At 64.7% G+C, this 113,897-nt stretch carries 102 protein-coding genes, 2 tRNA genes and 4 pseudogenes (1 of these 108 cut by a window edge); 53 read left to right on the forward strand and 55 right to left on the reverse strand.

Going from position 1 to position 113,897, the window contains the following annotated elements; translation table 11 throughout:
* Nucleotides 1-1,138, forward strand: the 3' portion of a protein-coding gene (locus P5W98_RS10870; protein ID WP_421024534.1) for a pyridoxal phosphate-dependent aminotransferase. 56 nt of this gene lie to the left of the window's left edge; 1,138 of the gene's 1,194 nt are visible here — the last part of the coding sequence; its start codon lies beyond the left edge, outside the window; the stop codon is at nt 1,136-1,138.
* 135 nt (nt 1,139-1,273) lie between these two features.
* On the opposite strand, the gene P5W98_RS10875 is transcribed toward P5W98_RS10870, so the two are convergent.
* Nucleotides 1,274-2,482 carry a transglycosylase SLT domain-containing protein gene (locus P5W98_RS10875; protein ID WP_421024535.1) on the reverse strand — a complete coding sequence of 403 codons (1,209 nt, stop codon included), beginning with the start codon at nt 2,480-2,482 and terminating at the stop codon, nt 1,274-1,276.
* Nucleotides 2,483-3,039: 557 nt separating this feature from the next.
* Here P5W98_RS10875 and P5W98_RS10880 point away from each other — a divergent pair.
* Both P5W98_RS10880 and P5W98_RS10885 read left to right on the forward strand, forming a co-directional pair.
* Nucleotides 3,040-4,629: a UbiD family decarboxylase gene (locus P5W98_RS10880; RefSeq protein WP_421024536.1), complete on the forward strand. Its 1,590-nt coding sequence runs from the start codon at nt 3,040-3,042 to the stop codon at nt 4,627-4,629.
* A 154-nt stretch (nt 4,630-4,783) separates the two neighbouring features.
* Complete coding sequence (locus P5W98_RS10885) at nt 4,784-6,256, forward strand: NAD-dependent succinate-semialdehyde dehydrogenase (protein WP_421024537.1); 1,473 nt, start codon at nt 4,784-4,786, stop codon at nt 6,254-6,256.
* Nucleotides 6,257-6,388: 132 nt separating this feature from the next.
* On the opposite strand, the gene P5W98_RS10890 is transcribed toward P5W98_RS10885, so the two are convergent.
* Entirely contained in the window at nt 6,389-6,697 is a 309-nt protein-coding gene (locus P5W98_RS10890; protein ID WP_421024538.1) for a hypothetical protein, read from the reverse strand.
* A 385-nt stretch (nt 6,698-7,082) separates the two neighbouring features.
* A complete protein-coding gene (locus P5W98_RS10895) occupies nt 7,083-7,244 on the reverse strand; it encodes a hypothetical protein (RefSeq protein WP_174220060.1) in 162 nt (53 codons plus the stop codon).
* A gap of 469 nt (nt 7,245-7,713) precedes the next feature.
* Here P5W98_RS10895 and P5W98_RS10900 point away from each other — a divergent pair, with 469 nt between their 5' ends.
* The 4 genes from P5W98_RS10900 to trmB all read left to right on the forward strand — a co-directional run bounded on the left by P5W98_RS10900 (nt 7,714) and on the right by trmB (nt 9,895).
* Entirely contained in the window at nt 7,714-8,034 is a 321-nt protein-coding gene (locus P5W98_RS10900) for an EthD family reductase (RefSeq protein ID WP_421025253.1), read from the forward strand.
* Nucleotides 8,035-8,106: 72 nt separating this feature from the next.
* Nucleotides 8,107-8,670, forward strand: coding sequence for a YggT family protein (locus P5W98_RS10905; RefSeq protein ID WP_421024539.1), 564 nt, complete (start codon nt 8,107-8,109; stop codon nt 8,668-8,670).
* An 82-nt stretch (nt 8,671-8,752) separates the two neighbouring features.
* Nucleotides 8,753-8,827 (forward strand) — tRNA-Gly (locus P5W98_RS10910).
* A gap of 324 nt (nt 8,828-9,151) precedes the next feature.
* Complete coding sequence (gene trmB, locus P5W98_RS10915) at nt 9,152-9,895, forward strand: tRNA (guanosine(46)-N7)-methyltransferase TrmB (RefSeq protein ID WP_421024540.1); 744 nt, start codon at nt 9,152-9,154, stop codon at nt 9,893-9,895.
* A gap of 92 nt (nt 9,896-9,987) precedes the next feature.
* On the opposite strand, the gene P5W98_RS10920 is transcribed toward trmB, so the two are convergent.
* The 3 genes from P5W98_RS10920 to P5W98_RS10930 form a co-directional block, all read right to left on the reverse strand.
* Nucleotides 9,988-10,842: an undecaprenyl-diphosphate phosphatase gene (locus P5W98_RS10920; protein ID WP_421024541.1), complete on the reverse strand. Its 855-nt coding sequence runs from the start codon at nt 10,840-10,842 to the stop codon at nt 9,988-9,990.
* Nucleotides 10,843-10,935: 93 nt separating this feature from the next.
* Nucleotides 10,936-11,559, reverse strand: coding sequence for a DUF1439 domain-containing protein (locus P5W98_RS10925; RefSeq protein WP_421024542.1), 624 nt, complete (start codon nt 11,557-11,559; stop codon nt 10,936-10,938).
* A gap of 57 nt (nt 11,560-11,616) precedes the next feature.
* Nucleotides 11,617-11,922 carry a YkgJ family cysteine cluster protein gene (locus tag P5W98_RS10930; protein WP_421024543.1) on the reverse strand — a complete coding sequence of 102 codons (306 nt, stop codon included), beginning with the start codon at nt 11,920-11,922 and terminating at the stop codon, nt 11,617-11,619.
* Between the two features lie 216 nt (nt 11,923-12,138).
* On the opposite strand from P5W98_RS10930, the gene hemN reads away from it, so the two are divergent.
* From hemN to P5W98_RS10945, 3 genes are all read left to right on the forward strand, one after another.
* The gene (gene hemN / locus P5W98_RS10935; protein ID WP_421024544.1) at nt 12,139-13,524 is read left to right on the forward strand and encodes an oxygen-independent coproporphyrinogen III oxidase; all 1,386 of its coding nucleotides are present in this window, start codon (nt 12,139-12,141) and stop codon (nt 13,522-13,524) included.
* 118 nt (nt 13,525-13,642) lie between these two features.
* Nucleotides 13,643-13,727, forward strand: a tRNA-Leu gene (locus P5W98_RS10940).
* A 173-nt stretch (nt 13,728-13,900) separates the two neighbouring features.
* On the forward strand, nt 13,901-15,133 hold the full coding sequence (locus P5W98_RS10945) for a tyrosine-type recombinase/integrase (protein ID WP_421024545.1): 1,233 nt from the start codon (nt 13,901-13,903) through the stop codon (nt 15,131-15,133).
* Between the two features lie 21 nt (nt 15,134-15,154).
* Here P5W98_RS10945 and P5W98_RS10950 read toward each other — a convergent pair whose 3' ends face one another.
* Nucleotides 15,155-15,613 carry a hypothetical protein gene (locus P5W98_RS10950; protein WP_421024546.1) on the reverse strand — a complete coding sequence of 153 codons (459 nt, stop codon included), beginning with the start codon at nt 15,611-15,613 and terminating at the stop codon, nt 15,155-15,157.
* A 614-nt stretch (nt 15,614-16,227) separates the two neighbouring features.
* On the opposite strand from P5W98_RS10950, the pseudogene P5W98_RS10955 reads away from it, so the two are divergent.
* Nucleotides 16,228-16,433: pseudogene (locus tag P5W98_RS10955) on the forward strand (transposase domain-containing protein); the annotation flags it as partial.
* Between the two features lie 71 nt (nt 16,434-16,504).
* Here the strand turns inward: P5W98_RS10955 and P5W98_RS10960 are convergent.
* Together P5W98_RS10960 and P5W98_RS10965 are read right to left on the reverse strand one after the other, a co-directional pair.
* Nucleotides 16,505-17,134 carry an MBL fold metallo-hydrolase gene (locus tag P5W98_RS10960; RefSeq protein ID WP_421024547.1) on the reverse strand — a complete coding sequence of 210 codons (630 nt, stop codon included), beginning with the start codon at nt 17,132-17,134 and terminating at the stop codon, nt 16,505-16,507.
* Between the two features lie 3 nt (nt 17,135-17,137).
* The gene (locus P5W98_RS10965; protein WP_421024548.1) at nt 17,138-18,136 is read right to left on the reverse strand and encodes a zinc-binding dehydrogenase; all 999 of its coding nucleotides are present in this window, start codon (nt 18,134-18,136) and stop codon (nt 17,138-17,140) included.
* Nucleotides 18,137-18,320: 184 nt separating this feature from the next.
* Here P5W98_RS10965 and P5W98_RS10970 point away from each other — a divergent pair, with 184 nt between their 5' ends.
* Together P5W98_RS10970 and P5W98_RS10975 are read left to right on the forward strand one after the other, a co-directional pair.
* Complete coding sequence (locus tag P5W98_RS10970) at nt 18,321-18,659, forward strand: AraC family transcriptional regulator N-terminal domain-containing protein (protein ID WP_421024549.1); 339 nt, start codon at nt 18,321-18,323, stop codon at nt 18,657-18,659.
* Complete coding sequence (locus tag P5W98_RS10975) at nt 18,583-19,209, forward strand: AraC family transcriptional regulator (RefSeq protein ID WP_421025254.1); 627 nt, start codon at nt 18,583-18,585, stop codon at nt 19,207-19,209. The genes P5W98_RS10970 and P5W98_RS10975 overlap by 77 nt, the downstream gene beginning before the upstream one ends.
* A 451-nt stretch (nt 19,210-19,660) precedes the next feature.
* Here the strand turns inward: P5W98_RS10975 and P5W98_RS10980 are convergent, their stop codons facing one another.
* From P5W98_RS10980 to P5W98_RS11060, 17 genes and pseudogenes are all read right to left on the reverse strand, one after another.
* Complete coding sequence (locus P5W98_RS10980) at nt 19,661-20,743, reverse strand: ArsO family NAD(P)H-dependent flavin-containing monooxygenase (RefSeq protein WP_421024550.1); 1,083 nt, start codon at nt 20,741-20,743, stop codon at nt 19,661-19,663.
* Nucleotides 20,744-20,824: 81 nt separating this feature from the next.
* The gene (arsA, locus tag P5W98_RS10985; protein ID WP_421024551.1) at nt 20,825-22,588 is read right to left on the reverse strand and encodes an arsenical pump-driving ATPase; all 1,764 of its coding nucleotides are present in this window, start codon (nt 22,586-22,588) and stop codon (nt 20,825-20,827) included.
* Nucleotides 22,589-22,597: 9 nt separating this feature from the next.
* Nucleotides 22,598-23,443, reverse strand: coding sequence for an arsenite efflux transporter metallochaperone ArsD (arsD, locus tag P5W98_RS10990; protein WP_421024552.1), 846 nt, complete (start codon nt 23,441-23,443; stop codon nt 22,598-22,600).
* Nucleotides 23,444-23,461: 18 nt separating this feature from the next.
* Complete coding sequence (locus P5W98_RS10995; RefSeq protein WP_421024553.1) at nt 23,462-24,007, reverse strand: aspartate carbamoyltransferase; 546 nt, start codon at nt 24,005-24,007, stop codon at nt 23,462-23,464.
* Nucleotides 24,008-24,093: 86 nt separating this feature from the next.
* Nucleotides 24,094-24,450, reverse strand: a pseudogene (locus P5W98_RS11000) (MFS transporter); the annotation flags it as partial.
* A 3-nt stretch (nt 24,451-24,453) separates the two neighbouring features.
* On the reverse strand, nt 24,454-25,176 hold the full coding sequence (gene arsH / locus P5W98_RS11005; protein WP_421025255.1) for an arsenical resistance protein ArsH: 723 nt from the start codon (nt 25,174-25,176) through the stop codon (nt 24,454-24,456).
* On the reverse strand, nt 25,169-25,603 hold the full coding sequence (gene arsC / locus P5W98_RS11010; protein ID WP_421024554.1) for an arsenate reductase (glutaredoxin): 435 nt from the start codon (nt 25,601-25,603) through the stop codon (nt 25,169-25,171). The genes arsH and arsC overlap by 8 nt, the downstream gene beginning before the upstream one ends.
* Before the next feature lie 19 nt (nt 25,604-25,622).
* Entirely contained in the window at nt 25,623-26,693 is a 1,071-nt protein-coding gene (arsB, locus tag P5W98_RS11015; protein WP_421024555.1) for an ACR3 family arsenite efflux transporter, read from the reverse strand.
* 23 nt (nt 26,694-26,716) lie between these two features.
* The gene (locus P5W98_RS11020; protein WP_421024556.1) at nt 26,717-27,211 is read right to left on the reverse strand and encodes an arsenate reductase ArsC; all 495 of its coding nucleotides are present in this window, start codon (nt 27,209-27,211) and stop codon (nt 26,717-26,719) included.
* Nucleotides 27,212-27,224: 13 nt separating this feature from the next.
* Nucleotides 27,225-27,719 carry an arsenate reductase ArsC gene (locus tag P5W98_RS11025; protein ID WP_421024557.1) on the reverse strand — a complete coding sequence of 165 codons (495 nt, stop codon included), beginning with the start codon at nt 27,717-27,719 and terminating at the stop codon, nt 27,225-27,227.
* 9 nt (nt 27,720-27,728) lie between these two features.
* On the reverse strand, nt 27,729-28,205 hold the full coding sequence (locus tag P5W98_RS11030) for an ArsI/CadI family heavy metal resistance metalloenzyme (protein WP_421024558.1): 477 nt from the start codon (nt 28,203-28,205) through the stop codon (nt 27,729-27,731).
* Between the two features lie 12 nt (nt 28,206-28,217).
* On the reverse strand, nt 28,218-28,541 hold the full coding sequence (locus tag P5W98_RS11035) for an ArsR/SmtB family transcription factor (RefSeq protein WP_421024559.1): 324 nt from the start codon (nt 28,539-28,541) through the stop codon (nt 28,218-28,220).
* A gap of 76 nt (nt 28,542-28,617) precedes the next feature.
* Nucleotides 28,618-28,803, reverse strand: a pseudogene (locus P5W98_RS11040) (ArsI/CadI family heavy metal resistance metalloenzyme); the annotation flags it as partial.
* 29 nt (nt 28,804-28,832) lie between these two features.
* Complete coding sequence (locus tag P5W98_RS11045) at nt 28,833-31,322, reverse strand: arsenate reductase (azurin) large subunit (protein WP_421024560.1); 2,490 nt, start codon at nt 31,320-31,322, stop codon at nt 28,833-28,835.
* Between the two features lie 12 nt (nt 31,323-31,334).
* Nucleotides 31,335-31,847: an arsenate reductase (azurin) small subunit gene (locus P5W98_RS11050; RefSeq protein WP_421024561.1), complete on the reverse strand. Its 513-nt coding sequence runs from the start codon at nt 31,845-31,847 to the stop codon at nt 31,335-31,337.
* A 251-nt stretch (nt 31,848-32,098) separates the two neighbouring features.
* Nucleotides 32,099-32,350 carry a DUF2703 domain-containing protein gene (locus P5W98_RS11055; RefSeq protein WP_421024562.1) on the reverse strand — a complete coding sequence of 84 codons (252 nt, stop codon included), beginning with the start codon at nt 32,348-32,350 and terminating at the stop codon, nt 32,099-32,101.
* 189 nt (nt 32,351-32,539) lie between these two features.
* Complete coding sequence (locus P5W98_RS11060; RefSeq protein WP_421024563.1) at nt 32,540-32,806, reverse strand: hypothetical protein; 267 nt, start codon at nt 32,804-32,806, stop codon at nt 32,540-32,542.
* A gap of 455 nt (nt 32,807-33,261) precedes the next feature.
* On the opposite strand from P5W98_RS11060, the gene P5W98_RS11065 reads away from it, so the two are divergent.
* Both P5W98_RS11065 and arsA (P5W98_RS11070) read left to right on the forward strand, forming a co-directional pair.
* Nucleotides 33,262-34,446, forward strand: a complete 1,185-nt coding sequence (locus P5W98_RS11065; protein WP_421024564.1) for a thiolase family protein — start codon at nt 33,262-33,264, stop codon at nt 34,444-34,446.
* A 343-nt stretch (nt 34,447-34,789) separates the two neighbouring features.
* The gene (arsA, locus tag P5W98_RS11070; RefSeq protein WP_421025256.1) at nt 34,790-36,556 is read left to right on the forward strand and encodes an arsenical pump-driving ATPase; all 1,767 of its coding nucleotides are present in this window, start codon (nt 34,790-34,792) and stop codon (nt 36,554-36,556) included.
* A gap of 433 nt (nt 36,557-36,989) precedes the next feature.
* On the opposite strand, the gene poxB is transcribed toward arsA (P5W98_RS11070), so the two are convergent.
* Nucleotides 36,990-38,708 carry a ubiquinone-dependent pyruvate dehydrogenase gene (poxB, locus tag P5W98_RS11075; RefSeq protein WP_421024565.1) on the reverse strand — a complete coding sequence of 573 codons (1,719 nt, stop codon included), beginning with the start codon at nt 38,706-38,708 and terminating at the stop codon, nt 36,990-36,992.
* Between the two features lie 255 nt (nt 38,709-38,963).
* Between poxB and P5W98_RS11080 the strand changes: the two genes are divergently transcribed.
* A complete protein-coding gene (locus tag P5W98_RS11080; protein ID WP_421024566.1) occupies nt 38,964-39,671 on the forward strand; it encodes a pseudouridine synthase in 708 nt (235 codons plus the stop codon).
* Nucleotides 39,672-39,825: 154 nt separating this feature from the next.
* Complete coding sequence (locus tag P5W98_RS11085; protein WP_413187071.1) at nt 39,826-40,014, forward strand: hypothetical protein; 189 nt, start codon at nt 39,826-39,828, stop codon at nt 40,012-40,014.
* A 33-nt stretch (nt 40,015-40,047) separates the two neighbouring features.
* On the opposite strand, the gene P5W98_RS11090 is transcribed toward P5W98_RS11085, so the two are convergent.
* On the reverse strand, nt 40,048-41,130 hold the full coding sequence (locus P5W98_RS11090; protein ID WP_421024567.1) for an NAD-dependent epimerase/dehydratase family protein: 1,083 nt from the start codon (nt 41,128-41,130) through the stop codon (nt 40,048-40,050).
* 114 nt (nt 41,131-41,244) lie between these two features.
* Between P5W98_RS11090 and P5W98_RS11095 the strand changes: the two genes are divergently transcribed.
* Together P5W98_RS11095 and P5W98_RS11100 are read left to right on the forward strand one after the other, a co-directional pair.
* Nucleotides 41,245-42,276, forward strand: coding sequence for a CDP-6-deoxy-delta-3,4-glucoseen reductase (locus P5W98_RS11095; protein WP_421024568.1), 1,032 nt, complete (start codon nt 41,245-41,247; stop codon nt 42,274-42,276).
* A gap of 341 nt (nt 42,277-42,617) precedes the next feature.
* Nucleotides 42,618-43,802 (forward strand): acetylornithine transaminase, encoded by a 1,185-nt coding sequence (locus tag P5W98_RS11100; RefSeq protein WP_421024569.1) that lies wholly within the window; start codon nt 42,618-42,620, stop codon nt 43,800-43,802.
* 118 nt (nt 43,803-43,920) lie between these two features.
* Here P5W98_RS11100 and P5W98_RS11105 read toward each other — a convergent pair whose 3' ends face one another.
* The 7 genes from P5W98_RS11105 to P5W98_RS11135 form a co-directional block, all read right to left on the reverse strand.
* Nucleotides 43,921-44,637 carry an ABC transporter ATP-binding protein gene (locus P5W98_RS11105; protein ID WP_421024570.1) on the reverse strand — a complete coding sequence of 239 codons (717 nt, stop codon included), beginning with the start codon at nt 44,635-44,637 and terminating at the stop codon, nt 43,921-43,923.
* Nucleotides 44,637-45,413 (reverse strand): ABC transporter ATP-binding protein, encoded by a 777-nt coding sequence (locus P5W98_RS11110; protein ID WP_421024571.1) that lies wholly within the window; start codon nt 45,411-45,413, stop codon nt 44,637-44,639. The genes P5W98_RS11105 and P5W98_RS11110 overlap by 1 nt, the downstream gene beginning before the upstream one ends.
* A gap of 15 nt (nt 45,414-45,428) precedes the next feature.
* Nucleotides 45,429-46,598 (reverse strand): ABC transporter permease subunit, encoded by a 1,170-nt coding sequence (locus P5W98_RS11115; protein ID WP_421024572.1) that lies wholly within the window; start codon nt 46,596-46,598, stop codon nt 45,429-45,431.
* Nucleotides 46,599-46,613: 15 nt separating this feature from the next.
* A complete protein-coding gene (locus P5W98_RS11120; protein ID WP_421024573.1) occupies nt 46,614-47,564 on the reverse strand; it encodes a branched-chain amino acid ABC transporter permease in 951 nt (316 codons plus the stop codon).
* A gap of 502 nt (nt 47,565-48,066) precedes the next feature.
* Nucleotides 48,067-48,297 (reverse strand): hypothetical protein, encoded by a 231-nt coding sequence (locus P5W98_RS11125; RefSeq protein ID WP_421024574.1) that lies wholly within the window; start codon nt 48,295-48,297, stop codon nt 48,067-48,069.
* Between the two features lie 228 nt (nt 48,298-48,525).
* Entirely contained in the window at nt 48,526-49,485 is a 960-nt protein-coding gene (ispH, locus tag P5W98_RS11130) for a 4-hydroxy-3-methylbut-2-enyl diphosphate reductase (protein WP_421024575.1), read from the reverse strand.
* Nucleotides 49,486-49,490: 5 nt separating this feature from the next.
* Nucleotides 49,491-49,946: an FKBP-type peptidyl-prolyl cis-trans isomerase gene (locus tag P5W98_RS11135; RefSeq protein WP_421024576.1), complete on the reverse strand. Its 456-nt coding sequence runs from the start codon at nt 49,944-49,946 to the stop codon at nt 49,491-49,493.
* A gap of 160 nt (nt 49,947-50,106) precedes the next feature.
* Between P5W98_RS11135 and radC the strand changes: the two genes are divergently transcribed.
* From radC to nadB, 4 genes are all read left to right on the forward strand, one after another.
* The gene (radC, locus tag P5W98_RS11140; RefSeq protein WP_421024577.1) at nt 50,107-50,868 is read left to right on the forward strand and encodes a RadC family protein; all 762 of its coding nucleotides are present in this window, start codon (nt 50,107-50,109) and stop codon (nt 50,866-50,868) included.
* Nucleotides 50,869-51,142: 274 nt separating this feature from the next.
* Complete coding sequence (rpmB, locus tag P5W98_RS11145) at nt 51,143-51,376, forward strand: 50S ribosomal protein L28 (protein WP_027794135.1); 234 nt, start codon at nt 51,143-51,145, stop codon at nt 51,374-51,376.
* Between the two features lie 10 nt (nt 51,377-51,386).
* Nucleotides 51,387-51,554: a 50S ribosomal protein L33 gene (gene rpmG, locus P5W98_RS11150; protein ID WP_027817504.1), complete on the forward strand. Its 168-nt coding sequence runs from the start codon at nt 51,387-51,389 to the stop codon at nt 51,552-51,554.
* 216 nt (nt 51,555-51,770) lie between these two features.
* Nucleotides 51,771-53,372, forward strand: coding sequence for an L-aspartate oxidase (gene nadB, locus P5W98_RS11155; protein WP_421024578.1), 1,602 nt, complete (start codon nt 51,771-51,773; stop codon nt 53,370-53,372).
* Nucleotides 53,373-53,466: 94 nt separating this feature from the next.
* Here the strand turns inward: nadB and nadC are convergent, their stop codons facing one another.
* The 6 genes and pseudogenes from nadC to purN form a co-directional block, all read right to left on the reverse strand.
* Entirely contained in the window at nt 53,467-54,384 is a 918-nt protein-coding gene (nadC, locus tag P5W98_RS11160) for a carboxylating nicotinate-nucleotide diphosphorylase (RefSeq protein ID WP_421024579.1), read from the reverse strand.
* Nucleotides 54,381-55,511, reverse strand: coding sequence for a quinolinate synthase NadA (nadA, locus tag P5W98_RS11165; protein ID WP_421024580.1), 1,131 nt, complete (start codon nt 55,509-55,511; stop codon nt 54,381-54,383). The genes nadC and nadA overlap by 4 nt, the downstream gene beginning before the upstream one ends.
* Before the next feature lie 226 nt (nt 55,512-55,737).
* Nucleotides 55,738-56,934: a DesA family fatty acid desaturase gene (locus tag P5W98_RS11170; RefSeq protein WP_421024581.1), complete on the reverse strand. Its 1,197-nt coding sequence runs from the start codon at nt 56,932-56,934 to the stop codon at nt 55,738-55,740.
* Between the two features lie 314 nt (nt 56,935-57,248).
* A pseudogene (locus P5W98_RS11175) lies at nt 57,249-58,571 on the reverse strand (mechanosensitive ion channel family protein).
* A gap of 160 nt (nt 58,572-58,731) precedes the next feature.
* Nucleotides 58,732-60,123 (reverse strand): RsmB/NOP family class I SAM-dependent RNA methyltransferase, encoded by a 1,392-nt coding sequence (locus P5W98_RS11180; RefSeq protein ID WP_421024584.1) that lies wholly within the window; start codon nt 60,121-60,123, stop codon nt 58,732-58,734.
* Nucleotides 60,120-60,833 carry a phosphoribosylglycinamide formyltransferase gene (gene purN, locus P5W98_RS11185; RefSeq protein WP_421024585.1) on the reverse strand — a complete coding sequence of 238 codons (714 nt, stop codon included), beginning with the start codon at nt 60,831-60,833 and terminating at the stop codon, nt 60,120-60,122. The genes P5W98_RS11180 and purN overlap by 4 nt, the downstream gene beginning before the upstream one ends.
* 176 nt (nt 60,834-61,009) lie before the next feature.
* On the opposite strand from purN, the gene P5W98_RS11190 reads away from it, so the two are divergent.
* The 6 genes from P5W98_RS11190 to dut all read left to right on the forward strand — a co-directional run bounded on the left by P5W98_RS11190 (nt 61,010) and on the right by dut (nt 68,378).
* Nucleotides 61,010-62,005 carry a bifunctional riboflavin kinase/FAD synthetase gene (locus P5W98_RS11190; RefSeq protein WP_421024586.1) on the forward strand — a complete coding sequence of 332 codons (996 nt, stop codon included), beginning with the start codon at nt 61,010-61,012 and terminating at the stop codon, nt 62,003-62,005.
* 170 nt (nt 62,006-62,175) lie between these two features.
* On the forward strand, nt 62,176-65,028 hold the full coding sequence (gene ileS / locus P5W98_RS11195) for an isoleucine--tRNA ligase (protein WP_421024587.1): 2,853 nt from the start codon (nt 62,176-62,178) through the stop codon (nt 65,026-65,028).
* Entirely contained in the window at nt 65,028-65,546 is a 519-nt protein-coding gene (gene lspA, locus P5W98_RS11200) for a signal peptidase II (protein WP_421024588.1), read from the forward strand. Before ileS ends, lspA begins: the two co-directional genes overlap by 1 nt.
* Nucleotides 65,547-65,632: 86 nt before the next feature.
* Nucleotides 65,633-66,805, forward strand: a complete 1,173-nt coding sequence (gene coaBC, locus P5W98_RS11205) for a bifunctional phosphopantothenoylcysteine decarboxylase/phosphopantothenate--cysteine ligase CoaBC (RefSeq protein ID WP_434662566.1) — start codon at nt 65,633-65,635, stop codon at nt 66,803-66,805.
* Nucleotides 66,806-66,872: 67 nt separating this feature from the next.
* Nucleotides 66,873-67,910, forward strand: a complete 1,038-nt coding sequence (locus P5W98_RS11210) for an LLM class flavin-dependent oxidoreductase (protein ID WP_421024590.1) — start codon at nt 66,873-66,875, stop codon at nt 67,908-67,910.
* A gap of 21 nt (nt 67,911-67,931) precedes the next feature.
* Nucleotides 67,932-68,378: a dUTP diphosphatase gene (gene dut, locus P5W98_RS11215; protein ID WP_421024591.1), complete on the forward strand. Its 447-nt coding sequence runs from the start codon at nt 67,932-67,934 to the stop codon at nt 68,376-68,378.
* Nucleotides 68,379-68,473: 95 nt separating this feature from the next.
* On the opposite strand, the gene P5W98_RS11220 is transcribed toward dut, so the two are convergent.
* From P5W98_RS11220 to clpS, 3 genes are all read right to left on the reverse strand, one after another.
* Nucleotides 68,474-69,886 carry an amino acid permease gene (locus P5W98_RS11220; RefSeq protein ID WP_421024592.1) on the reverse strand — a complete coding sequence of 471 codons (1,413 nt, stop codon included), beginning with the start codon at nt 69,884-69,886 and terminating at the stop codon, nt 68,474-68,476.
* Nucleotides 69,887-70,060: 174 nt separating this feature from the next.
* Nucleotides 70,061-72,352 carry an ATP-dependent Clp protease ATP-binding subunit ClpA gene (gene clpA / locus P5W98_RS11225; RefSeq protein ID WP_421024593.1) on the reverse strand — a complete coding sequence of 764 codons (2,292 nt, stop codon included), beginning with the start codon at nt 72,350-72,352 and terminating at the stop codon, nt 70,061-70,063.
* Nucleotides 72,349-72,663, reverse strand: coding sequence for an ATP-dependent Clp protease adapter ClpS (gene clpS, locus P5W98_RS11230; protein ID WP_028205276.1), 315 nt, complete (start codon nt 72,661-72,663; stop codon nt 72,349-72,351). Before clpS ends, clpA begins: the two co-directional genes overlap by 4 nt.
* 662 nt (nt 72,664-73,325) lie before the next feature.
* Between clpS and cspD the strand changes: the two genes are divergently transcribed.
* The gene (cspD, locus tag P5W98_RS11235; RefSeq protein WP_017776809.1) at nt 73,326-73,532 is read left to right on the forward strand and encodes a cold shock domain-containing protein CspD; all 207 of its coding nucleotides are present in this window, start codon (nt 73,326-73,328) and stop codon (nt 73,530-73,532) included.
* A 68-nt stretch (nt 73,533-73,600) separates the two neighbouring features.
* Here the strand turns inward: cspD and P5W98_RS11240 are convergent, their stop codons facing one another.
* Together P5W98_RS11240 and P5W98_RS11245 are read right to left on the reverse strand one after the other, a co-directional pair.
* On the reverse strand, nt 73,601-75,244 hold the full coding sequence (locus P5W98_RS11240) for a multicopper oxidase family protein (RefSeq protein WP_421024594.1): 1,644 nt from the start codon (nt 75,242-75,244) through the stop codon (nt 73,601-73,603).
* Nucleotides 75,245-75,393: 149 nt separating this feature from the next.
* Entirely contained in the window at nt 75,394-75,750 is a 357-nt protein-coding gene (locus tag P5W98_RS11245) for a hypothetical protein (RefSeq protein ID WP_434715263.1), read from the reverse strand.
* 211 nt (nt 75,751-75,961) lie between these two features.
* Here P5W98_RS11245 and P5W98_RS11250 point away from each other — a divergent pair, with 211 nt between their 5' ends.
* Nucleotides 75,962-76,543: a YSC84-related protein gene (locus P5W98_RS11250; protein ID WP_421024595.1), complete on the forward strand. Its 582-nt coding sequence runs from the start codon at nt 75,962-75,964 to the stop codon at nt 76,541-76,543.
* A gap of 137 nt (nt 76,544-76,680) precedes the next feature.
* Here the strand turns inward: P5W98_RS11250 and icd are convergent, their stop codons facing one another.
* Nucleotides 76,681-77,937, reverse strand: a complete 1,257-nt coding sequence (icd, locus tag P5W98_RS11255; RefSeq protein ID WP_421024596.1) for an NADP-dependent isocitrate dehydrogenase — start codon at nt 77,935-77,937, stop codon at nt 76,681-76,683.
* Between the two features lie 299 nt (nt 77,938-78,236).
* Here icd and P5W98_RS11260 point away from each other — a divergent pair, with 299 nt between their 5' ends.
* From P5W98_RS11260 to P5W98_RS11310, 11 genes are all read left to right on the forward strand, one after another.
* Entirely contained in the window at nt 78,237-78,833 is a 597-nt protein-coding gene (locus tag P5W98_RS11260) for a pseudouridine synthase (protein ID WP_421024597.1), read from the forward strand.
* 345 nt (nt 78,834-79,178) lie between these two features.
* Nucleotides 79,179-79,394: a hypothetical protein gene (locus tag P5W98_RS11265; protein WP_421024598.1), complete on the forward strand. Its 216-nt coding sequence runs from the start codon at nt 79,179-79,181 to the stop codon at nt 79,392-79,394.
* A gap of 195 nt (nt 79,395-79,589) precedes the next feature.
* Nucleotides 79,590-80,120: a DUF192 domain-containing protein gene (locus P5W98_RS11270; RefSeq protein WP_421024599.1), complete on the forward strand. Its 531-nt coding sequence runs from the start codon at nt 79,590-79,592 to the stop codon at nt 80,118-80,120.
* Between the two features lie 425 nt (nt 80,121-80,545).
* On the forward strand, nt 80,546-82,654 hold the full coding sequence (fusA, locus tag P5W98_RS11275) for an elongation factor G (protein ID WP_421024600.1): 2,109 nt from the start codon (nt 80,546-80,548) through the stop codon (nt 82,652-82,654).
* A 91-nt stretch (nt 82,655-82,745) separates the two neighbouring features.
* The gene (locus P5W98_RS11280; protein ID WP_421024601.1) at nt 82,746-83,231 is read left to right on the forward strand and encodes a cupin domain-containing protein; all 486 of its coding nucleotides are present in this window, start codon (nt 82,746-82,748) and stop codon (nt 83,229-83,231) included.
* Between the two features lie 37 nt (nt 83,232-83,268).
* Nucleotides 83,269-84,378 carry a HoxN/HupN/NixA family nickel/cobalt transporter gene (locus P5W98_RS11285; RefSeq protein ID WP_421024602.1) on the forward strand — a complete coding sequence of 370 codons (1,110 nt, stop codon included), beginning with the start codon at nt 83,269-83,271 and terminating at the stop codon, nt 84,376-84,378.
* 100 nt (nt 84,379-84,478) lie between these two features.
* Nucleotides 84,479-86,248: an ABC transporter substrate-binding protein gene (locus P5W98_RS11290; RefSeq protein WP_421024603.1), complete on the forward strand. Its 1,770-nt coding sequence runs from the start codon at nt 84,479-84,481 to the stop codon at nt 86,246-86,248.
* A 102-nt stretch (nt 86,249-86,350) separates the two neighbouring features.
* Nucleotides 86,351-87,328, forward strand: a complete 978-nt coding sequence (locus P5W98_RS11295) for an ABC transporter permease (RefSeq protein WP_421025257.1) — start codon at nt 86,351-86,353, stop codon at nt 87,326-87,328.
* A gap of 19 nt (nt 87,329-87,347) precedes the next feature.
* Entirely contained in the window at nt 87,348-88,238 is an 891-nt protein-coding gene (locus P5W98_RS11300; RefSeq protein ID WP_421024604.1) for an ABC transporter permease, read from the forward strand.
* The gene (locus P5W98_RS11305; RefSeq protein ID WP_421024605.1) at nt 88,235-90,505 is read left to right on the forward strand and encodes a dipeptide ABC transporter ATP-binding protein; all 2,271 of its coding nucleotides are present in this window, start codon (nt 88,235-88,237) and stop codon (nt 90,503-90,505) included. The genes P5W98_RS11300 and P5W98_RS11305 overlap by 4 nt, the downstream gene beginning before the upstream one ends.
* A gap of 570 nt (nt 90,506-91,075) precedes the next feature.
* Nucleotides 91,076-92,143 carry a hypothetical protein gene (locus P5W98_RS11310; RefSeq protein ID WP_434715264.1) on the forward strand — a complete coding sequence of 356 codons (1,068 nt, stop codon included), beginning with the start codon at nt 91,076-91,078 and terminating at the stop codon, nt 92,141-92,143.
* Between the two features lie 168 nt (nt 92,144-92,311).
* Here P5W98_RS11310 and P5W98_RS11315 read toward each other — a convergent pair whose 3' ends face one another.
* A complete protein-coding gene (locus P5W98_RS11315) occupies nt 92,312-93,169 on the reverse strand; it encodes an aldo/keto reductase (RefSeq protein WP_421024607.1) in 858 nt (285 codons plus the stop codon).
* 278 nt (nt 93,170-93,447) lie between these two features.
* Between P5W98_RS11315 and P5W98_RS11320 the strand changes: the two genes are divergently transcribed.
* On the forward strand, nt 93,448-94,194 hold the full coding sequence (locus tag P5W98_RS11320) for a GntR family transcriptional regulator (protein ID WP_213299888.1): 747 nt from the start codon (nt 93,448-93,450) through the stop codon (nt 94,192-94,194).
* Between the two features lie 14 nt (nt 94,195-94,208).
* On the opposite strand, the gene P5W98_RS11325 is transcribed toward P5W98_RS11320, so the two are convergent.
* Nucleotides 94,209-95,711: a CoA transferase gene (locus tag P5W98_RS11325; RefSeq protein WP_421024608.1), complete on the reverse strand. Its 1,503-nt coding sequence runs from the start codon at nt 95,709-95,711 to the stop codon at nt 94,209-94,211.
* Between the two features lie 124 nt (nt 95,712-95,835).
* Between P5W98_RS11325 and P5W98_RS11330 the strand changes: the two genes are divergently transcribed.
* On the forward strand, nt 95,836-97,101 hold the full coding sequence (locus P5W98_RS11330) for a citrate synthase (protein WP_421024609.1): 1,266 nt from the start codon (nt 95,836-95,838) through the stop codon (nt 97,099-97,101).
* Between the two features lie 7 nt (nt 97,102-97,108).
* Here the strand turns inward: P5W98_RS11330 and P5W98_RS11335 are convergent, their stop codons facing one another.
* On the reverse strand, nt 97,109-97,486 hold the full coding sequence (locus P5W98_RS11335; RefSeq protein WP_421024610.1) for a DUF2917 domain-containing protein: 378 nt from the start codon (nt 97,484-97,486) through the stop codon (nt 97,109-97,111).
* A 248-nt stretch (nt 97,487-97,734) separates the two neighbouring features.
* On the opposite strand from P5W98_RS11335, the gene P5W98_RS11340 reads away from it, so the two are divergent.
* The 3 genes from P5W98_RS11340 to P5W98_RS11350 all read left to right on the forward strand — a co-directional run bounded on the left by P5W98_RS11340 (nt 97,735) and on the right by P5W98_RS11350 (nt 102,308).
* Complete coding sequence (locus tag P5W98_RS11340) at nt 97,735-99,189, forward strand: PLP-dependent aminotransferase family protein (protein WP_421024611.1); 1,455 nt, start codon at nt 97,735-97,737, stop codon at nt 99,187-99,189.
* Nucleotides 99,190-99,319: 130 nt separating this feature from the next.
* Nucleotides 99,320-100,768, forward strand: a complete 1,449-nt coding sequence (gene mdtD, locus P5W98_RS11345; protein WP_421024612.1) for a multidrug transporter subunit MdtD — start codon at nt 99,320-99,322, stop codon at nt 100,766-100,768.
* Nucleotides 100,769-101,039: 271 nt separating this feature from the next.
* Complete coding sequence (locus tag P5W98_RS11350) at nt 101,040-102,308, forward strand: EAL domain-containing protein (RefSeq protein WP_421024613.1); 1,269 nt, start codon at nt 101,040-101,042, stop codon at nt 102,306-102,308.
* A gap of 39 nt (nt 102,309-102,347) precedes the next feature.
* Here P5W98_RS11350 and P5W98_RS11355 read toward each other — a convergent pair whose 3' ends face one another.
* Nucleotides 102,348-103,448 (reverse strand): sigma-70 family RNA polymerase sigma factor, encoded by a 1,101-nt coding sequence (locus P5W98_RS11355; protein WP_421024614.1) that lies wholly within the window; start codon nt 103,446-103,448, stop codon nt 102,348-102,350.
* Nucleotides 103,449-103,653: 205 nt separating this feature from the next.
* Here P5W98_RS11355 and clpP point away from each other — a divergent pair, with 205 nt between their 5' ends.
* Complete coding sequence (gene clpP / locus P5W98_RS11360) at nt 103,654-104,298, forward strand: ATP-dependent Clp endopeptidase proteolytic subunit ClpP (RefSeq protein WP_421024615.1); 645 nt, start codon at nt 103,654-103,656, stop codon at nt 104,296-104,298.
* 295 nt (nt 104,299-104,593) lie between these two features.
* Here the strand turns inward: clpP and sodB are convergent, their stop codons facing one another.
* Nucleotides 104,594-105,172 (reverse strand): superoxide dismutase [Fe], encoded by a 579-nt coding sequence (gene sodB / locus P5W98_RS11365; protein ID WP_421024616.1) that lies wholly within the window; start codon nt 105,170-105,172, stop codon nt 104,594-104,596.
* Between the two features lie 288 nt (nt 105,173-105,460).
* Nucleotides 105,461-106,831 carry an exodeoxyribonuclease VII large subunit gene (xseA, locus tag P5W98_RS11370; RefSeq protein WP_421024617.1) on the reverse strand — a complete coding sequence of 457 codons (1,371 nt, stop codon included), beginning with the start codon at nt 106,829-106,831 and terminating at the stop codon, nt 105,461-105,463.
* 601 nt (nt 106,832-107,432) lie between these two features.
* Here xseA and lpxK point away from each other — a divergent pair.
* From lpxK to P5W98_RS11395, 5 genes are all read left to right on the forward strand, one after another.
* Nucleotides 107,433-108,503, forward strand: coding sequence for a tetraacyldisaccharide 4'-kinase (gene lpxK / locus P5W98_RS11375; protein ID WP_421025258.1), 1,071 nt, complete (start codon nt 107,433-107,435; stop codon nt 108,501-108,503).
* Nucleotides 108,484-108,723: a Trm112 family protein gene (locus P5W98_RS11380; protein ID WP_421024618.1), complete on the forward strand. Its 240-nt coding sequence runs from the start codon at nt 108,484-108,486 to the stop codon at nt 108,721-108,723. The genes lpxK and P5W98_RS11380 overlap by 20 nt, the downstream gene beginning before the upstream one ends.
* 2 nt (nt 108,724-108,725) lie before the next feature.
* Entirely contained in the window at nt 108,726-109,529 is an 804-nt protein-coding gene (kdsB, locus tag P5W98_RS11385; RefSeq protein WP_421024619.1) for a 3-deoxy-manno-octulosonate cytidylyltransferase, read from the forward strand.
* 180 nt (nt 109,530-109,709) lie between these two features.
* A complete protein-coding gene (adk, locus tag P5W98_RS11390; protein WP_421024620.1) occupies nt 109,710-110,372 on the forward strand; it encodes an adenylate kinase in 663 nt (220 codons plus the stop codon).
* Nucleotides 110,373-110,536: 164 nt separating this feature from the next.
* Nucleotides 110,537-111,295 carry a 3-hydroxyacyl-CoA dehydrogenase gene (locus P5W98_RS11395; protein WP_421024621.1) on the forward strand — a complete coding sequence of 253 codons (759 nt, stop codon included), beginning with the start codon at nt 110,537-110,539 and terminating at the stop codon, nt 111,293-111,295.
* A gap of 95 nt (nt 111,296-111,390) precedes the next feature.
* Here P5W98_RS11395 and P5W98_RS11400 read toward each other — a convergent pair whose 3' ends face one another.
* Both P5W98_RS11400 and murJ read right to left on the reverse strand, forming a co-directional pair.
* On the reverse strand, nt 111,391-112,230 hold the full coding sequence (locus tag P5W98_RS11400; protein WP_421025259.1) for a SirB1 family protein: 840 nt from the start codon (nt 112,228-112,230) through the stop codon (nt 111,391-111,393).
* A 5-nt stretch (nt 112,231-112,235) separates the two neighbouring features.
* A complete protein-coding gene (gene murJ, locus P5W98_RS11405; protein WP_421024622.1) occupies nt 112,236-113,786 on the reverse strand; it encodes a murein biosynthesis integral membrane protein MurJ in 1,551 nt (516 codons plus the stop codon).
* Between the last annotated feature and the right edge of the window lie 111 nt (nt 113,787-113,897).

Genomic DNA, 113,897 nt, shown 5'->3' on the forward strand with positions numbered 1-113,897 from the left:
GCCCTTCTACGTCATGGAACTGGCGAAGGAGGCTGCGAAGCTCGAACGCGCCGGACGCGACATCATCCACATGGGCATCGGCGAGCCGGACTTCACGGCGCCCGAACCCGTCGTCGAGGCCGCCGCCGCGGCGCTGCGCCGTGGCGTCACGCAATATACGAATGCGCTCGGCCTCCACACGCTGCGCGAGGCGATCGCGGCGCACTACGAACACGCCTACGGCCTGAAGGTCGATCCGGCACGCATCGTCGTGACGGCCGGCGCCTCGGCGGCGTTGCTGCTCGCCTGCACGGCGCTCGTCGACCGCGACGACGAAGTGCTCATGCCCGACCCGTGCTATCCGTGCAACCGGCACTTCGTGGCCGCCGCGGAAGGCAAGCCGGTGCTCGTGCCGAGCGGCCCGGAGGCGCGCTTCCAACTCACCGCCGGCGACGTCGAGCGTCTGTGGACGGCGCGCACGCGCGGCGTGCTGCTCGCCTCACCGTCGAACCCCACCGGCACCTCGATCGAGCCCGACGAGCTCGCACGCATCGTGAAGGCCGTGCGCGCACGCGGCGGCTTCACGATCGTCGACGAGATCTATCAAGGCTTGAGCTACGACGCGCGCCCCGTCTCCGCCCTCTCCTTCGGCGACGACGTGGTGACCGTCAACAGCTTCTCGAAGTACTTCAACATGACCGGTTGGCGGCTGGGCTGGCTCGTGGTGCCGCCCGTGCTGGTCGGCGCGTTCGAAAAGCTCGCGCAGAACCTGTTCATCTGCGCGTCGGCGCTCGCGCAACATGCGGCGCTCGCCTGTTTCGAGCCGCAGACGCTGGACATCTACGAAGCACGCCGGCTGGAGTTCAAGCGCCGCCGCGACTTCATCGCACCTGCGCTCGAGTCGCTCGGCTTCACCGTGCCGGTGATGCCCGACGGCGCGTTCTATGTCTACGCCGACTGCACGAACGTCAATCACCCGGCGGCCGGCGACAGCGACGCGCTCACGCGCGCCATGCTGCACGATGCGGGCACGGTAATGGTTCCGGGCATGGACTTCGGCGCGGCGGCGCCGCACCAATATGTACGGCTCTCATATGCCACGGCTTACGAGCGGCTCGAAGAGGCGGTCGGGCGGCTGCGGACCTTGTTCAATCGCTGATCCCCCAGCGATTCCGTTGCTGCCGCCAAGCCGGCAGACATGAAAAAAGGCACCCGAGGGTGCCTTTTTCGTTTTTCGTATTCGCCAGCATGTCCTGCTGGCCGGAGTCCGATCTCGATGCCTTTCGATACCTTGTTACGCGCCGAACTCGGACTGGCTGTGCTTCTGGGCCGCCGTGCTGGCGCCGTTGTTGGCGTCGTCCTGTTCAGGTGCGGTCTTCTCGGCCGCGGGCTTCTCCACCAGCGCATGCGCGTTGTCGAGCGTCACGTGCACACGCTTCTCGCCGCTGGTGCTCGCCACTTTCTGCACCGACGACGTGCCGGCCGTGGTCGTCACAGGCGCCTGTGGCGCGTTGATCGGCACGTTGCGGCCACGAGCCACGTCGCGCAGACGCCCGCGCTCGGCCATGACCTTGGCGCCGTAGCCACCGTCGTCGGGCGAGGTCGAGCCCACGTACAGGCGCAGACCGCCCGGCAGCGAACCGCCGCGCGCGATACAGTCCTTCAGGACCAGCGCGCCGACCTTGATGTTCGCGAGCGGATCAAGCGCAGCGCTCTGGCCGCCGAAGTACCGGAATTTGTCCGAGTGAACCTTCGACATGACCTGCATGAGACCTTGTGCGCCCACGCCACTTTCGGCGTACGGGTTGAAGCCCGACTCGATCGCCATGACCGCGAGCAGCAGCAGAGGATCGAGCCCCACTTCACGGCCGGTGTCGAAGGCAGCCTTGACGAGTTCGCCGACCGGCTCCTGCGCCACGCGATAGCGGCGCGCGATATAGGTCGCAACCATCGCCTGTTCGCGCGCCGAAACCAGCACGCGGTCGTCGCGGGCATCGGGCGTGATGCGCTGCGACGGGATCATGCGCGCCAGCGTGCCGACGCTCGGCAGCGAACGCGGGTCGAGACCATTGAGCGTGACCGCGTCGAGCGTGGCCATGCCGCCTTTGGAAACGCTGGTTGCGACGCGATCCACCACGCCGTTGGAACCGCCGGGCGTCACGTTAGCCGCGGGCGCACCGGCATCGGGAAGAAATGCCACAGCGCCAGCCTTGCTGTCTTCGTTCGCCATCACGCTGGGCGGCGGCAGGACCGCAGGCAGCGGATTGCCCTGCAGCAGACGCGCGGGGCCCGCCTGCACGGCTGCAGAAACAAAAGGCATCATGCGCGCCGCCACCGCGCCGCGCCACGAGGGCAGCAACCAGATAGCGAGCGCAACCAGGACGGCGCAACCGCCCACGATGCTGAACAGATGGTGGCTCAAACGCGTGCCACGTCGCAGTAGCGCACGCAGCCCCGAAGCGAAACGCTCATCGGCGCGCCACCACGATAACCAGGTATTCATCTAACGGATCTCCCATGTTGCATGATCCGGCGACCGAAGCTGACACGAGGCCAAATGCCAATCGCAGGATCAAGACACCGTGCGCCCTGGCTGGTGCGGCAACGGTGTCGGGAAAACGGCAGGAACGCCGTAAGTGGAACCCCTTCCTGACTACCGGGCACGCCTTGGGCGTGCATGAGAGGTTCTCACGCAAACAGCCGGCGCAAAGAGGCGCCGGCTAAGACAACCAATCTAGACCGTGAAGAGCCGTGCAGGGAGTCGGCTAAACGGTGACGCGTTGCGTCTGAAAGGACCGGGATGGTGGTTAGAAATTGCAAGCCCTGCAACCAGTGTGGACGGATTCTAGCAGGCTTTAATAGATGGTCAACACTATAGAATGTCAAATTTATAACTATTTGTAATAATAAACACCGTTCAATCCGGGCAACCCCCCATTCAGTGAGCGTCTGCGGCCGGTTAGCCAATCTGGCTGACAGCGTGCGTCAAGTAACACAGGTAAAATCGACAAACGTTTCGCCTCTGCCCTCGCCGCACGCTGCGGCTCCGCTCCTATCCTGATGAAATACAAAGATTTGCGCGACTTCGTCGGTCGCCTGGAGACGCTCGGCGAGTTGCGCCGCGTTCCACAAGCTGTCTCTCCGGTGCTGGAAATGACCGAACTCTGCGACCGCGTATTGCGCGCCGCCGGTCCCGCCCTGTTATTCGAGAGCCGCGCGACCCATGCGTTCCCCGTGCTGGGCAACCTCTTTGGCACGCCGCGGCGCGTCGCACTCGGCATGGGCATCGATGCACCTGAGAGCGCCGGCGACGGCGCAGCGCTCGAGTCGCTGCGCGACGTGGGGCGGCTGCTCTCAGCGCTGAAGGAACCCGAGCCGCCGCGCGGCCTGAAGGACGCCGGCAAGCTGCTCACGCTTGCCAAAGCCGTCTGGGACATGGCGCCGAAGACCGTGAGTGCGCCGCCCTGCCAAGAGATCGTCTGGGAAGATAACGACGTCGATCTCGCGAAACTGCCGATCCAGACCTGCTGGCCCGGCGACGCCGGCCCGCTCATCACCTGGGGCCTCACGGTCACGCGAGGGCCCAACAAGACGCGCCAGAACCTCGGCATCTACCGCCAGCAACTCATCGGGCGCAACAAACTCATCATGCGCTGGCTCGCGCATCGCGGCGGCGCGCTCGACTTCCGCGAATTCGCGCTGCAGAACCCTGGCAAACCTTATCCGGTGGCGGTCGTGCTCGGCGCCGACCCGGCCACCATCCTCGGCGCCGTTACACCGGTGCCCGATACGCTTTCGGAATATCAGTTCGCGGGTCTCTTGCGCGGCGGGCGCACCGAGCTTGCAAAGTGCATCACGCCCGGTGTGGACACACTCCAGGTTCCCGCACGCGCGGAAATCGTGCTCGAGGGGTTCATCTACCCCCATGATCGCGCGAACGGCAGTGCCCAGCCTACTGCTCCGTCGGGCGCACCGCCGCGCCCGACGAAAGGCGCGAGCGCCGCCTACGAGCACGCGCTCGAGGGACCCTATGGCGACCACACCGGCTATTACAACGAGCAGGAGTGGTTCCCCGTCTTCACGGTCGAGCGCATCACCATGCGGCGCGACGCGATCTATCACTCTACGTATACAGGCAAGCCGCCCGACGAGCCGGCTGTGCTCGGCGTCGCGCTGAATGAAGTGTTCGTTCCGCTGCTGCAGAAGCAATTCCCGGAAATCGCCGACTTCTATCTGCCGCCCGAAGGCTGCAGCTACCGCATGGCCATCGTGCAGATGAAGAAAAGCTACCCCGGGCACGCAAAACGCGTCATGTTTGGCGTCTGGAGCTTCCTGCGGCAGTTCATGTATACGAAGTTCATCGTCGTAGTCGACGATGATGTGAATATTCGCGACTGGAAAGAAGTGATCTGGGCGATCACCACGCGCATCGATCCCGCACGCGACACCGTGCTCGTCGAAAATACGCCGATCGATTATCTCGATTTTGCGTCCCCGATTGCGGGCCTCGGCTCGAAGATGGGCCTCGACGCCACTAACAAGTGGCCCGGCGAAACGGACCGCGAATGGGGCCGCGCCATCGAGATGACTCAGGACGTAAAGGTGCGTGTCGACCGCCTTTACGAGGAACTCGGGCTCGGGCGCACTTGAGGGTTGCGGGCGCCGGCCCGCAGCCTTAACGTCGAGCCGTAGCCCGGGCGCTGCATATTCGTTGCACACCGCGACGCCTTCGCGACGCCGCGCTCGCTCACCGCGATACGGCCCGCTTCGGGCCGCGCCGCACACGCATCGAGGAGACACGAAGATGAGCTTGTCCGCATCGGAACGCCTGACGCAGCTGCAGGATCCCGCACTCTTCAAGACACGCGCCTGGATCGACGGTGAGTGGAGCGGCGGCGCCGCGACCTTCGCCGTGCTCGACCCCGCCGACAACGCGGAAATCGCCCGCGTGCCCGATTTCGGCCCCGCCGAGGCGCACCGCGCCATTGCCGCCGCGCATGCGGCACTGCCTGCCTGGCGCGCAAAGACCGGCAAGGAACGCGCCGTCATACTGCGCCGCTGGTACGACCTCGTGATCGAGCACGCCGATGACCTCGCCGCAATCATGACCGCCGAGCAAGGCAAACCGCTCGCGGAGGCACGCGGCGAAGTGCTCTATGGCGCTTCGTTTCTTGAATGGTTTGCCGAAGAAGCGAAACGCGTGAACGGCGACGTACTCGCGAGCCCGGCGAGCGATCGCAAGCTCGTCGTGCTCAAGCAGCCGATTGGTGTGTGCGCATCGATCACGCCCTGGAATTTCCCGATCGCCATGATCACTCGCAAAGTCGCGCCCGCTATTGCAGCGGGTTGCACGATCGTCGTGAAGCCGGCCGAACAAACGCCGCTGTGCGCCCTCGCGCTCGCCGAGCTCGCACAGCGCGCTGGCGTGCCCAAGAGCGTGTTCAACGTCATCACCGCCGACTCGGCCAATTCGATCGAAGTGGGCAAAGCGCTCTGCGAAAGCGACGTCGTGCGCCACCTCTCGTTCACTGGCTCGACCCCGGTGGGCCGCATTCTCATGCAGCAATGCGCGCCGACGGTCAAGAAAATTGCGCTGGAGCTGGGCGGCCACGCCCCCTTCATCGTATTCGACGATGCCGATATCGATGCCGCCGTGGAAGGCGCCATGATCTCGAAATATCGCAACGCGGGCCAGACTTGTGTGTGCACCAATCGCTTCTACGTGCACGACAAGATCTACGACACGTTCGTCGAAAAGCTCGCCGCCACGTCGCGCAAGATCAAGGTCGGCAACGGCTTCGAGGCCGGCGTCAACCAGGGACCGCTGATCGACGACGCTGCGGTTGCAAAGGTGACGCAGCACATCGGCGACGCGACGTCGAAGGGCGCCAGGCTCGTCACCGGCGGCCAGGTGCTGGAAGGCCGCTACGTCGAGCCCACCGTGCTTGCTGAAGTCACGCGCGAAATGCTGATCGCGCGCGAGGAAACCTTCGGGCCGGTTGCCGCGGTGTTCCGCTTCCGCGACGAAGCCGAGGTCATCGGTCTCGCGAACGACACCGAGTTCGGCCTCGCCTCCTATTTCTATAGCCGTGACATCGGCCGCGTGTGGCGCGTTGCCGAGGCGCTCGAGTACGGCATGGTCGGCATCAACACCGGGCTCATTTCGAACGAAGTTGCGCCGTTTGGCGGCGTCAAGCAGTCGGGGCTCGGGCGCGAAGGCTCGAAATACGGCATCGACGAATATGTCGAGCTCAAGTACCTCTGCATGGGCGTCTGACCGCACAGCGCACCCGCGCCTGGCAACTGGCGCCTGAAAAGCAAACGGCGCAACGCGGCATGAGCCGGCGTTGCGCCGTGGCGGAGAACTTCAGGCGGGTGGCGCCAAGCCACCCGGTATCATCCGTCGAGCTTAGTGGCGGTCCCAGCCACCGTGGTAACCACGATAGCCGCGGTAGTAACCATGGCGCCAGTACGGACGGCCATAGTAGCCATAGCCGCCGTAACCACCCACGACAACTGCGGGCGGCGGCGCATACACCACCGGCGGCGGCGGGGCATAGACGACAGGCGGCGGCGCGTAGACCGGCGCAGCGTAAATCGGATACGCCGGTGCGACAGGAATGCCAATACCAATACCCACCGAAACGTGCGCCTCGGCTGCGCTGACGAGCCCCACACCCAGCACAGCGGCAACGATAAACGAAACGGTCTTTTTCACTTCTCTTCTCCTGGCGACCGACGACGGCGTCGCTCCACATGACGGGCAAAGCCCACACATGCACTCTATCGAAAACGGAGGCCGTCAAAGGTAGCCATTTGTTGCAAATTGCAATCGCCGATGCGGGCTTCCTGACGTTGAATCAAGGCAATGCCACAAATATCTGATGACGCAAGGCCCAAACCTCGACGTATCGCGCCTTCCAAACGCTCCTCGCCGCCACCCAGTCATTTTTACCGGAAATATTGGGGACACCGCCAAACGAGCAGGTAATGTTTCATTACAAATTGGCCAACGCGAGGCATCCGGGCGGGCCTGAAACGACGATGCCCGGTTCACGGACCGGGCATCGTCGAAATGCAATGGCAGAGCGCAAGTGGCGGCGCTATCCGACTTTCACGTAGGTGAACTCGCGCGTAACGCTGGGCGGGACATAGGCGCCGCTAATCCGCACGCGCGGCGTGAGACGCTTCTTCTGATCCCACCAACGGCGACGCTGATGGGGCGTGAGAAACCGCAGATGCTTTCGGTAAGCGAAGATGCTCATCGTGACCTCCCAAATCGGACCACCGACAGGAAACAGCCCAATTGCAAACAGCAACAACGAAACCGGAGCCATAGAACCATTGTGCGCAGGTTTGCGAACCGACAAACGCAGTGTTGCGAGATAGCCGCAGATGCGTGACAGATAGCCCGGGACCTGTTAGTTGCCAGGTCCCCGTGCTGCGCGAAGGCGAACAGGCTGCACACATCATCGTCGCCGCTCCTTACATGCCTTTTAATTGGAGCTTGCCTATTGCATCGGTACGACAACGAACATTTCGCGGCGTGGGACCCTGCACGAGCGCTTTGGCTCACTTTAACCGTTTGCCCCAAAAGCGTCCGAAATCCCCTACGCGGCCTCTTCGCATCCGACGTTTCGCACCATCACTGGCAAAGCATAAGCCGTGGTAATGTGGCAACGGCGCACGCCGGCAATGCGCACGCGCATCGGGATTCATCAACGGGAACGCCCAATGATCAAGATCAGCATCCTTTATCCGTACCGCGAAAACGGTCGATTCGACACCGAGTACTACGCCACGCGGCATATGCCGCTCGCCGCGCAACTTTTCGGCGACAAGCTCAAGGGCTGGTCGATCGATATCGGCATCAACGCCGGGCCGCCGGGCACGCCGCCCCCGTACGTTGCGGCAGGACATTTCCTGTTCGAAACGCTGGATGATTTTTACGCCGTGTTCAAGCCTCATCAGAAGACGCTCGTCGACGATATTCCCAACTACACCGACGGCGGCAATGGCACGATCCTGGTCAGCGAGGTCAAGGTGTCCGTCTGACCCGCCAGCAGCGCACACGCCCGAAATCTGCCGCCACACACCGTCACTCACTACAAGAAGGAAACAACACCGATGTTCGGCGATATCGCCCGCTTTCTGCTCAACACGATTTTCACGTTGTTCGGCGCCGCCCTGCTGCTGCGCGTCTGGCTGCAGTTCGTCCGCGTTCCGCCGTACAACCCCGTAACGCATGCCATCCAGCAGGCAACCAACTGGCTCGTGCTGCCGCTGCGCCGCGTGATTCCCGGCCTGCGCGGCATCGACCTCGCGAGCGTCGTGGCGGCGCTGATCGCCGCCGTGGCTTATGTGCTGCTGATGGTATGGCTCGCGGGCGTCGACCCGCTCGGTTTCTTGCCTACGCTGTTGATCGTCGCGGTACTGACGGTCGTGAAATGGGCGCTCAACCTGCTCCTGTGGCTGACGATCCTGATGGCGCTGCTCTCGTGGCTGAACCCGCACTCGGCGGCGATGCCCGTGCTGCTTCAGCTTACGGCGCCGTTCCTGAATCCCATTCGGCGCATTCTGCCGAACTTCGGCGGGCTCGACCTCTCGCCCATTCTGCTGTTCGTGATCGTCCAGGTGTTGCTGATGGTGGTCACGCGCGCCGCAGTCTCGCTCACGCTGTTTGGAATCTGATTGGAATCTGATTTACGCCGCGTCCCGGGAGGCGCGGCGCGATTGCGCAACCCGGTGAAATCCGCGTAAAATAGCGCGCTCTGCGGGCGTCGTATAATGGCTATTACCCCAGCTTCCCAAGCTGGAGACGTGGGTTCGATTCCCATCGCCCGCTCCACGAATTCGCCGCGCTGTCTCGCGCATTCATGCAAGGCGCAGTGGCATCTCTCCAGCCGGCCCGCTTCGAGCGGCTGCGATCTGCGGTAATGCGCCTCGCAGCGCTCCAGCGTCCATGCGCGGACTTTCTCCCGACGCAACCCGCAAGCCCCGAACGCCGCCGTCCCGGCGACACGGCTCGCCCTGCAGACAGGACCGCGAAGCCCGCCGCTCTCACCTCCCGTCCTCGAAGATGAACCACGATCCGAACGACGCAGCCCGTACTGACTGCACGCCGCCCGCCACAGCGGACAACCCCGCCGCGAACCCGTCACAGGAAACGGCCATGCCCGATACTTCGACCGAAGCCGCGCAGGCAAGCACCGATCACTCCCTGCACCACCGCCGCATCCGCAGCTTCGTGACGCGCGCGGGGCGCGTCTCGACCGGCCAGCGCCGCGCGCTCGACGAACTCGGCCCGCGCTTCGTGGTGCCGTATGCACCCTACGCATCCGAGGCCGCCGATCAAAACACCAACTGGGACGCCGTGTTCGGCCGGCGCGCGCCGCGCGTGCTGGAGATCGGCTTCGGCATGGGCGCGAGCACCGCGGAGATCGCCGCGCTACGCCCCGAAGACGACTTTCTCGGCGTCGAGGTCCATGAGCCCGGCGTGGGCGCACTGCTCAAGCTGATCAGCGAGCAGAATCTCACGAACATCCGCATCATTCAGCACGATGCGGTCGAAGTGCTCGAGCAGATGATCGCTCCCGCGAGCCTCGACGGCGTGCACATCTTCTTTCCCGACCCGTGGCACAAGGCGCGTCACCACAAGCGCCGGCTGATCCAGCCGAAGTTCGTGCAGTTGCTCGTCTCGCGCATGAAGCCTGGCGCCTACCTGCACTGTGCAACCGACTGGCAGAACTACGCGGAACAAATGCTCGAGGTGCTGGGCGCCGAGCCCGCTCTCGAAAACACGGCCGCCGACTACGCGCCGCGCCCTGCCTATCGCCCGGTGACCAAGTTCGAGCGTCGCGGTCTGCGGCTCGGTCACGGCGTATGGGATCTGGTGTTCAAGCGCCGCGCAGGCTAACGCGTCGCCAGCAAAGACAACCGGGCGCCGCGGCGCCCGTTTTGCAATCCGACGCCGCCGGTTCCGACGGCGATGCGAGCCGCTTCACAGCGTTACTGCCAGTCGAGCCCGTCGCCATAGCCGAACAGAAGAATCACAAGGCCAAACGCGATGCGATACCACGCGAATGCCGTGAAATCGTGCGACGCGATATAGCGCAACAGCCAACGCACGCAGACAAACGCGCTGACAAACGCAGCAACGAAGCCCGCGCCGAACAGCCCGAGCCAATCGGCCGAGAGCGTCTGCCAGGCCTTGTGCATTTCATAGACCGTCGCGCCGAAGATGATCGGAATCGCGAGGAAGAACGAAAACTCGGTAGCGACGCGCCGCTCGACGCCGAACAGCATCGCGCCGATGATGGTCGAACCCGAGCGAGACATGCCGGGAATCAGCGCACAGCATTGCGCCAGGCCCACCTTGAAGGCGTCGAGCAGCGAGATGTCGTCCAGCGAATTCACGCGCGCGGGCGGCGGCGCCTTGTCGGCCCCCGTCCCCGGGCCGGCGCGCCGGCGCCCCTCCACCCACAAGATGATCAGGCCGCCCACGACAAGTGCGAATGCAACCGGAACCGGCGAGAACAACGCCGACTTGATCGCCTTCTCGAACAGCAGTCCCAGCACCACGGCAGGAATCGTCGCAATGGCGATGTTGAGCGCGAAGCGCCGCGCCTCGGGCCGCGTGGGCAGCCCCATCGCCACAGTGCCGATCTTGCGGCGGAACTCCCAGCACACGGCAAGGATGGCGCCTAACTGGATCACCACGTCGAAGGTTTTTTCGAACTCGCCGTCGAAACCGAGCGCGCTCCCCGCCACGATCAGGTGTCCAGTGCTCGAAATCGGCAGAAATTCCGTCAGCCCCTCGACAATGCCCAGAATCAGGGCCTTGCCCGCCACAATCCAGTCCATCCCCACTCCCTTGCGGAAAATATGCGCCGGAGGGATCGTGCGCCGCTCGCGTGCACGCCCGCCGACGGCTGCACGCGGCGAGCTTCCCGTCGCTTATTTCTCGACGATCTGCACGCGTATGCCGTTTGTAAGGATGGTGATTGTACCGGGTTCGTAGTTCACCCCGGCAAACTGAAGCTGATCCGGCTTGAACGTGTAAATGGGATAGTTGGCCAACAGCTGGGTAGCCGCCATCGCGGCAACGGCGTTCACTTGCGGCGCGTAGACGGCGGCGCTGCCCGCCATATCGACGCTGTCCACCGTGGGCGACTTCAGAATGACCGCGCGGCTCGGTGCATCGTAGGCCAGTTCGCTCGAGAGCGTGAACGCGCCGCTCACCGGTTCCTGCATCAGCGGACTTTCGAGATGCGCGTCGACGCGCACCGCCACGCGATTGCGATCCGGAAGCAGGGTAACGACCGGGTTCGTGAGTTCGACGTCGAAAAGCTGCTGCACCGAGCGGTGATACGGGAATTTGCGCTGCACCGCGTCCTGCACCTGCTGCTGCGAGAAGGTGTAGTGATCGGGAATAAAAGGAAAGATGCCCGACGCACAAGCGCCCAGCGACATGGCCGCGCAGGCCGCCGCGCAGGCGGAGAGCACAAAAGCCCTTCGGGTGGCGCGAGGCGTACCCGGGTTGCGCGAAGGGGAAAAGGCGCGCAGCGCGCGTCGGATCATGCGAAATCTCCTTAATGAACAACGGCGTTGCGAAGTACAACGGGCTCCAGCGAGCGCCTACGGACTGGTGGCCGCTTCGAGGCGCTCGATCCAGACAAGCGCCTGCTCGCGCGACGCGCCGCACATCTCAGCCTGCGGCTGAAGACCCGAGCAACAGGCGGGACGCAACAGCGAGCCGAATATTTTGCACTGCAAGTCCTCGTCGAGCTGCACACAGCGCACGCCCGCGGGTTTGCCGTGCGGCATGCCAGGAATCGGACTCGAAATGGACGGCGCGATACAGCACGCGCCGCAACCGGGGCGGCATGCGTGGCCAGACGCGGAAAGAAGGAAACCTGCACTCACGACGACTTCCTGAAGCAAAACTGTTACGGATTCGAAAAAACCCGTCGCCGAACCAGCACATGTGCAGGCAAGGCAAAAGGCTGTTGGCATTGTGCCATCGCACGCTGCGACCTTTTTACACAAACAACTCGGCCAATCGACTCTTACACTCAGTTAGTCAGGCGCCCTGGAACGCCCCGCTCTGGATGCCATGTGGCGCATCGCGGGTGCCGCGCCGCCCACCTGAGAGCCCGCATGAGCGACACCGACTTACTCTTTCGCCCCGATCTGCTTGCCAAATACGGCACGAACGGCCCGCGCTATACGTCTTATCCCACCGCACTGCAGTTCCGCGAAGATTTCGACCTCGATCACTACCGGCGCGCCGCGTCCGACCCTGGCGCGGCGGAAACCGACCTCTCGCTGTATTTCCATATCCCCTTCTGCGACACCGTCTGCTTTTATTGCGGTTGCAACAAGGTCGCGACCAAAAACCGCAAGCGCTCGAAACCCTACGTGCAACAACTCGTGCGCGAAATCGAACTGCAGGCGGCGCTTTTCGATACAACGCGGCCAGTCTCGCAGTTGCATTGGGGCGGCGGCACGCCCACCTTTCTCTCGCTGGAGGAAATGAGCACGCTGATGGCCGCCACGCGCGAGCACTTCGCGCTGCGTCCCGACAGTGAGGGCGAATACTCGATCGAGATCGATCCGCGCGAGGCATCGGCGCAAACCATCGCGCATCTGCGCACGCTCGGCTTCAACCGGCTGAGCCTCGGCGTGCAGGACTTCGATCCCGTCGTGCAGCGCGCAATCAACCGCATCCAGCCGCTCGAACTCACGGTCGACGTCATGAACACGGCGCGCGCGAACGGCTTCGAGTCGATCAGCGTCGATCTGATTTACGGTTTGCCGCACCAGAGTGTCAGCAGCTTTCAGCGCACGCTCTACACGATTCTGCTGCTCGCACCCGAGCGCATTTCGGTATTCGGCTACGCGCACATGCCGCAACTCTTCAAGATGCAGCGGCAGATGGACCCCGCCACGCTGCCCTCGTCGGCCACGCGGCTCGCGCTGCTGCAACTCGTGGTCGAGCAGCTGACCGAGGCCGGCTACGTCTATATCGGCATGGATCACTTCGCGCTGCCCACCGACGAGCTTGCGCGCGCCCAGGCGCAACGCACGCTGCATCGCAATTTCCAAGGGTATAGCACACGTGCGGAGTGCGATCTGATCGGCTTCGGCGCCTCGTCGATCGGCAGGGTCGGCGATGTCTACGCGCAGAACGCCAAGGACCTGGCGAGCTACGGCGCGGCCATCGACGCCGGGCAACTCGCCGTGACGCGCGGCGTGCGCCTCACGGCCGACGACCGCCTGCGCCGCGACATCATCACAGAGCTGATGTGCAATCTGGCGCTGCGCTTCGATGAATTCGAAGCCGCCTATGGCGTGCGCTTCCCGGCCGAATTCGCGCCTGAACTGGAGCGCCTGCGCGCCTTCGAAGCCGACGGCCTCGTGACGTGCCGCTCCGACCGGATCGAAGTGCTGCCTGCTGGGCGCATGTTCGTGCGCAATATTGCGATGGTATTCGACAGGTACCTCGGGGCTCAAACGATCGAGCGGTTTTCTCGCACGGTCTGAGCGCAGCCACCGGTGCCCCCGCAGGTGCTCATGGGCACCATGAGTTGCCGCAGCCATGAATTTGCGCCATAATCTCTGGCTACTTCGAGCGCCTGTTGTAAAAGCAGGCGGCGAACTTGCCTCGGTGGTGAAATTGGTAGACGCGCCGGACTCAAAATCCGGTTCCGAAAGGAGTGCCGGTTCGATTCCGGCCCGAGGCACCAGAAGATGTTCCGGCGAAAGCCGAAGTATTCCGACAAACCCCGCAAGATCAAGGCCTTGCGGGGTTTTTCTTTTCTCGGCGGTCCGGTTTGATCCTTGGACAGCCGGTGGTATCGGGTGGTATTTTGGGTGGTATCTGGCTCGCTGCAGCCCTTCTCCGATAGGAGATACCACCATGCCGCTCACCGACACCCAGGTCAGGAACGCGCGTTACAACCCGGACGGAACCGGCAACCGCCTGTCAGACGGCGGCCGCATGTATCTTCAGCTCGACAAGTCCGGGGCGAAGTACTGGCGGATGAATTACCGCTTCGCCGGGAAGGACAAAACGCTAGCGCTCGGCGTCTACCCGGACGTATCGCTGGCGGCGGCTCGGAAGAAGCGGGAGGAGGCTCGTGAGAAGTTGGCTGCCGGATTTGACCCTAGCAACGTCAAGCGCCTAGAGAAACGCGCCGCCAGGCTCGCGGCGGCCAACTCCTTCGAAGCAGTCGCGCGTGGCTGGATGGCTGAGCGCAAGGGTACCGTCGAGCCCGCCCAGCATGCGAAGACACTCGCCCGCATGGAAAACGACGTGTTCCCGTGGCTTGGCAAGCGTCCGATCACCGAAATTGACGCCCCCGAGATTCTGGCCGTCCTCAAGCGTATCGACAGTCGCGGCGCCCGCTTCACCGCTCACCGTGTGCGCAGTGAAATAAGCCGAGTATTCCGGTACGGGATCAAGGAGGGGCACTGCAAGGCCGACCCTGCGCGGGATCTCGTCGGCGCCATTCCACCGGCGCAAACAAACCACTTCGCTTCGATCACGGAGCCGACAAAAGTCGGCGAAATGCTGCGCGCATTCGACGGGTTCACCGGCACCTTTCCGGTTCTCTGCGCACTCAGGCTGGCGCCGCTGCTGTTCGTCCGGCCCGGGGAACTTCGCCAAGCAGAATGGTCCCAGTTCGATCTGGACAAGGGCGAATGGCGCTATCTCGTCACCAAGACCGATACCGACCATCTGGTACCGCTCTCCACGCAGTCGATCGCCATTCTGCGCGACCTGCATGCGCTCACCGGTGCCGGCCGCTATGTGTTCCCTGGCACGCGCGATCGAAACCGACCGATGAGCGAGGCCACGATCAATGCTGCATTGCGCCGGCTCGGCTACGACACGCGCACGGAGATCACGGGACACGGCTTCCGTGCGATGGCGCGCACGATTCTGCACGAGGAGCTCGAGCAGAAGCCGGAAGTGATCGAACATCAGCTCGCGCACACGGTGCCGGACAACCTCGGAACGGCTTACAACCGCACGAAGTTCATCAAGGAGCGCCGGACGATGATGCAGAAATGGGCCGATTACCTGGATCGGCTCCGGTTGGGCGCAGAAGTGATTCGTATCGAGACCGGCAAAACAGCGACTTCGTGACAGTCTTCATCGCTTTCGCGTTCATAGATTTTCCGTATCCGGTGTGATCGCAAAACTGAATGCGTCGTGAATGACCATCGATCCGGATTTGTTATTGCCCACCCCCATCCTTGTCCCTGATGCTGTACTGCTCTGCTGATCGGGTTTCCTCAGGACCGGGTAGGCGCCACGCTGGTCCGCTTTTCCGGGCGAATGGGACGAGCCAACCGCTCGCCGAGTGCTTGCTCGTCGTTTCGTCGCATCTTGGAGAGCATATCGAAGCGCGCTGGCCGTTACGTCGATGCCGGCCTGCTTCGCCTGATCGATCAGTTGCTCGAACGAATATCCCTTCGCGCGAGCCGCATTGATATGGGCTCGGACCTTTGGCATTGCATCGCGTACCGTGACGCGCCGTTCCGATGGTGGCTTTTCCGGTAGTGCGTCGAGTCGCCGGGCAAACTCGTCCCATTGTGCTTTCGTGTAGGTCTTCGGTGCGGGCATGGCGACCGTCCATTTGCATTGGGTGATTGGAGCGCTTGAAGCCATCGTGTATCCCATCGGACAGGGCGTCAATGCCGCAGTCGCTCGGGAAGCGGACGTTTGCGAAATACCTCGGATAGACGCGGAACACCTTGGAGCAATGCACTTTTTTTCATTTCGTGGTGAGCGCACAACGCCGACAGTCGGTCTTTGTCATTCCTCAAACATACGCGTGAGATTTGAAAAGACAGCTCTGCGAACGAGCAACGGATGCCGTGCCGGTTTGTTCGGCAACTGACCACCTAAGATTCCCGCATCGACTTGATTGGATATGGTTGCTCAAACGTGCCGCAACTAAATCTGCGATGCGTGCTGCACGGTTCGTCCGCATCCATCTTCCATTTAGAATTCAATGCAAGTCACTACGCGCATCATGTCGAACGGACTGGGACTCCGTTCAGCGAGAGTTCGGTAGTGTCCCGCAGCGATCCGATTACATTTGAAATTGTGAGTCAAAAACGGCAAGGAAATTGAGAACTGCAGGAAAGGCTTGCGCCGGTTTGGGGCGCCATGCATGTTTCGACACCGATCAGTAAGGTTGGTTAAGCTTGGTTGAACATCCTCAACGACACCTCGCCGGCCCCGACTCCGGCGGCGAGCGAGCGGCGGCGATGTACAGTCTCATCGGCTCAGCGCGGCTAAACGGCATCGATCCAGAAACTTACCTGCACTACGTCATCGACGCATCGCCGATCATCCCGTCAACCGCATCGACGAACCGTTACCTTGGAACGTCGCGCCGCTGTTGCCAGCCTCCGCACGCATCAATCCCATTCGCTGACAGTTCACATCTTTGTCGTCAACGAAATTCGCGACGGTGCTAATTACCATCAGATCAACGCGGCCGTACGGCTATAGCCGTTCAATAGCACCGTCCACGATGGTGTGCCATTCATCCGCGGAGGTCATCGAGACGGGCGTTGGCCCCTGGCAGGCGCTGGCAATCACCACGTCGGGATCGAGTTCGCGCAACAGGCCAAGACTGACTCTAAGACTGGATTTTCGCCCTCCCGAGAAGGGCCAGATCAGCGTTCCCCAAGACTGCCCCTTGGGGAAGAGCGAATCACCGGTGAAGAGATAGGTCTTGCCGTGCGGCGAGCGGTACATGAAGCAGGTGCTGCCCGAGGTGTGCCCCGGCGTCGGAATGACCTCGATGTTGCCCAGGTGCGTCTCGCGCGCGTCGAAGGTCACGTCGATGGGGCAGTACGACTTGACGGCCTTGGCCTCCAGCTTGTGGCAGCACAGGGCCGACCCGAACGTCTGCTTTATCGTTGCCAGTGCCGGCCCGGCCTCGTCCCGGTGGGACAGGTACTGGCGGACGATCCCGCCCAGATCCTTGATCGGCTGCAACTCCTCCAAGACACCGGTGCCGTAAAACAGAATGTTGCCTTCCGGCCGCGTCAGCAGATAGGCGTGTGAGGTGACGCCGTGGAACGGGTGTTCCGTCTGCGTCTGCCAGAGGTCAGGGAAGAGCTGCTGCATGGTTCAAATTTCCGAAGTCAAGATCGTCGCCCCGCGTCGCGGCGTCGCGTGGGCCGCAGCGAGCGCTTCGGTCGCGTGCTTGAAAGCGAACTCGCGGTATTCAGCAAAGTTCTGCGGAGCCCGGCGCGCCAGTTCGAACAGGCCGGCAATGTCGGACGCACGTTGCGCGGCCGTGCTCGCAAGCCAGCCATAGGCGTTCAGACCCCTCAACGTCAGTTGCCGAAACGCCAGCGGGATCGTGGAGATCGCCGACGGGCGCGGGTCGAGGCCACCATAGGTCAGCAAGGTGCCACCATCGGCGAGCACGTTCAGGAGCTGGGCGCTCATCTCGCCGCCGATTGGATCGATCGCCACGGCCGGGGCCTGCCCGCCTGCGGCGGTCACCTTAGCAGCCCATCCGTCGTGCTCCGAGCTGACGACGACAACGCCGGGAACGCTGGGCGCCAGGATCGCTGCACCGGCGTCGCTGCGCACCAGCGCGATGGCCTTGGCACCGTGCATCTGCGCCAGCGCGATCAGGTTGCGGCCGACGCTGGAGCCGGCGGCCGTGACCAGCAATGGCGCACCGCCGGAGGCAGCCAGTGCCGCACGCATGAGCACGATCGCGGTGATGCCATTGATGGCGATCTGGCACGCGGTCGTATCGCTGACATCATCCGGGACCGGAATGACGGCCATGGCGGGCGCAACCACGCGCTCCGACCACGTACCGTGCGCCGGGAAGAGCATCACTCGCTGACCCGGCTTGATGCTGGTGGCGGGATCGACGTCCGCGCCCACCTGTTCAACGACACCGACACCGTCGCCGCCGGGAATAGCTCCCTCGGCAGGGATCGGCGAGGGGATGTAGCCGCGCACCATCAAGTCGTCGATCGGATGCACCATGCGCTTGGTGATGCGGACTGTGACTTCGTTGGGACCAGGTTGCGCCGGGGCGGCGATGTCTTCGAAGCCGAGCACTTCGGTCGGCTCGCCGTTTCGGCGGTACACATGAGCTTTCATCGGGATTCCTTTGCGGTGTTCAGAACGGCGATCACGCCTGGCACGACATCCGTCGTGCACGCAATGCAGTTTGGCCCGACGCGATCGGTCGCGGAAGGTGGATGCTCCCGGAAAATTGCCTAATCCTCCTGACCTTAGGCCAATCTTCTTGATGAAGGCAGAGCCTACTCTTACAGTTGGGCCCATGGACGACGACTTCGAGACAAATCGACGCCGCTTGGCGGCGCGAATCGCGCGGTGGACTGGCGACGCCGAGCAGCACGGGCCCGCGATTGCAGGCCTGACCTTACACCGGCACACACACGCCGATTCGCCCTTCGACTGCCTGATGGAACCCGCCATCGCGGTGCCGGTTCAGGGCGTGAAGCAAACGTGGCTGGGCTCCGAGGTCTACGCCCTACGACAGGCATCGCTTTTTGCTCACGTCGTTGGACTTGCCAGTGGCGATGCAGGTTGCGCAGGCTTCGCTCGACTTGCCGTTCCTGAGTGTGGTGTTGCGACTCGACTCGCGTGCGATCAGTAACATAGTCGTGGAGACCGGCCTGCAGCATCCTCGGGAGCGGGCGAGAACCGGTCCCGGCATCGTGTTGGGCAAGACGACGGCAGGGCTACTGTCTGCTTTGGATCGACTGATCGGGCTGTTGGACGAGCCCGAGTTATTGCCAGAACTAGCCCCACTGCTACAGCGCGAGATCCTTTATCGCCTACTTCGCAGCGACGTTAAGAATCACGTGTGGCAGATGGCTTCCATTGCCGATCAGAACCAGAGCATCGCTCGGGCCATCGACTGGCTGAAAAATCATTTTCGTGAACCCCTGCGCATCGGTGAGCTCGCCGCCCGGGTGGGCATGAGCGTGTCCCGCTTCCACCACCACTTCAAGCGCCTCACATCGATGAGTCCGCTGCAGTTCCAGAAGTGGCTGCGCCTGACCGAGGCTCGAAGGTTGATGTTGGTCAAGGGCTTGAATGCGTCGACAGTTGCCTACGAGGTGGGCTATGAAAGTCCCTCCCAATTCAACCGGGAATACGCGAGGCAATTCGGCACGCCACCGCACCGTGATGTAACGAACTGATGCCGCACGCCGCGGTCCCCGTCGGCTAATCGTGGCAGACAAGCGTCCGTCACAACGAGGGCCGCGTCGCGCGCAGGCTCGGGCATGAACGACGCCTGGAGTGACTGGTGTTGTGTTCGGTCATGACGTTCATACGCGTGGAACGGAAGACTGAACTGGGTCGGTTTCGTGCATTCGCCGACGGGACGGCGGCGGCCAAGAGCCAGCGTTCCCCAGCAGGCAGTACGCGGCCACGATCGGTCATTCGCCAGCGACTCCACATGGCCGTGCGAGCGTCCGCTCAACGCAAAGGAACGGACCCATTTTTCGGTTAAGGTTTGCCTTCATCGTACCCTGCACGGGGCACCCTGGAAACTACGGCTCGGCCTCGATCCCCGGCGCCGACCACATAACCAGGACGTGGCGTGACAGGTAAAAGGGGGCGATGCCTCATTTGTGAAGCCCCTATCGGCTACGGTGTCGATGTGCTGCGCGGCTGTATAGAGCGCAGATATTGGGCTATGTTCCCCGCCGCGTCGCGAGCGCTACGCATTACACCGATGAGCGTGGCCGACGCAGCCCCGCACCACTCGCCGTAGCCGACGAGCCCCAAGCGTTCCTCGTCTCTGGCGTGCGTCCCATCTGTCCTCGGCAAGCCATCGGCACTACAGATCTGTAGCGGGTCAAGATGTTTGAGTGCGGGGCGGAACCCGGTGCACCAGATCACGACATCGATGCGGGAATGCGTGCGGTCGCTCCAGACGACGCCGTCTGTATCGAAGTGGCTGAACGGACGCGTTGCATGCAGAACGCCTCGCGCACGCGCCTCCCGTACGAGGGCCACCATGACGATGTCGCCCAAACCTCCTACCGGCGCCATCGTCGTGTGCCCGTCGCGTAGAGCCTGCCATTTGGCGGTCGCGCGTTCGAACAAGACCCGGCCATCTACGTCGTCGGGAAGAAAAACAGGGTCCTGCAGCGCCACCCACGTAGCGTTGCAGACCGTCGATACCTCCGCCAGGATCTGCGCGCCTGAGTTGCCGCCGCCCACGACCAGCACGTTTTGTCCGCGCAGATCGTCCGGATTGCGATACTGCGCCGAATGCATCTGACGACCACAAAAGATCTCGCGTCCGGGGTAGTCCGGCACATAGGGTGCGCTACAGGTGCCGGTCGCGCTCACGACTGCCCTGGCAATCCATTCCCCGCGATCAGTGCTGACCAGCAAGTCACCCTGAACGCGTGAAACGGATTTGACATGAACGGGGCGCCGGACAGGGATGTGATAACGCTCCTCATATCGCGCCGGATAGTCGATAACCTCGTTGCGCGACGGGTAGGTGTCGTGTGTTACCGGCATCTGCCAGCCTGGCAGCGAACTCCATTGCGACGGCGAAAACAGGTGTAGCGAGTCCCAGGTATGTAGCCAGGCGCCTCCGGCGGCGCTCTGGTTATCCAGCACGAGATAGTCGAGCCCCGCACGACGCAGGAAGTAGGCGGTGGCAAGCCCGGCCTGGCCACCTCCGATGACTACGACATCAATCTCTGCAGGCATGCGCTTTCGTCCCATCTCCTGATTCGAATTCTGGCGGTCACGCGGCCCATTGAGCTTAAAGGCGGTGGTCGGTCCACTGCACTAGGTGGCCGCCCGCGACGTAATCACGTGCTCGAGGCCAACTGGCCCGACCGGCGCCTCGGCGAGCCACGGAATCAGTGCGGTGCGCTGCGCCAGGTTGTCCGCGACGCGGCGCACGAACGGCACCTCGTAAGTGCCGCGCTGACACAGCATCGGATCGGTCGTGCCGCTCGCCAGCAGCGACTGGTTGACGACCCACGCGTACGGCGTGATGCCGGCGCGCGCGAGGTCGGCGCTCAGGCGTTCCGCTTCGTGAACCGGAGTCGCTTCGGGCAGCGTGACGATGAGGATCCGGCTGTACTCCGGGTCGCGCAGGCGCGGCAGCAACTGACGGACCGACTCCGGCATGTCACCCTGCGTCCGCATGACTTCGCGGTGATAGGCCTCCGCGGCATCCAGCAGCAGGATGGTGTGCCCGGTCGGCGCGGTGTCCAGCACCACAAAGCCGGACCTGCCTTGATCGACCGTATGCGCGAAGGCCCTGAAGACGGCGATTTCCTCCGTGCAGGGCGAGCGCAGATCTTCTTCCAGCATCGCCCGGCCGCCCGCGTCGAGATGCGGTGCGGCTTTGGCGAGCACCTCTTCCGTGTACTGCTGAACTTCCCGCGCCGGATCGATGCGTGTGACGCTCAGGCGAGGTACGACGCCATCGACGGTGGAGGCCACATGCGAGGCCGGATCGGTGGTCGAGAGGATCACGTCGTGTCCGCGCCCTGCGAGCGCGACGGCGATGGCTGCCGCTACGGTGGTCTTGCCCACGCCTCCCTTGCCCATCGTCATGATGACGCCGTGACCAGCGGCCGACAGCGCGTCGACGAGGCCGCCCAAGCCCGGCGGCAAGGCGGTTTCGGGCATGCGGCGTTCGGTCGGCATGCGCACGCGCTCGGGATGCGCCATGTCGCGCAGCGCATCCAGCCCGACCGTGCCGCGCGGCAGAAACGGAATGCGCGTTTGCGGCAGGACGGCCAGCTCGCGTGGCATCTCGGTCAGCGCCTGTTGCGCGCGCTGCGCCATGGCCGTCGCGATCGCGTCGTCATGCCGGTCCGTGGCAAAGAGGCCGTTGATCGCCAGCACCTGGTTGCGAATGCCGAGTTCTGCCAGTTCGTGCCGCGTGCGATTCGCTTCGCGCAGCGCGGCGACTTCGGGCCGGCTCACCAGAACGACGGTGGTCTGCATTGCGCTCGACAGGCGTTCGACGGTCGCCGCGTACAGCGCCTTCTGCCTCTCCAGTCCGGCTAGCGGACCGAGGCAGGATGCACCTCCCGTCGATGACGAGATGAACTCGTTCCACGCCGAAGGCAACGTCAACAGGCGCAGCGTGTGCCCGGTCGGTGCGGTATCGAAAATCACGTGATCGAAATCGGCCGTCGCAGCCGGGTCGCCCAGGAGTTTGGAGAATTCGTCGAAGGCCGCGATCTCGACGGTGCAGGCGCCGGAAAACTGCTCTTCCATGTTGCGGATCGCCGCGGCAGGCAAGACGCCGCGATACGGCCCGACCATGCGTTCCCGGTAGGCATGTGCGGCTGCTTCCGGGTCGATATTCAATGCGAACAGGCCCGCCGCGCCAGGCACCGCGGTCGGCAACTGGCTCAAGCCGACGCCGAGTACCTCGTCGAGATTGGACGCCGGGTCTGTGCTGACGATGAGCACCCGCTTGCCGGCATCCGCCATGGCGAGGCCGGTGGCACAGGAAAGCGATGTCTTGCCGACGCCGCCTTTGCCGGTGAGGAAGAGATAGCGGGTCTGCGTTTCAGGAAGGGACATGGGCGCTCCCTAGCAGCACCCCGAGCCCGGCGAACAGCGGCCACCGATCTTGATATGCGGCTTCTCCGACGTCGTGAGCACGATGCCGAGTTTCTGCGCGAGTTGCTGGCGCGACGGATACATGCCGGTCGACACGATATGGCCGTCAACCACGAGGATCGGCAGCCGTTCCATGCCGGCTTCCATTTCCTTGACCACTGCGGCGTTGGCCGCGAACGCCTGCGGCGTCTGGCCCAGGTTGTAGCGGGTCACGGTCACGCCGTGCGCCTCCACCCACTTCAGGTCGGCGGCGAATTGCGCCAGCACGGGGTCCACGTCCACACCGCAAACGCCCGTCGAGCAACACATCGCGGGATCGAACACTTCGAATTTCTTCATGGCGGGCCCCTCAGAGCAATCGGGTTTGAGCGATTTCCACAAGCACGGATGCGTCTGCGGACAAAGGTGCGTGAATTCGGGCAGACCGCGGATCGCCTCGGGAATGTGGGTTCGCTCGATGCGTGTGAATCCGCGCCGTGCAAAGAAGGTCAGCGCGGATTCATCGTTCGGAATAAGGTAAAGCGCGCGCAGCGATCGCATTTGCGCTAGCGCAAGGGAAGCGTCGATAAGGCGGCTACCCAGCCCGGATGCGCGCAGGCGTGGGTTAACGGCGACCGAACGCAACAGAGCCGCATCGCCGGCTTGTTCCAGTCCCGCTACTCCGATGATCTCGGCGTCGCGCACGGCCACGTGGAAGCCGCCGAGGCTTTGCGCGGCGAGGTCGCTTGCGGGCAACCCGCAGAGGTCCAGCAACGCGCGAATGCCGTCGAAGTCCGTGGCGGCGGCGCGGCGAATCTCGCACTCAGGCACGCTCATGCCAGCCCTCCTATACGTTCACGGCGCCGAAGCGTCTGCCGGATGGTGATGCATCGCGCCCGGATCGTGCCCGGCCATCGCGTCGTCCCCGTGATCGGACAGTTGGGCATCGAACCAGTCGTGCAGCGCGGCGACCAGACGAGGCTGCTCGCTGCGATACACGATTTCGCCGCCGCTGCGAACGTCGCGATAGTCGATCTTCAGCTCGCCAGGCTGTGCCGTACGCAATACGGCGAGGCCTGGCATGTCGTTGCCGTGGATCTGCTCTGGCGCTCCGAAATCGCCTGCCGAGAAGCGACGGGCGATCGCCGCGAGATGTCCGCGGATTAGCGCGGTCTGCTTCGCGTCGGGGTGCTTCGTGACGACCCGCTGGATGCCACCGTCGGCGGTCTTCGTGAAGACGTGGGTGGTCGCCGCGAGCGAGAACGGCATCACGTCCGCGCCGTGTTGCGCAACCTCTTTCTGGCGCGCCGTGACATCGGCAAGGGTGGGCGGCGGTGCAACAACGATGCCAAGCAGGACGGCGATCGATGCCGCGACGACTGGGGCTGAACGGCGTTTCATGGAGTATTCCACCTGGAAGTGTGCTGGAATCCGGCGCCAGCATCCTGTTCGACGGTTGAGTGAAATCATACGGTGGGCACACGCTTCGCCGCCATCGCAGCGCCGAGGCCCACACAGGCCACAATAAGCGTCGCAACGCTATCCGCCTGAGACCAGATGGCCAGCATCGCGGATGCGAGCAGCGATCCCGTCGTCATTACCAGGCGGCCGTGCCCGTGATCGATCCAGTTTCCGACCGGATAGGCGGCCAGACCGGAAACGAGCAGCCCGAGCGAAAGTGCTCCGTTGGTTAGCGTCCGGTTCCATCCCAGCTCGTGCTCCATCGGCACGACAAATAGCGAGAACGCGTAGTAGATCGCCCCCCACGAGACAAGCTGGGCAATCGCCAGCGCCCATGTTTCGGCGTTGTCGTTCTCGTGGCGACGGGGAGCGAAGGCCGGCATAGATCAGATACTGGCCTGGTTCACCCGCTTCATCAGTGCTTCCGCGCTTTCCTTGCGTTCGCTGTACCGGTCGACCAGGTAAGGACCGATATCGCGGGTCAGCAACGTGAACTTGACCAGTTCCTCCATCACGTCGACCACGCGATCGAAATAGGCGGACGGTTTCATGCGCCCGGCTTCATCGAACTCCAGAAATGCCTTGGCCACAGACGACTGGTTCGGGATGGTCAGCATGCGCATCCAGCGGCCGAGCACGCGCATCTGGTTGACCGCGTTGAATGACTGCGACCCACCGCTCACCTGCATCACGGCGAGCGTCTTGCCCTGGGTCGGCCGGACCGCGCCGACCGAAAGCGGAATCCAGTCGATCTGCGCCTTCATGATGCCGGTCATCGCGCCATGCCGCTCCGGTGAACACCAGACCATGCCCTCCGACCACAACACCAGCTCCCGCAGTTCTGACACCTTGGGGTGACTGTCCGGCGCGTCGTCCGGCAGCGGCAGGCCGCCCGGGTTGAACGTGCGGACTTCGGCGCCCATGGCCGTCAGCAGGCGCGCGGCCTCTTCGGTCAGCAGGCGGCTGAACGAGCGTTCCCGCAGCGAACCATAAAGCAGCAGGATACGCGGCGGATGGGGGGACGCTTTCGCAGGTTGCAGTTGGTCGATATCGGGTACCCGAAACAACGTCGGGTCGACCTGCGGCAGGTCAGTCGTGAGCTCAGCCATCAGATCGGACACGCTTGCCCTCCCCATCGACGACCGCTTCGCCGTCTTCCTTCGAAAACGCCGCGAGTTGCGGATTCGGCAGAATCTCGAGAACGACTTCGGAAGGACGGCACAGGCGAACACCGAGCGACGTCACCACGATCGGCCGGTTGATGAGGATCGGGTGCGCCATCATCGCATTGAGCAACTGCTCATCGGTGAGTGCCGGGTTGTCCAGATTCAGTTCGGCGTAGGGCGTTCCCTTCCGACGCATGACGTCGCGCACGGCCAGTCCCGACTGCTCAATGAGCTCGACAAGTTTCTCGCGGGACGGGGGGAGCTTCAGATACTCGACGATGCTTGGCTCGATGCCCGCGTTGCGGATCATCGCGAGTGTATTGCGCGAGGTTCCGCAATCCGGGTTGTGATAGATGACGACGTTGCTCATGTGGTTCTTTCCGTAGACCTCAGGCACATTCGTACCAGTCTTTCGAGCGGTTGACGATGCGCACGACCAGCAGCATGACCGGCACCTCGATCAGTACGCCAACGACCGTTGCGAGCGCGGCACCTGAGTTGAAACCGAACAGGCCGATAGCGGTAGCAACAGCCAGCTCGAAGAAGTTCGATGCGCCGATCAGCGCCGACGGGCACGCGATGTTGTGCTTTTCGCCGACCGCACGATTCAGACCGTATGCGAGCGCCGAATTGAAGAACACCTGGATCAGGATGGGTACAGCCAGCAGGACGATGACCAGCGGCTGCTTCAGGATAGCCTCGCCCTGGAACGCGAACAGCAGCACCAGCGTCGCCAGCAGCGCCGTGATCGACCAGGGGCCGATCTTCGCCATCGCGACATCAAACACCGCCTGCCCCTTGCCGAGCAGCACCTTGCGCAGGATCTGCGCGAGGATCACCGGAATCACGATGTAGAGCACGACCGAGGTGAGCAACGTCGCCCACGGCACCGTAATGGCGGAGATGCCGAGCAGCAGGCCGACGAGCGGCGCAAAGGCGACCACCATGATGCTGTCGTTCAGTGCAACCTGGGAGAGTGTGAACAGCGGGTCACCGCCGGTCAGGCGGCTCCAGACGAACACCATCGCCGTGCAGGGTGCCGCGGCCAGCAGGATGAGGCCGGCCACATAGCTGTCGAGCTGCGTAGCGGGCAGCATGGGCGCAAAGAGGTGCTTGATGAACAGCCAGGCGAGAAACGCCATCGTAAATGGCTTGACCAGCCAGTTCACGACGAGCGTGACTCCGATGCCCTTGATGTGCTGACGGACTTCATGCAGCGCACCGAAATCGACCTTGACGAGCATCGGGATGATCATCACCCAGATCAACAGGCCGACCGGGAGATTGACCTGTGCGTATTCCATCCGGCCTATTGTCTGGAAGACGCCGGGCAGGACCTGGCCGAGCAGGATGCCGGCGACGATGCACAGGGCGACCCAGACGGTCAGGTAGCGCTCAAAGAAGCTGATGGCCGGTTTCGAAGCGGTCTTGCTTGAAGCGGCAACATTGGGGGTGTTCATACGGCGACTCGGCGGAAAATGGATTAGCTTTGCAGGATGTCGTTCAGCGCCTGCTGGAGCTCGGCATCGCCCAGACGATCGAACGGCAGTTCAAGCAGCTGCTGCATGCGATAGCCGATCGCCTGGCGTGTGAGTTCAAACGCCTGCCGCTTGCCTTCGTCGCCACTCTGGGCATTGGACGGGTCGGCGTAGCCCCAGTGCACCTTGATCGGACTTCCAGGCCAGTACGGGCACTGCTCCGCGGCCGCGCTGTCGCACACCGTGATGACGATGCGCATCTGGGGCGCGCCGTCCTTCGCGAATTCATCCCAGCTTTTGCTGCGATAGCCCTCCGTATCGATGCCCGCGTTCGTCAGCGCTTCGAGCGCGAACGGATTGATACGCCCGCTCGGCGCGCTGCCTGCGCTGTATGCGCGGACGTCCTTGCCGAGCTTCTGCGCCCAGTGGTTCAGCATGCCCTCGGCGAGCACGCTGCGCGCGGAATTGTGGGTGCAGAGAATGAGTACGTTGGTGGTCATCGTGGATACTGTTTTATTTCTTGCCGATGTCATGCACGGCCTTGCGCAGTGCCACGGCGTCCAGTTTGTCGAGAGGCAACGAAAGGAACAGTTCGATGCGGCGTTTCAATATGACGGCGGCATCACAGATCGCCTGCTGCCTGCGCGCTTCACTGCCTTCAACCGATACGGGATCAGCTACGCCCCAATGGGCCGTCACGGGCTGACCCGGCCAGATAGGACACATTTCGCCCGCGGCCTTGTCGCAGACTGTAAACACGAAATCCAGCTCGGGGGCACCGTCGCGCGAAAACTCGTCCCAGCTCTTGCTGCGGAATCCGTCTGCCCCGATACCGAATTTCTGCAAAGCTTGCAGCGCATAGGGATTGACGAGGCCGGTTGGGTGGCTCCCCGCTGAATATGCCTTGAAGCGGTTCGCGCCGTAGTGGTTCATCAAGCCTTCAGCGAGGATCGATCGGGCCGAATTGCCGGTGCAGATAAACAGGACGTTGTAGATTCTGTCGGTCATGAGGTGCACTCAGCAGCAGGCCGAACCGGCCGGTTTCACGGGAACGTCAACGGGATTTCCGCGCGGGACGCAGCATGCAGATGTTCGTGACGGCGGGAGTTGCTGGGTGCTTTCGCCATAGACGCGTGCGCTATCGAGGGTATGAAAATGCTCCCAGGCGATACCCTGCGGATCGATGATCCAGTGCTTGGCGCTGCGCGCATAGCAGCACGTGGTCTCGCCCTGGTCCAGCAATACCATGTCCGCAGCCCTTGCTCGCTGCGCGAGTTCGGTGAGCTCGTCGGCGTCATCTACCTGGAAGCCCAGATGGTCCACACCGGCCTTCGTGCCGCGCGTCGAAATGGCGAAGTTCACGCGTGGATCGTTCAGCATCCACTTCGCGTAGTCCGCTTCGACCCGCGCGGGCTCGGCGGCAAACAGCTTCGTATAGAACGCGACACTGGCTGCAAGATCGTCAACGTGGACGTGGATGTGAAACCGCTTCATGAACGTTCTCCTTCAGCATTTGCAGGAATCGGAGCCGGGGGTGAGGCACGCTTCGCCCTGGCAACAGTTTTCGGTCAGAAAGCCGAGCAGCGCGTTCATCTGCTCGAAGGCGGTTCGATAGATCAGGCTGCGACCATCGCGTTCCTGCGTGACGAGCCCCGCGTGCATCAACTCCTTCAGGTGAAAGGAGAGTGTTGCGTTGGGAATGTCGAGTTGCCCTGCGATGGCGCCGGGCGTCAGTCCGGCAGGGCCGGCGACAACCAGCATACGGAATACGCGCAGGCGCAGTTCATGGGCAAGTGCCGCAAGGGCACGGATAACGTCTTTATCTTCCATATTTCCAATATATTCGAAATATATGACGGGTGCAAGACAATCTCAACTGGTCCTTAATCTCGAGTCCGGCCTTCGCGCAGCAGGCCGTGCCGCTCTGCGCACCGACGGGAGGGGCTGCATCTTGCAAGTGCGCATGTATTTCGGCGAGTTGTGCCTCGTTTTCGACCTGGATGCCCAGGTGGTCAAACCCCAGCGTCGCGCCGCGCTGCGAGATCGCGAAATTGACCCGCGGATGATCGAGCATCCAATTCGTGTAGTCCTGTACACCCTGGGGTGTACAGGACAAGTCTGTCAGGCCGTCGGCTGCCGCCGGCTCTTGAAGCTCACGGTGTTCTTGTAGTCCTGCACAGTGCCGATGCGGTGCAGGTTCGCCCACGTGCCCTTGTAGTAGGGCACCACGTTACGGTCGGTCCAGGGCGTGGTGACGTTACCCATGATCCCGTTAAAGTGCCCGAACTGCATGAAGGTCTGGCCGCGCTTGATGGCTGGCTCCAGATACGCCATTGCAAAGGTGGAGCCGTAGTCGTTGTAAAGCTCGACGACATCTCCCGAGGCAACACCGAGCTCCTGGGCGTCTTGCGGATTGATTTCGAGGTACGCCATTGGCACGCGCTCGCGCGCGAACTCGTTGAATTGATCGTGATACATCGTCTGCCAGACCTCATTGACGCGACCATTGTTGATCCAAAACCGGTATTTCGACTTCAGGTCGGCCACTGGCTTGGGCAACCCCGCCCACTTCGCGGGCTTGAACTGCGCCTTGCCGTCGGGCGTATCGAACTTACCATCCGTGTACAGCATTTCGGTGCCAATCAGCTTGCCGCCTTCATAAGACTTGACTGGCAACTGCACACCGTTGTTGCCCGCGGCACGCAGACGCTCGTATGTCACGAGGTTGCCGGTGTTGCCGCCCTGGCTGTCGATTTTGCCGACACCGGGCTGGCCGACCTGCCGGAAGCCGTCATTGAAGGCGTCCTCCTCGGTCTTCCAGTCGAAGCCGGCGAAACGTTGCGCCATGTCCTGTTTGCCGTCCGCCGCATACATCTGCTTAAGCGTGTTCGCAATAGCGGCCGCGATGAGGCAGTCGGGCAGCGCCGATCCCGGCGGGTCCATGAATCTCTGTGACAGGCGCATGCGCCTCTCGCCGTTCATCGACGTGAGGTTCATTTCACCCGGATGGGCGCCGGGGAGCAGCAGAACGGCGGCCTCATCGAGCTTGGTCGGATAGAGATTGATGCTCGTGACGAATAACCCTCCATGGTGCTTCACCGCGTCGTAGGCCACATCCACGAGTTGCGCGGTCGATGCCCCACGCTCGCGCGCCATGGCCTCCCTGACAATGCCGGCTCGCTTCAGAATCACGCCGCGGTGTTCCTGGGCGTTCAGAGTGGTCTGGAAGGGGTTGGCACCCCAGGCTGTGTACATCATGCCCTTGCCGTGGATGATCTCCTGATCGACGTAGATCTTCGTGTCGCCGGGATAAGGCGGGCGCGTGTAGCCTTCCTGGTGACCGCCCATGCGTACCACACCCGTGCCGCGGCGGCCTACGTTGTGCGTGGCGAGCACAACGTCGACCAGCGCGGACTGGATGACGTAGTTGTCGTTGCCCCAGATGATGCCTTTCTCGTACGCGTGCATGGTCCGGGGGCGATGCCCCGACGCCTTGGGCTTGTAAGCCCACTCGGCCGCTTGCTTCAATCGTTCGACCGGCACACCGGTGATTCGGCTGGTGTCTTCAAGCGACAGCCGGTTGGTTTTCATCGCGTCGTCAAAGCCGTTCGTGTATGTGGCGATGAAAGCCTTATCGTGCCAGCCTTGGTCGACGACATAGGTCAACAGGCCGTCAAAGAGCGCGATGTCCGTGCCCGGCTCAATGTCCAGGTGCAGCACGTTCTGTTTGCCGGCGACGTGCTCGGCGATCGTAATCGTGGTCGTGCGACGCGGATCCACAAAGATGATCTTTGCGGCTTCGACGCTTTCACCGGGAAAGCGTTGCTTGCGTTTGTCAATCCTCTGCCCTTGCAGATTCGGCAGCCAGTGGGCCAGGAAGTAATTGGTCTGTGTTTCGTACGAGTTGCAGCCGATTGCCATGATCACGTCAGCCAGTTCAGCGTCTTCGTAGCTGTTGTTCAATTCGCCGATGCCCATCTCGCGCGTGGCATGGCACTCGGAGTTGTAGGCGGGGCGGTTGTGAATGCGCACGAGCGGGGTTTTGAGCGCGGTAAACATCAGCTTGCCGGTGCCCCACGTGTTTTCGAAGCCTCCGCCGGCACCACCGTGATCAAAGCAATCGAACGCAAGGCCGGCCGGACCGTCATTGTCGAGAATCTTCCGGGTGAGCCCTGCATACAGCGCGAGTGCATCATCCCAACTGGTGTCCATCCACTGGTCGGCAAGATACACCCGCGGGCTGTGAAGCCGCTCTTTCGCGACGCCACCATCCGGGTTGAACATGACTTTCGCCAGCTGTCCGCCGCGCGTCGACGACAGTCCCTGATTGACGCTGCATTGCTTGTCCGGCACGACCAGGATGTTGTAGCGGTGACCGTCACGGTCGGTAATCGTGTTTTGCATTGCCGGCGTCATCACAACGGAGAGCGGCGGCAATTGCTTGCGGAAGTCGAGGCCCAGCGCGTTCTGCTCGGGCGCGCGTCCGCCCTCGACGTTCTCCGGCCACTTAAAGACGTGATAACCGCACCCGACAATGCAGAAGTGGCAGGTGAGATTGGTCCGTTGGGCTTGTACGGGGGGCAGCGCCACCCGGTCCCGGTTGGTAGCCATGGTGATCCCCTTTTACAGCACATTGGCCTGACGGCCATAGATCAACCCGTTGACCGCGACGGCCCGCACGGAGCCGTCACTCGCGTTGTAGTCGAGCACGATCGAGGGCAGGTTCTCCGTCGCCTGCCCCGAAACCATCTGGCCAGTTTTCTCGGCGTCGAAGATGCTGAAGTGGCACGGGCAGCGGAACACGCGCGCGGATGGATCGTATGCCACCGGGCAGCCCATGTGCGTGCATAACACGCTGTAGGCCACGATGTCGCGGTCCGGGCCGACACCGCCTGGCACGGGTGCGCCCGTTTTGACCACGACGCAGGGCGACGCAGCGTCCGGAAAGGAGAACATGACCGGCGTGTTCTCCTTGAGTTGCCCGGCGTGTGCGACAACCTTTGGCACGTACGGCAACGTCGTACGTCCAGCATCCGCTGGCGCCGCCTGGGTAGGCCCGGTCCCCGCCACGGCGACACTCGCGCCAGCCGCCGCACCTCCCGTGAGCTTCAGAAACTGTCTGCGACTAAGACTCATGGTCTCCTCCACAGGAAAACTAATTTGGTTAATTAGTTAGACGAACAGATTTGATCGAAGGCAAACTCGGGTACATGACTGAGATGGGAAGCCGCGGCGCACCAATTTTTATATTTTTCGAAATGTTGATATTGGTGTAGAGCAAACGTTTCGACAATGCAAGCGTCATCAGGGTCGAATGACCTAATTGCGGGTTTCTTGGTAGGAAGTCCGTCCTTTCTTTTCTAACTCCTCGGAGAAACCGCAAAAGCTCAGATGAAACGCGCCCCAGTCGTGCTGGTCGTGTGATCGCCCGAAGGCGTATGCCGGGCCCCGTTACTACCGGCTGGCGAGCGAAGCCGACCTCTGGAAGACGGTTCCAGGACCGGCTCGATACCGAGCGGCACCAGGATCTCGCGGAGTTGCCGGATTGCCCGGTTCACTTCATCGCCAGTGTCCACGCAACGCGGGCAGGTCTTGCCGCTGGAGACGAGTCGTTGCCATAGAACCGGAAGCACTTTCATGGCGTTACGCTTTCGAAGCACTGCATGCCTGTCCGCGACGTGATCACCTGGGTTCAGACCGGCTTCCCCGACTGGCGACTCGGCAAGCCACGGAATCAGCGCGGTCGGTGGCGCCAGGTCATCCGCTACTCGGCGAGAAAGCCGCCATGCTCACGTCCGGCCCGAGGAAAAGAGGCTCTACTGGTGAATTCACAGCGTCAGCGTCCCTGAAAGGTGCTTTGGCACGATCGCCTTGAGGCTGGAAACATATTCGTTGACGAATTCTTCATCGACGCCACGACAGAGCCGATTGGCCATTCGCGCATCGAAAATCTCACGGACTGATGCCGCGAACGTCGGCGAATTTTCTACAGTCGGCATGGCTGCCTGGAGTACGGTCATCATCGCGTCCGCCTGAGCCTGCATGAGATTGATCCGTTTCCACAGTCCGTCGATTTCCCGATCGATATCTTTCAAGTCAGCCTCCCTACCCTGTCGCCCGTGCCGTGGCTCGGTCCCATCATCATGTCAGCCTGCCCGCCGGCGAGGGTACGCGCATTGACACAGGTCAAGATGAATCGAACTCGCCCAAGCATCATGAAAGGCCGTCTGGTGCAACAGCAAGACACGTCATCGCGACGAGGCCCAGCCACGCATCGTTTTCGATGTAATGAGGCGTCGGCAGACAATGGGCATGTACGCGGCGTCGATGCGCATCTCATGAAGTCCGCCACGATAGCCCCCTATGTCTCGAATCAATCGACGACAAGATGGTTGTCGACGCTGCCGAGGACCATTGGCAACAAAATCGCTACATCTGAACGTTAAGAAATACGGAGCGGTGTTTAATACCCTCGCACCGGGAACCGCATTGTCCGGCACCATCCGCCGTGCCACGTGATTCACGCATCATTCCTGTCAGGAGCAACGTCATGAGCAACGTCGAAGTCGTCTTGTGCAGCCCGGTACGCACCGCGATAGGCACCTATGGAGGGACACTCAAGGACATGCCGGCGCCAGCACTGGGCGCTGCCGTCATCCGCGAAAGCCTCAAGCGCGCCGGATTGCCGGCCGACAAGGTGCAGTCGCTAGTCATGGGAAACGTCATTCAGGCCGGAGTGAAGATGAATCCGGCGCGACAGGCCGGTATCAGCGGCGGCTTGCCGGTCGCGGTTCCCGCGCTCACGGTTAACCGCGTCTGCGGGTCGGGCGCGCAGGCGATCGCCAGCGCTGCAACCGAAATCTGGGCCGGCATGATCGATTGCGCGATTGCAGGCGGCATGGAAAACATGGACCGTAGCCCCTACCTGCTGCCGCAGGGGCGCTGGGGCGCCCGGATGGGCGATGTGACGTTGTTCGACAGCATGCTGCTCGACGGGCTCAACGACGCCTTCAGCGGTCAGCATTCTGGCTGGCATACCGAAGATCTTGTGAGTCAGTGCGGCGTCTCCCGGGAAGACCAGGATCGCTGGGCGCTGCGCTCGCAGCAACGCTTCGCGCAGGCCCAGGCCGCCGGGCTGTTCGATGCCGAAATCGCACCCCTGGAGGTGCCCGGTCGCAAGGGTCCGACGATCTTTGGCCGCGACGAACACAATCGGCCAGACACGAGCGCTGAATCGCTTGCCAAGCTTAAACCGGCGTTCCGCAAGGACGGCACCATCACCGCCGGCAATGCGCCCGGCCTGAACAGCGGGGCCGCTGCGACGCTTGTCGCCGAACGTGGCTGGGCCGAGCGCAATGGCCTGACGCCGATGGCGCGGCTGGTCAGTTATGGCATAGGGGCCGTGGAACCGGGCTTGTTCGGCCTCGGACCGATTCCCGCCGTGCGGCAGGCCCTCACGCGCGCGGGTTGGTCCGTGGCACAGGTAGACCGCGTGGAGATCAACGAGGCGTTCGCGGCGATCGCACTGGCGTGTATAAGAGAGTTGGGATTCGCGGAGGACGTTGTGAATGTGGAAGGTGGGGCGATTGCGCACGGTCATCCGATCGGCGCGAGCGGCGCGGTACTGACCACTCGGTTGCTGCACCAGATGCAGCGTGGCGGAGGCCGACGCGGCATCGTGACGCTGTGCATCGGCGGCGGACAGGGCATAGCGCTGGCGCTCGAGACCTTGTGATACGCGTAGTGTTCCTTCCGGAAAGCGCCCCCAGCGCAGACGTGATCAGACCGGCCACGATCGGCAGCTTGCCGCATGGGCGGTCTGTTCCACTGTCGACGCGCCTGGCGGGCGGTGTGATGCATCACGCCGGGGGCGCGCCCGGCCATCGCATCACGACCATGATCGGACAATTGGACGATGGCTTTTCCACGGAGTTGCGGCGCTGGACGTACTGCCGGATAGGGCCGCATCCCGACCTGCCAGCGTAGAGCGCCCCGTATTAGCGGGGTTGTCGTGGTGACGCCCGGACGCTGGCAACTTGATGCAAGATGATTTGAGATCAATCAGAATGGGGAAGCGCATGCCACCACGGCTCGCATTGCTGGATGCACCGACCAGGTACTTGTTCTTCACCGGAAAGGGTGGCGTTGGAAAGACTTCGGTTTCCACCGCCGCGTCCATCGCGCTGGCCGACGCCGGCAAAAAGGTCTTATTGGTCAGCACCGATGCAGCGTCCAACCTGGATGAAATGCTCGGTGTTGAATTGACCAATAGCCCGGTCTCCGTTCCGGGTGTGGTCGGCCTGCTCGTCCTGAATATCGACCCGGACGTCGCAGCTGAGAACTATCGCGCGCGCGTCGTCGAACAGATGAGCCCCGATGCAAGTGCCGAGGAAATTACCACGGTGCGAGAACAGCTATCCGGTGCCTGCACCACCGAGATCGCCACTTTTGACGAGTTTTCCAGCTTACTTTCTCATGGTGGTTCCGGCTTTGATCATGTGGTATTCGACACAGCCCCCACTGGTCACACGCTGCGGTTGTTGAGCCTGCCCAAAGCGTGGAGCGGGTTCCTTGAAGGCAATGACCGGGGTGCATCCTGTCTGGGACCGCATTCCGGCTTGAAAATGCAGGAGGAACTCTTCAATCAGGCGTTGGCTGCGCTTAACGACGCCAGTATGACAACCGTCGTGTTGGTCGCTCGCCCTGAAACCGGCGCATTGGAAGAAGCCGCGCGTACGTCCTTCGAGCTACGAGATCTGGGGCTGGTAAATCAGCGTCTGGTCGTGAACGCCGTCTTCCAGGCGGGCCACTCCAATGACCGCATTGGCGACGCATTCGATACCTTGGGAAAGAAGGCTCTCGCAGCCATGCCGGAACCGCTGCGGCAGCTTCCTACGGATTATGTGCCTCTGCGCGCGGTGGACTCGGTGGGCTTGCCTGCGCTCCGCGCCCTCCTGGATCCGGAATCGACATACGTAAGCGACACTCCTCGCGGGGTGCCCACACACTTTGCGTATCACACCATGTCGGAATTGGTCAAGGAATTGGCCCACGCCGAGCGGGGGCTGATCATGGTCATGGGCAAAGGCGGCGTGGGCAAGACAACTATCGCGTCGGCTATTGCGCTGGGGCTCGTTCGCAGCGGAAAGTCGGTGCATCTGAGCACTACTGATCCCGCGGCGCATCTGGCGATGACCCTCCAGGGAAACGTGCCGGGGCTCACTCTGGGGCGCATCGATCCGAAAGTGGAAACCCAAAAGTATGTGGACAAGATCGTGGCTGCACGCGCGCCGCAAATGACAGAGGACGAGAAGGCGCTACTCATCGAGGACCTACGGTCCCCCTGTACTGAAGAGGTCGCCGTGTTTCACGCCTTCTCGCATGTCGTATCTCAGGCTGGCAGTTCATTCGTGGTACTCGATACCGCTCCGACCGGTCACTCTTTATTGCTGATGGACGCCGCGGGCGCCTACCATCGTCAGATGATGCGCTCGTTTGACGACAAGGCTGCCGGTCGCATCGTGACCCCATTGATGCGATTGCAGGATGCCAGTTACACCAGGATCATCCTCGTCACATTGCCGGAAACAACGCCGGTGTCACAGGCAGCGGCATTACAGGAAGATCTACGCAGGGCCGATATCGAACCCTTTGCATGGGTGGTCAACCGGTCATTGCTAGCCACTGACACACAAGATCCCGTGTTGCTGGCGCGTTTGAATAGCGAACGAGAGCAGATGGAGCGGGTGTCAAGGATATCGGAACACCAGGTCTACGTGGTTCCATGGCGAGCAGATCGACCGGTGGGAATCACTGCGCTTGAAAAGCTTCTTGAAGGCGACTGACGGCCGAGGCTGCCTTGGAAGCAGTCGTTCAGTTGCGCGCTCCTTGATGCCCGCAAAGGGTCGAACTGAGCCAATCGACATCAGACTCCGCTCGGCCACGAGCTGCCATTCTGAATAGCAGGAGCGACCGAGTCAGACGGGACGAATACGACCACATACTAGCCGAGCGAAATCTCGACCTGTGAGTAAGCGAAGGACGATCACCCAAACCCGTGAGCGGCCTAGCCCCGGTGTCCGGTGGTATTTTTGGTGGTATCCGTATCGCGAAAATTCTACGGACCCGCCCCCAGCAAAGCGACCGCAAGAATTTTTCCATTCCGGCCCGAGCACCAGATACTCTCCAAACGTTCCCAACGTTTGACCACGAAACCCCGCCAGATATAGTCTCGCGGGGTTTTTTGCTTCAAGCGCGCTGAATCCGCAATCCAGACAGTCAGCGCAAATTCGTCTGCGCGAGTTCCACCACTTCGTCGCCTCGTCCGCTCAACACCGCGCGCAGCATATAGAGGCTGAACCCCTTCGCCTGCGCCCACTGGAGTTTCGGCGGCATGGCCAACTCATGCCTCGTCGTCACCACATCAACGAGCGCCGGGCCGTCATGAGCAAACGCTTCGCGCAACGCATCGTCGAGCGCTTCCGACGTCTCCACACGCACGCTGAAAAGTCCCGCGCCTTTCGCGATATCGGCGAAATTGGTCGCCACGAGATCGGTGCCTGTCTCGACGTAGCCGCCCGCCTTCATCTCCATCGCGACGAAACCCAGCGCCCCATTGTTCAGGACGACGATCTTGATCGGCAATTCGAGCTGGCGCGCCGTGAGAATGTCGCCGAGCAGCATCGAAAGACCGTCATCGCCGGACAGCGAAATCACCTGGCGCCCAACATGCGCGGCCTGAGCGCCCAGTGCCTGGGGCATCGCGTTCGCCATCGAGCCGTGGTTGAACGAGCCGTGCAGGCGGCGGCGCCCATTCATCGTCAGGTAACGCGCGGCCCAGAGCGTAGGCGTGCCGACGTCGACCGCGAAAATGGCATCATCGGCCGCCAGCGCGTCGAGGCGCGAGGTCACGTATTGCGGATGCAGCGGCTTGCCCGCTGCCGCCGGGCGCGCAAGGTCGTCCAGTCCCTTGCGCGCATTCGCGTAGTGCTCGCGCGCGCGTTTGATGAACTCGCGTTCGGTCTTGCGCGTGAGCCGCGGCGTGAGTGCGCGCAAGGTCTCGCGCACGTCGCCGATCAACCCGAGCGTGAGCGGCGCGCGCTTGCCCAGCGCCGCCGCATGGCGGTCGATTTGCACGATGTTCGCGTTCTCGGGGTAGAAGTTGCGATAAGGAAAATCGGTGCCGAGCATCACGAGCGTATCGCACGACATCATGGCGTGATAGCCCGAGCTGAAGCCGATCAGCCCTGTCATGCCCACGTCGTACGGATTATTCCATTCGACATATTGCTTGCCCCGCAGCGCGTGCACGACCGGTGCGCCAAGGGCGTCGGCGAGCGCCACCACTTCGTCGTGCGCGCCCTTGCAGCCGCTGCCGCACAGCAGCGTCACGGCCTCCGAGAGATTGAGCAGGTCCGCCAGCCGGTCGATGTCCGCCGAAGCCGGCAGCGTCGCGGGCCGCGCGTGCTGCGCCCAGACCGGCTCTTCTTCCGGTCCGTCGAGCAGCGCCACGTCGCCCGGCAGGACGATCACGGCCACACCCTTCTGATCGATGGCGGTGCGCAGCGCCGTTGCGAGAACGCGCGGAAACTGCGCAGCATTGGTCACGAGTTCAACATAATGAGCGCACTCGCGAAAGATCTCGGTTGGATGAGTTTCCTGAAAGTAGCCAAGGCCGATCTCAGTCGACGGAATGTGTGCGGCGATGGCCAGCACCGGCGCGTGATTGCGATGGCAGTCGTACAGGCCATTGATGAGATGCAAATTGCCGGGGCCGCAACTGCCCGCGCATACGGCGAGCCGGCCCGTTGCAGCAGCTTCGGCGCCTGCCGCGAACGCAGCGACTTCCTCGTGCCGCGTATGCATCCAGCGGATCGTGCCAAGCTTGCGCAGGCTCGCGGAAAGTCCGTTCAGGCTGTCTCCGGTCACGCCCCAGATACGCTCGACGCCCACCGCTTCGAGCGTCTTGGCCAGAAAGTCCGCGATCGTCTTCGCCATGCTGTTCTCCTTGCCTTGGATAATGCCAGGCGCTGCGCGCGATGCGTGCGGCGGCCGGTGGGTCGCATTACGTTACGCCATCCTCATCAGGCACGCCGTGAAGTATCGCAACCCTAACGCATATAGGGGCACGATCGCTCATCAGGCATCGCGACGACCCGCGCGGAAAGACGCGCTCACGCCGCGCGTGTGCTGCATCGGCGGCCCGCCGGCATTCGCTAAAATGCTGTGGTTTATAGCAGTCGGCGTTCCGCCATGAATCTCGAAAGCATTCTCTTCTCCCAGGGCTTCGGTACGCGCCGCCAGTGCCGCGGCTTGATCCTCGAAGCGCGGGTGGCCATCGCGGGTGTGCCCTGCACGGATCCGCTCGCCACCTTCGATACCGAAGACCTCGTGTTCAGCGTCGACGGGACGCCCTGGCCGTTTCACGCCCGCGCCTACCTGGCGCTGAACAAACCCGCGGGCTATGAGTGCTCGCGCGATCCGCAGCACCATCTGAGCGTGTTTCATCTGCTGCCGCCGCAGTTCGCCGCGCGCAACGTGCAATGCGTGGGCCGCCTGGACCAGGACACGACCGGCCTGCTGCTGCTCTCCGACGACGGTCAGTTCGTGCACGCCTTCACTTCGCCCAAGCGCAAGGTTCCCAAGGTCTACCTGGCCACCACGCGCCATGCGCTCGATGAAGCACAGTTGCGCTCGCTGCGCGAAGGCGTCCTGCTGCACGGCGAGCGCGAGCCCAGCACTGCCGTGGCCGCGCATGCGCGTGGCGAGCACGAGCTCGAACTGAGCGTACTGGAAGGCAAGTACCACCAGGTCAAGCGCATGGTTGCCGCCGCGGGCAACCGCGTGGAGGCACTGCATCGCGAGCGCATCGGCGGCTTCGCGTTGCCCGCGGATCTCGTCCCAGGCGCATGGCAATGGCTAGACGAGGCCGCCCTCGACGCGCTGCGCAACACGGGGTGAACCACGGCGAGCGCAGCCCATGGCCGGTCCTGTGTGCGCTCGCGCACCAGACGCGCCCGATTGCACCTGTCTGCGCCGCGTCGCAGCATGCCCTTCCCGATGTTCCGCCCTATACTCGATTCAACAACGATTACAAGTTGCAAGGAGGGGCATCATGATCATCAACGGGACATTCGAGATCTCATTCGTGTTGATGGCTTTCATGGCGCTGGGAGCGATTCTGATCGGCGGCTTGCTGGCGTCGATGCATTTGCGGCATCAATACCATCCCAATCTGATCGGGGCGCTCATCGGGGCCCTGTTCTGCTTCCTCTTGCTCGAAGCGCTGCCGGCAATCACGTGAACGGCACGCTTGCGCCGTGCCGCCGGCCCGGGCTCACGGGTGCGGCGGCAGCGTGCGCAAAAAAGCATCCACATCGGGATAGCGCAGGCGCAGGCGCAGTTCGCGCTTGAGTCGCGTGTTCGCGAGCCGGCGCGATTCCCGCATGAACGAAAGCAGTGTCGGATCGAGTTCTAGCTCAGCCTGGGCGCGCTCGATGCGCGGGGCGCGCGCGAGACCGAACGCATCCGCCACGCGGTCGAAATAGGCTCCCATCTTCAATTCGCTGTCGTCGCTGGCGTGAATGACGCGCGCCGGGCGCCCGCGCGTGGTCAGCCGCAGCAGAATGGCGGCGAGGTCATCGGCGTGGATGTGGCTCGTGTAGACGTCGTCCGGTTCGACCAGCGCCGGCGTGCCCTTTTCCAGCCGCGCGAGCGGCAAGCGGTTCGCGGCGTAGATGCCCGGAATCCGCGCGATGCTCGCCTTGAGCGCGCCGCGCGCCGTCGCGCGCCGCAGTTGCCGCTCGGCCGCCACGCGCCGTATCGCTCGAGCGTTGGCAGGCCGCACCGGACGGGTTTCATCGATGCGCGCACCGCCGCAGTCTCCATAGACACCGGTGGTGCTCGCGTAGACGAGCGTCGGATGGGCCGGATCAGTCAGGTGGGCGCGAGCGGCGAGGCGGGTACGCTCGGGTACAATGGAAGACGCTTTAAGACGTGCTTGACGCGTCGATGCCGGCTGCAATGCGGGCCCTGCCACACCGGCGCGCGCGCTTGCGGCCGGGCGGCCCGATGCCCCGCTTTGGGCCGCCCGCGCCGCAGAGCGCCGACGCGCCTTGAGCGCCGCAATCAGCCTGCGTGTGCGCAGGTCGTCATCGCAGTCTCTCGCGGGCGGCGCGAGGTGCAGCACGATGCTCGCGAGCCCGGCGAGGCGTGCAAGACGCGTGCGCACGTCGAGGTCGCCAGCGACCGGCACCGCGCCCGCGGCGCGCAGCGTCCCGGCCTGTTCCGGACGGCGCGTGAGCGCGAAGATGCGCGGTCGGCCGCGCCGCGCCTGCAATTGGGCAACGCAACGCAGGCCGACGTCGCCGCAACCGACAATAAGGATGCGCGCGCGGCGCAAGGTTCGTGTAGCAAGCATGGTGGACCCATTTTAGCCGCTGGCGACGGCCCAAGCAGGGCCGGACATCGGCCAGACGAGACGCAACCCGGCTCGATCCCCCCGATTACAGATTACAGACTTGCTTTCTCGAATATGGTCTTCAACGTAACACTCAAGCAAAGTGGCCGACAGTTCCAGGTCGAACCCGACGAACCCATCCTCAACGCGGCCCTGCGCCAGGGCATCGGCCTGCCGTACGGCTGCAAGAACGGTGCGTGCGGCTCCTGCAAGGGCACAGTATGCAGCGGCGAGGTCGAGCAGCGCGCACATGCCGCTTCGGCGCTCTCGAATGACGAGAAGACGCGCGGCATGGCCCTCTTCTGCTGCGCGACGGCGCAGACCCACCTCGAAATCGACGTCCGCGAAGTGGCGGGCGTGGGCGACATGCAGGTGCGCAAGCTGCCCACGCGCATTGCCGCAATCGAGCGCAAGGCCGACGACGTCATCGTCCTGAAGCTGCAGTTGCCCGCCAACGAGCGCCTGCAATATCTCGCCGGCCAGTACCTGGAATTCATCCTCAAGGACGGCACGCGCCGCAGCTATTCGATGGCCACCGCGCCGCACGAGGAAGGCCCGCTCGAGCTGCACATCCGCCACATGCCGGGCGGCAAGTTCACCGACCACGTCTTCTCGCAGATGAAGGAGCGCGACATCCTGCGCTTCGAGGCGCCGCTCGGCACCTTCTTTCTGCGCGAAGACTCGGACAAGCCCATCGTGCTGCTCGCCTCGGGCACCGGCTTCGCGCCGCTCAAGGCGATCGTCGAGCACGCGATCCACCAGAAGCTGGACCGCCCGATGACGCTCTACTGGGGCGCGCGCCAGAAGAAGGACCTGTACCTGATGGACCTCGCCGAACAATGGGCGAAGGACATCCCGAACTTCCGCTTCGTGCCGGTGCTATCCGAGCCCGCCGCCGGCGACAACTGGACCGGCCGCACGGGCTTCGTGCACCGCGCCGTGATCGAGGACCTGCCCGATCTCTCCGGCTACCAGGTCTACGCCTGCGGCGCGCCGGTGATGGTGGAGTCGGCGCAGCGCGACTTCTCGCAACACCACGGCCTGCCCGAAGACGAGTTCTATGCGGACTCGTTCACGAGTGCCGCGGACCTCGCGAATCCCGTCTAAGCAGCGCCCGCTGGCGAATGGGCTGGCCGGCCGTCACAAAAATTTCGTCGGCCGGCTGAAACTATTCAAAGCCATTCGCCACATTGACGGTTTACAGCGCCGCCGCCCTTGTCGTATTCTTGCGCCCATGAACTGCATCCTGTCCGCCCTTCGACGTCGCCGCTCGCCCCATTCCCTGGGCCTGGCTTAGTTCGAGGACGCGCGTTGCACACGGGTTGAACCCCAACGCAGATGTAGTTCGAATCACGAAGCCACGGCCAGCCCGTGGCTTTTTGTTTGTCTGCCGGTTTTGACGGCTTCTTTCCAACCCTCATTGCAGTCCCAGCGCGGAGCCCGTTGACATGAATTTTTCCGAGTACCCGATCGAGTCGCTGATGTACATCACCAACCGGCCCGAAATCGTTTTCACGCATGGCAAGGGGTCGTGGCTGTACGACAACGAAGGCAAGCGATATCTGGACTTCATCCAGGGCTGGGCCGTGAACAGCCTCGGACACTGCAACGAAGGCATGATCGAGGCCGTGGAGAAACAGGCGCGCCTGCTCATCAACCCGTCGCCGGCGTTCTATAACGAGCCGATGGCGAAGCTCGCCGGCCTCCTCACCGAGCACAGCTGCTATGACAAGGTGTTCTTCGCCAACAGCGGCGCGGAAGCCAACGAAGGCGCGATCAAGCTCGCGCGCAAGTGGGGCAAGAAGTATCGCGACGGCGCCTACGAGATCATCACCTTCGACCACAGCTTCCACGGCCGCACGCTCGCGACGATGTCGGCAAGCGGCAAGCCGGGCTGGGACACCATCTACGCACCGCAGGTGCCGGGCTTCCCGAAGGCCGATCTCAACGACATCGCCTCGGTCGAAAAGCTCATCACGGGCAAGACCGTCGCCGTGATGCTCGAGCCGATCCAGGGCGAAGGCGGCGTAATTCCCGCCACGCGCGAATTCATGCAGGCGCTGCGTGCGCTCACGAAGAAGCACGGCATTCTCTTGATCGTCGATGAAGTGCAAAGCGGCTGCGGCCGCGCGGGCACCCTGTTCGCCTACGAACTCTCGGGCATCGAGCCGGACATCATGACGCTCGGCAAGGGCATCGGCGGCGGCGTGCCGCTCGCGGCGCTGCTCGCGAAGAAAGAAATCACCGTGTTCGAGGCCGGCGACCAGGGCGGCACGTACAACGGCAATCCGCTGATGACGGCCGTAGGCTATTCGGTGATCTCGCAACTGGTCGCACCGGGCTTTCTCGAAGGCGTGCGCGCGCGTGGCCAGTATCTGCGCGAGAAGCTGCTCGAACTGTCGGAGGAGCGCGGCTTCCAGGGCGAGCGCGGCGAAGGTCTGCTGCGCGCGCTGCTGCTCGGCAAGGACATCGGTCCGGAAATCGTCGAGAAGGCGCGCCTCATGCAACCGGACGGCCTGCTGCTCAACGCGGCGCGGCCGAATCTGCTGCGCTTCATGCCCGCGCTCAACGTGACGAACGAAGAGATCGACCAGATGATGGCGATGCTGCGCACGGTGCTTGACTCGCTGTAAGCGCGTAACATCGCTGCGCGCGATGCGCCGCATCATGAAAAAAGCCGCATGGACTTCACGTCCATGCGGCTTTCGTGCTTCTGGCGGTCATGCAGACCGCCTTGCGTCGCTCACCCGCTCACTCGCCCAGATACGCCGCGCGCACCTTCGGATCGTCGAGCATCTGCTTCGCGTCGCCTTCCATCGTCACGAGTCCCGAGTCCATCACGTAACCGCGGTTCGCCGCCTGCAGCGCGAGCCGCGCGTTCTGCTCCACCAGCAGCACCGTGATGCCCTCGCCCGAGATCGTGCGCACCACCTCGAAGATCTTCTCCACCATGATCGGCGACAGACCCATCGACGGCTCGTCGAGCAACAGAAGCTTCGGCTTGCTGATGATCGCGCGCGCCATCGCCAGCATCTGCTGTTCGCCGCCCGAGAGCGTGCCCGCGAGTTGCGACGCGCGCTCCTTCAGGCGCGGGAAGAACCCGAACATGCGGTCGACGTCCTTCTGGATGCCGTCCTTGTCGTTGCGCAGGTATGCGCCCATCTGCATGTTCTCGACGATCGACATGCGCGCGAAGATGCCTCGACCTTCCGGCACCATCGCCAGACCTCGCTTCAGAAGCTCGTGCGCCGGCACGCCCTTGATCGACTGGCCCATGTATTCGATGTCGCCCGCCGAGTATGGCTTCAGGCCCGTGATCGCCTTCATGGTGGTGGTCTTGCCCGCGCCGTTCGCGCCGATCAGCGTGACGAGCTCGCCCTGCTGGACCTCCATGTCCACGCCCTTGACCGCCTGAATGCCGCCGTAGTTGACCTGCAGGCCCTTGATTTTCAGAACCGGTGTAGCCATCAGTGAACTCCCGCGCCCAGATATGCCTCGATCACCTTCGGGTTCTTCTGCACGTCTTGCGGCAGACCCTCGGCAATCACCTTCCCATAGTCGAGCACTGTCATGCGGTTGCACAGGCCCATCACCAGTTTCACGTCGTGCTCGATCAGCAGGATGGTCTTGCCATCGGCGCGGATCTTGTCGAGCAGGCGCGTGAGTTCGACCTTCTCGGTCGCGTTCATGCCGGCAGCCGGCTCGTCGAGCGCGAGCAGCTTCGGATCGGTCGCCAGCGCGCGCGCAATTTCCAGACGCCGCTGGTGGCCGTACGAGAGATTGCGCGAGGTGTAGTCGGCGTACTGCGCAATGCCCACGTATTCGAGCAGTTCGAGCGCGCGCTCCTTGATCTCACGCTCTTCCTTGCGCTCGGCCGGCGTCTGGAACACGGCGCCCAGCAGGCCATGCTTCGTGCGCACGTGGCGGCCCACCATCACGTTTTCCAGCGCGGTCATGCCGCCGAACAGGCGGATGTTCTGGAACGTGCGCGCGATGCCTGCCTTCGCCACCTGGTACACGGCGGTCGGCGTATAGGTGTCGCCGTCGAGCCGGAATTCGCCCGAATCCGGCGTGTAGAGGCCCGTGATCACGTTGAAGAACGTGGTCTTGCCCGCGCCGTTCGGGCCGATCAGGCCGTAGATGGTGCCTGCCTCGATCTGCAGGCCCACATCGGAGAGCGCCTGCAGGCCGCCGAAGCGTTTGTTCACGCCCTTCACGGACAAGCGAATCTGATTGTTGCTCATATTATGTGTCTCCCCTTACGCGCGCACCGGCTTCTTGCTCGTACGTTTTGCGATCTTCGCGATCTTGTCTTCGTGCTTCGCGGCAGGCCACAAGCCTTCCGAGCGGTAGAGCATGATGACGACCATCGCGAGGCCGTAGAGCAGTTGACGAATGACTTCGGTATCGACGATTTCATGACCGAACAGCGCGTGCTGCAGCGGGCCCATGGTCGAGCGCAGGAACTCGGGGAAGATGGCGAGCAGCACCGCGCCGAGAATCACGCCCGGAATGTGGCCCATGCCGCCCAGCACCACGCAGGCGAGCACCACGACCGATTCCCAGAACGTGAACGATTCCGGCGAGACGAAGCCCTGGAACGCGCCGAACATCGCACCCGAGAGGCCGCCGAACGACGCGCCCATCGCGAACGCCAGCAGCTTCACGTTACGGGTGTTGATGCCCATGGCCTTGGCGGCGATTTCGTCTTCGCGGATCGCGGCCCATGCGCGGCCGATGCGCGAGTGCTGCAGTCGGGTGCACACCCAGATCACAAGCAGCGCGCAGAGCACGAACACGTAGTAGTAGCAGTACACCGACGTGAACGTGAAGCCGAACACCGTATGCGGCTGCGACAGATCCATGCCCGCCACGTGCAGCGGCGCCACGCCCGTGATGCCCTGCGGCCCGTTGGTGATATTCACCGGCCGGTCGAGGTTGTTCATGAAGATGCGGACGATTTCCCCGAAGCCGAGGGTCACGATCGCGAGGTAGTCGCCGCGCAGACGCAGTGTCGGTGCGCCGAGCAGGACGCCGGCGAGCGCAGCGAGCCCCATGGCCGCCGGCACGACGATCCAGTACGGCGTATGCAGGCCGCCCGGGAACATGCCGGCGATCCACGCGAACTGGGTCGTGAGGTGCGGCGAGGTGAGCAGTGCAGCGGTATAGGCGCCCACCGCGTAGAACGCAATGTAGCCCAGGTCGAGCAGGCCGGCGAAGCCCACCACCACATTGAGGCCCAGCGCGAGCATCACATACAGCATCGCGAAGTCCAGCACGCGGACCCAGTAGTTGCCGCCCGCGGCGCCCACCACGAACGGAAGCGAGGCCACGACGATGGCGGTCACGATGCCCACCGTGAGCGTTTTTGCGGTGTTCTTTTCGGGGATGAGCGTCGTCGACGGCTCGATCGGTTGAATGGATGTCATGTTGTGTTCCCCTCTTTATGCACGGTCCGCGACACGTTCGCCCAACAGCCCCGACGGACGGAACACGAGCACGACGATCAGCACGATGAACGCGAACACGTCCTGATAGTTACTGCCGAACACGCCGCCCGTAAGGCTGCCGATGTAGCCGGCGCCAAGCTGCTCGATGAGGCCCAGCAGCACGCCGCCCACCATCGCGCCGCCCAGGTTGCCGATACCGCCCAGCACCGCCGCGGTGAACGCCTTCATGCCCGGGATGAAGCCCATATAGAAGTGGGCGTTGCCGTATTCGGACGCGATCATCACGCCAGCCAGCGCAGCAAGCGCCGAGCCGATCATGAAGGTGGCCGAAATCACGAAGTTCGGATTCACGCCCATCAGGCTCGCGACGCCGGGATTTTCGGCGATGGCGCGCATCGCGCGGCCGAGCTTGGTCTTGTGCACGAGCAGTAGCAGGCCCGCCATCACGAGGAACGCGACGACGATGATCACGATCTCGGTCGGCGAGATCACGGCGCCGACGGTCGTGTCGGTGGCCTTGATCACATTGATCGGATCGGTAGAGATCAGCTGCGGGAAGGCCAGCGGGTTGCGCGACCAGATCATCATCGCGAGCGTCTGCAGCAGAATCGACACGCCGATCGCGGTGATCAGCGGAGCGAGACGCGGCGCGCGGCGCAACGGCCGGTACGCGACTTTTTCGATGGTGTACCCGACGAACGCGCAAACCACCGCGGCGATCGCGAGCGCAATGATCAGCGTGGGGATGTGCCCGAGGCCCGGGAAGTGGTTCTGCAGCACGTTGATCGCGGAGAGTGCGACCATGGCGCCGACCATGAGCACGTCGCCGTGCGCGAAGTTGATGATGCCCAGAATCCCGTACACCATCGTATAGCCCAGCGCGATGATGGCGTAGATGCTGCCAAGCACCAGCCCGTTCAGGATCTGCTGGATGAAAATATCCATTTAATGCTCCTTTGCCCGTGCGACCGGATTCGCGCTCGTCATCGGCCGGTGGGCGATGTTTTACGGAACCGCAACGACACTCTCGGGTACTGAAGTAAAAGACCGGTAAAGGTTGGCCACACCCAGTTCGCTTTGCTGCTGTGTTGCAGCGGCAGGCTCGCCGGAAGCGGATGCAAAAACGGCACCGTCGGATGGTTCGGTGCCGTCGGGTTCAACAACTGCCTGTCACATTCGCAGCAACGCCTGCGCCGCGGACCTTGCGGCCAGCCTTGCATACGTTGCACATCATGACTCCCTGCTTGGGCGCAATGATCGAGATTGCGCTCGTGCCCGCTTCGACACTGCGGACGAACCACGTCTGGTGCGTTGCAACCGCAGCCGCCGAAGGCGCGGCAAAAGCAAACTCGACTTGCATTAATCAGGTCTCCTGCGCCTTCCGAAATGCTTGCCTGGAGGGCCTCACAAGGACATTCCCCCCAGAACGCGCGCATTGTAACGCCAATTATGCGGCAGGCAATATTGTTGAACCGACAGGGTTTTCCTGCATTGCAACCTCTTTTTGAAATAAGAAGGCGACGGAGGTTGCACCCATGGTTGCGCCATATTTCAGTGCATCAGTTGCACCAAAATCTCCCACGTATGCATCAAGTGTTGTTTCGCCTTGGCGCGATGCCTTACCGGGCGGGCCTTGCTCACATCGTTTTGCGGATTTAAGTAGATGCTGGGATTCCACACCAAATCGGTGCACAGGGCATCAGGACTGTCTCAACCTCTCAAAAAATGGGGTCATACCATTGAATTGAACCCTGCCCTCTAGCGAAAACACTAATACGACCAGGCTGAAACAAGGCGGTTTACCTCACATTTCGCACGATGCCGCCCTATTTAATGATTTCAGCAACAATAAAAAAAAGCGCACCGTCGGTGCGCTTTCTTCTGAAGCCGGAGTCGAGGCCCGATATCAGGCGGACTGCCCGAGACCCCGCGGCAGCGGAAATGCAATGCTTTCTTCGATGCCCTCGAGCGCGCGAACATTGCTCACGCCCAGTTCGCGCAAACGCTCGATGATCTGCTGCGCGAGCGCCTCGGGCGCCGATGCACCCGCGGTCAGGCCGATGCGGCGCTTGCCTTCGAGCCAGCGAGGATCGATCTGGTCCGGCGCATCCACCATATAGGCGGGAATGCCGCGCTTTTCCGCAACTTCGCGCAGACGGTTCGAATTGGAACTGTTCGGGCTACCCACCACGATCACGACGTCGCACTGCGGCGCCATGAACTTGACCGCGTCCTGGCGGTTCTGCGTGGCGTAGCAGATGTCCTGCTTCTTGGGCTCGCGAATATCGGGAAAGCGCTGCTTGAGCGCGGCGATGATATCGGCGGCATCGTCAACGGAGAGCGTGGTCTGCGTGACGAACGCCACGCGCTGCGGATCGCGCAGGGTGAGCGCGTCCACGTCGGCGATATCCTCGACCAGATACATGCCCTCGCCCACCTGGCCCATGGTGCCTTCGACTTCCGGATGTCCCTTGTGGCCGATCATCACAATGTCGAGGCCTTCCTCGCGCATCTTCGCCACTTCGACGTGCACCTTGGTCACGAGCGGGCAAGTGGCGTCGTAGACGCGCAAACCGCGCGCCTCGGCATCGGCGCGCACAGCCTTGGACACGCCGTGGGCGCTGAAGATGACGGTGTTGCCCGGCGGCACTTCGTCGAGCTGCTCGATGAAGATCGCCCCCTTCTTGCGCAGGTCTTCGACCACGTAGGCGTTATGGACGATCTCGTGGCGCACATAAATGGGTGCGCCGTGCAGTTGAATGGCCCGCTCGACGATCTCGATGGCGCGGTCGACGCCGGCGCAAAACCCGCGCGGCTGGGCGAGCAGAATTTCTGCGTCGGCGAGTTGGGACGTGTCCGTGGTCATGGGCTTTAGAGGATTCCGATGATTTGCACTTCGAACGCAACCGCCTGGCCAGCGAGCGGATGGTTGAAATCGAACAGCGCGGAGCTGTCGTTCACCTCCTTGAGCACGCCGGCGTAGCGGCCGCCGTCGGGGGCGTTGAACTCGACGAGGTCGCCGGGGTTGAACGACTCGCCGATCACCGCGTTGTCGCGCAGCGTCTTGAGCGAGATGCGCTGGATCAGATCGGGATTGCGCTGACCGAAAGCAACGCCGGGTTCTAGCTGAAAGGTGGAGTGGTGCCCCACTTTCAGACCGATCAGAATGTTCTCCAGGGGCGGCGAAAGCTGCCCGACGCCCAGCAGCAGCGTGGCGGGGCGATCGGCAAACGTATTGACGATCTCGGTGCCATCGGCAAGCGAAAGCCGGTAGTTCAGCGTGACGTGGGAACCGGGTTTCACCTCGGAGATGTCGATGATGCTCATGCGGTACTCATTTTCGTCTGGTCGCGAGCGCCACGCGTGCGTGCGGAAGGCGCCCTCGAGGGGCCGGTCCGGCCGCCTTCCTGCGGTCGGAAAACCCGTATTGTAAGCCACATGATTGCCGGGCGGCGGGCGCAAGCGCCGCCCGGCGCGAGGAGATCCCATGTTCGAAATCGCCTGCAACAAGCCGCTTTGGCGCGACAGGGCCGCTTCCGGCGCCGGCGGCGCGCCGGCCGCTTTGGTCACGGGCAGCGAGCACACTGCGGCTCAGCGCCGCGCAATGCCGCGCGAGCGCCTGCGCGAATCGGGCCCGGCCGCGCTCTCCGACCTCGAACTGGTCGCGCTCGTGCTTGGCTCGGGTCTGCGAGGTCACAATGTGTTCGACGTGGCCAGATCGTTGCTGGTGCATTTCGGATCGCTGCGCGCCATGCTCGACGCGCAGCGCGAGGAATTTGAAGGCTTGCACGGCATCGGGCCGGCCAAGGCCTCGAAGCTCGTGGCGGTGCTCGAACTTGCCCGCCGCGCGCTCGCCGAGCAACTGGAAGACAAGCCGTTGATCGATTCACCGGGCGCGGTAGAAGACTATCTGCGCCTGCTGATCGGCGGGCGAGGCTACGAAGTGTTCGTGTGCCTATTTCTCGACGCACGGCACCGGCTGATCCGCACTGAAGAAAGCACGCGCGGCTCGCTCACCCGCATGGCGGTGTACCCGCGCGAGATCGTGCGGCGCGCCTTGATGCTCAATGCGGCAAGCCTGATCGTCGCGCATAATCATCCGTCGGGCGCGGTGCAGCCGAGCGCCAGCGACCGGCGCCTCACGCGGGTGCTGCGCGAAACCCTCGCACTCGTGGAAGTGCAGCTCGTGGACCATTTGATCATCGGCACGCAGGAAACGTTTTCGTTTGCACAGCACGGCCTCGATTGACCCAGCGGCATCCCAATCATTTCCGGAGCCGGTGTTAAGCGACGCCGCAGCAGCATTTGCAAATCGCGTTTGATTTTCCAGGCGTTTTCCTGCTAGAATTCTGGTTTGCCTATTTCCAACCCTGTTCCGAAGCCCGTCGCGGCATTCCAGGGGAAATACGGCCTGGGTTCGAGGTTGTCTCTCATCCATACGTGAGCGCGCTCTTATTCCGGCCATTTCTCGCCTGGGAAACTTAAGCGGCTCTCGAACTCAGAATTTCCGTAGGAGTGCACTCATGGCACGTGTATGCCAAGTCACTGGGAAAGCGCCGATGAGCGGCAACAACGTTTCCCACGCAAACAACAAAACCAAGCGCCGTTTCCTCCCGAATCTGCAAAACCGCCGTTTCTGGGTTGAAAGCGAAAACCGTTGGGTGCGTCTGCGCATCTCGAACGCAGGCCTGCGCCTGATCGACAAGAACGGCATCGACTCCGTGCTCGCAGACCTGCGCGCACGCGGCGAACTGTAAGGAGTAAATCATGGCCAAGGGCATCCGCGACAAGATCAAGCTCGAGTCGACCGCAGGTACGGGTCACTTCTACACGACCACCAAGAACAAGCGCAACATGCCGGAAAAAATGTCGATCAAGAAGTTCGACCCGGTTGTTCGCAAGCACGTCGAGTACAAGGAAACCAAGATCAAGTAATTGATCGGGTTTCGAGCCTGACGAAGACAGAAAACCCCGCCTTCCGGCGGGGTTTTTCTTTTTGCGCCACATGTGTGCTTTTCGTCCGCTCCCCTATCGGAGTATGCTTCCCGCTTTACCGGCCGCCCACGGGCGCGCCATCTTCAAAAGTCGGCTCCCGCGCGGCTTCGGGCGGTACCAGACAGAGCAGAACACGAGAGACGGAGAGGCAGGACCATGAATTTCGATGTAGCGATCGTCGGCAGCGGACTGGCGGGACTAAGTGTTGCGCTGAACCTCGCGGATTCGCGCCGCGTGGTATTGATCGCCAAGCGCGCCATGACCGAGGGCGCAAGCGACCGCGCGCAGGGCGGCATCGCCGCAGTGCTCGACTCGGCCGACAGCGTGGAAAACCACGTCGACGACACGCTCGTCGCCGGCGGCGGTCTGTGCGAGGAAGCCGCCACGCGCTATATCGTCGAGCATGGCCGCGAGGCCATCGAGTGGCTGATTGGCCAGGAGGTGCCGTTCACCAAGGACGCCGCCGCCGAACTCGGCTTCCATCTTACGCGCGAAGGTGGCCATAGCCACCGGCGCATCATTCACGCCGCCGATGCCACCGGCCATGCCGTCGTGCAAACGCTGCTCGAACGCGCCCGCCAGCACCCGAACATCACGATCCTCGAAGATCACCAGGCGATCGACGTCATCACGTCCGATCGCCTCGGCCTGCCGGGCCGCCGCTGCCACGGACTCTACGCGCTCGATCTGCAGAACGACCGCACGGTGACGATCCAGGCGCCGCATACGGTGCTGGCCACGGGCGGCGCGGGCAAGGTTTACCTCTACACGACCAACCCCGACACGGCCACCGGGGACGGCATCGCCATGGCGTGGCGCGCGGGTTGCCGGGTCGCGAACATGGAGTTCATCCAGTTCCACCCCACTTGCCTGTTCCACCCGCACGCCAAGTCCTTCCTGATTTCCGAGGCCGTGCGCGGCGAAGGCGGCGTGCTGCGCCTGCCCGACGGCACGCGCTTCATGCCCGCGCACGACGCGCGCGCGGAGCTCGCGCCGCGCGATATCGTCGCGCGCGCGATCGACTTCGAGATCAAGAAACACGGCATCGACTGCGTGCATCTGGATATCAGCCATCAGCCGCAGGCGTTCCTCGAAGAGCACTTTCCGACGATCCTCGCCCGCTGCCGCGAGTTCGGCATCGACATCGCCAAAGAGCCCATCCCGGTCGTGCCCGCTGCGCACTACACCTGCGGCGGCGTCGTCACCGACCTGGCCGGGCGCACCGACCTCGCAGGGCTCTATGCGGTTGGCGAGACCTCGTACACGGGCCTGCACGGCGCCAACCGGCTCGCCAGCAACTCGCTGCTCGAATGCCTCGTGATCGGCCGTTCGGCTGCCGAGGCGATCGAAGCCGAAGGCTTCAGCGCGGGCGCGCACGCCCCGCTGCCCGACTGGGACGAAAGCCGCGTCTCCGATTCCGACGAGGAAGTCGTGGTTGCTCACAACTGGGACGAGCTGCGCCGCCTTATGTGGAACTACGTGGGCATCGTGCGCACCGACAAGCGCCTCGAGCGCGCGCAGCACCGCATCGCCCTCCTGCGCGACGAGATCCTCGAGTACTACGCGAACTTCCGCGTGACGCGGGATCTGCTGGAGTTGCGCAATCTGGTCGACGTGGCGTCGCTGATCGTCGAAAGCGCGCGCTCGCGCCGCGAGAGCCGCGGCCTGCACTACAGCCGCGACTGGCCGGGCACGCTGCCCAAGGCGCTGCCGACCGTACTCTCGCCGGAGCGCGTGCGCAATCGCACCGTGTCGTAAAGCAGCGAAGGCTCGACAGAGCCTTCGGCCCAGCAAAAAGGCCGCCTCTCGCGAGGCGGCCTTTTTCGTTCCGCACTGGTGGAACGCAGCGCGCTCAGACGATACGCATCGAATAGTCCGTGGCCCGCACGTCCTTGGTCAATGCGCCGATCGAGACGCGATCCACGCCCGTCTCCGCAATCGTGCGCACCGTATCGAAGTTCACGCCGCCCGAGACTTCGAGCACCGCGCGCCCTGCCGTGCACGTGACCGCCTCGCGCATCATCTCGAACGAGAAGTTGTCGAGCAGCACCGACTTTGCGCCATGCGCGAGCGCCGCATCGAGCTGTTCGAGCGTCTCGACTTCGATCTGGATCGGCACGCCGGCATTCAGGGCGATCGCCGCGTCCATCGCCGCGCCGACACCGCCGGCCGCCGCGATATGGTTTTCCTTGATCAGAATGCCATCGTAAAGCGCGAGGCGCTGGTTCACGCCGCCGCCCACGCGCACCGCGTACTTCTGCGCGAGGCGCAGGCCCGGCAGCGTCTTGCGCGTGTCGAGGATGCGCGTTTGCGTGTGCGCGATCATGTCGACGTAGCGGTGGGTCACGGTCGCCACGCCCGAGAGCAGTTGCAGGAAATTCAACGCGTTGCGCTCGGCCGTGAGAAGCTCACGCGCCGGGCCGCGCAACGAGCAGACAATGCTATCCGCCGTCATGCGCTCGCCCTCGCGATAGTGCCAGCGCACCTCGATGCGCGGGTCGACGCGCTTCACCACGCCATCGAACCACAGCACGCCGCACAGCACCGCGTCCTCGCGCACGATGATGCGCGCATCGCGCACTTCGTCCGCGGGCACGAGACGGCCCGTCTGGTCGACCGGGCCGACGTCTTCCTCGAGCGCATCCGCCACATTTCGCGCGATCGCGGCGTCGAACGCCGCGCCGTACTGCGCGCGGACTTCGTCGAGCACGGGCGCGACGGCGTCCGCTGCGCGCAATTCGCGCGCGCCTCCCTTCAAATTCGTCGTCACGCCGCCCCCACCTGCGAGAACAGTGCGGTATCGCGCGCGAGGTCGCCGCTCGCCTGCACGCGGCGCTTGTGTTCGGCGGCGAACGCGAGCATGCGGTCGATCGGCAGGCGCGCCCGCTCGCCAATCGCAGCATCCACGAAAATCTCGTTGTGGCCGCGCTCGAGCACGTCGGCGAGATTCGAGAGACCGTTCATGGCCATCCACGGGCAATGCGCGCAGCTCTTGCAGGTCGCGCTGTTGCCGGCCGTGGGCGCCTCGATGAAGATCTTGCCCGGCGCCGCGAGCCGCATCTTGTGCAGGATGCCGAGATCGGTCGCGACGATGAAACGCTGCGCATCGAGCTTCACCGCAGCGTCGATCAATTGCGTGGTCGAGCCGACCACGTCCGCCAGCGCAACAACCGCCTCAGGCGATTCGGGGTGCACGAGCACCTTGGCATCGGGATATTCGGCGCGCAGCAAATCGAGCTCAATGCCCTTGAATTCGTCGTGCACGAGACACGAGCCCTGCCACAGCAGCATGTCGGCGCCGGTCTTCTTCTGGATGTAGTTGCCCAGATGGCGATCAGGGGCCCAAAGGATCTTCTCGCCCTTCGCGTGCAGATGAGCGACGATCTCCAGGCCGATCGAGGAAGTCACCATCCAGTCCGCGCGAGCCTTCACAGCCGCGCTGGTGTTTGCATAGACCACCACGGTGCGATCGGGATGCGCGTCGCAGAACGCGGAAAATTCATCGACGGGGCAGCCGAGGTCGAGCGAGCAAGTCGCGTCGAGGTCCGGCATCAGGATGCGCTTGTTGGGACTCAGAATCTTCGCGGTCTCTCCCATGAAGCGCACGCCCGCCACCACGAGTGTCTGCGCCTCGTGATCGCGGCCGAAACGCGCCATCTCGAGCGAATCGGCTACGCAGCCGCCCGTTTCATCCGCCAGCTCCTGCAATTCAGGATCGACATAATAGTGCGCGACGAGCACCGCTTTTTCGCGCTTGAGCAATGCGCGAATGCGCTCCTTCAATGCAACGCGCTCCGCTGCGCCGGGTGCGTCGGGCACCTTCGCCCACGCCTGCCCGACGCCGCAGACGGCACCCTGCGGCCGGTCGTACTCGACCTTCCTGATTGCCTGACTCATGATCTCCTCTGTCGGCCAGAGTGGGAGCAAAGCGCTTACTCCGGCCCCATGCACATGTTACGGTCCTGCCGATCGCTGCAGTCCCAGGCCGGTGCAAGACACCGGCTTTTTTCCGCAGCCCCAAAAGAAAAACCCCGCCAGCGCGGGGTTTTGTGACGTACCTGAATTCTAATGGATTTTTTCGAGACTCACGCAGGACGCAGTGGCCGAAAAAACCAGCGAAAAATCAGGCGTAGCGGCGCAGACGCGACGCAAACTCCTGAAGCGCCTTGATACCGCTTTGCTCGGCGCGGTGGCACCAATCCTGGAGCTGCGTCAGCAGTTGCTCGCGCGAGGCGCTCGAGCGCTCCCAAATGGCCGAGAGTTCGTTGCGCAGTTCGATGTACGTGCGCAGCTTCTGGCTATTCGCGAAGATCTGCGGCAATTGACGCTTCTGCGGTTCGTTCAGGCTGGACTCCTCCTTGTCGAACCAGTTGCGCGCGCCGCGCATGAGCTTGTACTTCTCGCGTTCGCCCACTTCCTTCAGGTGCGCGAGCTCCTGGCGATACGCCAGCTTCACGGCCTTCGCGTAACGCGCCATCACTTCATAGCGGTTCGAAAGCACGGCCTGGAGCGTCTCGTGGTCGGCCACGAGCTTGCCCTTGGTGAGGCGCGGCATGGGCGCGACCTTCTTGACCTTGGCAAGACCGACTGCCTGCATCATGCGGATGTACATCCAGCCGATGTCGAACTCGTACCACTTGTTCGAGAGCTTCGCGGAGGTCGCAAAGGTGTGGTGGTTGTTATGCAGTTCCTCGCCGCCGATGATGATGCCGATCGGCAGCAGGTTCGTGCTCGCATCCGACGAATTGAAGTTGCGATAGCCCCAGAAGTGGCCAAGGCCGTTCACGACGCCGGCGGCCCAGAACGGGATCCAGGCCATCTGCACGGCCCACACCGTAAGACCGACCACGCCGAACAGCGCAACGTCGATCACCATCATGATGCTCACGCCGAGGATCGGGAAGCGCGTGTAGACGTTGCGCTCCATCCAGTCGTTGGGCGTGCCGTGGCTGAAGCGCCGCAGCGTTTCTTCGTTTTTCGCTTCGGCGCGATAGAGTTCGGCGCCTTCGAGCAGCACCTTCCAGAGGCCGCGCGTTTGCGGGCTGTGCGGATCCTCTTCGGTCTCGCACTTGGCGTGGTGCTTGCGATGGATGGCCGCCCACTGCCCCGTAAGCATGCCCGTGGTCATCCACAGCCAGAAACGGAAGAAGTGGCTGGCAATGGGGTGCAGGTCGAGCGCGCGGTGCGCCTGGCAGCGGTGCAGATACACCGTCACGCCAATGATCGTGATGTGGGTGACCACAGCCACGAACAGCAGGATCTGCCACCACGAGAAATGCAGCATCCCGTGGGCAAGGAAATCAAGCAGGGAATTCAACAAGGTTTTTACCCGTGAAACGAAGCGCACCGGCCTTTCAGGCCCGCGCCGATGTCAAGAAAATGAAAGCGGCCAGGAGGGGTTGGACGGCATTCTACTAGAACCATTCCAAGTGTTTGTAACAAATAGAGATTTTTTTCCCAAATGGCCGCGACGTCAATTGACGGACACACATTTGAGGCTGTTTGTCACACCTGTCCGAGACTTTCCCTAGCCTTCGAACCCCATTTCATCGTTTGCCGCCGCGTCTGGTAGCCACAGGATCGCAGCTGCGCCTTAACCTGGCCTTAAGTTGCCTTAAGTTGCCGCAAGTAACCTCAAGTGGCCAGGGCGACGTTACCCGGCGCGGGCATCGGCCGATGGACAAGGCGCACATCGCGCTGCGCCGGCGGAACGGCGATCCCGTGCTCACCGAATAGCCGCCACACGTTGCGGTTCACGTCCGAACGCACGCCGGTCGTACCGATCGCCGCATCCTCGATCCAGAACGCCAGTTCCAGCAACGCCCCGTCGCTTCCGAACTCGACCAGAGCGGCCGTCGGCACCGGATCGGCGCAGACTCGTTTGACGCCTTGCCCGGCAAGGGCGAGCAATTGCAGCGCCAGTTCCAGGTTCGATGTGTACGCCTCCCGAACGGACAATTTCGCATAGCCCCAAGTCAAATAAGACGAGTGATTCTGCACCACGTCGGTAATCAGCTTTTCGTTGGGGATCCGCGTCTCGATGCCGTCGAGGCTGCGCACGACCGTGTAACGGCGGCGGATCTGCGTGACCCGGCCCTGAATTCCACCCACACTGATGGTGTCGCCGATACGCAACGACCGGTCCGCCAGCACAATAAAGCCCGATACATAGTTGCTGGCGATTTTCTGCAATCCGAAGCCAAGACCCACGCCGAGCGCCCCGCTGAATACGCCCAGCACGGTCAGGTCGATGCCGACCATCGACAGGCTCATTCCGGATCGCCGTCAGTACGAATGCCCCGCGCCCCCACGCGAACCGAAAAAACCTTCAGATTCGCGTCGAGCTTCGGCGAGCGCATGATGCGGTCCTCGAAGGCAATCCCGATCCACAGCGCCAGAACGAGCATCACGCCCACCGAGAGCATGGCCTGCGCGACTGCCAGCAACGTGAAATGCGTCTGGCCGGCCGCGATCCGCACGTTGGATGACCAGCGCAGGACGTCGTCGTCGAGGCCCAGCACGCGCAACACCACGCCGACCCACACGACGATGGTTGTGATGCCTTCGCTCACCACGAGCAGCCTGCGCGTGCGCCGGTCGCGCCCCAACACCCGTCGCAGGAGAAAGAAAGCCAGATAGATCAGGCCGATACCGACCACGGGAACCAGTGCGAGATCGAGCAGCGCCGTCGACATGAAGGGCCGCGCGAGCTGTCGGACCGGCACGATCAGCGCGGCAGCGCACAGCCAGAAAATGGCCCGGTAAAGGCTTTCCACTTCCAAAGTGCCGCCCGTCTCGCTGCCCTGGCGCCCGCCGCTGGAAAAACCGCCGCGCCAGCAAGGCAAGCGTCCAGGCAACCACGAGCAAGCCAGCAAGGATCAGGAGTTGCCAGCGCGTTTGCGGCAGCACGAAGAGCGAGGCGGCGCGATTGATCAGTGACGAAAGGCTGCTGTTCATGCGGTGCAACATTGTGCAAAAGAGGCGCTGAAAAGTAACCGCTCGGCGCTGCGCGTCGCCATGCATGCCGCTCAAGGAAAGCCGCAAAAAGAGCCTGAAATGACGCGGGGCCGTCCAGCTCCACCGGACGGCCCCGCGCGATCTGTCTCTAACCGTTCGCTTACTTCAGCGCCGCGTCCGGCTCGTCGGCCTCCGACTGCTGCGCCTTCGCAATAGCGTCGGCGGCTTCGGTCACGGCGGCAGCCTCGTCCGGCGTCGTGGCGGCGCCGGCCTGCTTCGTCTTCGGCTGCGCTTCGCCGCGGCGCTCCAGCACGGCCGCAAAGAAACCGTCCGTCGCATGGCGGTGCGGCCACATCGAGAGATATTCGCCGGTGTCGAGGCCCACGCGCTGGTCCGCGAGCACGTCACGCGCGCTTACCAGCACGAAGTCGGGATGGGCTTCCAGGAACTGCTTCACGACCGCTTCGTTCTCGGCTTCGAGAATGCTGCAGGTCGCATAGACGAGGCGGCCGCCGCGCTTGAGCAGCCGCGCCGCGCTCGTGAGAATCGAAAGCTGCTTGGGCGCGAGCTCGGCGATCGACTCCGGCGACTGGCGCCACTTGAGGTCAGGATTGCGGCGCAGGGTGCCGAGACCCGAGCACGGTGCATCCACGAGCACGCGGTCGATCTTGCCGATGAGGCGCTTGATCTTGGCGTCGTGCTCGCTGTCGATCAACACCGGATTCACGTTCGACAAGCCGCTGCGCGCGAGGCGCGGCTTGAGCTTCGCGAGGCGCCGTTCGGAAATGTCGAACGCATAGAGGCGGCCCGTCGAGCGCATCATCGCGCCCAGCGCGAGCGTCTTGCCACCCGCACCCGCGCAGAAGTCCACCACCATCTCGCCACGGCGGGGCGCCACGAGCGAGCACAGCAGCTGGCTGCCCTCGTCCTGCACCTCGAACCAGCCTTCCTTGAACGCGTCGAGCTTCGCCAGCGCGGGCTTGCCCGTCACGCGCACGCCGAACGGCGCGAACGGCGTCTCGCCGGCCTCGATGCCGGCCGCGGCCAGCGCGCGCAGCAGCTCGTCGCGGTTCGCCTTGATGGGGTTCGCGCGCAGATCGAGCGGCGCCGGATAATTCAGCGCGGCTGCCAGTTGCGCGAGCTCGGCCGGGTCAAAGCGCGTTTCCAGCGCTTTCATGATCCACTCGGGCAAATTGAGCTGCACGCGCTGCGGCAGGCTCGCCGGGTCGATCTTCGCGACGTGCTCGAGCCAGCTTGCCTCGGCGTCGGACACGAACGGGCGAATCGCCGAGCGCCCGGCCGTCGCCATCAGGCCGAGCAGCGCAAGGCGCCGCGTCGGGCTGCCGGTGCCGCTCTCTGCCAGATGCGCGAACTCCATGCGCCGGCGCAGCACGGCGAACACCGCCTCGGCGATCACGCCGCGCTCGGCATGGCCGAGCTTCGGGTGCTCGCGAAAGAAGCGGCTCGTCACGGCATCAGCGGGACCCGTGAACTTGAGCACGTCGGCCAGCAACGTCTCGGTCTGTCCGATCAGGAAACCATGCAATCTCATGCGCCCTCCCCGGCGTGTGTTGGTGCGCCTGCTTTTACGGCTTGTGCGCCTGTTTTTGCGTTTTCTTCCACGCTGGTCTCGTCAAGGAAGAGCCATTGCGCCTCGGGCGGCGTGAGCGTCACGCGCTCGCCATCGAGCGCGAGGCGCCCTTCGACGAACCAGCGCACCGCACGCGGATAAATCACGTGCTCGGTCTTGAGCACGCGCGCGGCGAGCGCCGCGGCGTCGTCGCCCGTGCGCACCGGCACGGCCGACTGCATCACGATCGGACCATGGTCGAGCGTGGGCGTGACGAAATGGACCGTGGCGCCATGCACGCGGCAGCCCGCGTCAATCGCCTTCTCGTGCGTCTTCAAGCCCGGAAAGCTCGGCAGCAGCGAGGGATGAATATTGAGCATGCGACCCGAATAACGCTGCACGAAGCCCTCGGTGAGCACGCGCATGAAGCCCGCGAGCACGACGAGGTCCGGCGCGTGGCTGTCGATGACCTGAGCGAGCGCCGTGTCGAACGAGGCGCGCTCGGGGTACTGGCGGTGGTCGACGACCGCCGTGGCAATGCCGTGCGAGGCGGCGAACGCAAGGCCCGCGGCGTCGGGGCGGTTGGCAACCACGGCGGCGATGCGCGCCGGCCAGGCTTCGTTTTCGCACGCGCGCACGATAGCCTCCATGTTGCTGCCCCGCCCGGAAATCAGGATGACGAGATTTTTCATCCGCGGATTTTATCATCGGGGCGGGCATCCGACGCTCGCGCGGCGGCGATCGTCGCCCCGTGCGTTTATAATCTCCTGTTTAGTCGCGGCCATGGCCGCATCACCGGTATTGATCGGCGCGCATGGCCCGCGCGCACTTTTCCAGGTTCCCTCGGGTTCCTCCAGGTTCCGCTATCGTGAGAGTCTTCCGCGGTCTTCCCAACGCTGAAAGTCGCGCGCCCTGCGCGCTTACCATCGGCAACTTCGACGGTGTCCACCGCGGACATCAAGCGTTGCTTGCGCGCGTGCGCGAGGCCGCCAACGCGCGCGGCCTGCCCGTCTGCGTGATGACCTTCGAGCCGCATCCGCGCGAGTTCTTCAATCCGGCCGGCGCCCCGCCGCGCATTGCCATGCTGCGCGACAAGCTCGAAGCGCTGCGCGAGAACGGCGTGGACCGCGTCGTGGTCGAGCATTTCAACCACACATTCGCGAGCCAGTCGCCCGAGACGTTCGTTGAGCGCATCATCGTCGGCGGCCTGCACGCGCGCTGGATGATGATCGGCGACGACTTCCGCTACGGCGCGAAGCGCGCGGGCGACTTCGCCTCGCTCCAGGCCGCCGGCGCGCAGCACGGCTTCGAAGTCGAGCAGATGGCCACCGTGGCCGACCCCTCGGGCGTGCGCATCTCCAGCTCCGCCGTGCGCGCCCAGCTCGCGGCGGGCGACCTGGACGCCGCACGCGCGTCGCTCGGCTGTGGCTACGCGATCAGCGGGCACGTCACGCACGGCCTGAAGCTCGGCCGCGATCTCGGCTTTCCCACGCTGAACCTGCCGATCGGCCATAAGCGCCCGGCGCTCAAGGGCATCTTCGTCGTGCAGGTGCACGGCATCGCCGACGAGCCGCTGCCTGGCGTCGCGAGCCTCGGCGTGCGCCCGACCGTCGACGACACGGGCCGCGTGCTGCTCGAAGTGCATCTGCTCGACTGGCATGGCGACGCCTACGGCAAGCTCGTGCGCGTCGAGTTCCTCAAGAAGCTGCGCGACGAGGAGAAGTTCGCCGACCTCGAAACGCTCACCGCCGCGATTGCGCGCGACGTGGCGAACACCCGCGCGTGGTTCGCCGCCGCGGGCGCCGGCGTGGCCGGCAGCCGCTCCACCGGCTTCGCCACCTCGGCCACCGACCGAATTAGGTAAGCCGTGGCCCGCGCGCGCGTCTCGTCCAGCAAGGCAAGACCGCGGCGCGCGCGGGCCGCTCCGCCCCACGGCGCCGCCGCCTCGGCGGTAAGCGGCGTCCAAGGCGACAGTTGCGCGGCACCGCCGCAATGCTGACGCCAGGCATCCCCCGAATTCCACGTGATCTCACCATGAGCGACAAGAAAGCATCCTCCGGCAAAGCCGCGCAGAAGTCCGAATCGAAGTACCCCGTCAATCTTCTGGACACCCCGTTCCCCATGCGCGGCGACCTGCCCAAGCGCGAGCCGCAATGGGTCAAGGAGTGGGAAGAAAAAGGCATCTACAAGCAGATCCGCGAGGCCTCGAAGGGCCGCAAGAAGTTCATCCTGCACGACGGTCCGCCGTATGCGAACGGCGACATCCACCTGGGCCACGCGGTCAACAAGATCCTCAAGGACATGATCGTCAAGGCGCGTAATCTCGCCGGCTACGACGCCGTCTACGTGCCGGGCTGGGACTGCCACGGCATGCCGATCGAAATCCAGATCGAAAAGCAGTTCGGCAAGTCGCTGCCGGCCCAGGAAGTGATGAAGAAGGCGCGCGAGTACGCGGCCGGCCAGATCGAGACGCAGAAGGCCGGCTTCAAGCGCCTGGGCGTCCTCGGCGACTGGGACAACCCGTACAAGACCATGAACTTCGTGAACGAGGCGAACGAGATCCGTGCGCTCGCGAAGATCATCGAGAAAGGCTACGTGTTCCGGGGCCTGAAGCCCGTGAACTGGTGCTTCGACTGCGGCTCGGCCCTCGCCGAGGCCGAGGTCGAGTACAAGGACAAGACCGATCCGACCATCGACGTGCTGTTCCCGTTCGCGCAACCCGAGCAGACGGCAGCCGCGTTCGGCCTCGCGGCCCTGCCGCGCGAGGAAGGCGGCATCGTGATCTGGACCACCACGCCGTGGACCATTCCGTCGAACCAGGCGCTCAACGTGCATCCGGAGATCGACTACGCGCTCGTCGACACCGAGCGCGGCCTGCTGATCCTGGCTGTCGAGCGCGTCGAAGCCTGCATGAAGGACTTCGGCCTGACCGGCAAGATCGTCGCCACGACGAAGGGCGAGAAGCTCTCGCTCCTGCGATTCAACCACCCGCTCGCTTCGGCGCATCCGGGCTACAAGCGCACTTCGCCGATCTATCTCGGCGATTACGTCACGACCGACACCGGCACGGGCATCGTGCACTCGGCGCCCGCTTATGGCGTGGAAGACTTCGTGTCGTGCAAGGCGCACAACATGGCCGACTCGGACATCATCAGCCCGGTGATGGGCGATGGCCGCTATATCGAATCGCTGCCGCTGTTCGGCGGGCTCACCATCTGGGCCGCGAACCCGAAGATCGTCGACGCGCTCGACGCCGCCGGCACCCTGCTGCGCAGCGAGAAGTACGTGCACAGCTACATGCACTGCTGGCGCCACAAGACGCCCATCATCTACCGCGCCACCTCGCAGTGGTTCGCGGGCATGGACGTCACCCCGAAGGACGGCGGCAAGACCCTGCGCGAGACTGCGCTCGAAGGCATCGAGGCGACCGCGTTCTACCCGTCGTGGGGCAAGCAGCGCCTCTACTCGATGATCGCGAACCGCCCCGACTGGACGCTCTCGCGCCAGCGCCAATGGGGCGTGCCGATGGCGTTCTTCGTGCACAAGGAAACCGGCGAGCTGCATCCGCGCACGCTGGAGCTGCTCGAGGAAGTCGCGAAGCGCGTGGAGAAGGAAGGCATCGAAGCCTGGCAGACGCTCGACGCGCGCGAGCTGATCGGCGACGACGCCAATATGTACGAAAAGAACCGCGACACGCTCGACGTGTGGTTCGACTCAGGCACGACGCACTGGCACGTGCTGCGCGGCTCGCACAAGGACGAGCTCCAGTTCCCGGCCGACCTGTATCTCGAAGGCTCGGATCAGCACCGCGGCTGGTTCCACTCGTCGCTGCTCACGGCTTCGATGCTCGATGGCCGCCCGCCTTACAACGCGCTGCTCACACACGGCTTCACGGTCGACGGCGAAGGCCGCAAGATGTCGAAGTCGCTCGGCAACGGCGTCGACCCGCATGAGGTCGCGAACCGCCTGGGCGCAGAAATCATCCGCCTGTGGATTGCCTCGACCGACTATTCGGGCGAGCTGGCGATCTCCGAAGAGATTCTCAAGCGCGTGACGGAAGGCTATCGCCGCATCCGCAACACGCTGCGCTTCCTGCTCTCGAACCTGTCGGACTTCGACTTCGAAACGCATGCGCTACCCGCCGACCAGTGGCTCGAAATCGACCGTTACGCCGTGGCGCTCACGCACACGCTGCAAAACGACGTGCTCGCGCACTACGACCGCTACGAGTTCCACCCGGTCGTGGCAAAGCTGCAGACGTTCTGCTCGGAAGACATGGGCGGCTTCTATCTGGACGTGCTCAAGGACCGCCTGTACACCAGCGCGCCCGATTCGGCCGCGCGCCGCGCCGCGCAGACCGCGCTGCACCACATCACGCACAGCCTCCTGCGCATCCTCGCGCCGTTCCTCTCGTTCACGGCCGAGGAAGCATGGAAGGTGTTCCAGCCGCAAAGCACGACCATCTTCACCGAGACGTTCCACGCGTTCCCGGATATCGGAGAGGCGCCTGAGCTGATCGCCAAGTGGACGCTCCTGCGCGAAGTGCGCGGCAACGTGACGAAGGCGCTCGAAGAGGCGCGCGTGGCGAACCAGATCGGCTCGTCGCTGCAGGCCGAGGTGCGCATTCTGGCGAGCGGCGCGCGTTACGATGCACTCACCTCGCTGGGCGAAGACCTCAAGTTCGTGCTGATCACCTCGGCGGCCGAAGTCGTGAAGGTCGAGAGCGAAGCCGACGAAGGCGTCGAAGTCGTCACCTCGAAGTACCTCAAGTGCGAGCGCTGCTGGCACTACCGCGAGGACGTCGGCGCGAACGCCGGGCACCCGGGCCTGTGCGGGCGCTGCGTGGCCAATCTGTTCGGCAACGGCGAAGCGCGGAGCGCGGCATAATGGCCAAAACGACCCTGCCGAAACAGTCGAAGTCGAGCGGCGCGCGCGGCATGCTTGCGCCGTGGCTCGGCATCGCGGTGATCGTGATCCTCGCCGACCAGCTCACGAAGATCGCCATCTCGCGGATGTTCAGCTATGGCGAAGGCCGCGTGGTCACGCCGTTCTTCAACCTCGTGCTGGTCTACAACAAGGGCGCCGCGTTCAGCTTCCTTGCGGCGGCGGGCGGCTGGCAGCGCTGGGCATTCACGGCGCTCGGCGTGGTCGCGGCCATCGTGATCGGCTACCTGCTCAAGCGCCACGCGGGGCAACGCCTCTTTTGCACCGCGCTCGCGCTGATACTCGGCGGCGCGCTCGGCAACGTGATCGACCGCCTGATGTACGGCCATGTGATCGACTTCCTCGACTTCCATCTGGGCTCGTCGCACTGGCCGGCGTTCAACGTTGCCGACAGCGCGATCACCGTGGGCGCCATCTTGCTGGTGTTCGACGAATTGCGGCGCGTGCGCAAGTCGCATTGAGCGCGCCAGCCCGAGACTGGAGACTTGATTTGAACACCTCCGCTGCAACCGAAGGCGAGCTGGCCGGCCGCCACCTCGTGCTCGGCATGACAGGCGGCATCGCCTGCTACAAGATCGCCGAGCTCACGCGCCTCCTGACCAAGGCCGGCGCGAACGTGCAGGTCGTGATGACCGAGGCGGCCACCCAGTTCATCACGCCGGTCACGATGCAGGCGCTCTCGGGCCGCCCCGTCTACACGAGCCAGTGGGACGGCCGCGTGCCCAACAACATGGCGCACATCGACCTCTCGCGCGAAGCGGACGCCATCGTCATCGCGCCCGCCTCCACCGACTTCATCGCCAAACTCGCCAACGGTTTCGCCGACGACCTGCTCGCCACGCTGTGCGTCGCGCGCGACTGCCCGCTGCTGGTCGTGCCGGCCATGAACCGGCAGATGTGGAACAACCCGGCTACGCAACGCAACGTCGCGCAACTGCGCGCGGACGGCGTGGAAACGCTCGGCCCCGACTCCGGCCCGCAGGCTTGCGGCGAAGTCGGCGACGGGCGCATGCTGGAGCCGGAAGCCATTTACGAGGCCATCGTCGCGTTCTTCGCGCCCAAGGTGCTGGCAGGCCGCAAGCTGCTGATCACGGCCGGACCGACCTTCGAGCCGCTCGACCCGGTGCGCGGCATCACGAACCGCTCGAGCGGCAAGATGGGCTTCGCGCTCGCGCGCGCGGCGCAGCAAGCCGGCGCCGAAGTGCATCTGGTCGCGGGCCCCGTTGCGCTGCCCACGCCGTGGGGCGTCCGGCGCGAAGACGTGCAGACCGCGCAGCAGATGTACGACGCCGTGATGCGCGAAGCAAGCGATGCCGATGTCTTCATCGGCGTGGCCGCGGTGGCCGACTGGCGCGTCGATCACGTTGCCGCGCACAAGATCAAGAAGACGGCCGAGCACCGCATGCCGACGTTCAGTTTCGTCGAGAACCCCGACATTCTGGCGTCGGTCGCGGCCATGCCGAATCCTCCGTACTGCGTGGGCTTCGCGGCCGAAAGCGGCGACCTCGAGGTGCACGGCGCAGAAAAGCGCGCGCGCAAGAACGTGCCGCTCCTGATCGGCAACCTCGGCCCGCTGACCTTCGGCCAGGACGAGAACGAAGTCGTGCTGTTCGAAGCCGCCGGCCGCACGCCGCTGCCGCGGGCGGCCAAGCAGGCGCTCGCGCAGACGCTGATCGCCGAAATCGCGCGGCGTCTGCCGGACCCGAGCATCATCTCGTGACGCGCACGCCGGCGCCCTCGGGCGCTGACGCGGCGCGCCGCGAACGAAGTGAAGGAGCAGTACTGCCATGACACTGCTTTCCGTGCTGGACCAGTCGCCCGTGATTGCCGGGCACACCGCGGCGGACGCCATCGCCGCCACCGTCGAACTCGCGCAACTCGCCGACGAGCTCGGCTACACGCGCTACTGGTGCGCCGAGCACCATGGCCTGCTGGGTGTATGCAACCCCGCCCCCGAAGTCATGCTCGCGCGCCTGGGCAGCGTGACCCAACGCATCCGCATCGGCTCGGGCGGCATCATGCTGCCCTACTACAGCCCGTTCAAGGTCGCCGAGCAGTTCATGATGCTCGAAGCGCTGTTCCCGGGGCGGGTCGATCTGGGCGTGGGCCGTGCGCCCGGTGGCGACATGCGCACCGCTCAGGCCGTTGCAGCAGGTGCCTACAATCGCGGCGATCAGTTTACGCAGCAGGTGCAGGATCTCGTCGGCCTGATGGACGGCACGCTCGCCGCCGACCACCTCGCGCACGGCGTGGCGCTGCAGCCGCAAATCGCCACGCGGCCGCAGCTCTGGGTGCTGGGTTCGAGCGACTTCGGCGGCGCGCTGGCTGCGCAGCTCGGGCTGCGTTTCTCGTTCGCGCATTTCATCAACGCACACTTCGGGCACCTGGTGGCCAACGCCTACCGCGACAGCTTCCAGGCCGGCCACGAACCAAAGCCGTATCTCGCGTGTGCGGTATTCGTCATCTGCGCCGACACCGATGCCGAAGCCGCCGACCTCGAAAAGGCCGTCGACCTGCGCCGCGTGCAGATGGCCTACGGCCTGAACGCGCCCATTCCGAGTCTCGAGCAGGGCCGCGCGCAGGAATACGGCGAACGCGAACAGATCGTGATCGACCGCGAAAAGCCGCGCAGCATCATCGGCACGCCCGAACGCGTCACCGAGCGCCTGCACGCGCTCAAGGACAGCTTTCGCGCCGATGAACTCGTCGTGCTGACCGTCGCGGGCAGCTACGAGGCGCGCCTGCGCTCCTACGAACTTCTCGCCGAGGCCTTCCAGTTGCCTCGGAACCGATCCAACCCGGACTCAACGCCGACCCAACCCTGACCCCGATCGAATCGGAGCCTCATGAAAATCGACATCAAGATCCTGAACGAACACATGCGCGACCAGCTGCCCCACTACGCCACGCCGGGCAGCGCCGGCCTCGACCTGCGCGCCTGCCTCGACACGCCAATCACGCTCGAACCCGGCGAAACGAAGCTCGTGCCGACCGGTCTCGCGATCCACCTGGCCGACCCCGGATACGCGGCGCTGATCCTGCCGCGCTCGGGTCTCGGCCACAAGCACGGCATCGTGCTCGGCAATCTCGTTGGTCTGATCGACTCCGACTACCAGGGCGAGCTGATGATCTCCACCTGGAACCGCGGCCACACCACTTTCACGCTCAATCCGATGGAGCGTCTCGCGCAACTCGTGATCGTGCCGGTGGTGCAGGCGCAGTTCAATATCGTCGACGACTTCGAGCAAAGCGAGCGCGGCGCAGGCGGCTTCGGCAGCACGGGCAAGCACTGAGCACTGAGCTCTGAGCGCCGCCCAAACGCGCCTGGCCCCAATCCGGCGCGCCCAGCAGCAACAAAAAAGCACGCTCACGGCGTGCTTTTTTGCGTTCACAGCGACTCCTGAGCCCGTGCGGCGGGCTGCCTGCGGCGATACCATAGCGCATATGCCGCCACGAGCACCGCGAGAAACCCGAGCCCATATGCGAGCGTCATGCGGAATTCGCGCGTGAACGCCGTGCCGACCAGAATGCCGAGCATCAGCAGCGCGCCCAGCACGCTCGTGAACGGAAAGCCCCACATGCGGAATGCGAGCGGTGCGCTCCCGTCGCGCGCGCGACGCGCGCGGAAGAAAATTTGCGTCACGAAGATCATGAACCACGTAAACATTGCGCCGAACATCGCGATCGACATCATCAGCGTGAACGCCGCCTGCGGCCAAAGCGCGTTGAGCACGGCCGCCACGGCGATGCCGATGGTCGACAGCGAGAGCGCCGCGGTCGGTACGCCATTGGGCGTGAGGCGCCCGAACACCGCAGGTGCGTAGCCCGCACGCGAGAGGCTGAACATCATGCGCGTGGTGATGTAAAGCTGGCTGTTCATGGCCGACAGCGCGGCCACAAGCACGATAAAGTTGATCGCCCCGGCCGCGTACGGCACGCCGGTTTCGGCCATCACCTTCACGAACGGGCTCTCGTTGCCGCCCGCCTCGGTCCAGGGGACGATGGCGAGCATCAGCGCGAGCGTGAGCAGATAGAACAGCACGAGGCGCAGCACCGTCGCGCGGAACGCCCGCGTGACGGCACGCGCCGGGTCTTTGGCCTCCGCTGCGGCAACCGCGATGGTTTCCACGCCGAGGTAGCTGAAAAGCGAAACGATCGTGCCCACCCACACGCCCCACCAGCCCTTGGGCAGCAGTCCGCCGTGCGACGTATAGTTCGAGAACCCCACGCCCGAACTGGCGGGCGCGCGCCACACGAACCACGCGCCGAGCACGATGAACGCGACGATCGCCGCGATCTTGAGACTGGAAAAGAGATACTCGATGGTGCCGTAGGCCCGCACGCTCATGGCGTTTACGGCGATCAACGCCGCCGAGAAGCCGACAATCCAGTAGAGCCCCGGCACGTGCGGCAGCCAGAACTTCATGTAGATGGCGATGGCCGCGACTTCAGTGCCCACGGCCAGCACGTAGGCGGACCAGTACGCGTAGCGCACGACGAAGCCGGCCAGCGGGCCGATATAGTGCTCCGCATACGCGCCGAACGAACCGGAGGTCGGGTGCGCGACGGTCATCTCGGCCAGCGCGCCCATCAGCAACAGCGCGATCAGCGCGCCAATCGCATAGGACACGAGCACGCCCGGCCCGGCAAAGCCGATGGCGAAGCCGCTGCCGAGAAAGAGCCCGGTGCCCACCGCGCCGCCGATGGCGATCATCGTCATCTGGCCCGCGGACAAGCCCTGGCGCAGCCCCTGCTCGCGCTCGACGATGGAGTCGAACGCGCCCGATTTACGTGGTACCACTATTGCACCCCTGCTTTGCGCTGACACTGTGAATGAACGCCTATTTTACTTTGTGGCGTCGCACGCACCTCGAAGACCGCATAAATCATTTCGGATTCCTGATTCTTTGGTCTCGAAATAAAACGGCGTAACCCGTAAAGGGCTACGCCGTCGTGCGTTAGCGGCAAGCAGTGCTTATTCGACTTCCACGGCTTCCGGATTGCGCGGTGCGGGTTGCGCGTCGAACGTGAGCTGGATCTTGTCCTCGGCGTCGACATCCACGGTCACGCGGCCACCATTCATGAGCTTGCCGAACAGCAGTTCGTCGGCGAGCGCACGGCGGATCGTGTCCTGGATCAGGCGCTGCATCGGCCGCGCCCCCATCAGCGGGTCGAAGCCATGCTTGGCCAGATGCTTGCGCAGCGCATCGGTGAAGAGCGCGTCGACCTTCTTCTCATGCAGTTGGTCTTCCAGTTGCATGAGGAACTTGTCGACCACGCGCATGATGATTTCCTCATCGAGCGCACGGAAGCTGATCGTCGCATCGAGCCGGTTGCGGAACTCGGGCGTGAACAGCCGCTTGATGTCGGCCATTTCGTCGCCCTGCTCGCGCCGGGTCGTGAAACCGATCGTCGACTTGTTCATCGTGTCGGCGCCCGCATTCGTCGTCATGATGATGATGACGTTGCGGAAGTCTGCCTTGCGGCCGTTGTTGTCGGTCAGCGTGCCGTGGTCCATCACCTGCAGCAGCACGTTGAAGATGTCCGGGTGCGCTTTCTCGATTTCGTCGAGCAGCAGCACGCAGTGCGGCTTCTTCGTGACGGCTTCGGTGAGCAGACCGCCCTGATCGAACCCTACGTAGCCCGGCGGCGCGCCGATCAGCCGGCTCACCGCATGGCGCTCCATGTACTCCGACATGTCGAAGCGGATCAGCTCGATGCCGAGCGTGAACGCCAGCTGACGCGCCACTTCGGTCTTGCCGACGCCCGTGGGGCCGGAGAACAGGAACGAGCCGATCGGCTTGTCGGTCTTGCCCAGACCCGCGCGCGCCATCTTGATCGAGGCCGAAAGCGCGTCGATAGCCGGGTCCTGTCCGAACACCACCGCCTTCAGATCGCGGTCGAGCGTTTGCAGTTTCGAGCGATCGTCTTGCGAGACGCTTTGCGCCGGCACGCGCGCGATCTTCGAGATGATCTCCTCGATCTCGCTCTTGCCGATGGTCTTCTTCTGCTTCGACTTCGGCAGGATGCGCTGCGCCGCGCCCGCTTCGTCGATCACGTCGATTGCCTTGTCAGGCAAATGACGGTCGGTGATGAAGCGCGCCGACAACTCGGCCGCTGCGTTCAAAGCGCCCGACGAATACTTCACGCCATGGTGCTCCTCGAAACGCGACTTGAGCCCGCGCAGGATGGCAACCGTCTGCTCCACGGTCGGCTCGACCACGTCCACCTTCTGGAAACGCCGCGACAGCGCCGCGTCTTTCTCGAAGATGCCACGATATTCCGTGAAGGTGGTCGCGCCGATGCACTTGAGCGTGCCCGACGAAAGCGCCGGCTTGAGCAGGTTCGAAGCATCGAGTGTGCCGCCCGACGCGGCGCCCGCGCCAATCAGCGTATGAATCTCGTCGATGAAGAGAATCGCGTGCGGACGCTCCTTGAGCTCCTTGAGCACGGTCTTCAGACGCTGCTCAAAGTCGCCGCGATATTTGGTGCCCGCCAGCAGCGCGCCCATGTCCAGCGAGTAGACCTGTGCGTCCGCGAGAATGTCCGGCACTTCGCCGCGCGTGATGCGCCAGGCGAGGCCTTCGGCGATGGCAGTCTTGCCCACGCCCGCTTCGCCCACGAGCAGCGGATTGTTCTTGCGGCGGCGGCACAGCACCTGCACCACGCGCTCGACTTCGAGCTCGCGCCCGATCAGCGGATCGATGCGGCCATCCTTCGCCATCTGGTTCAGGTTCTGCGTGAACTGGGCGAGCGGGGTTTCCTTCTGGCCTGCCGCGTCTTCGGCTTCGGCGTTCGCCTCGCTGGCCTTGGCTGCTTCGCCGCTGCCGGTCTTCGCGATGCCGTGCGAAATGAAATTCACCACGTCCAGACGCGTGACGCCCTGCTGTTGCAGGTAGTACACCGCGTGCGAATCCTTCTCGCCGAAGATCGCGACCAGCACGTTCGCGCCCGTCACTTCCTTCTTGCCGTTGGAGGTGGACTGGACGTGCATGATCGCGCGCTGGATCACGCGCTGGAACCCGAGCGTCGGCTGCGTATCGACGTCATCCGTGCCGGGAACCGTAGGAGTGTTGTCGTGAATAAAGTTGCGCAGGTTCTGTCGCAGGTCTTCGATATTCGCAGCGCACGCTCGCAGCACTTCCGCAGCTGTTGGGTTATCCAGCAGCGCGAGCAAAAGATGCTCGACCGTAATGAACTCATGCCGCGCCTGACGTGCTTCCATGAACGCCATGTGCAGGCTGACTTCCAGTTCCTGGGCAATCATGCTTCCTCCATCACACACTGCAGCGGGTGCCCCGCTTGCCGCGCGTGGGTAACGACTTGCTCAACCTTGGTCGACGCGATGTCCCGCGTATAGACCCCACAAACGCCCCTGCCCTCGCGATGCACCTTCAACATGATTTGTGTTGCGGTCTCGCGGTCCTTATTGAAATATTCCTGCACGACCATCACGACGAATTCCATCGGCGTGTAGTCGTCGTTCATCAGCACGACCTTGTACATGGAGGGCGGTTTGACCTTTTGCTCCTGCCGCTCCACTACGGTTGAATCCTGCTTGTCCGGGATAATCGCCATACACCCATTCTAAACAACTCGGACAGGCCCGCAATCCTGCCGAAACCCGACCGGCCGTCCGGTGAACACCGGGCTGCGGCGCCGTGCGGACAATCCCGGCGCAGCCCCGTTTTCCCGGACTCGATCAGCCTCGCCCAATCCGTACCTCAAGCCGTACTTTCGCGGGCGCCCGGCTGCGGGGCCGGTTCGAACCATTCTGCCAGCAGCTTTCGGGCCACCGTCGAATCGAGTATCGCACAACCTGCGTGCCCACGTGGGCAGCCACTGTAGGCCTGCGCACGCACGTCCGCAGATTTCGTGCTGCGGTGCATCCCATGTGAGTCGATTATGCGACTTTTCAAGACAGCTCGCGCAACTCCGATTGGATAAAAAACGAACCGGATGAGTGCATCGGCAACTGCTTACGATTTCGGCCAGACAGAGTCGCAAGAAAAGCCGGAAAAACCCTGGAATGTGCTCTTTACAACGCGTCAGATAACGTCTCAAAATATTCTTGACAGCAGAATAAAGAGCCCCAACAATCAAGCTGGCACTTTTTTCAACCGCCTATATTTTCGAAAAAATGCCGTTGGTGAGCTTGTGAGAGGGGGCGTTCGCACTCTGCGATCGTTTAGCTTTTCGAACTGCTCGTGGTAGTGACATGAGTTACAGGGGAAGTTGGTATGGCAACCGGTACGGTTAAGTGGTTCAACGACGCGAAGGGTTTCGGATTCATCACGCCGGACGAAGGCGGCGAGGATCTGTTCGCTCACTTTTCGGCCATCCAGATGAATGGCTTCAAGACCCTCAAAGAAGGTCAGAAGGTGAGCTTCGAGGTCGTGCAAGGCCCGAAGGGTAAGCAGGCATCGAACATTCAGGCAGCTGCCTGACCTGTTCGGTATCTGTACCTGAGAAACCCGGCTTCGGCCGGGTTTCTTTTTGGGCGGACGATTTTTCGCTAGATCACGCGCAGCGTGCCCATCATGCCGAGGTCCTCATGCTCGAGGATATGGCAATGGAACATGCGCTCGCCCGCGACGTCCTGCACGGTCGCAAGATGCACGCTTTCCCCGGGTTTCACGTTGACCGTGTCGCGCCATGCGAGATACGGCTCGTCCACGCGCTTGGCGCCCGTCTCGCGCGACATTACCTGGAACTGCGTACCGTGCAGATGGAACGGATGATCCATGTCCGTGCGGTTCGCAATCGTCCAATGCTCGACTTCGCCGCGGCGGCTCGTAAGCGTGATGCGCTCGGGATCGTAGATTGTGCCGTTGATCATGAATTGCATACCGCGCGGCATGCCCGATTTTGACGCCCCCGGCTGGTGCATCGCATGCATGTCCATGACTTCGCTGAACACCACGGATTTTTGCGTGAGCGCAGCCGTGGTCTTGCCGCGCGGCGCCAACGGTTCGATCGTGCGCAACTGCGCAGGCAATGCCGCCGCCGCGCCATGCGGCGCGAATTGCACCTGGGCCAATACGGCCGATGGCGTGGGCGGCAGGCTGCCGTGCGACATCGCCATCTTGCGCCGGTCGTACTGCGCGGCCATCATGCGCGCGCGTGACGCGCCCTCGCCCGCGCGCACGATCAGTTCGGCGCGCTCACCCGGCGCGATCAGCAGCGAAGTCACACCCTCGCGCGGCGCGGCAAGCAGGCCGCCGTCGGTGCCGACCTGCGCGAACGCACGGCCATCATCGAACGCCAGCAGCAGATAGCGCGCGCTGCAGCCGTTCCAGACACGCCAGCGCTCGTCGCGCACCACGTCGATGCGCGGCTCGCGCGCGCCGTTCACGAGCACGAACTGGCCTTCCCGACCGTTCATCCAGTCCATCATGCCGTTCTCGGAAATCGTGCCGTCAGCAGCAAGCTTGAGGTCGGATACGAACAGATGGCGCTCCGGCCAAGCCGCAAGCGGATCGCTCGCGGCGCGCACGACAATGGGACCCGCGAGCCCGCGAAACACCTGCTCGGCCGTGTGCATGTGCGGATGCGGGTGATACCAGTAGGTGCCGGCGCTCCCCTTGGGCAGCGTGAACCGGTAGACGCGCTCGTCACCTGGCGCCACGAGGTTCATGGGGTTGCCGTCCTGATCGGGCGGCACGGGCAAACCGTGCCAATGAATCGTGGACGGCTGCGGCAACCGGTTGACGAAGCGGATCTCGACAGTGTCGCCTTCCTGCACGTCGATCAACGGACCGACGCCGGGGCCGGCGTCATCGGCCTTATCGGTCTGATTCCCCGGATCGTATTGCCAGAAAGTGGTAGCCGGCTGCCCAGCGAGCAAGGGCCGCGTCACGGGCCTGGCGATCAGCGTCGCACGAAAATGCCCTGCTTCGCGGCTCTCGTTCACCAGCGTTCGCAACGTTGCCAGCGGCGCGCCGGCGGGCAACGTATCGGCTGCCGCGAGCGGCGTCGGCGCGTGCATCATCGCGCCGGACATCCCGCTCATCCCGCTCATCCCGCTCATCCCGCTCATGCCGGACATGTTGGACATGCCGGACATCGCATGGCCGCTCTGCTGGGCCAGCGCCGCGCGCGCAAACAGCGACGCCGTGGCGGCGCTCAATGCGCCGGACAAAAAAGTTCTGCGTTTCATCGATGAATTCCTCAAACACACCTGACGACGCGACGCGCAATGACAGCGCGCCGCGCATGTGGCCATGGGCTTCGCGTGCGCTCACCGCACGACGAATCCTCTCGGGCCTGCATCGGGCCGCTTCCGCCCATGAGGCGAAGCGCCCGCGTTCAGACGATGGGAGGCGGCAACAGCGGCGCGTGGGTGATGCCCGCGCGCAGTGCAGCGGCAGGCGCAGCGCGTGGGGAGCGCTCGGGCACGCCCGTACCGATGCGCGCGCCGACAGGCGGCGCGGCGCAATGTCCACAGCAGCTCGCAGCGCAATCGCTCGCATGGCCGGCGCAGCGGCCATGCGTGCTTGCCGGCTCTGCGACGCCGCAATGATCGTCCGCCGCAGCAGCCCGATGCGCAACATGCGAAACCGGCGATGAGTTCGCGTCTCGCTGCATGGGCTCGCACGCGCTGGCGCCGCTCAGGGCAAGAAGCGCGAGCAGACCAGCGACGAGGAAGCGACACAGAAAAGTCATGCGAAACGAGACGGCGAATGAACTCAATTGATGGGCGTCATGATAACGCACAGTCGTCGTCGCTGCGCGCACCACATCACACGGCATGCCATGAGTACGACAAAGAAACAGGTAGGAGTGCTCGATAAGATCGCGGCAGCTTCGCCGGTACTGCGCAAGCGCAATGCGCCGATGAACGCTTCCCACAAAATAAAACGGAGCATCACTCACTATGTCATCGAAATCCGTACGCGTCGCGGCCCTGCTTTCGCCCCTGCTCATCGCCGCCTGTTCGGCCACACTGACCGCCGCACCCACGTCCGCAGTCAGCGAAGCGTCGTCGCGCGCGCAACTCGAGCAGTCCGCGCGCCAGGCCTTGCATACGCTTTACGAGACAACACCGGGCGCACGGGCGCTGGGCTCGAAGTCCGCCGGCATTCTGGTCTTTCCGCAGGTGCTGAAGGCGGGCTTGCTGGTCGGCGGATCGAGCGGCAACGGCGTGCTGTTCTCGGCGGAAGGCAAGGTGCTGGGTTACTACAACTCCAGCGCGGTCTCGTGGGGTCTGCAGGCCGGCGCCCAGAACTTCTCCGAAGCCATGTTCATGATGACGCGCGAGTCGATGCAGTATCTCGATAGCTCCGATGGCTGGTCGGTCGGCGTGGGGCCGAGCGTCGTGGTCGCCGATTCCGGCATGGCCAAGGACCTCACCACCACCACCGGGCGCTCCGATATTTACGCGTTCATTTACGGCCAGTCCGGTCTGATGGCCGGACTCGGCGTACAAGGGCAGAAAATTACGCGCCTGAGCGAGTAGCGGATGTCACTCTCCGCATCAATTCGCATATCGAATCAATCGGAATAATTTTCCGGCAGGTCAATGCAAAAAACCCCGACGGCCTTTACGGGTCCATCGGGGTTTTTACGTTGCGGCGCGAACCTGCTGGACTACGCCTACATATTGTCGATCATCACCTGCCCGAATGCGGAGCACGACACCTGCGTCGCGCCCTCCATGAGCCGCGCGAAGTCGTACGTCACACGCTTTTGCAGAATCGACTTCTCCATCGAAGCGATGATGAGATCCGCCGCCTCGGTCCAGCCGAGGTGGCGCAGCATCATTTCCGCCGAAAGAATCTCCGAGCCCGGATTCACGTAATCCTTGCCCGCGTACTTCGGCGCCGTGCCGTGCGTCGCCTCGAACATTGCCACCGAGTCCGACAGGTTCGCGCCGGGCGCAATGCCGATGCCGCCCACCTGCGCAGCCAGTGCGTCCGAGATGTAGTCGCCGTTCAGATTCAGCGTGGCGATCACGTCGTACTCGGCCGGGCGCAGCAGAATCTGCTGGAGGAACGCGTCGGCGATCACGTCCTTGATCACGATGTCGCCGCCCGTCTTCGGGTTCTTGACCTTCATCCACGGACCACCGTCGATGAGTTCCGCCCCGAATTCCTTCTGCGCGAGCGCATAGCCGTAGTCGCGGAATGCGCCTTCGGTGAACTTCATGATGTTGCCCTTGTGCACGAGCGTCACTGAACGGCGCTCGTTGTCGATCGCGTACTGGATCGCCTTGCGCACGAGACGCTCCGTGCCTTCCCGCGAAACCGGCTTGATGCCGAGACCCGAGCTGTCCGGGAAGCGGATCTTGGAAACGCCCATTTCCTCGCGCAAGAACTTGATGAGCTTCTTCGCGCCTTCCGACTCGGCAGGCCACTCGATACCCGCGTAAATATCTTCCGAATTCTCGCGGAAGATCACCATGTTGACCTTCTCCGGCGCGCGCACGGGCGACGGCACGCCCTTGAAGTACTGCACGGGCCGCAGGCACACATAGAGGTCGAGCTGCTGGCGCATCGCCACGTTCAGCGAACGGATGCCGCCGCCCACCGGCGTCGTGAGCGGACCCTTGATCGACACGACATATTCCTTCACGGCGTCGAGCGTCTCGTCGGGCAGCCATACGTCGGGGCCATACACGCGCGTGGCCTTCTCGCCTGCGTAGATCTCCATCCAGTGGATCTTGCGCTTGCCCGCGTAGGCTTTCTGGACCGCCGCGTCGACCACCTTGAGCATGACCGGCGTGATGTCGACGCCCGTGCCGTCGCCCTCGATGTAAGGAATGATCGGCTGATCGGAGACATTGAGCGAGAAGTCCGGATTGACGGTGATCTTCTCACCGCTAGCCGGGACCTTAATGTGCTGATACGGCATGATCAACTCCAGTAGGGGAATCGGTCTGTCGACCGCGAACGTTTCGAAAACGGGATGTGCCCGATTGCAAGGCGGCCGTGCGCGGCGCCAGGGTCTGGTCGTTATTCTAGCCCACGGCCCCATTGCCCGCCCCGCAGGTCATTCATGCATTTATGCTGCGCGGCGCCATCGCCCATCGTGAATGTCCGATGTCTTATATAGGACCCGTTATTCGATGCGGCCCAATATGCATTAATATCGCGGCGCGCCCTGATTCCAGAAGACTCCCATTCCTCACTGGCACGCTCGCCCTATTCCCTATGCGCTTGATCGCCCTCAATAAGCCGTTCGGCACGATTTGCCAGTTTTCGCCGCACGAAACACGCCAGTCGCTTGCGGATTGGGTCAAGACGCCGGGCGTCTATCCTGCTGGCCGTCTCGATGCGGACAGCGAAGGTCTGCTGCTGCTCACCGACGACGGCGCACTTCAAGCCCGCATAGCCGAACCGAAGCGCAAGCTCGTGAAGCGCTATTGGGCGCAGGTCGAAGGCGCGCCCGGCGAGGACGCGCTCGCGGCGCTCGAGCGCGGCGTCGATCTTGGCGATTTCGTGACGCAGCCGTGCCGCGCAAAAAAAATCTCCGATGACGACGCCGATCTCCTGTGGCCGCGCACGCCGCCCATTCGCTATCGCGCGGCGATTCCCACCACATGGATCGAACTCGCCATCAGCGAAGGCAAGAACCGCCAGGTGCGGCGCATGACGGCGGCGGTGGGCTTTCCGACGCTGCGTCTCGTGCGCGTGGCAATCGGCTCGCTCGATATTTTTTCGCTGGGCCTCCCCCCCGGTGCGAGTGTCGAAGTACCCACCGATGCGCCCTGGCGCCGCGCGACACCCACGCGCACGGCACACAAGTGACTGTTGCGTAAGCACTTTTCCGTCATTTACGGCTTGCCGCGTGCGCCGTGCATCGGCGCGTTGCCTCACGAATTTCGCGCGAAGAAAAACAAATGAGGAATTCGCGTCAACCGGTACGCGAAACCATGCGTTATTTCACGCAGATGCCGCCCCGAAGCTATCCGGCATTCAGCCTTACGGGCCCAGCGCAGCAATGCACGGTCCCGACCGCTGGCAGACGCGTTCGTCAATTCGTTCCGAATTTGTCGCTCACGACTGTCAACCGAAAGGTGGATGGCACGTTTACCGACCTGACTCCAATAACCGGGTCACTTGGTTAATCAACTCAAGCTGAGGATTCACAACATGAACAAACTGATCGCCGCTCTGGTCGCTGGCCTCTTCGCAACGGCTGCATTCGCACAAGCTTCGGCTCCGGAAGCAGCTGCTCCGGCATCGGCAGCTCCGGCTGCTGCTGCTTCGACGGCTCACAAGTCGTCGACGCACAAGAAGTCGACGCACAAGAAGTCGTCGCACAAGAAGGCAGCTAAGGCTGAAGCCGCTTCGGCAGCTTCGGAGTAAGCTCGCTGAAAGACGCCTGGAAGAGCGGCGCTTCGTGCCGTTCTTCACCGCGTTCGAAAGGCAGAGTGTCGCAAGGCACTCTGCCTTTTTGTTTATGCATCGTCCGCGTATCGTCCCACTACGGCTGCATGTTTTGACCCGCGTTCGCGGACTCGCGTAACATGCGCGGATTATTCCCAAGCAAGGAGCTCACTCGTGCGATTTTCCCTGCGCCCGCTCATCGCGCGTTGCGCGCTCGCCGTCGCTTTTCCGCTCGCCGCCACGCTCGGCACCTTTGCGGCCCTTACGCTCACCGCGACCGCCACCAGCAGCGCGGCACATGCACAGCAGATGCCGCCCGGCGCCAAGCAGCCCGGCGATTTTCCGCACACGAAGCTCACCGCAGGCATGTTCGTGATCGATGCCGCCGTGGCCGCCAATGACGCGGACCGCGAGCAAGGCCTCATGTATCGCACGCAGCTCGCGCCGAACGAAGGCATGCTGTTCGTGTTCGGCGAGAACGCCGTGCACTGCTTCTGGATGAAGAACACGCTGATTCCGCTGTCGATCGCGTTCATGCGCGCCGACGGCACGATCACCGACATCGACGAAATGCAGGCCGAAACCACCAACAACCACTGCCCGCGCAATAACGGCGTCTACGCGCTCGAAATGAGCAAGGGCTGGTTTACGGCGAAAGGCATCAAGCCCGGCATGAAGATCGACGGCCTGCCGCGGCTGCAGTAAGCGCCCGGGCAACTTTGGCCCGCCCCGGGCGTCCCGGCGCCGATATTGCGCCGCCCCGCCGCCCTCCGAGGCGCATGAGCCGGCTTCCGCAGTTCGCGGCGCCGGCTTTTTTGCGCGCGTGGCGTGCGCCGCTTGTGCGCGCCTGACTCGCGCGCCCAACTCTCGCGCCCCACCCGCCAGGCCGCGCCGCGACGCCCTCCACAAGACGCCTTCTCGGGCTCTGACGCCCTTTCAGCAAAAGCGCCGCGCAAGCGCTATCCTAGTAATCCGCCGCGCGGCGCGCGTCTGCCCGATGCACGTTTAAGCACCTTGAAGCACGCTGAAACGCTCCCGGGCACGCCGCCGCGCGGACCGCCGGGCCGCGCGCAGGCCGCGCCGCGCGCCGCCCGGCACTTTCCATGGCGCGTTATTCCAAGGAGATCACCGTGCCTCGCAAGACTCCCATCGAGCGCTATCGCAACATCGGGATTAGCGCTCACATCGATGCCGGCAAAACCACGACGACCGAGCGCATCCTTTTCTACACCGGCGTGAATCACAAGCTGGGTGAGGTTCACGACGGCGCGGCGACCATGGACTGGATGGAGCAGGAACAGGAGCGCGGCATCACCATCACTTCGGCCGCGACCACCGCGTTCTGGAAGGGCATGGCCGGCAATTACCCCGAGCATCGCATCAACATCATCGATACCCCGGGGCACGTCGACTTCACCATCGAAGTCGAGCGTTCCATGCGCGTGCTCGACGGCGCGTGCATGGTGTACGACTCCGTGGGCGGCGTGCAGCCGCAATCGGAAACCGTGTGGCGCCAGGCGAACAAGTACAAGGTGCCGCGCATCGCGTTCGTCAACAAGATGGACCGCGTGGGCGCGGACTTCTTCCGCGTGCAGCGGCAGATCGGCGAGCGCCTGAAGGGTGTGGCCGTGCCCATCCAGATTCCCGTGGGCGCCGAAGACCACTTCCAGGGCGTGGTCGATCTCGTGAAGATGAAGGCGATCGTCTGGGATGACGAGAGCCAGGGCGTGAAGTTCGAATACGAGGAGATCCCCGCAAACCTCGTCGATCTCGCGCACGAGTGGCGCGAAAAAATGGTCGAGGCCGCCGCCGAGGCCGACGAAGTGCTGCTCGAGAAATATCTGCACGACCACGAGAGCCTCACCGAAGAGGAAATCAAGGGCGCGCTGCGCAAGCGCACGATCGCCAACGAAATCGTGCCGATGCTGTGCGGCAGCGCGTTCAAGAACAAGGGCGTGCAGGCGATGCTCGACGCCGTGATCGACTATCTGCCCTCGCCCGTGGACGTGCCTGCGATTCTCGGCCACGACCTCCAGGACAGAGAGATCGAGCGCCATCCGAACGACGACGAGCCGTTCTCCGCACTCGCGTTCAAGATCATGACCGACCCGTTCGTCGGCCAGCTGATCTTCTTCCGCGTCTATTCGGGCGTGGTGAATTCGGGCGACACGGTGCTCAACGCGACGAAGGACAAGAAGGAGCGCCTTGGCCGCATCCTGCAAATGCACGCGAACGAGCGCAAGGAAATCAAGGAGGTCCGTGCGGGTGACATCGCGGCGGCGGTGGGTCTGAAGGAGGCCACCACGGGCGACACGCTGTGCGATCCGGCGCACGCAATCGTGCTCGAAAAGATGATCTTCCCCGAGCCCGTGATCTCGCAGGCCGTCGAGCCGAAGACCAAGGCCGACCAGGAAAAGATGGGCATCGCGCTCAATCGTCTCGCGCAGGAAGACCCGTCGTTCCGCGTGCAGACCGACGAGGAATCCGGCCAGACCATCATCTCGGGCATGGGCGAACTGCACCTCGAAATTCTCGTCGACCGCATGAAGCGCGAGTTCGGCGTGGAGGCCACCGTCGGCAAGCCGCAGGTCGCGTATCGCGAGACCGTGAAGAACAAGGTCGAAGATGTCGAAGGCAAGTTCGTCAAGCAATCGGGCGGGCGCGGCCAGTACGGTCACGCGGTCATCACGCTCGAGCCGCAGCCGCCGGGCAAGGGCTACGAGTTCGTCGACGCCATCAAGGGCGGCGTGATTCCGCGCGAGTTCATTCCGGCCGTCGACAAGGGCATCCAGGAAACGCTCAAGGCGGGCGTGCTCGCGGGCTATCCGGTAGTCGACACCAAGGTGACGCTCACGTTCGGCTCGTACCACGATGTGGACTCGAACGAAAACGCGTTCCGCATGGCCGGCTCGATGGCCTTCAAGGAAGCGATGCGCAAAGCGAAACCGGTTCTGCTCGAGCCGATGATGGCGGTGGAAGTGGAAACGCCCGAGGACTTCATGGGCAACGTGATGGGCGACCTCTCCAGCCGGCGCGGCATCGTGCAGGGCATGGAGGACATCGCGGGCGGCGGCGGCAAGATCGTGCGCGCCGAAGTGCCGCTTTCGGAGATGTTCGGCTACTCCACGTCGCTGCGCTCGCTCACGCAGGGGCGCGCCACCTACACGATGGAGTTCAAGCACTACGCCGAAACGCCGCAGAACGTGGCCGAAGCGGTCATCAACGCGAAGAAGCAATAAGGCGTGCGCGAAGCGCATGACTCGAAGCCCGTCCCGCAAGGGGCGGGCTTTTTCACAGCTTTGCATGGGGCCGGAGTAAGGAGACACGACCATGAGTCACGACCATGAGCACGCGCCCGACTGGCGCGAGAACGGCGTCAAGGTGATACGCGGCGACCAGCTCGACACGAACACGGCGCAAACGCCCGGCATGAACCGCGCTGCCGCAATCAATGCGGCGCGCGTGGGCGCACAGAAAATCTGGGCCGGCACAGTGACGATCCATCCGAACGCGAAGACGGGCGCGCATCATCACGGCGCGCTCGAAAGCGTGATCTACGTGCTGCGCGGCCAGGCGCGCATGCGCTGGGGCGAGCACCTCGAATTCACCGCCGAAGCGGGCCCGGGCGACTTCATCTTCGTGCCGCCCTACGTGCCGCACCAGGAGATCAACGCGAGCACCGACGATCCGCTCGAATGCGTGCTCGTGCGCAGCGACAACGAGGCCGTGGTCGTGAATCTGAACATCGACGCCGTCGAAGCGCCGGAAACGGTCTATTGGGTCGATCCGATTCATCGCCATCCGCACGAACCTTGAGACCGCATTGAAACCTCGCATTGAAACCTCATAGCGCATGACATTGTCCGCCCCGCCCGCTTCAGCCAAATCGCTGCGTCCGCGCCTCATTGCGCTTTACGCAGCCCTGATCGGGGCCAACATCGCGGCGTGGGCGTGGGCGCTGATCGCGTTGCGCCACTATCCGCTGCTTATCGGCACCGCCGTCATCGCCTACGGCTTCGGCCTGCGCCACGCCGTGGACGCCGACCACATCGCCGCCATCGACGCCGTCACGCGCAAGCTCATGCAGCGCGGCGAGCGGCCGCTCGGCGTGGGCCTCGCGTTCTCGCTCGGACATTCGAGCATCGTGATCGCGGCCACGCTCGGCATCGCGCTCTCGGCGCTCACGCTGCAGGGGCGCTTCGAGCAGTGGCACGAGATCGGCGCGGCTATCGGCACGCTGGTGTCGTCGGGCTTCCTGCTCGTGATCGCGGGCATGAACCTCGTGATCCTGCGCGACGTCTGGCGCCGCTATCGCCGCGCGCATCGGGACGACGCCGAAACAGCCGAAGCAGCCGTGGCGAGCGCTGAACCGATGGCCCCCGCCGGACTCCTCGCGCGCGCGCTGCGGCCGCTTTTCGCGCTCGTGAGCAAGAGCTGGCACATGTATCCCGTGGGCCTGCTGTTCGGCCTCGGCTTCGATACCGCCACCGAGATCGGCCTGCTCGCCATCGCCGCCGCGCAAGCGGGCAAGGGCTTGCCGATGGTCTCGATCCTCGTGTTCCCGGCGCTTTTCACCGCCGGCATGACGCTCGTCGATTCCACCGATAACGTGCTGATGGTTCACGCCTACGGTTGGGCGATGGACGATCCGAAGCGCAAGCTCTACTACAACGCGAGCATCACGCTCGTCTCGGCGCTGCTGGCTGTCATGATCGGCGGCGTGGAAGCGGCGGGGCTTATCGGCGCGCAGCTCGGCGCGAGCGGCGGCCTCTGGTCGGCCGCCGCCGGCGTGAATGCGCACTTCGGCGAGATCGGCTACGCGTTCGTCGCGCTCTTCATCGCGTGCTGGATCGGCTCGGTGCTGTTCCACCGCTGGCGCCGGCCCGGCCTCGTTGAACTGGCTACGCAATCCGGTACAACCCCGGCTACGCCCGTATCGGCGGGCATGGCCGAAAACGCCTAAACTAAGCACTATTCGTCGTCTGCCGTACCGCATGCCGCCGTCGCGGCCGCTTCCATCGCGGCCGCGCCCTTCCACGGAACCGCACCGGAAACCCGCGCCGATGAAACGTCAGCAGTCCAAGCCGCCCCGCCGCCTCTCGCTCTCGAAGCCCGCTTTACCGCAAGAGTCCCCCCCGCCTGACTCGCGCGAACCAGCGCAAGGGTCGTGCTCGACTGCGGCCGCTTCCTTCGACGCATTGCGCGCCCGTGCAGGCGCATACGGCAACCACGCCATCGACGAGTTCCTCACCGGCCGGCTCACGCGCCGCGAGTTGCTGCGCTATGCCGGCGCGCTCGGGCTGTCGAGCCTCGCGTTGGCAGGCAGCGGCCTCGTCGCGCCGCGCAGCGCGCGCGCCCAGGCCACGCGAGGCAAGCCGGGAAATCAGACCATCCGCGTTGCCCACCTGATGCCGGCGGGCGCGGTCGACCCGCTCACGGTGACCGACGCAGGTGCGCTCTGCCTCCTGAACCAGACCGGCGAATTCCTCGCCAACGACGACGCCGACGGCCATCTGCAACCGGCGCTCGCGCTCTCGTGGCAGCCCAACGCGAGCGCCGACGTCTGGACCTTCAAGCTGCGCCCCGGCGTGAAATTCCACGACGGCCAGCCATTCGGCGCGAAGGACGTGGTCGCCACGTTCGATCGCCTCGCCGACCCCGCGAGCGGCTCGGCGGCGCTCTCGGTGCTCAAGGGCGTGCTCTCGAAGGGCGGCACGAAGATGGTCGACGAGCACACCGTCGCGTTCCATCTCGACGCGCCCAACGGCAACTTTCCCTACTACGTTTCTTCGGACAACTACAACGCCGTGCTGCTGCCCGCGAATTACGCGGGCAATTACGAAAAGAGCTTCATCGGCACCGGGCCGTTCAAGCTCGAGCGCTACGAAACACGGCGCGGCGCGAGCTTCGTGCGCAACGACGCTTACTGGGGCGAGAAAGCGCTGCCCGAACGCGTGCAGTTTGCGTTCTACGCCGACGAGCAGGCGCAGATTCTCGCACTGCAGGGCCATCAGGCCGATGTCATGGGCACCTTTACCGTGCAGGGCGGCATCGGCATCCTGAACAATCCCGACTTCAAGGTGATCGGCGTGCGTTCGAGCGCGCACCGGCAGATCCACATGCGCAACGACGTGCCCACGTTCAAGGACAAACGCGTGCGCCAGGCGCTCGCACTCGCGCTCGATCGCGACGTGATGGTGCGCGGGCTCTTCAAGGGCCGCGCCGTGGTGGGCAACGACAGCCCGTTCGCGCCGATCTTCCCGTCGACGGCCGGCACGGTGCCCCAGCGCAAGATCGATGTTGCGAAGGCGCGCCAGTTGCTCGCGCAGGCGGGCGTCGCCAATGGCTTCGACATCACGCTCACGACCGAGAAGTACATGGAGATTCCCGATCTCGCCGTGGTCGTGCAGAACGCGGCGAAGGCGATCGGCGTGCGCATCGCGCTGAAGGTGGAGAGCCAGTCGCAATACTACGGCGCGGGCACGTATGGCAAATCGGACTGGCTCGACGCGCCGCTCGGCATCACGGATTACGGCCATCGCGGCGTGCCGAACGTGTTCCTCAACGCGCCGTTCACGAGCGGCGGCACGTGGAATGCTGCGCACTTTCGCAATGCGCAGTACGACAAGCTGGTCGCGCAATTCGCGGCGACGCTCGACGTGGCCGCGCAGAAGCAAGTGGCCGCGCAGATCCAGACGCTGCTGCTCGATGAAACGCCGGTGATCATCCCGTACTTCTACGATCAATTGATCGCGCAACGCACCGCGCTTTCGGGCGTGCATTTCACCGCGCTCGCACAGCTCTACTTCGACCGCGCGACGCTCGCGGCGTAAGCGTCGCGCAACGCCTGCCATGCGCGCATCTGGAGTCCGATGGCTACACCGCTGACGAGACCGCCCGAATTGAACCCTCGCGAGCCGCTCGGCGCACACCCCATGCGCGGGGTGCGCGGCAAGGGCGTCGCGCGTTTTCTCGCGCAGCGCGCCGCATGGGCGCTTTTCACGCTCTGGCTGCTTTCCGTGCTGGTGTTCGCGGGCGGCCAACTGCTGCCGGGCGACGTTGGGCGCGCGGTGCTCGGCCCGCTCGCCGACGCGCGCGCCGTAGCAGCGCTCAACCACGCGCTCGGCGCGGACCGCCCGCTGCTCGACCAATACGCCAGATGGATCGGCCATGCATTGCGCGGCGACCTCGGCACCTCGTGGACCTTCCACCAGCCCGTCGCGCCGCTGGTGGGCGATGCGCTCCTGCAATCGGCGAAGCTCGGGCTGCTCGCGTTCGTGGTAGTCGTGCCGCTCGGCATCGGCGGCGGCGTATGGGCCGCGCTGCACGGCGGACGCTGGCTCGACCGGCTCATCAGCACGCTGGGGCTGTGCGCGAGCGCGGTGCCGGAATTCGTCTCATCGATCGCGCTCATCCTCGTGTTCGGTGTCTGGCTGCGCTGGCTGCCGATCGAGGCCGTCGCGCCAGCGGATGCGGGCGTGCTCGACACGCTGCGCCACCTCGTGCTGCCGGTGCTGCCGCTCGTGCTGGTGTTCTTCGGCTATCTTGCGCGCATCGCGCGCGCGGGCATGCTCGACGCGCTCGAAGCCGACTACACGCGCACCGCAGTCCTCAAGGGCCTGCCGCGCCGCGTCGTGATCGTGCGCCACGTGCTGCGCAACGCACTGCTGCCGAGCGTTACCGTGGCGGCCACCCAGCTCGGCTATCTGATCGGCGGGCTCGTGGTGGTCGAGTCGCTATTTCGCTATCCGGGCATCGGCTCGCTCATCTACAGCGCAGCGAAGGCGAAGGACTTTCCGTTGCTCGAAGCGGGCGTGCTCACCGTAGGCCTCGTCTACACGCTCGCGAATCTCGTAGCCGACCTGTTGCACGCGCTGTTCGATCCGCGGCTGCGCGCGCAAACGGGTTCTTGACGGGCTAACGGGGATACGCATGAACGATACGGTATCCGAATCGATTAACAATGCGACCTCGCACGAGGCCGAAGCTGGCGCGCCGCACTTCGTGGCCACGTTGCGTCTTTTGCTGCGCTCGCCCGCGTTCGTGCTGGGCACGCTGATTCTGCTCGCATGGATCGTCTGCGCCCTCGCGGGCGCCTGGATCGCGCCTTACGACGCCTATGCGTCCGACCCGCTCAGCTCGCTGCTGCCGCCCGAGCGCACGCACTGGTGCGGCACTGACCAGCTCGGCCGCGACATCTGCTCGCGCGTGATCGTGGGCGCGCGCGACATTCTTACGATCGCACCGCTCGCCACCTTGACGGGCACGCTCGCGGGCACGGCGCTCGGCCTCCTGACCGGCTATGTCGAAGGTTGGGCGGGCACGCTCGTCGCACGCGCGCTCGACGCCGTGCTCGCGCTGCCCCTCGTGATCGTCGCGCTGCTCGTGCTCGCGGCCGTGGGCGCGTCGAACCTCGCCGTCGTGCTGGTGATCGGCATCACTTTCGCGCCGCTCGTCGCACGCACCGTGCGCGCGGCCGTGCTCGCCGAGCGCCATCTCGACTACGTGGCCGCCGCACGGCTGCGCGGCGAGCGCGCGCACTACGTGATGTTTGCAGAGATCTTGCCGAACGTCTGGCCGCCGATCGTTGTTGAAGCAACGGTGCGCCTCGGCTACGCGATCTTCGCGGTGGCGACGCTTTCGTTTCTCGGCTTCGGCATCCAGCCCCCTTCGGCCGACTGGGGCCTCGCGCTCGCCGAGTCGTACGCACTGCTCGCGGGTGGCGCGTGGTGGACCGTCGCCTTCGATGCACTCGCGATCGCATCGCTCGTGGTGGCGGTCAACCTGATCGCCGACAGCCTGCGCGAGGAGCTCGACTCATGAATGCCGTGCGCCCCGCCCTCGCCACCTTCCACGCACCGCGCGCCGACGATGCGCTCGCGCTGGTCGGCCTCACGGTGGCCTACCGCGTGCGTGGCAAGGACCGCGACGTGCTCACCGACGTGTCGCTGCGCATCAGGCGTGGCGAAGCGTATGGCCTCGTGGGCGAATCGGGCTGCGGCAAATCGACGGTCGCGCTCGCCGTGCTGCGCTATCTCGCACATAACGGCCGCGTGAAGGCGGGGCGCATCGCCATCGCTGGCGAGGACGTGCTCTCGCTCGATCGCGAAGGTCTGCGCATGCTGCGCGCCCACAAGGTGTCGATGGTCTATCAAGATCCGGCCAGCGCGCTGAACCCGACGCTCACGATCGCCCGCCAGCTGAGCGAGGCTTTCGAAGCCGCCGGGGCACACCCCGCCGACGCGCTCGCGCAGTCGCATGCGATGCTCGAGCGCGTGCGCATCGCCGACCCCGCGCGCGTGATGGCGAGCTGGCCGCATCAGCTCTCCGGCGGCATGCAGCAGCGTGTGGTGATCGCGATGGCGCTCGCGTCGAACCCGGCGCTCCTGATCCTCGACGAACCCACCACGGGCCTCGACGCCACCGTCGAGGCCGAGGTGCTCGCGCTCATCGCACAACTGCGCGCGGAGCTCGGCATGGCGGTGTTGCTCATCAGCCACGACCTGGCCGTGATCCGCGGGATGTGCGAGCGCATGGGCGTGCTCTACGCGGGACGCCTCGTGGAGGAAGGCGCAACGCGCGACGTGTTCGCGCGGGCGCGCCATCCGTACACGGTGGGGCTGCTGCGCTGCCTGCCGGCGCCGGGCCGCAACAAGGCGCATGGCGCGCTGGACACGATTCCCGGAGAGCTGCCGGCCCCTGGCACGCTCACGCATGGCTGCGTCTACGCTCCGCGCTGCCGTCTCGCTGACGCGCGTTGCCGCGAGCACGCGCCGCCGCCGCATCGCATGGAAGCGGCGCACGGCGAGCAGATGTCGCGCTGCCACTATCACGAGCGGGCCATCGAGCTGCCGGTCGCCGAGAGTGCGGACCACGCGAACGTCGCCGATATGCGCACCGGTGCACAGACCATTGCTCCATCAACCGGACAGTCGAATCCGCAGACAAACGAACCGGCTGAGGAAACGCCGTGCGCACCGCGCGCACACGAGGCGAAAGTGGTCCTGCGCGCGGCCAATGTTTCGCGCACCTTCGGCCGCGGCGAGCACGCGCAGCGCGTGCTCGACGACGTCTCGCTCGAGTTGCGCACGGGGGAAACGCTCGGCCTCGTCGGCGAATCGGGCAGCGGCAAGACGACACTCGCGAAGCTTCTGCTCGGGCTCCAAGCCGCCGACCCGGGCGGCACCCTCGAACTCGACGCACAGCCCCTCGCGGAGCGTCTCGCGCAGCGCGACGCCAGGCAGCTGCAGGCGTTGCGCATCGTGTTCCAGCATCCTGACGCCTCGCTCAATCGTGCACTGCCAGTAAGGCGGCTGGTGGGCCGCGCGCTCGCCCAGGCACGGCGCGCAGGCGCGGGCGATGCATCGAGCGCGCGATCGCGCGAAGCGGCAGAGGAGCCCGCGGACGAAACTGCAGGCGGGACTACAGACCAAAGCGCCGAAGCCCGCAACGCGGCGCGCATTGCCGCGCTGCTCGAAGCGGTGCGCGTGCCGGTGCGCTACCTCGCAGCCCGCGCGCGGCAGCTTTCGGGCGGCCTCAAGCAGCGCGTGGCAATCGCTCAGGCGTTCGCGGGCGAACCGCGTGTGGTGATCTGCGACGAGCCGACCTCGGCGCTGGATGTCTCGGTGCAGGCCGCCATCCTGAATCTGCTGGCGCGCCTGCAGCGCGAGCACGGCGTGAGCTATCTGTTCATCTCACACGACCTCGACGTAGTGCGTTATCTCGCGGACCGCGTCATGGTGCTCTACGCGGGCCGCGTGCTGGAGAGCGGCCCCGCGAGCGCCGTGCTCAGCGGCCCGTGCCATCCGTATACCGAAACGCTGCTCAATCCCGGCATGCTCACGCGCGAAACATCCACGAGCCATACCCTCGCCGGCACGCCCACCGGCGACATACCGCGCAACGCCACCGGCGGCACGACAGGCTGTGTCTTCAGCGCGCGTTGCCCACGCAAGCTCGGCGCGATCTGCGACGAAGCCGCGCCGCCCTTCGACGCGGATGCCCACGGTCATTGCATCCGCTGCCACATTCCGGCCGAGCAGCTGCGCACGCTTCAAGCCGAAACGGCCTCGGCACAACCCCACTCCTGAGCCGCGCGAAGGTCAGACGAAATTCGTTGCGTTGTCCAGTTTTGCAACGCGAATCGCCAGGCACTCCGCACGCGTTTCATCGTCGAAACGTTTTCCGTTAATTTTTCCGCCCCATAGCCATAGAGAAAGTGTTAAGTCCTCGTCACGCGGACTTGCTGGACCGATGGCACGGAACTCGCTAAATCGGCACCAGGCATCCGGCCTGCGCCCAGCGCTGTGAAATCCAGATGGAATGGGGATGAGGCGCGCGGTTTCTCGCGCCGGGCGAACGGATGGCCGGCAGCACGGCACACATGCTTTGCGCCGCCTCCGTAACAGTCCGCGGCAGTCAGCAAGGATTCCTGACTGAATCGGTCATCCGGTGCAAACGCATCCGGGTGCCGCTCTTACCGCCCGCGCCGGCGAGGCTGTGCCAACAGCGCACGGCATGAAGCACGCGTCGGCGCGGTGTCGGCACCAAACGCTGCTGGCCTGACGGGGAACGGCGTCTGCGCATCAGCGATGCAGCGCCGGACGCAAGGCGTAAGAGAAGCGAAGCGGGTACACGCTATCGCTTCCGGGGAGAAAGTAATGAACAAAACAATTTTTAATCAGCATTACTACGGGATCAGTCGGGGGCTCGCAGTCGGTGCAATCAGCGCAATCGGCGCTGCTGGCGCGAGCGTGTTCCTGCCGGCCGTCGATGCCCATGCCGCCGACAACGCAACGGCTCCAAGCTGGGTGATCGTCGCCGAAGCCGCGCTGCCTGCGAGCGGCGCGGCCGGCACGATGGGCGCCGGCTTGCCGGTCGAGGACACGTCGCCGGGCAATCCCGCGCTCAAGTCAGCTACGTCGGACGCCACCGGCCATGCCCCGGGCGCGGATACCGTTGCCGCCGACCGGGCAAGCGCAGCAGCCGACGCCGCCTTTGTCTTCGAGCCGAGGAACTGCTACGCGGCCACCAGCGGCAACTGCGGGCGCGGCGGTAGCGGCAACGGACCCACTTCGAGTTCAGCGAGCGCTGGAGGCAGTTCGGGCTCGGGCTCGGGCTCGGGCTCGGGCTCGGGCTCGGGCTCGGGCTCGGGCTCGGGCTCGGGCTCGGGCTCGGGCTCGGGTTCGGGCTCGGGTTCGGGCTCAGGCTCGGGTTCGGGATCCGGCTCTGGCCGCGGCAGTTCAGGCGTCGGCGGCGCGACCAGCGGCTCCAGCAACTCGGGCGGCGGCGGCGGAAGCAACGGCGGCGGCGGAAGCAACGGCGGCGGCGGAAGCAACGGCGGCGGTGGAAGTAACGGCGGCGGTGGAAGCAACGGCGGCGGTGGAAGTAACGGCGGCGGTGGAAGTAACGGCGGCGGTGGAAGTAACGGCGGCGGTGGAAGTAACGGCGGCGGTGGAAGTAACGGCGGCGGCGGATCGAGCGGATGCGGTTGCGGCGGCGCTCACGGCGGCCCGTCGGGCGGACCTTCAGGAGGCCCCTCAGGCGGTTTCGGCGGTGGTTTCGGCGGTGGTTTCGGCGGTGGTTTCGGCGGTGGCTTCGGCGGTGGCTTCGGTGGTGGCTTCGGTGGTGGCTTCGGTGGAGGATTCGGCAAGGGGGGACCGTCGGGCGGCCCGGGCGGCGGGTACGGCGGCGGCTCCGGTGGCGGCAAAGGCGGCGGCGGTCACTGAGTTCGCACGGCGGTGCGAGCATGCCAACGCAACCACTCCGAATTGGCGCGACGGCCGGTCGCGTCATTCCAGGCATCACGGCGGCGGTCTCCTGGTCCCCCGGCCGGGCGCCGCCGCCGGTGGCCGGAAGCCTCCGCACTCTTGCGGCCTGTCCTGACCTCTACCGCGCTAAAGCATCTCCAGCGGCCGCTTGCTGCGCGGCGGCTTGAAGTAAGCGTCCAGCATCGCGTGGTCCTCGGCGCTCAGCACGAGGTCGAGCGCGGCGCGATTGTCGCGCACGTGATCGACGCGTCCCGCCTTCGGAATCGCGCAGACGTTCGGCTGACGCAGCACCCACGCAAGCGCAACCTGATAAATCGACACGCCATGCCGGGACGCGATGTCGTCGAGCGGCGAGCGCCTCGGCAGCCGCGCATGATCGACGGGGCTATACGCCATCAGCGGCATGCCGTGCGCAGCGCCCCAGGGCAGCAGATCGTACTCGGGGCCACGCCGCGCGACGTTGTAGAGAATCTGGTTGATTGCGCAAGCGTCGCCGCCGGGGACCTCGAAGAGTTCCTCCATGTCCTCGGTGTCGAAGTTGCTCACGCCCCAGTAGCGGATCTTGCCTGCGCGCACCAGCGCTTCGAACCCTTGCACCGTTTCTTCGAGCGGCACGCCGCCGCGCCAGTGCAGCAGATACAGATCGAGCCTGTCGGTGTTCAGGCGCCTCAGGCTCGCCTCGCAGGCGCGCTCGACGCCGCGCCGGCTCGCATTGTGCGGATACACCTTGCTGACGAGAAATACGTCCTCGCGCAGCCCTTGCAGCGCTTCGCCGACGAGCGTTTCGGTCGCGCCGTCGCCGTACATTTCGGCAGTGTCGATGAGCGTCATGCCGAGCGCGACGCCTTTGCGCAGCGCGGCAATTTCGTCGGCGCGGCGCGAGTTGTGGTCGCCCCCCCGCTCACCCATTTCCCACGTGCCCTGCCCGAGCTTTGCGATGCGTTCGCCGCCAGGCAGCGCGATACTGGCGATATCCGTTGTCATGTAGTCTCCTGTGTCGGCAGGCGTTGGTGCTTCAGCACTTTGCGATCCGGAATTAGCGCTTTGGCGCTTGCTCCGGTCTCATGCAGAGCTCTCCTGCCCCATGCAAAGCTCGCAAGCCAGGCCCTTGTTCCCGGCCTCATGCGAATCTGCGCTTGCAGCAAACGGCCAGTGTATCGCCTCGCGTGGCCCCGGGCCATGTGCCGACGAGTAAGTCCATCATTTCCTCGCCGCGCCGCCTATGACATAAAATTGCCGTTCGCTTCTCACGCCTGCCTCCCATGAACGCCTCCACGGAAGACCGCTGGCGCGGCCTGCGCCCGGACCCGGACAACGACACGCCGCTCTATCTGCAGCTCGCCCGCAAGCTGACCGATGCCATTCACGAGAACCGCTGGTCAGCCGGCGAGGCGCTGCCGTCCGAGCGCGTGCTCGCCGACGCGCTCGGCGTCTCGCGCATCACCGCGCGCAAGGCCATCGCGCTGCTGGTCGAGCAAGGCATGATCCGCCGCACCCAGGGCGCGGGCAGCTTCATCACGCCGCGCTATGAAGATCCGCTCTCGCGTCTCACGAGCTTCAGCGAGATGCTGCGCCAGCGCGGCTTCACGCCGAGTTCGCGCTGGCTCTCGCGCGAGATCCAGCCCGCGAGCCGCGACGAGGTGATCCAGCTCGGCCTCTCGCCCGCCGCCGCCGTGACGCGCCTGAAGCGTCTGCGTCTGGCCGACGGCATCGTCATGGCCGTCGAGAACTCGACCTTCCCCGCCGCGCTGATCCCCGACCCGAGCGCCATCGGCGACTCGCTCTACAGCTTTCTCGAACAGCGCGGCCTCGCGATCGTGCGCGCGCTGCAGCACTTTCGCGCGGTCAACGCAAGCGAGGAAATTGCGCAGCAGATGAGCATCGCGCCCAACGAAGCGCTGCTGCTCATCACGCGCGTGGGCTATACCGCCGATCAGCGCGCCATCGAGCTCACCGACACGTACTGTCGCAACGACTACTACGACTTCGTCGCGGAATTGCGCAAGTAAGGCGCGAAGCGACCTCACGCGGCCCACTGCGGCGCATCGGTCCCGATCGGCACGCTCGGGCGCGCGTAGAACGCCGGCGTGCGGTCGAGCCGCTCGGCACTGGCCACCGCGCGCACGCGTCCGAACGGCGTATCCATCTCCTCGAAGCTATCCGCGAGGTCCTGTGCGCGCAGGTCGGGCACGCGCTGGCCTTGCTCGAGCATGCCCATCGTCTGCAGCCAGCGGCCCGTCTGCGCGAGCGAGACGCGCACGTGCCAGCTGCCGCCTTCCTGCGCGCGCCGCGCGAGTGCGACCATCGCCCCGAAGGCGGCGAGATAGCCGGTCGCGTGATCGAGCGCCTGGCAAGGCAGCGGGCGCGGCGCATCGAACGGCTTATCGAACCGCTTATCGAGCGATGCCCCGGCCGACGCATCAATCTGCGCGCCCGGCATGACGCCGCCGTGCGCGGCCGCCACGCTCTCGATCCAGACGATCCCGCTCGCCGACTGCACGAGGCTGTCGAAGCCACGCCGCTCGCGCCACGGTCCGCGATGCGAGTACGCGCTAATCGATACGCACACGATGCCGGGCCGTTCGCGCGCGAGCGCCTCGGGCGCAAAACCGTGCGCTGCCAGCGCGCCGGGCCGGTAGCCTTGCAGGAACACATCGGCGTCGCGCACGAGCGCGTGCAGTTGCGCGCGGTCCTGAGCCTCGCGCAAGTCGAGCGTGGCCGAGCGCTTGCCGCGCCCGTTGTCGATCACGAGCGGCGCGATATTGGGCAGATGCGGGCCGTTGACGAGCAGCACGTCGGCACCGTGATGCGCGAGCACGCGCCCCGCCACCGGCCCCGCGATGATGCGCGTGAGGTCGAGCACGCGCACGCCGTCGAGCGGACGCGCACCGGGCCGCTGCGTGAGCGCGCCACCATCGCCGCGACCATCACCATCGCCGATGCGCTCGATTTCAATGAGCGGCAGGCGCGCCACGGCCTGCGCCTGTTCGAGCGCGGCCCATTCGCGCGGCGTGCGCACGAGCGCTGCGCACAAGCCCGCCTGCGCGAGCGCTTCGTCCAGCGCGGCGCCGTCCCAGTGCGTGCGGATCGCGTGCGCGACGTCGTCGCGGCGCTCGCCACAGCCGAGCACGCGCAGGATGCCCTGCAGATGGTGCGCGAAGTTCGCATGCAACTGGATCCAGCGGCCATCGCGCGTTTCGAAATAGCCGGTGACCGGATGGCGCAATTCGAACGGCGCGCCGCCATCGACGCTCAGATAGCGCTCGCTGCGAAACGCCGCGAGCGCACGGCGCACATCGATGCCGACGCGCTGCCCGGGGCCGCCGCGCAGCTGGTGAAAGCGCGCGGCCGCCAGCCCCGCCGCGCCGATGCTCGCCGCCGCCAGGGTGCCGACGCGAAACACCGAAGGCAGGCCGGGATCGTCGCCTTCGATGTCGACCGTGTCGAGCGCAGCCTGGTGCGCTGCGGCGCTGTCGTGAGGATGGGCCAGCATCCAGAGGTGCTCGAGCGCGTCGCGGGGTGTCATGGCTTGCGTCCTGTATGGGTCAGGGGAAGATGGACCGAGGGTAAGTGCGCGCTCGTCATCGAATCAATCTTGATTATGATGATCAACATAGATCGATTTTTCCGGTTTCGCGAGGCGCGCCACTATGTCCAGCTATATGACCGCGGCCGAAGCCGCCGCTGCGCTCGGCATCAGCCGGGCCACGCTCTATGCCTATGTGAGCCGCGGCATGCTCACCTCCGTACCCGCCGACGATGCCAACGGCAGCGCGCACCCGCACGAACTTCCAAGCCGGCCCCAATCGCGCCGCTACGCCGCCGCCGAAGTTCGTCGCCTCGCGCGCCGCAAGGCCGACGGCAAGCGCGCGGGCAAGGTCGCGCAGAAGGTGCTCGATTGGGGCGTGCCGGTGCTCGAATCGTCGATCACGCTGATCGCGGACGGCAAGCTGTTTTATCGCGGCCAGGACGCCATCGCGCTCGCGCGCCATGCCTCGCTCGAAGAGGTCGCGGCGCTGCTCTGGGAATGCTCGCCGCGCCGCGTGCTCGAAGCGAACGCGGCGCCGATCGCCGTCGCGCAATGGTCGGCGTGGCTCAAGCTCTGGAGCGCGCATTCGCCGCTCGAACGCGCGCTGGTGCTGCTGCCGTCCGCCGCCACGCAAATGCCGCGCATCTGGGCCCAAGGCCGCGACGCGCAACTCGAAACGGGCACGCAACTGATGCGCTTGCTGGCCGCCGCGCTAGTCTGCACGGCCCCGTCCAGCGAACCGCTGCACCGCCAGCTTGCGCATGCATGGGCCGTGCGCTCACGCGCGCAGGCGGAACTGCTGCGCGCCGCGCTCGTGCTGTGTGCCGACCATGAGCTCAACGCTTCGGCATTCACGGTGCGCTGCATCACCTCGACGGGCATGCATCTATTCGGCGCGGCGGCGGGCGGACTCGCCGCGCTCGGCGGCCCGAGCCACGGCGGCGAGACCACGCGCGTGGCGGCGCTCTTCGACGAAGCCGCCCACGCCGACGATCTGCACCGCTATCTCGCGCAGCGGCTCGCGGCGGACGAGTTCGGCGCAACGCCGAAGCTGCCGGGCTTCGGGCATCCGCTCTACCCCGACGGCGATCCGCGCGCCCGGCTGCTGCTCGACATGCTCGCGCAGCATGCGAGCGCCCGCTCGCCGATGGACGAAGTCGACGCGCTCGCACACGCCGTGGCGGAGACCACCGGTGCGCGACCCACGCTCGACTACGCGCTGGCAGCCATCGAGCGCGTGCTCGCACTGCCGCACGGCGCGGCGTTCACGCTGTTCGCGGCGGCGCGCGTGACGGGCTGGATCGCCCACGCGCTGGAGCAGAACGCCGATGGCCGGCTGATCCGGCCACGCGCCCGCTATATAGGCAAATTCGGCGACGAGCGTTGATGCGCGCTCAGCCGGCGGTGCGCGCGCCCCACTGCAACCGCGTCGAGCGCTCGCGCAGCGCCTGGGCCAGCCATCCCGCAAACCCGCGCGCACCTTGCCCGTGCGGCAACGCAGCCGGCGCCGCCCGCATATCGCGCGCCTCGTTTGCCGACGCCCCGCCGAGTGCGAGCATGAAGCGCGCCCCTGCGCGCCCCGCGCTCAAGCACGCGCGCGCGCCGGCAGGAAGGCGAATCGACTCGCCGGCACGCAGCCAGTAATCGCCCGCGTCGCCGCCAAGCGTGAGCCAGAGTTCGCCCTCGCTCACATGCAGTTGCATTGCCTGCGCGAGCCGCCAAGTCTCGGCGGGCTCGCCGTGTTCCAGTTCGAAAATTCGGATTTCGCGCATTGCCGTGCTCCTTGACGATAACTCGCGGGCCGGCGCCCCCCCCCGCCGAAGCGAGACGGATCGCTTGTAACGGCGGCTTGAAGGGCCTTCCCGGTTGGAGCATTATTGCGGTCAGCGCGGGGCAATCCCATGCACAATTCCGAACAGTTCACCCGGAACTGTGCAGCCGAAAAACCGAACACTCGATCGTCCCCCAGCCGTCTTCACGCAACGCCCGGGCAACCCCGGCCGCTCCCAGCGAGGCCCGCATGAAACTCGAACTCGACCGCGCCAGCGGTGTCCCGCTCACCGACCAGATCGTCGCCGGCGTGCAGACCTGGATCCGCTCGCGCGGCGCGCACCCGGGCGCACGTCTGCCCTCGATCCGCCAGTTCGCCGCCGATTACCGCATCAGTCGCTTTCCGGTGATCGAGGCCTACGACCGGCTGGTCTCGCTTGGTTATCTCGACTCGCGGCACGGCTCGGGCTTCTACGTGAGCGAGCACGCGCGGCTCGGGCTGTCCGGCATGGGCACCTGCGACCTCTCGAACGCCGCCGACGAATCGGGCCACCTGCTCACCCAGCTCAACCGGCCCGGCGAAACGCTGCAGCTCGACAGCGGCTCGATCCCGCAGGCGTGGCGCGATATCGACGCGCTCGGCCAGGCGATCCGTCACGTCTCGCGCACCAACCCGTCGAGTCTCGTCGACTACGGCTCGCCGCTGGGCGACGCCACGCTGCGCGAGCATCTGCGCAACCGGCTCGCGCCGCTCGGCATTGCCGCCGACGCCCAGCAGATCCTCATCACCGAAGGCGCGAGCGAGGGCATCGACCTCCTGATGCGCTACATGCTCAAGCCCGGCGACACCGTGTTCGTGGAAGATCCGGGCTACTTCAATTTGTACGGACTGCTGAAGCTTCACGGCGTGCGGATCGTCGGCGTCACGCGCACGACGAGCGGGCCCGATCTCGAGCATCTGCATGCGCTGCTCGCCCAGCATCGCCCGCGCGCGTTTTTCATCAACACGGTGTTCCACAACCCGACCGGCACCATCGTCTCGCCGCCGGTCGCGTTCCGCCTGCTGCAGCTCGCGCGCGAGCACGGCTTCACCATCGTCGAGGACGACATCTACGCCGACTTCCAGGCCGAGCCCAGCGACCGGCTCGCCGCGCTCGACCAGTTCGAGCACGTGATCTACGTGGGCGGGCTCTCGAAGACGCTCTCCTCGTCGCTGCGCATCGGCTATGTGGTCGCGAATCCGGCGATCGTGCGCGACCTCGCCTCGATCAAGGCGCTCACGAGCCTCGGCGGCTCGCGCTTCACCCAGGCCGTGGTGGCCACGCTGCTCGAGCGCGGCGCGTACCGCAAGCACCTGGAGCGGCTGCGCCGCCGTCTGGCCGAAGCGCTCGGCACCGCCTCGCGCACGCTGGAAGACCACGGCTGGGCATTGTTCGCTGGGCCGCTCGCCGGATCCGCCGGGGCGCCAGGCGGCGCTCGCGCTTATGCACAGAGCGGCGGCAAGTTCATCTGGGCGCGCGTGCCCCACGTGGACGACTCGGCCCGGCTCGTGCCCTGCGGCGAGCCGTTCGGCGTGAGCGCGTCGCCAGGCAGCCACTTCCGGCCCCACGGCGAGCCGAGCCCCTGGCTGCGCATCAACGTGGCGTTCGCGCTGGACCCGCGCGCGCAGGCGTTTTTCGCGGCGGCCGCGCGTGTTCCAGGGTAATTCACCCCGCTCACCAGGCCCCGGCCGTGCCGCGTTTGCCGTATCGCGCAACGGCAGCAGCACGCCGCCGCGACGCCGGGTTCACTACAATGGCGGCTGCCAGCCACCGCCTGCGCGCCCGCGTTCTCCCATGCCCGAATCCGCCGCCCCGTCCAGCCCCACCTCTACGCCGTCCGCCCGCAAGTTGTCCGTGATGCTGTGGCTCGTCGCCACGGGCTTCTTCATGCAGACGCTCGATTCGACCATCGTGAACACGGCGCTGCCCGCGATGGCCGCGAGCCTCGGCGAATTGCCGTTGCGCATGCAATCGGTCGTGATCGCGTATTCGCTGACGATGGCCGTGATGATCCCGGTCTCCGGCTGGCTCGCCGACAAGCTTGGCACGCGGCGCGTGTTTCTCGGCGCGATCCTCGTCTTCACGATCGGCTCGCTGCTGTGCGCGAGCGCGCACACGCTGAACCAGCTCGTGCTCGCGCGCATCGTGCAGGGCGTGGGCGGCGCGATGCTGCTGCCCGTGGGACGCCTCGCCGTGCTGCGCACGTTTCCGGCGGAACGTTATCTGCCCGCGCTCTCGTTCGTGGCGATCCCGGGCCTGATCGGCCCGCTGATCGGCCCGACGCTCGGCGGCTGGCTCGTGCAAATCGCCTCGTGGCACTGGATTTTTCTCATCAACGTGCCGGTGGGCGTGGCCGGCTGCATTGCCACTTTCATCTTCATGCCCGACAGCCGCAATCCCGACACGCCGAAATTCGACGTGCCGGGCTACCTGTTGCTCGTCACGGGCATGGTGACGATCTCGGTCGCGCTCGACGGCCGCGCCGAGCTGGGCATCCCGCAGGCGATCGTACTGGTGATGCTGATCGTCTCGCTCGCGGCATTCGTGGCGTACGGGCTGCACGCGGGGCGTACGCCGCGGCCGATCTTCTCGCTCGAGCTCTTCAAGATCCACACTTTCAGCGTGGGGCTGCTCGGCAACCTGTTCGCGCGCATCGGCAGCGGCGCGATGCCGTACCTGATCCCGCTGCTGCTGCAGGTCGCGCTCGGCTACACGCCGTTCGAAGCGGGCCTCATGATGCTGCCGGTGGCCGCAGCGGGCATGTTCTCCAAGCGCCTCGTCACGTATCTCATCACGCGCCATGGCTACCGGCGCGTGCTCGTGACCAATACCGTGCTGGTGGGCCTGATGATGGCGAGCTTCACGCTCGCCACGCCGGCCGAGCCGCTGTGGCTGCGCATCGTGCAGCTGGCCGTGTTCGGCAGCGTGAACTCCATGCAGTTCACGGCGATGAACACGCTCACGCTCAAGGACCTCGGCATGGGTGGCGCGAGCAGCGGCAACAGCCTCTTTTCGCTCGTGCAGATGCTTTCGATGAGCCTCGGCGTGACAGTGGCGGGCGCGCTGCTCACGACCTTCACCGGCCTGATCCGCCATGCGAGCGGCTCGAACGTGATTCCGGCATTCCACGCGACTTTCGTGTGCGTGGGGATCATCACGGCAGCCTCGTCGTGGATCTTCGCCCAGCTCTCCGACGACGTGCGCCGCACGGCAAAGAAGACCGACCCATCAGAACGCGCCTGATAACACCGGGACGCCGCGGCGCGCCGTCTTCCCGTTCAATGCCCGCTGCGCACCGCAGCGGTGCACACGCGCCGCGCGAGTGCGAAGCCGCCTCGCGCACCGCGTCGAAACGGGGCGCCGAAGGGGCGTCGAAGCGCGTCTCGACATAGCCGATATCCCGCCTGCATGGCCCGAGCCGCCATGTGTCGGAATGAGCATACTTTTTGCACTGTTATCTTGTAATGTAAACTCGAGATTCGCGCGCGACCTGTCGCGCGCACCACCCAGTTCCATGACCAGCATGATCGACCTCGATCCTCCCGGCTTTCAGTCGCGCCCCGTCGCGGGCGAAGAAGGCGCGCGACGCACCGTGCTCTACGGCGGCTACACCGTGTTCAGCGTATTCCAGCCGGTATTCTCGGTCGCCCACCGCCGCGCGATCGGTTACCACGCTTCGCTGCGCGCGCACGATGAGCATGGCGGCCAGGTGCCGTCGCAGGAGGTATTCACGCAGGCCGCGCGCCGCGGCGATCTGCTCGAACTCGGGCGGCTCGCGGAATCGCTGCATCTGGGCAACTTCAACGCCTTCGACTCGCACGACGAATGGCTCTTCCTGAGCCTGCACCCCGCCGCGCTGATGGACACGAGCTATGGCGACGCACTGCTCGCGGGCATCAAGGCGCTGGGGCTGCAGCCCCAGCGCGTGGTGCTGGAAGTTTCGGAGCAGGCGGGCGGCGAGAATTCGCGCTTCGCGGAGATCATCGACACGTTGCGCAAGTCGGGCTTCGTGATCGCGCTCGACGGCTTCGGCGCCAAGCATTCGAACATCGACCGCGTGTGGCAGCTACGGCCCGATATCGTCACGCTCGATCGCAGCCTGCTCGCCCAGGCGAGCCGCCATGCGCATATCGAGCGCGTGCTGCCGGGACTCGTCTCGATGCTGCACGAGTCCGGCCAGCTGGTGCTGGTGGGCGGCCTCTCGACCGAGCGCGACGCGTTGATCGCACTCGAAAGCAACGCCGACTTCGTGCAGGGCGCGTACTTCGCGCGCCCCGAGGTCGAGCCCGTGCCGCCCGCCACCGCCGCGCGCCTGATGGACGATCTCTCCGCGCGCCTGCGCGAGCGTGTGAGCGCGCGCGAGAAGACCCAGTGCGCGCGCCTCGCGCCCTATGTGAAGGCGCTCGAAGCGGCGGCAGCGCAGCTCGCTGCGGGCGCGAGCATGGCCGATGTCTCGCAGCCGCTGCTCGGTCTCGCAGACACCGCACGCAGCTTCTTGCTGGACGCCTCGGGCCGCCAGATTGGCGACAACGTGCTGCCCGACGTGCGTGCGACGCCTCGCGCCAAGCGCTTCAGGCCGCTCCTGCATTCCGAAGGCGCGAGCTGGGAGCGCCGGCCCTATTTCATCGGGGCCATGAAGGCGCCCGGCAGCGTGCAGTTCACGCCGCCCTATCTCTCGATCAACGAAGCCCACCTGTGCGTGACCGCCTCAGTCGCCGCCCAGACGGCGCATGGCCTGCAGGTGCTGTGCGTCGACATCAACTGGGACGCCGCTTCCCGGTAGCCTCGCGCGGTAACCTTGCGCAAATCCTGCGCACTCAGCTCAGGCTGGCGCGAGCGATCGGGCGATCCCGGCGAGCAGTGCGCGCACCGCCGCCCCTCCGAACGCCCGGTTGGCCGCCCGCAAGGCGCTCCCGCCCGCCGTCGCGGCCACGCAGACCACAGGAGCGGCGCGCCCATCGTCGCCCAAGCCGACGTGCAGCCACGCGACCAATTCACCGTCCTCCGCCACCAGCACGACGCCAGGCTCGCCGTCGAGCGAGAGCGTCTCCGCGCGCAGGCCGCGTAGCGGCGTGCCCGCGATTCCAGCCTCTACCTCAGCGCCGGCGCGCGGCATCATCGAGCCTGATGCTGCATTCATCGCCGCACTCGCCGCCGCACTCGCCGCCGCACTCATCGTCGCGCCCGCCACCGCCAGCGCCGTCGCGGTCACGCCCAGCAGATCCATCAGGCCCACGCGGTCCTGCGCGTGGAGCACTTCGCGCAGCCGCTCGACGGTGAGCGCGTGCTGCGCCGCGTCGGCGGGCGCCAAGGGCCTGGCCGCCTGCTCGCGCACCAGCCGCACCCGCGCACGGCGCACGATCTGTCGGCAATGCACGGGGGTGCAGCCCGTGAGCGCGGCGATCTCGGCATAGTCGCAGTCGAACGCCTCGCGCAGCACGAAAACGGCCTGCTCCAGCGGCCCGAGCCGCTCCAGCAGCATCAGCAGCCCATCCGCGAGACGCGCGGCACGCAGGCCCGCTTCCTCCGCCGAAGGCGCGGCGGCGTCGAGCCACGGCGCAGCGCCGGGCGCTTGGCGCTCGCCCGCGCGCTCACGGCGCTGCTTGCGCAGGCGATCGATCGCGAGACGCACCGTGGCCGTTGCAAGCCACGCCTGCGGCACGCGCACCGCCTGAGCATCCGCCTCGCGCCAACGGAACCACGCGTCCTGCACGACGTCTTCCGCCTCGGCGCGGCCGCCCAGCACGCGCATGGCCAACGCCAGCAGCCGCGCGCGCTCCTGGTCGAAGACGGCAGCGCGGCGACCCTCGCTCCATGCGCCGCCTTGCCTGCTGGACGGCGCGTCGAACCCCACCTCGCCCCGAAGGGGCTCGCGCGCGTCGCGCAGATCCCGCACGCCAACTTCGTCGATCACCTGGGTCATTCGCTTCGCTCCTTGTTGCACCGCCTTGTACTGCTTCGCCCGCGCTACGTGCGCTCTCGCCCCCAAGACGACCGCGAGCGCGCCGATGTGACAGTCTCGCGCAAAAAAATTTTCGTCACACGCAACGCGCGCCGGGAGTCTTGGGGAAGGAACCGCGCCACCGCGCCGCCCCCCTCCACCCACTTACCCCAAGGCGAGGAATTTCATGCATCCGACCGTCCAGCATCACGCAACCTTTGCGCCGCGCGCGCTCAACCTCGTGCCGACCGTCATCGAAACCTCGGGGCGCGGCGAGCGCGCCTACGACATCTACTCGCGCCTCTTGCGCGAGCGCATCGTGTTCCTGGTCGGGCCGGTGACCGAGCAGACGGCAAGCGTCGTCGTCGCGCAGTTGCTGTTTCTCGAAGCCGAGAATCCTGAAAAGGACATCAGCCTCTACATCAACTCGCCGGGAGGCTCCGTGTACGACGGCCTCGCGATCCACGACACGATGCAGTTCGTGAAGCCCGACGTCGCCACGCTATGCACTGGCTTCGCGGCGAGCATGGGCTCATTTCTGCTAGCCGCCGGCGCACCTGGCAAACGCTTCGCACTCCCGAACGCACGCATCATGATCCACCAGCCCTCGGGCGGCAGCCAGGGCACCGCCGCCGATGTCGAGCTTCAGGCGCGCGAGGTGCTCTATCTGCGCGAGCGCCTGAACACGATGCTCGCCGCGCATACGGGCCGCGACATCGCGCAGATCGAGCGCGACACCGATCGCGATCACTTCATGTCGGCGGCGGCGGCGGCCGAATACGGGTTGATCGACCGCGTGCTCACGTCGCGCGGCGATGCGGTGCTGCGCTAGGGAATGAGACGTCCGGTCTTCACGCGAGCGGCACTGCGAGCCAGGCTGCAAGCACGCCCTTGTACTGAACTGAACGATGCAATGCATCGCTCGAAAAGCGGTGCCGCCACATGGGATAAGTGCGCTCGACGCAGGAAGCGCTCGACGCGCTCGCGTAACTAACGCGTCGAAGAATGTCGAAGCGCGTCGCGACGGCGCTGCAAACAAAAAAGCCCTCAATGCGAATCGAGGGCTTCTTTTTCTGCGCCATTCGAATCGAACGGCGCACAAGCGAAACTGGTCGGACTACTGCGCTTTACGCGAAGTTCTTCGCAGCGAATTCCCAGTTTGCGATGTTCCAGAACGCTTCGACGAACTTCGGACGCGCGTTGCGGTAGTCGATGTAGTAAGCGTGTTCCCACACGTCGATCGTGAGGAGCGGCTTGGCGTCGGTCGTGAGCGGCGTGGCGGCGTTGCTGGTCGACACGATGTCGAGCGAGCCGTCTGCCTTCTTCACGAGCCACGTCCAGCCCGAACCGAAGTTGCCGACTGCAGCCTTCGCGAAGGCTTCCTTGAACGCGTCGAAGGAGCCCCACTTTGCGTTGATCGCGTCGCCGAGCGCGCCCGACGGAGCGCCGCCGCCTTGCGGCGAGAGGCTGTTCCAGAAGAACGTGTGATTCCAGATCTGGGCCGCGTTGTTGAACACGCCACCCGACGACTTCTTGACGATCTCTTCGAGCGAGAGGTTTTCGAACTCGGTGCCCGGAATCAGGTTGTTCAGATTCGTGACGTAGGCCTGGTGGTGCTTGCCGTAGTGGAACTCGAGCGTTTCTTCCGACATGGTCGGAGCAAGAGCGTTCTTCGCGAACGGCAGCGGCGGGAGCGTAAATGACATGATGCGGTTCCTTCGTCGTGTTATGGGGAGTTCTGCGTAGAGTTCTGCAAATTCGCCGGCATGGAGCACTCGATTGTAGGCGAGTTGGAATAACCCCGCAAACGCTCGGACATTATGCCGATCATCGGTTATGCAGCGCTTTTGCGGCGCGGATTTCATGGCGATTTCGCGTCGCTTTTGTGTCGCTTGTAATGCGATGGCGTCGCGGTGATGTGGCTCTCCTGTGGCTATCGTGCCCGCATTCCAGCAAACGCTGCGCCCGCTGCTGCGCTCGTTGCTACGCTCGTTTCAAAAGTCTTCGGAAAGTCTTGGCTGCACGTCGGCGAGCGCGACATCGGCGCTGCCCTGGGCGAGATGCACGGTCAGGCGCTTGCCCGGCTTGAGCGCGCCCGGTGAGCGCACGGCCGCGCCGCTTTGCGCATCCAGCAGCGCCGCGTAACCGCGCTCGAAGGTGCGCTGCGGGCTCAGCACCTCGAGGCGCGCCGCGAGCCCCGCCACGCGCGCCGTTTCGCGCTCGCGCCCCCGCGCGAACGCGCTGTCGAGACGCCGCGCGAGCGACTCCACCTGCACGCGCTGCGCCGAGGCGTCGGGGCGCATGCGCCGCCAGCGCATCTGCGCGATATTGAATTGCGCGCGCGCCTGCGCCGTCGTGCGCGAGCCCGCCGAAGCAAGCCGGATCGCCAACTGGCGCAAATGCGCGCGCTGCTGCGCCAGCCGTTCGCCCGGCGAAACCAGGCGGCGCGCGAGCCAGTCGAGCTGTTGCGCGCGGCGCTCCATCAGCCTGCCGAAGCCCCGCGCGAGCGCGGCATGGCGCTGGTCCAGCTCGCGCAGCAGCAGCACGCGCTGCGGGCTCACGAGTTCGGCGGCGGCGGTGGGCGTGGGCGCGCGCACGTCGGCGGCGAAATCGGCGATCGTGAAATCGGTTTCGTGGCCCACGCCGCTCACCACGGGAATCGCGCTTGCTGCAATGGCGCGCGCGAGCGTCTCGTCGTTGAACGACCAGAGGTCCTCGATCGAGCCGCCACCCCGGCACAGCACGATCACGTCCACTTCCGCACGCGCGTTCGCGACGTCGAGCATGGCAGTGAGTTTTTCCGCCGAGCCCGCACCCTGCACCGGCGCCGGATAGACGATCACGGGAACGTGCGGCGCGCGGCGCGCGAGCGTCGTGAGCACGTCGCGCAGCGCAGCCGCCTGCATCGACGTAATCACGCCGATCGCGCGCGGATGGGTGGGCAACGTGCGCTTGCGCCCGGCGTCGAACAGCCCTTCGGCCTCCAGTTGCGCCTTCAGACGCAAGAACGCTTCGAAAAGACGCCCCTGCCCCGTGCGCCGGATCGCCTCGACGTTCAGCTGCACCTCGCCGCGCGGCTCGTACATCGTCACGAGCGCACGCACCTCGATGCGGTCGCCCTCGCGCGGCGTGAACTCGGCGTATTGCGCGCGGCCGCGAAACATCACGCAGCGCATTTGCGCCTGCGCGTCCTTGATCGAGAAGTACCAGTGCCCGCTCGCGGCGCGCGTGAAGTTCGAGACTTCACCCGAGATCCACGTGAGCGGGAACGAACGTTCGAGCATGGAAGCGATCGCGCGATTGAGCGCCGAAACCGGAACGACGACATCGCCGCCGGGCGCAGAAGAAAAGCGGTCGGAATTCATGAGCAAGACGTGAATGAACAGTGGGTTGAAAGCAAGGTCGAAACCCAACCCGGAAAATAGCCCGGACAGACGATAGACCGTTCGGGGTACGGCAGTCCAGCGGGAAGCGCTCCCATGAAACAAGGGCTACGAGGTGTCCACATCGACTCCGTCATGTGACATAGTTGCCGCAAATACGTAAAAAACGCTGAAAAAATACCCCATCCCATTGATTTACATACGGTTTTTATCTCAATAACAAAGAGTTACACCGATGAGATGGGCCACGAGCGGGCTTTTGCGCTCACCCGCGCCTTACTTTTCCACAAAGTTATCCACAGACGTGCTACGCATCGGCGAGCCGTGCTGGCGCCGCCGGATTCACGCCACCGCTTGGCCATGCAGCTTGCCGCCCGCCGCTCACCCGCGCTAGAGTGCCGGGTTCACGACGGCCCTTTCGCGACGCGATATGACACGACAGCGAGCCGTCCCTGCTTTCCCTGCGGCGCTTTTTACTTCTGGCTCCCGCGCCCGCTTCGAACTGGAGAACCGCTCCGATGTCCGTTCTGCCCGTCAGCCTCCGGTGCCTTTCGTACGCAAGGCCCGCATGCCGCACACGCCGATGAGCGGTCTCGTTGCCGATCTCAAGGCGCGCGCCGAAGCCGGCCTCGCGCACCAGTGGCAGCAGCGCGGCGCACTCGCCTGGGCGCTCGCGCCGCTTTCCGTTGTGTTCGCCGCCGTGAGCGGCGCACGGCGCGCGGCCTATGCCGCGGGCTGGCTCAAATCGGTGCGCGTGGGCGCGCCGGTCGTGGTGGTCGGGAACGTGACCGTGGGCGGCACCGGCAAGACGCCCACGGTAATCGCGCTCGTCGAGGCACTGCGCGCCGCCGGCTTTACGCCCGGCGTCGTTTCGCGCGGCTACGGCGCGAAAGTGCCGCGCCCCACGCCGGTGACGGCGGACACGTCCGCCCGCGCATGCGGAGACGAGCCGTTACTGATCGCGCGCCGCACCGGCGTGCCGGTCTGGGTCTCGCCCGATCGCGTCGCGGCGGCGCAGGCATTGTGCGCGGCACACCGCGACGTCGACGCAATCGTGAGCGACGACGGCCTGCAGCACTACCGTCTCGCGCGCGACTTCGAGCTGGTGGTCTTCGATCACCGGCTGGGCGGCAATGGTTTTCTGCTGCCCGCCGGGCCGCTGCGCGAGCCGCTCTCGCGCCAGCGCGACGCCACGCTCGTCAACAATCCGTTCGAGCGCGCGCTGCCCGACTGGCCGAACACCTTCGCGCTCAAGCTCGAGCCCGGCGAGGCCTGGCATCTCGCGAACCCCGCCCTGCGCCGGCCGCTCGCGCAATTCGCAGCGCAAGGCGCTGCGAGCGCGTCCGGCGCACCCGGCCAGCCGCCGCAGCGCATCGTGGCGGCCGCCGGCATCGGTTCGCCGGAGCGTTTTTTCGCGACCCTGCGTGCGGCGGGCCTCGCGCCGCAAACGCTCGCGCTGCCCGACCATTACGACTACGCGACGAACCCGTTCAGCGAGGTCGCGGCCGACGCCATCCTGGTCACCGAAAAAGATGCCGTAAAATTAGCGGCCTGGAACGACGCGCGCATCTGGGTCGTCCCCGTTGAAGCCGCGCTCGATCATCGCCTCATTACCCTGGTTGTGGAGAAACTCCGTGGACGCCCGTCTGCTTGAAATCCTGGTCTGCCCGATCTGCAAGGGCCCGCTCAGCTACGACCGCGCCGCGCAGGAATTGATCTGCAACGCCGACAAGCTCGCCTATCCGATTCGCGACGGCATTCCCGTCATGCTCGTCGACGAGGCGCGCCAGACCGTCGAAGGCACGCCGGTCGATCCGGCCGGCCCCTCCGGTTCAAGCGGCTCAAGCAGCTCAAGCAGCTCAAGCGACACCTGAGCATGACCGTGCCCGCGCAACCCTTCATCGCCGTCGTACCGGCGCGCCTCGCCTCGACCCGGCTGCCTGACAAGCCGCTTGCCGACATCGGCGGAAAGCCAATGGTCGTGCGGGTCGCCGAGCGCGCCCGCGCCTCGGGCGCGCAGCAGGTGCTGATCGCCTCAGACGCCCAGAGCGTGCTCGACGCCGCGCGCGAGCACGGCTTCGACGCGGTCATGACGCGCGCCGATCACCCCTCGGGCACCGACCGCCTAGCCGAAGTTGCAGAGCACTTTGGCTGGAGCGACGACTTAATTGTGGTCAACGTTCAGGGCGATGAACCGCTAATCGACCCCGCTTTGGTGTGCGACGTGGCGTCGCACCTCGCTGCGCACCCGGAGTGCGCGATCGCCACGGCGGCGCACCCCATCACCGCCCCCGACGAGATCCTGAACCCGAACGTGGTGAAGGTCGTGCTCGATGCGCGCGGCGTGGCGCTCTACTTCTCGCGCGCCCCCATTCCGTGGGCGCGCGACGCCTGGCAGCCGCACTGGTCACCGGCCCGCCTCGATCTGGCCGCCATGCCCGCCCCACCGGCCCCAGCGACCGTTTATCGGCATATCGGCCTGTATGCGTATCGGGCGAAATTCCTGCGCAGCTACCCCTCGCTCGCGCACTCGCCGATCGAGCAGGCCGAAGCTCTCGAGCAGCTACGCGCCATGTGGCATGGCGAGCGCATCGCGGTGCTCGTCACAGCCGAGGCGCCGGCGCCCGGCGTGGACACGCCCGCCGACCTCGCCCGCGTGCAGGCGCTATTCCGTCCTTAAGAGGGGTCGTGGGCCGAAAATCCCATGGCATAATCGGTTGTTTGCGCGAGCCGTCGAAGCCTTTGTGCGTGGGGGTTCCCCGACAAGGCCTGCCGAAGAGGAGACGCACGACGCCGCCGATGCCGCCCACGAGGGCCGCCGCCGCGCCGCAAGAATTTACATAGATCGGAGAAAGTTGAAATGCGTTTGATCCTGTTGGGCGCCCCCGGCGCGGGCAAGGGAACCCAGGCAAACTTCATCAAGGAGAAGTTCGGCATTCCGCAAATCTCGACGGGCGACATGCTGCGCGCGGCCGTCAAGGCCGGCACGCCGCTCGGCGTCGAGGCCAAGCGCTACATGGACGCGGGCGACCTCGTGCCCGATGCGCTGATCATCAACCTCGTGAAGGAACGCCTGCAGGAACCCGACTGCAAGAACGGCTACCTGTTCGACGGCTTCCCGCGCACCCTGCCGCAGGCCGAAGCCATGAAGCAGGCCGGCGTGGCCATCGACTACGTGCTCGAGATCGACGTGCCGTTCGACGAGATCATCGTGCGCATGAGCGGCCGCCGCGTGCACCCGGCGTCGGGCCGCACCTATCACGTCAAGTTCAACCCGCCCAAACAGGACATGGTCGACGACGTGACGGGCGAGCCGCTGGTCCAGCGCGACGACGACAAGGAAGAGACCGTGCGCAAGCGTCTCGACGTGTATGTCGCGCAAACGAAGCCGCTCATCGCCTACTACAGCGACTGGGCCCAGCGCGGCGAGGAAAACGGCATGAAGGCGCCGCAGTACCGCGCCATCGCGGGTCTCGGCAGCGTCGAGGAAATCCGCAACCGCGCGTTCGAAGCGCTCAAGTAAAACGTCTTTTGCCGGCCGCGCCGGGCGATCCCCGGCGTGACGCCGGCCTCCCCGTTCCGGCCGGTCCTCGTCCTTTTGCTCCTCTTAGCCGTGGAGTCGCGGGCTGACCCGTTGCGGGGTCACGCCGCAAGAAATTACCCATCGAGCAGCAAGGAGGAAGACAGATGCAAATCCGCGACAACGTATTTCTGATCACCGGCGGCGCGTCGGGCCTTGGCGCGGCCAGCGCGCGGCTCATCGCGGCCGAAGGCGGCAAGGTCGTGCTCGCCGACCTCAACGAGGAAGCGGGCCATGCGCTCGCGCAAGAACTCGGCGGCACCTTCGTGAAGTGCAACGTCGCAAGCGAGGAAGACGGCGCGCTCGCCGTGGCCGCCGCCACTGCGGCAGGCACCTTGCGCGGCCTCGTAAACTGCGCGGGCATCGCGCCCGCGGTGAAGACTGTCGGCAAGGACGGCCCGCACCCGCTCGACGCGTTCAGCAAGACCATTTCGGTCAATCTGATCGGCACTTTCAACATGATCCGCCTCGCGGCGGCGGCAATCGCGCAGACCGCGCCCAACGAGGGCGGCGAGCGCGGCGTGATCATCAACACGGCATCGGTGGCCGCGTACGACGGCCAGATCGGCCAGGCGGCCTATGCGGCCTCCAAGGGCGGCGTCGTGGCGATGACGCTGCCGATCGCGCGCGACCTCTCGCGCAACGGCATCCGCGTGATGACGATCGCGCCGGGCCTGTTCGAAACGCCGATGCTGCTCGGCATGCCCAAGGAAGTGCAGGACGCGCTCGGCGCCATGGTGCCGTTCCCGCCGCGCCTCGGCAAACCCAGCGAGTACGCGATGCTCGTCAAGCAGATCGTCGAGAACCCGATGCTCAACGGCGAGGTGATCCGCCTCGACGGCGCGATCCGCATGCAGCCGAAGTAAGCAGGCTCGCATCCGGCGTAAAAAAACCCGCGAACGAAAATTCGCGGTTTTTTGTTTGCAGAATTTACACAACGCGCGCCAGCGCGGCGCGCCGATCAATCGTTATCGAGCGTGCGCTGGCGCAGTTCCTGCAATTGCGACTCGACCACCATGGCGTCCTCGGCGTCGGGGCGCTCGTCGAGATAATGCTCGAGATCCTCCAGCGCGGGCCGCAGGTAATCCAGGCGCGCATACGCAAAGCCGCGATCGCGCACCTCCTCGATGCTCTCCGGCAACAGAATCACCAGCCGCTGCTGGATGCCGAGCAGGCGCTCCCAGCGCTCGGTCTGCAAGTACACCGATTTCAGGTTGCGCAGCATGCGCGCGACGATCTCGCGCCGCGTGGCCGGTTCGAGCAGCATGCGCAGCGCCCGCGCGACGGAGTCGCCCGCACTCGTCACATAGGGCTCGAGCATCTCGACCATGTCGGATTCGGTGAGCGTGCGACCGGTGGTGGGATCGAGCATGGCGTCGCCTTCGGGCAGCGAGACGCGCAGCAGGAAGTGCCCCGGAAACGACACGCCCTGCACCGGCAGCCCGAGTTGCCCCGCAATCTCCAGGTAGAGCACCGCGAGCGAAATGGGAATGCCGCGCCGACGCTTGAGCACGACATTCAGATGACTGTTATCGGGATCGAAAAAGTCGTTGAGATTGGCGCCGAAGCCCATCTCGCGAAAGAACACGCGGTTCAGAAACGTGATCTGCTGGCGCACGTCGATGCCCTCGGGCATGCGCTTTTTCACGCGCAGCGCCAACTCGTCGATTTCCGCGAGCGTGCCTTGCACGTCGAGGTCGGGGTAGGCGTCCTGCGCGATTGCGAGCGCCGCTTCGGTGAGCGGCAGGCTGTCGTCGTCGGCCACGAGTGCACTGAAATAATCGAGCACCCGCGTGTTCATCGTGATCACTTCGCGCGCCTCTTGAAGTATGCGTATTTGAAGCCCATCAACCAAAGCATACCGAAATATAGCGTGGCGAACAGCACGAGGCAGGCGGCGAGCAGCGCCATGCGCGCAAGCGGCTCATGATGCAAGCCGATCCAGTCGTAGCTGATCGCACACCAGTGCATCGCACCGGAAAGCACGAGGCATGCCCCGAGCAGCTGTACGAAGAAGCGGGTCCAGCCCGACGACGGCATATAGATGCCGCGGCGGCGCAAGCCGATGAACAGCAGCAGCGCGTTGATGCAGGCGCCGAGCCCGACCGAGAGCGTGAGGCCCGCGTGCGCGAAGATCGGCACGAAGACATAGTTGCCGATCTGCGTGGCGACCAGCACGCCCACGCCGATCTTCACGGGCGTCTTGATGTCCTGGCGCGCATAAAAACCGGGCGCGAGAATCTTGATGAGAATGAGCCCGATGAGCCCCACACCATAAGCGGTGAGCGCGCGGGCTGTCATGACGACCGAATTCGCGTCGAACTTGCCGTAGTGGAACAGCGTGGCCGTGAGCGGCTCGGAGAAGAAGAACAGCGCAACCGCCGAAGGCGCCGCGAGCAGGAAGGTCACGCGCAGGCCCCAGTCGAGCAGCGCCGAATATTCGTGCGGATCGGCATCGACGTGCGCTTTCGACAGGCTAGGCAGCAGGATCGTGCCGAGCGCCACGCCCAGCAGCGCGGTGGGGAACTCCATCAGACGGTCGGCGTAATTGATCCACGAGACCGCGCCCGCGCCCAGACGCGACGCAATGTTCGTATTGATGATGAGGCTGATCTGCGCGACTGACACCGCGAACATGGCCGGCACCATTTTCGCGAGCACGCGCTTGACGCCGCGATGCGCGAGCGCCTTGAGCGGATTGAGGCCGATGCGCGGCATCATGTCGATCTTCTTCAGCCCCGGCAGCTGCACGACGAACTGCAGCACGCCGCCGACGATCACGGCCCACGCGAGCGCAAAGACCGGCTGCTTCATGTGCGGCGCAAACGCCACCGCCGCCGTGATGAACGCCACGTTGAGCAGCACCGGCGCGAACGCGGGCAGCGAGAACTGCTTGTACGTGTTGAGCACCCCGGACGCGAGCGACGTGAGCGAGATGAACACGATGTACGGGAACATGATGCGCGTCATCGCGACGGCAAGTTGATACGCCTGGCCGTCGTTCTTCAGGCCCGTGGCCACCACCGTCACGACGAACGACGCCCCGACGATGCCCAGCACCGAAAGAATGGCGAGCGCCCACGCGAGCACCGTCGAAGTCGCATCAACGAGATCGCGGGTGGCGTCGTGCCCCTTCTGGCTCTTGAACTCCGCGAGAATCGGCACGAAAGCCTGCGAAAACGCGCCTTCCGCCGAAATGCGGCGCAGCAGGTTGGGGATGCGAAACGCGACGTAGAAGGCGTCGGTGTACTGGCTCGCGCCGAATGCGCGGGCAATCAGCGTTTCACGGGCCAGTCCGGTCACGCGCGACAGCAGCGTGAAGCCGCTGACCGTCAGCAGGGCTCGGAATAGATTCATGGGGCGCTTATTATACGGGTGCCGCCTGGTCCGTCGCCGCTTCGTTCCTGCTTCGTTCCTGCTTCGTTCCCGATAAGGGATGGCACGCCAGGCGCATCGCCGTTGCCACGC

The organism is Paraburkholderia sp. A1BS-2L, from assembly GCF_051125205.1.
Taxonomy (GTDB): domain Bacteria; phylum Pseudomonadota; class Gammaproteobacteria; order Burkholderiales; family Burkholderiaceae; genus Paraburkholderia.

Bases quoted from the DNA above. Each gene is read 5' to 3' on its own strand.
- P5W98_RS10875 (WP_421024535.1), bottom strand. From the start codon at position 2,482: ATGAATACCTGGTTATCGTGGTGGCGCGCCGATGAGCGTTTCGCTTCG.
- P5W98_RS10880 (WP_421024536.1), top strand. From the start codon at position 3,040: ATGAAATACAAAGATTTGCGCGACTTCGTCGGTCGCCTGGAGACGCTC.
- P5W98_RS10885 (WP_421024537.1), top strand. From the start codon at position 4,784: ATGAGCTTGTCCGCATCGGAACGCCTGACGCAGCTGCAGGATCCCGCA.
- P5W98_RS10895 (WP_174220060.1), bottom strand. From the start codon at position 7,244: ATGAGCATCTTCGCTTACCGAAAGCATCTGCGGTTTCTCACGCCCCAT.
- P5W98_RS10900 (WP_421025253.1), top strand. From the start codon at position 7,714: ATGATCAAGATCAGCATCCTTTATCCGTACCGCGAAAACGGTCGATTC.
- P5W98_RS10905 (WP_421024539.1), top strand. From the start codon at position 8,107: ATGTTCGGCGATATCGCCCGCTTTCTGCTCAACACGATTTTCACGTTG.
- trmB (WP_421024540.1), top strand. From the start codon at position 9,152: ATGCCCGATACTTCGACCGAAGCCGCGCAGGCAAGCACCGATCACTCC.
- P5W98_RS10920 (WP_421024541.1), bottom strand. From the start codon at position 10,842: ATGGACTGGATTGTGGCGGGCAAGGCCCTGATTCTGGGCATTGTCGAG.
- P5W98_RS10925 (WP_421024542.1), bottom strand. From the start codon at position 11,559: ATGATCCGACGCGCGCTGCGCGCCTTTTCCCCTTCGCGCAACCCGGGT.
- hemN (WP_421024544.1), top strand. From the start codon at position 12,139: ATGAGCGACACCGACTTACTCTTTCGCCCCGATCTGCTTGCCAAATAC.
- P5W98_RS10945 (WP_421024545.1), top strand. From the start codon at position 13,901: ATGCCGCTCACCGACACCCAGGTCAGGAACGCGCGTTACAACCCGGAC.
- P5W98_RS10950 (WP_421024546.1), bottom strand. From the start codon at position 15,613: ATGCCCGCACCGAAGACCTACACGAAAGCACAATGGGACGAGTTTGCC.
- P5W98_RS10960 (WP_421024547.1), bottom strand. From the start codon at position 17,134: ATGCAGCAGCTCTTCCCTGACCTCTGGCAGACGCAGACGGAACACCCG.
- P5W98_RS10965 (WP_421024548.1), bottom strand. From the start codon at position 18,136: ATGAAAGCTCATGTGTACCGCCGAAACGGCGAGCCGACCGAAGTGCTC.
- P5W98_RS10970 (WP_421024549.1), top strand. From the start codon at position 18,321: ATGGACGACGACTTCGAGACAAATCGACGCCGCTTGGCGGCGCGAATC.
- P5W98_RS10975 (WP_421025254.1), top strand. From the start codon at position 18,583: ATGCAGGTTGCGCAGGCTTCGCTCGACTTGCCGTTCCTGAGTGTGGTG.
- P5W98_RS10980 (WP_421024550.1), bottom strand. From the start codon at position 20,743: ATGCCTGCAGAGATTGATGTCGTAGTCATCGGAGGTGGCCAGGCCGGG.
- arsA (WP_421024551.1), bottom strand. From the start codon at position 22,588: ATGTCCCTTCCTGAAACGCAGACCCGCTATCTCTTCCTCACCGGCAAA.
- arsD (WP_421024552.1), bottom strand. From the start codon at position 23,443: ATGAGCGTGCCTGAGTGCGAGATTCGCCGCGCCGCCGCCACGGACTTC.
- P5W98_RS10995 (WP_421024553.1), bottom strand. From the start codon at position 24,007: ATGAAACGCCGTTCAGCCCCAGTCGTCGCGGCATCGATCGCCGTCCTG.
- arsH (WP_421025255.1), bottom strand. From the start codon at position 25,176: ATGGCTGAGCTCACGACTGACCTGCCGCAGGTCGACCCGACGTTGTTT.
- arsC (WP_421024554.1), bottom strand. From the start codon at position 25,603: ATGAGCAACGTCGTCATCTATCACAACCCGGATTGCGGAACCTCGCGC.
- arsB (WP_421024555.1), bottom strand. From the start codon at position 26,693: ATGAACACCCCCAATGTTGCCGCTTCAAGCAAGACCGCTTCGAAACCG.
- P5W98_RS11020 (WP_421024556.1), bottom strand. From the start codon at position 27,211: ATGACCACCAACGTACTCATTCTCTGCACCCACAATTCCGCGCGCAGC.
- P5W98_RS11025 (WP_421024557.1), bottom strand. From the start codon at position 27,719: ATGACCGACAGAATCTACAACGTCCTGTTTATCTGCACCGGCAATTCG.
- P5W98_RS11030 (WP_421024558.1), bottom strand. From the start codon at position 28,205: ATGAAGCGGTTTCACATCCACGTCCACGTTGACGATCTTGCAGCCAGT.
- P5W98_RS11035 (WP_421024559.1), bottom strand. From the start codon at position 28,541: ATGGAAGATAAAGACGTTATCCGTGCCCTTGCGGCACTTGCCCATGAA.
- P5W98_RS11045 (WP_421024560.1), bottom strand. From the start codon at position 31,322: ATGGCTACCAACCGGGACCGGGTGGCGCTGCCCCCCGTACAAGCCCAA.
- P5W98_RS11050 (WP_421024561.1), bottom strand. From the start codon at position 31,847: ATGAGTCTTAGTCGCAGACAGTTTCTGAAGCTCACGGGAGGTGCGGCG.
- P5W98_RS11055 (WP_421024562.1), bottom strand. From the start codon at position 32,350: ATGAAAGTGCTTCCGGTTCTATGGCAACGACTCGTCTCCAGCGGCAAG.
- P5W98_RS11065 (WP_421024564.1), top strand. From the start codon at position 33,262: ATGAGCAACGTCGAAGTCGTCTTGTGCAGCCCGGTACGCACCGCGATA.
- arsA (WP_421025256.1), top strand. From the start codon at position 34,790: ATGCCACCACGGCTCGCATTGCTGGATGCACCGACCAGGTACTTGTTC.
- poxB (WP_421024565.1), bottom strand. From the start codon at position 38,708: ATGGCGAAGACGATCGCGGACTTTCTGGCCAAGACGCTCGAAGCGGTG.
- P5W98_RS11080 (WP_421024566.1), top strand. From the start codon at position 38,964: ATGAATCTCGAAAGCATTCTCTTCTCCCAGGGCTTCGGTACGCGCCGC.
- P5W98_RS11085 (WP_413187071.1), top strand. From the start codon at position 39,826: ATGATCATCAACGGGACATTCGAGATCTCATTCGTGTTGATGGCTTTC.
- P5W98_RS11090 (WP_421024567.1), bottom strand. From the start codon at position 41,130: ATGCTTGCTACACGAACCTTGCGCCGCGCGCGCATCCTTATTGTCGGT.
- P5W98_RS11095 (WP_421024568.1), top strand. From the start codon at position 41,245: ATGGTCTTCAACGTAACACTCAAGCAAAGTGGCCGACAGTTCCAGGTC.
- P5W98_RS11100 (WP_421024569.1), top strand. From the start codon at position 42,618: ATGAATTTTTCCGAGTACCCGATCGAGTCGCTGATGTACATCACCAAC.
- P5W98_RS11105 (WP_421024570.1), bottom strand. From the start codon at position 44,637: ATGGCTACACCGGTTCTGAAAATCAAGGGCCTGCAGGTCAACTACGGC.
- P5W98_RS11110 (WP_421024571.1), bottom strand. From the start codon at position 45,413: ATGAGCAACAATCAGATTCGCTTGTCCGTGAAGGGCGTGAACAAACGC.
- P5W98_RS11115 (WP_421024572.1), bottom strand. From the start codon at position 46,598: ATGACATCCATTCAACCGATCGAGCCGTCGACGACGCTCATCCCCGAA.
- P5W98_RS11120 (WP_421024573.1), bottom strand. From the start codon at position 47,564: ATGGATATTTTCATCCAGCAGATCCTGAACGGGCTGGTGCTTGGCAGC.
- ispH (WP_421024575.1), bottom strand. From the start codon at position 49,485: ATGACCACGGACACGTCCCAACTCGCCGACGCAGAAATTCTGCTCGCC.
- P5W98_RS11135 (WP_421024576.1), bottom strand. From the start codon at position 49,946: ATGAGCATCATCGACATCTCCGAGGTGAAACCCGGTTCCCACGTCACG.
- radC (WP_421024577.1), top strand. From the start codon at position 50,107: ATGTTCGAAATCGCCTGCAACAAGCCGCTTTGGCGCGACAGGGCCGCT.
- rpmB (WP_027794135.1), top strand. From the start codon at position 51,143: ATGGCACGTGTATGCCAAGTCACTGGGAAAGCGCCGATGAGCGGCAAC.
- rpmG (WP_027817504.1), top strand. From the start codon at position 51,387: ATGGCCAAGGGCATCCGCGACAAGATCAAGCTCGAGTCGACCGCAGGT.
- nadB (WP_421024578.1), top strand. From the start codon at position 51,771: ATGAATTTCGATGTAGCGATCGTCGGCAGCGGACTGGCGGGACTAAGT.
- nadA (WP_421024580.1), bottom strand. From the start codon at position 55,511: ATGAGTCAGGCAATCAGGAAGGTCGAGTACGACCGGCCGCAGGGTGCC.
- P5W98_RS11180 (WP_421024584.1), bottom strand. From the start codon at position 60,123: ATGAGATTGCATGGTTTCCTGATCGGACAGACCGAGACGTTGCTGGCC.
- purN (WP_421024585.1), bottom strand. From the start codon at position 60,833: ATGAAAAATCTCGTCATCCTGATTTCCGGGCGGGGCAGCAACATGGAG.
- ileS (WP_421024587.1), top strand. From the start codon at position 62,176: ATGAGCGACAAGAAAGCATCCTCCGGCAAAGCCGCGCAGAAGTCCGAA.
- lspA (WP_421024588.1), top strand. From the start codon at position 65,028: ATGGCCAAAACGACCCTGCCGAAACAGTCGAAGTCGAGCGGCGCGCGC.
- coaBC (WP_434662566.1), top strand. From the start codon at position 65,633: ATGACAGGCGGCATCGCCTGCTACAAGATCGCCGAGCTCACGCGCCTC.
- P5W98_RS11210 (WP_421024590.1), top strand. From the start codon at position 66,873: ATGACACTGCTTTCCGTGCTGGACCAGTCGCCCGTGATTGCCGGGCAC.
- dut (WP_421024591.1), top strand. From the start codon at position 67,932: ATGAAAATCGACATCAAGATCCTGAACGAACACATGCGCGACCAGCTG.
- clpA (WP_421024593.1), bottom strand. From the start codon at position 72,352: ATGATTGCCCAGGAACTGGAAGTCAGCCTGCACATGGCGTTCATGGAA.
- clpS (WP_028205276.1), bottom strand. From the start codon at position 72,663: ATGGCGATTATCCCGGACAAGCAGGATTCAACCGTAGTGGAGCGGCAG.
- cspD (WP_017776809.1), top strand. From the start codon at position 73,326: ATGGCAACCGGTACGGTTAAGTGGTTCAACGACGCGAAGGGTTTCGGA.
- P5W98_RS11240 (WP_421024594.1), bottom strand. From the start codon at position 75,244: ATGAAACGCAGAACTTTTTTGTCCGGCGCATTGAGCGCCGCCACGGCG.
- P5W98_RS11245 (WP_434715263.1), bottom strand. From the start codon at position 75,750: ATGACTTTTCTGTGTCGCTTCCTCGTCGCTGGTCTGCTCGCGCTTCTT.
- P5W98_RS11250 (WP_421024595.1), top strand. From the start codon at position 75,962: ATGTCATCGAAATCCGTACGCGTCGCGGCCCTGCTTTCGCCCCTGCTC.
- icd (WP_421024596.1), bottom strand. From the start codon at position 77,937: ATGCCGTATCAGCACATTAAGGTCCCGGCTAGCGGTGAGAAGATCACC.
- P5W98_RS11260 (WP_421024597.1), top strand. From the start codon at position 78,237: ATGCGCTTGATCGCCCTCAATAAGCCGTTCGGCACGATTTGCCAGTTT.
- P5W98_RS11265 (WP_421024598.1), top strand. From the start codon at position 79,179: ATGAACAAACTGATCGCCGCTCTGGTCGCTGGCCTCTTCGCAACGGCT.
- P5W98_RS11280 (WP_421024601.1), top strand. From the start codon at position 82,746: ATGAGTCACGACCATGAGCACGCGCCCGACTGGCGCGAGAACGGCGTC.
- P5W98_RS11285 (WP_421024602.1), top strand. From the start codon at position 83,269: ATGACATTGTCCGCCCCGCCCGCTTCAGCCAAATCGCTGCGTCCGCGC.
- P5W98_RS11290 (WP_421024603.1), top strand. From the start codon at position 84,479: ATGAAACGTCAGCAGTCCAAGCCGCCCCGCCGCCTCTCGCTCTCGAAG.
- P5W98_RS11295 (WP_421025257.1), top strand. From the start codon at position 86,351: ATGCGCGGGGTGCGCGGCAAGGGCGTCGCGCGTTTTCTCGCGCAGCGC.
- P5W98_RS11300 (WP_421024604.1), top strand. From the start codon at position 87,348: ATGAACGATACGGTATCCGAATCGATTAACAATGCGACCTCGCACGAG.
- P5W98_RS11305 (WP_421024605.1), top strand. From the start codon at position 88,235: ATGAATGCCGTGCGCCCCGCCCTCGCCACCTTCCACGCACCGCGCGCC.
- P5W98_RS11310 (WP_434715264.1), top strand. From the start codon at position 91,076: ATGAACAAAACAATTTTTAATCAGCATTACTACGGGATCAGTCGGGGG.
- P5W98_RS11315 (WP_421024607.1), bottom strand. From the start codon at position 93,169: ATGACAACGGATATCGCCAGTATCGCGCTGCCTGGCGGCGAACGCATC.
- P5W98_RS11320 (WP_213299888.1), top strand. From the start codon at position 93,448: ATGAACGCCTCCACGGAAGACCGCTGGCGCGGCCTGCGCCCGGACCCG.
- P5W98_RS11325 (WP_421024608.1), bottom strand. From the start codon at position 95,711: ATGACACCCCGCGACGCGCTCGAGCACCTCTGGATGCTGGCCCATCCT.
- P5W98_RS11330 (WP_421024609.1), top strand. From the start codon at position 95,836: ATGTCCAGCTATATGACCGCGGCCGAAGCCGCCGCTGCGCTCGGCATC.
- P5W98_RS11335 (WP_421024610.1), bottom strand. From the start codon at position 97,486: ATGCGCGAAATCCGAATTTTCGAACTGGAACACGGCGAGCCCGCCGAG.
- P5W98_RS11340 (WP_421024611.1), top strand. From the start codon at position 97,735: ATGAAACTCGAACTCGACCGCGCCAGCGGTGTCCCGCTCACCGACCAG.
- mdtD (WP_421024612.1), top strand. From the start codon at position 99,320: ATGCCCGAATCCGCCGCCCCGTCCAGCCCCACCTCTACGCCGTCCGCC.
- P5W98_RS11350 (WP_421024613.1), top strand. From the start codon at position 101,040: ATGACCAGCATGATCGACCTCGATCCTCCCGGCTTTCAGTCGCGCCCC.
- P5W98_RS11355 (WP_421024614.1), bottom strand. From the start codon at position 103,448: ATGACCCAGGTGATCGACGAAGTTGGCGTGCGGGATCTGCGCGACGCG.
- clpP (WP_421024615.1), top strand. From the start codon at position 103,654: ATGCATCCGACCGTCCAGCATCACGCAACCTTTGCGCCGCGCGCGCTC.
- sodB (WP_421024616.1), bottom strand. From the start codon at position 105,172: ATGTCATTTACGCTCCCGCCGCTGCCGTTCGCGAAGAACGCTCTTGCT.
- xseA (WP_421024617.1), bottom strand. From the start codon at position 106,831: ATGAATTCCGACCGCTTTTCTTCTGCGCCCGGCGGCGATGTCGTCGTT.
- lpxK (WP_421025258.1), top strand. From the start codon at position 107,433: ATGAGCGGTCTCGTTGCCGATCTCAAGGCGCGCGCCGAAGCCGGCCTC.
- kdsB (WP_421024619.1), top strand. From the start codon at position 108,726: ATGACCGTGCCCGCGCAACCCTTCATCGCCGTCGTACCGGCGCGCCTC.
- adk (WP_421024620.1), top strand. From the start codon at position 109,710: ATGCGTTTGATCCTGTTGGGCGCCCCCGGCGCGGGCAAGGGAACCCAG.
- P5W98_RS11395 (WP_421024621.1), top strand. From the start codon at position 110,537: ATGCAAATCCGCGACAACGTATTTCTGATCACCGGCGGCGCGTCGGGC.
- P5W98_RS11400 (WP_421025259.1), bottom strand. From the start codon at position 112,230: ATGAACACGCGGGTGCTCGATTATTTCAGTGCACTCGTGGCCGACGAC.
- murJ (WP_421024622.1), bottom strand. From the start codon at position 113,786: ATGAATCTATTCCGAGCCCTGCTGACGGTCAGCGGCTTCACGCTGCTG.